The organism is Streptomyces sp. NPDC002324 (assembly GCF_053593335.1).
Genome location: NZ_JBSFCF010000001.1, coordinates 112,486 through 227,828 on the forward strand (window position 1 = coordinate 112,486; position 115,343 = coordinate 227,828).

Here is a 115,343-nt window from a genome sequence, read left to right on the forward strand (position 1 = left end):
CTCCACGGCCTCCCGCACCTCCGGGTGCGGATCGTCGGCGAGGCGGTCCAGGAGTTCTCCGACACCGGGGGTCGACCAGCCGGAGACGGCCCACACCAGGTCCTCGCGCACACCGGGGTCGGGGTGGGCGCAGAGGCGCGCCAGCCGGGGCAGGGGGCCCCGGCGGCGCATGCCGAACCAGTGCAGGGCCTGCCGCAGGGCGACCGGGTCCCCGGGGTCGCCGGCCGCCTCGATCCGGGCGAGCAGCACCCGGGCGGGCGGCGGCGGGCCGTCCAGGGGGTGCGGCAGCCGTTCGCGCAGGCGGCGGGAGCCGTAGCCGCCGCGCACCCGGCAGCCGAAGCAGGTGCAGGGCCGGGTGCCGTGCGCGTCGGGCAGGTACCGCCATCCCACCACCTGCGGGGCCGTCCGTACCCGGTGCACCTCACGCGGCCGGACCGCCCGGGGTACGAACACCTCCCACCCCCGTGGATCGGCCAGCCCCGAGATCCGCCGTACCGCCTCGGCCGCGGTGACGCGGGCCTGTCCGCCCCGCGCCCGGTCCGAGTACCGCCCGACCAGCACCTCCTCGGCGTCGTCGAGCCGCACATGGACGGCCACCAGGCCGCCCCTGCCGCCGAACCGGCCCAGCTCGCGCAGCCATTGGTGGGTGAGGGTGTACGACGGCAGCACCGGGGAGCAGTACACGCCGCGCGCCCCGCCCTGCCCGTGGGAGACCGCGCGGACCCCGGCGCGGCGGACGCGCGGCGCGTTCGCCGCCGAGGTCAGGTGTACGAACATCGCCATGGCCCGGCATGCTACGGCGCCGCCCCGGCCGGCCGGGGCGGTCATCACCGCTCACCCGGCGACGCGGACACGCGGACGCCCGGCTGCGACGTTGCTCCGTACGGGTCGACTTGTAGGGTCCGGACGGTGGAGAGATCGAACGAAGATGTGAACGGCAGAGCCGCGTCGACGCTGCTGGACGTGCTGGTCGGAGCCGCGCGGGAGACTCCCGGCCAGACCGTCGTCCACGTCCGTGGGGACGGCGGCGAGCACACGGTCACCTTCGCCGAACTCCACGACGACGCCCTGCGCGTGGCGGGCGGGCTGCGGGCGGCCGGCGTGACGCCCGGCACCCCGCTGCCGCTGGTCGCCGACCGGGGCGACGCCTTCCAGCCGATGTTCTGGGGCGCCCTGGCGGCGGGAGCCGTACCCGTGCCCCTCGCCCCCGAGCCGCGCCGGATCGGTCCGGTGTGGGAACTCCTCGGCAGGCCGCCCGTGGTCGCGGACGAGACCACGGCCGCCGTCGTGACGGCGATGGCCGCCGGAAGCGGTGAGCCCGGCGGCCGACTCCCGCTTCCCCTCACCGTGTTGCGGCTCGACGAACTCCGTCGCGGCCGTCCGCCGCGGCGCCTCCCCCGGCCGGCCCCCCACGAGGTCGCCTTCCTCCAGTTCTCCTCCGGCAGCACCGGCGCCCCGAAGGGCGTGGAACTGACCCACGCCGGCGTCCTCGCCAACCTCCGGCAGATCCGCGCCGCGATGGCGATCACCCCGGACGACGTGCTCGCGACCTGGATGCCGTACTTCCACGACATGGGTCTCATCGGCACGCACCTCGTCCCCCTGGCCGCGCGCCTGAAGCAGATACGGATCGAGCCGCTGTCCTTCGCGAAGCGGCCCGCCCTGTGGTTCGAGGCCGTCGACCGCCACCGCGCGACGCTTCTGTCGGCCGCGAACTTCGCCCTCGCCCTCGCGGTACGCCGTGTCCCGGCCACCGCGCTCAGCGGTCTCGACCTCGGCTGTGTCCGTCTGCTGCTCGTCGGCGCCGAGCCCATCGCGCCACGCGTGTGGCGGGAGTTCATCGCCCGGACGGCTCCGGCGGGGCTGGACCCGCGCGCCGCGCTGCCGGTGTACGGCCTGGCCGAGGCGACCCTCGCGGTGACCGTGCCGCCGCTCGGCGAGAGGGCGACGCCGCTGGTGCTGGACCGGGCCGCGCTCGGTCGCGGACGGGTGGTGGAGACCGGACACGGGCCGCACGCCGTGGAGTTGATGGACCTGGGGCGGCCGGTCCCGGGCTGCGAGGTACGGATCACCGGTGGGTCCGGGGGCCCGCTGGGTGAGCTGCGGGTCGGGCATGTGGAGGTGCGGGGGCCGCAGGTGGGGCGCGGGTATCACCGGGCGCCCGGGGCGAGCGCGGAGGCGTTCGGGGCCGACGGCTGGCTGCGCACCGGGGACCTCGGCTTCCTGCGGGACGGGCGGCTGTCCGTCACCGGGCGCCACAAGGACGTGGTGTTCGTCAACGGCCGTACGTTCCACGCGTCCGACCTGGAGGAGACGGTGGCCGCGACGCCCGGGCTGCCGCCGGGGGCCGTGGCCGTCGTGGGGTCCACCGATCCGGACCGCGGCGGGGAGCGGGTCGCCGCCTTCGTGCAGTGGGCCCGGCCCGCCCCCTCCACCACCCGCCCGGTGCTCCGCGCCGCGGCCGGCCGGCTGCGGGAGGCCCTCGGCCATGACGACGTACGGGTACTGCCGCTGCCGCCGGGGGCGTTCGCCCGGACCACCAGCGGGAAACTGCGCCGGGGAGTGCTGCGGGCACGCTTCGAGGGCGGCGCGTACGCGGAGGTCGAGGCGCGCTGGGCGGACGCGGCGACCACGGTGGTGAGACCGGCGGACGCGGCGGACACGGTGGTGGGCCGGGCGGACGCGGCGGGAGCGGTCGTGGGCCGGGCGGACACGGCGGCGACGGTGGTGGGCCGGGCAGCCGGGGCGGGAGCGGTGGTGGGCCGGGGGGACGCGGCGGGAGCGGTCGTGGGCCGGGCGGACGCGGCGGGAGCGGTCGTGGGCCGGGCGGACACGGCGGGAGCGGGTGTTCCCCGTTCGCTGCGGGAGGTCCAGGAGGCGGTACGGGGGGTGTGGGCGCGGGTTCTGGAGCTTCCCGTGTCCGAAGTGGGGCTGCGGGAGCGGTTCTTCGACCTCGGCGGGTCCTCGCTCAGGGCGATGGCCGTGCTCGCGGGGCTGGAGGACGTCTTCTCGGTGACGGTGGAGCCGGGCGCGCTGCGAGATCACGACACGGTGGCGGGGCTGGCCGGGCATGTGCTGGGGTTGCTGGGGGAGGGGAACGCGGGGGCCGCGGCCGGGGCACGGGCCGCCGGGGTCCCGGCCGGGGGCTCCGCCGATGCGCGTGCCGACGTCGATCCGGCCGGGGCCGTCGCCGTTCTCTCGGTGGCCTGCCGGTTCCCCGGGGCCGAGACGCCGGAAGCCTTCTGGGAGTTGCTGGCGAACGGTGGTGACACGGTCGGTGGCGGCCTGCCCGAGGGGCGGCGGGGGGACGGCCCCCGCACCGGCTCCTTCCTGGCCGATCCCGCCGCCTTCGACGCCGGCTTCTTCGGTATGGACGACGGGGAGGCACGGGCCACCGACCCGCAGGCGCGGATCTTCCTGGAGCTGGCCCACGAGGCACTGGAACGCGCCGGATACGCCGGGCCCCGCAGGGCAGGCCGCCGCATCGGGGTGTTCGCGGCGGCCGGTGACAGCGGGTACCGCGAGATCCTGGCCGAGGCCGCCGACGGGGACCTCGCCCGCCACCCGGCCGCCCTCACGGGCAACCTGCCCAACCTGATCGCCGCCCGCGTCTCGCAGGTGCTGGACCTGAACGGCCCCGCCCTGGCCGTCGACACGGCCTGCTCCTCCGCGCTCGTCGCCCTGCACCTGGCCCGGCGCAGCCTGCTGGCCGGCGAGTGCGACCTCGCCGTCGTCGGCGGGGTCAACCTGGGCCTGACCCCGACCGGCCACCGCCTTCTCGAAGCGACGGGCGCGCTGTCCCCGAGCGGCCGCTGCCGCGCGTTCGCCGCCGACGCGGACGGCTTCGTCCCCGGCGAGGGCGGCGCCACGCTCGTCCTCGCCCGCCCCGCCGACGCCCGCGCCGCGGGCGACCCGGTCCTCGCCCTCGTGCGCGGGACGGCGGTCAACAACGACGGCCGCTCGCTCGGCCTCCTCGCCCCCGCCCCGCGCGGCCAGCGCGAGGTGATCCGGGCGGCGTACGAGGAGTGCGGCGTCGACCCGGCCGACGTGTCGTACGTCGAGGCGCACGGCACGGGTACGCCGATCGGCGACCCCGTCGAGGCGCGGTCGCTCGGCCAGGCGTTCCCGCCCCGCGCGGACGGTGCCCCGCGCGGGCTCGGCTCGGTCAAGACGAACCTCGGGCACCTTCTCAACGCGGCCGGCATGCCCGCCCTCGTCAAGGTCGCCCTCGCCCTCTCCCACCGCCGCCTCCCGCCCTCGCCGCACTCCACCCCACCGGCCCCCTTCCTCGAAGACGCCGCCCCCGGCTTCCGTCTGGTGACCGAGGACTCCGAGGCCACCGAGGCCACCGAGGACGAGGAGTGGACGGGCCCCGGGAGCGCGGAGGGGCGCCCACTCGTCGCCGGCGTGAACTCCTTCGGCTTCGGCGGCACCAACGCGCACGCGGTGCTGGAGGAGGCGCCGAGGGAGGTCGTGGAAGCGGTGTCTCCCCGGGCCGCCGACGGCCCGCGTCTGCTGACCCTCTCCGCTCGTTCCGCCGCCGGACTGCGCGTCGCCGCGGCCGAGTTGGCCGCGCATCTGCGGGCCCACCCGGAACTCGACGAGGGCGACGTGTGCGCGAGCGTCAACACGGCCCGGGACGAGGGGCCCTACCGGCTGGCCGTCGTGGCGGAGGACGGTGACCTCGCGGAGCGGCTCGAAGCGGCCGGGGAGGCCGGGGCGGCGGAGCCCGTGCGGGGCCGGCCCCGCACGGTGTTCGTCCTGCCGGGGCAGGGCGCTCAACGGGCGTGCCTGGGGCGGGAGTTGTATCACTCGGCGCCCGTGTTCCGGGACGTCCTGGACGAGGTCTCGTCGCTCACCGGGCCGGTGCTCGGCCGAAGCCTGGCCGCCTGGTGTCTGGACGAGGACGCCGACCCCGCCGACCTGGCCCGTACGGAGGTGACGCAGCCGCTGCTGGTCGCGTTCGGGGTGGCGCTGGCCGGGCAGTTGGCCGCGTGGGGTGTGACACCGGACGCGGTCGTGGGGCACAGCGTCGGCGAGATCACCGCCGCGTGCGTCGCCGGGGCCCTGTCACCGGCCGAGGCGGTCGGCTTCGCCGCCGAACGCGGGCGCCTGATGGGCCGGCTCGCGGCGCCGGGTGCCATGGCGGCCGTGCGGGGCGACGAGGAGACCGTCGCCGCCGTGCTCGCCGAGTCCGTGTCAAGGTCCAAGTCCGGGTCCGGGGCCGGGGCCGTCGGCACGCTCTGTGTCGCCGCCGTCAACTCGCCGACGCAGGTGGTGCTGGCGGGCGCGACGGACGCCGTCGAGCGGGCGATCGGGGCCCTCACCGCCCGGGGCGTGGCCGCCCGCCGTCTGCGCGTCTCGCACGCCTTCCACTCGCCGCTGCTGCACCCCGTGCTCGACCCGCTCCACCACGCGGCGAAGGCCCTGACCGTCCACCCGGCCACCGTTCCGATGCTGAGCACGGTCACCTGCCGGTGGGACCCCGACCTCGGCCTCGGCTCCGACTCCGGCTCCGGTTCTTGTTCCGACACCGACACCGACACCGACTCCGACTCCGACTCCGGCTCCGACTCCGGCTCCGGCTCCGGCTCCGGCTACTGGCGCGAGCACGCGATCCGTCCCGTGCGCTTCGGCGACGCAGTCGCCCGGCTTCTCGACGAGGGCTACGACACGTTCGTCGAACTGGGCCCCGGCGCCTCCCTCGCCACCCCGATCCGCGCGACCGCCGCCACCCGGCCCGGTGTCACGCCCTCCGACGTGACGGTCCTGCCCGCACTGCCCACCACGGCGGGGGCGGGGGCGGGGGCGTTGCTCGACACGGTCGGCCGGCTCTGGACCCGTGGGGCCCCGCTGGACCCGACGCCTCCGGCGTCTCCCACGCGGCACCCGGCCCGGCGACGGGTGCCCGTCCCCACGTACCCCTTCCAGCGCGGCCGGCACTGGCCGCAGCGCCTCGACGTGGCACCCGAGCCCGGGACGGCGATCCGTACGACGACTCGTCGTACGACGCCCCCCGCGCTGCCCTCCCCCGCCGCCGTACCCACTCCCCGGCCCCTCCTCTGGGACGACGCCCCGCTCACCGCCACTCCCGGGCCCACGCCCCGTGTCGTCCGTCTGACCGGCGCCGACACCCCTCTCCGCCGGGCCCTCGCCGACCGGCTCACCGGGCGCGGAGTGACCGTGCTGGGTCCGGGGCAGACCGAGGGGGTCGCCGCCCCGGAGGCCGTGCTGTGGTTCGCCGCCACCACGGGTCCGGCGGAGGCGGAGACCGGCACCGCCGTCTCCGCCCTGCGCGAGGTGCTGGCCTCGCTCGGCACGACCCCGGCCCGCCTGCTGCTGATCACGGAGGACGCCTACACCACCACCGCCGCCACCGACAGCACCGACGGCACCACCCGCCGCCCCTGCCCCCGCCCCCGCCCCGCACAGGCCCTCCTGCACGGCTTCGCCCTGGCCCTCCCCGAGGAGCATCCTGGGCTCTCCTCCTTGGGCATCGACCTGTCCGCCCAGGACGCGCTGGACGCACAACTCACCGCGCTGGAGCAAGAGTTGAGCGCCACCGCCACAACCGTCCCCGGCGCGGGCGGCAGCGTCGCCGTACGGGCCGGCCGCCGGCTCACCCGTACGGCCGTCGCCCCCGCCACCCCGGCCTCCCCCGCGCCGCTCCCCCCGAACGGCACCTACCTGATCACCGGCGGTGCGGGCGGCCTCGGCTCCGCGCTCGCCCGTGACCTGGCGGAACGCGGCGCCCCCACCCTCGTCCTCACCGGCCGCACGACCACCCCGCCCCACGACCTGCTCACCGACCTGCGCGCCCTCGGCGCCCATGCCCGCTACCAGGCCGCCGACGTCACCGACGCGGCCGCCGTGGACGACCTCATCGCCCCACTGCCGTCCCTGGACGTGGTGTTCCATGCGGCGGGTACGGCCCGCCCCGGCAGCCTGCGCGCCAAGCCCGACGACGAGATCGAGGCCGTATGCGCCGCGAAGGTGCGCGGCACGGCCCTCCTCGCCGAGGCGCTGCGGCGGCACGGCCGGGGGGACGCCGTGTGCGTCGTCCTGTCGTCCGTCTCCGCCGTGCGGCCCGGACTCGCCGGCGCCCTCGGCGACTACGCCGCCGCCAACTCCTTCCTCGACGCCTTCGCCGCCGCCGAACGTGCCGCCGGGCGCCCCTGGCAGAGCATCGCCCTGGGCCCCGTCACCGGCACCGGCCTGGCGAGCGGTGCGGGCCCCCGGGCCGGTCGCCGGTCACCGGGCCCGGCACCCGCGCTCACCCCCATGACCGTCCGGGCCACCCTCGCCGGCCTGCGCGCGGCAACCGGACTGGACGCGGCACACATCCTGGTGACGGGCCCGGACACCGCGGACCCCGCACCCCTCGCCGACCCCGCGCCCCACGCGGAACGCGAGCCCTCCAGCGGCGCGGAATCCGCCGCGACCAGCCACGAAGGACCCGGGGCCACCCCAGGCCGACCCCTCCCGAGCCGCGAAGCACCCCTCATACGCCGCCTGCTCGGGGAGGCCCTGCACCGCCCCCCGCAGGAGATCGGCGACGACGAACAGTTTTTGACGCTCGGCCTGGACTCCCTCACCGCCGTCGACCTCGCCCGCCGCCTGGAACGCGAACTCGGCCGGCCCCTCCCGGCCACCCTCCTCTTCGAACACCGCACCATCGGCGAACTGGCCACCCACCTGGCCACCACCGCACCGGAACCCACCCCGGCACCCACTCCAAGGCCGGCACCCACCCCGGCACCCCACCCGGCGCAGAACGTCACCCCGGACGCCTCCCACCCCCTCACCCCCCTCCAACTCGCCTTCCACACCACCGAATCCCTGCACGCGGGCGTCACCGCCTACGGCTACCTCCGCCAGAGCGTCAGCGGCCCCCTCGACCCCGCCCTCCTCGGCCGGGCGCTCGCCCACCTCGCCGCCCGCCACCCCATGCTGCGCCTGCGGCTGACGGAGGACGACGCGCGCCCCCGCCGGTACGCCGCCCCCGCCGGGCCCGTGGACGCGGCCCCGCGCTGGTACGAGGTACGGGAGCCGTACGACCTGCGTCGACTCGAACTCGACCTGTGCAACCGCCCGTTCGACCTGACGACGGAGGACCCGGTACGGGCCGTCCTCGTCCACGACCGGGACGAGGCGCACCTCGCCCACCTGCTCCTGGTCGTCCATCACACCGCCGCCGACGGCTTCAGTCTGAAACTGCTCGCCGAGGAACTCTGGTCGCTCTACACGGCCCTGGAGCGCGGTGACGATCTCGCTCGACTACCTTTGCCACAGGCGGAGTTCGCCGACTACGCCGCCGCCCTGACCGCCGAGCGCCGGTCACCGGCGTACGCGGAGGACCAGCGGTACTGGCGCGACCGCCTGGCCGAGCACACCGCCTCCTCCTCCGCCCTCCCCTACGACGGCGACCCCGAAGCGCCCCCCGCCCCGCCCCTCACCCACCACCGCACCGGCATCGACGAGGCGCTGACCAGCGCACTGCGCGAGACCGCCGCCCGGCACGGGGTCTCGTTGTTCCATCTGCTGCTGGCGGTGTACGGGCGCTGTCTGGCACGGTGGAGCGGGCGGCGGGCCGTCGCGGTGAACGTGGCGCGGGCCCGGCGGGAGCTGCCGGTCGCCGGCATCGACCGTCTGGTGGGGCCGCTGGCCGACACCCTGCCGGTGTTCGTGGACGTCGACCCCGACGAACCGGTCACCGCGCTCGCCGACCGGCTGCGGCGGATCTGGGCCGAGGCCGAGGCGCACGCGACCCTGAGCAGCACCGACGTCGCCCGGCTGCTGTCCGGGCTGCGGCCCGCCACGGGCCCGGCACCGCGCACGGCGGCCGAGGCGGGCTTCAGCTTCGCCCGCTTCCCGGTGGTCCACGGCCCCGACTGGCCGGTCACCGTCACCCCGACGGCCGCGGCCACCGCCACCGCCGCCACCCGGCTCGGTCTCCTGTGCTGGGAGGCCGACTCGACCCTGCGCCTGTCGTGGAACCACCCGGCCGCCCTCTTCCGCCCCGAGACCGTACGGCGCCTCGCCGACGAGTACGTCACCGAACTGCGCGCCGCCGTCACGAGCCCCACCGCCACCCCGGCCGCAGCGGTCGACGGCGGCATCGTGGACCGTCTGCGGGCCCGGTTCCGCGCCACACCCACCGCCGTCGCCGTCGACACCGGCGACGGGACCGCCCTCACCTACGCCGCCCTCGACAGCGCCTCCGCCGCCCTCGCCGCCCGGCTGCGCGCCCACGGCGTACGCCCCGGCGACCTGGTCGGGCTCCTCACCGAACCGGGCGGCACGGAGACGGTCACCGGGGTCGTCGGCATCCTGCGCGCGGGCGCCGGCTGGGTACCGCTGGACGCGACCCACCCCACCGCCCGGCACCGGGACCAGCTGTCCCGTACGGGAGTGCGCGTCCTGGTCCGCGACCGGGCGACCCGCGAGGCGGCCGACGGCCTGGACGGCGTCACGGCCGTCCCGGTGCCCGAGCCGTCGCCGTCCGGCACCACCCCGGCGGACGACGCCCCGTCCCCGTCCCCCGAGGGCATCGCGTACGTCATCTTCACCTCCGGCTCGACGGGCCGCCCCAAGGCCGTCCCCATCACGCACCGGTCGATGACGAACTACCTCGACTGGTCCCTGGCCACCTTCGGCTACGGCCCCGGCGACCGGCTCGCGCAGACGGCGTCGGTCTGTTTCGACGCCTCCGTACGGCAGTTGCTGGCCCCGCTGCTGGCCGGCGCCACGGTGCACACCCTCTCCCGTGACCTGCTGCGCGACCCCGAGGCCCTGCTCGATCGCGTCGTGGCGGACCGGATCACGGTGTGGAGCTCGGTCCCGACCCTGTGGGAACGCCTGCTGACCGCCGCCGAGGAACGCGCCCGGCGGCACGGCAGCGCCCCCGACCTCTCCGCACTGCGCTGGGTCCACGTGGGCGGCGAGGCTCTGCCGGCGGCCCACGTCCGCCGCTGGTTCGACCTCCTCGACGGCCCCGCCGGCGACCACCTGCGCCCCGCGCACGCCCCCCGGATCGCCAACCTCTACGGCCCCACCGAGGCCACCGTCAACGCGACCTGCCACATCATCGACACCCGCCCCGACGACGACGTACGCCATCTCCCCATCGGCCGCCCGATCGCCGGCACCGAACTGGCCGTGATCGGCGAGGACGGACACGAACGCGCCCCGGGCGAGCCCGGCGAACTGCTCATCGCCGGTACCGGCCTGACCCCCGGCTACCTGGGCGACCCCGGGCTCACGGCCGCCGCCTTCACCGAACGGGACGGCCGCCGCTGGTACCGCAGCGGCGACCGCGTCCGCCGTGGGGCCGACGGGGTGCTGGAGTTCCTGGGCCGGCTCGACGACCAGGTCAAGGTGCGCGGCCACCGCGTCGAACTCGGCGAGATCGAGGCCGCCCTGCTCACCCACCCGGGCGTGGCCCGTGCGGCCGTACTGCTGCGCGACGGACGGCTGGAGGCGTACGTCGAGCCCAGGACGGGCGCCCCCGCCCTCGACCCCCGCGAGGTGCGGGCCTTCCTCTCCCGCACCCTCCCCCCGTACATGCTCCCCGCGCGCGTCCATCCCCTCCCGGCCCTCCCCCTGACCGGCACGGGCAAGATCGACCGCAACCGCCTGGCTCCCCGCGGTCCGGCGGCCACGCAACTCCCGCCCCCGTCGGCCGCGTCACCGCGCACGGCTCCCCCGGCGACGACCCAGGTCCCGGCCCCGATCACGACCCCGACCGAGCACCTGCTGGCGCGTGTCTGGTCCGAGCTGCTGGACGCGCCGGAGTCCGGGATCGGCGGAGAGGACGACTTCTTCGCGCTCGGCGGCGACTCCATCACGGTGCTGGAGCTGTTCTCCCGCCTACGCCACGAACGCCCCGCCCTGCCCCGCCCGACCGTCGTCTACACCCACCGCACCCTGACCGCCCTGGCGGCGGCCATCGACGCCGCCGCATCCCCCGCGTCCCCCGCACCCGACGCACCCGACGCACCCGACGCACCCGAGAACCGTCAGCCCGGACACGCCCTCGCCCCCTATCCCCTCACCCCTTCCCAACAGGGCTTCCTCCTCGCCGACGCCCTCGCGTCCGGCACACCCGGAGCGTCCGGCGCCAACCCCGCCTGGCTGGCCCGCTTCCGTATCCACGGCCCCCTGGACCCGGACCTCCTCCAACGCTCGGTCGACGTGCTCTTGGCCCGTCACCCCATGCTCCGCACGGTCTTCCCGGCCGGCGCCCGCCCGCCCGTGCAGCAGGAACTCCCGCCCTCGCTACGGCTTCCCGTCGAGACGGAGGTCCTGGCCCACCCCGGTCTGCTGGAGGAACGGGTCGCCGAGGAGGCGCGCCGCCGGTTCGAACCCTGGGCATGGCCCCTGCTCCGTCTGAGGGTCCTCACCGTCGCGCCGGACGACCACGTGCTCCTCGTCCACGCCCACCACCTCATCGGCGACGGCTACAGCGCGGCCCTCCTCACCCGCGAACTCCTCACCGTGTACGGCCGTTTCGCACGCGGCCTGCCCCACGGCCTGGAGCACCTGCCCTCCACCTTCCGCGATCACGCGCTCCACCGCGCGGCACCGCGACCGCCCGCGACCCCGGAGGGGGAGGCGTACCGCGCCCGCCACCTCGCCCCCTACACCCCGCCCGTCCTGCGAGCACCGCACCAGGACCAGGACGGCGCCACCGCCCCCTTCCACACCGGCACCCTCGTCCTCGACGCCGACCACACTCGCGCGCTGCGCCGCCTCGCCGGGGCCGCCGGCACGACGCTCCACGCCCCGGTCCTCACCGCGTACTACCGCGCCCTCACCACCCTCACCGGCCGCCGCGACCTGGTCCTCGGCCTGGCCGTCACCGGCAGGGACGAGACCGCGCGGGACACGCACGGCGTCTTCGGGCCGTTCGCCGAGGCGGTGGCCCTGCGCCCGGCGCTCCCGTCCGACGACCGCTCCGCCGCTCCCGGCTTCGACGAGGACCTCCGCCGCGTTGCCACGGAGTCGCTCGCGGCCCGCACCGCCGGCCCCCTGGATCTCCGGATGCCCCAGGGACTCCCCCGTACCGCCCAGTTCTTCTTCACCTTCCTCGACTTCACCGCCCTCGGCGCACCCCCCGACTTGCCCCTCACCCTCCGCCCCGACGACACCGACACCGCACTCGCCCCGCCCCCCGTGGGCACCGACGTCTTCCTCGCCGTACGCCCCGCACCGCACGGCGACGGCGGTGACGGCGGTCTGCGCATCACGGCCCGCGTCCCGGCGACCGCGCTCACACCCGAGCAACTGGCGCGTTTCACAACGGAGTTGAGGCGTCAGCTGGAGGAGGCACCGCACCACAGGACCACCCTCACCACTCCGCCCCCCACCACCGCACCCCTCACCACTCCGCCCCGCACCACTCCACCCCTCGACGCGGCCCTCATCGGCTACCTCCCCGCCCCGCACGACCTGGCCGCCTTCGCCGGGATGTCCCCGGACACCGCGCCCAGCCGTGAGGCGATCCGCGCCCTGCTCTTCCCGGACGGCCGTGCGCGGCTCCTGGAGAGCGTCACCACGCCTCTCGGCCGATCCGGCTTCGTCTCGCTGCCGCTCTTCGCCGACGAACTGACCGGCCCGCTCCCCACCGGGGACCCGGTCACCCTGGTCACCCTCACCGCGCGCGCCGTGGACCACGCTGCCTCCCTCGGCGCCCGCTGCGTCTCCCTGGCCGGCATGATCCCGGCCCTCACCGGCTACGGCTTCGACGTCCTGCGCGAAGCCTCCCCGGCGGCCGGCACCACCCTCACCACCGGCCACGCGACCACGACCGTCGCCGTGGTCACCACGGTCCGTACCGCCCTGGCCGCGACCGGCCGCGACCTGGCCGGACTCACCCTCGCCGTCGTCGGCTGCGGCTCCATCGGCACGTCGTCCCTGCGGCTGCTGCTCAGCCTGAGCCCCCACCCACCGGCCCGGCTGCTGCTCTGCGACGTGCCCGGCAGCGCCCCCCGCCTACGGCGGCTCGCCACCGAACTGTCGGCCGCCCACCCCGCCCTGCCCGTGCGGGTCGTCGAGTCGGCCGACTCCCGCACACTCCCCGCCGAGGTCTACGCGTCGGCCGACGTCGTCGTCGCGGCGGTCGGCGGCGGCCCGACGACCCTGGTGGACGTCGACCGGCTGCGCCCCGGCACGATCGTCGTGGACGACTCCTTCCCGCACTGTTTCGACACCGGGCGGGCCCTGGAGCGGATGCGGAGCCGGCGGGACGTACTGATCGTCGGAGGCGGTCTGCTGGCCCTGGACTCCACCGAGACCCACCTGTCGCCGGACCTCCCGGCCGCCGCCCTCACCGGCCACACCGCCGCCACCGCCCACGCGCGACAGCACCTCGCGCTCCACCTCCCCGGCACCCTCGCCTCCTGCCGCCTGGAATCCCTCCTGCACGCCCACCTCGCCGACCCGGCCTCCGGTACAGAACTGCCCCTGGTCCACGGCCTGGTCGACCTCCCGCGCGCCCTCGCCCACTGGGCCGCCGCCGAGGCCGCCGGCGTCCGCGCGGCCCCCCTCCACCTCCTCGACCACACCATCTCGCCGGAGGCCCTGAGCGCCCTGCCCCCACCCCCGTCCCGGCGATCACGGTGAGGCCCGCCCGTCAGCCTCCCGGCCCCGGCGCCGGGAGGCTGCCCTCAGGCGCCCAACCGCCGTACCAGTTCCCGGGCGAACGCCTCCGTCGCCGGTGCCGTCCAGCGTCTGCGGTGCCGGGCCAGCCGTACGGGGACATCGGCGAAGACGGGCCCTCCCACCCTCGTCAGCCGCCCCTGCCCCAGATACTCCTCCACGGTCGTCAGCGGCAGCAGCGTCAGCCCCAGGCCGGCGGCGGCGCAGGACCGTGCCGCGTCCGCGCTGCCGAACCGGGTGAGCCGGGGCCCGGACTCGGCCCCGGACCCGGGCACGGCGAGCAGCCGCCGCTCCAGCGCGTCGCTGTACGCACAGCCCTGTTCCAGCAGGAAGAAGCTCTCCTTCGCCAGCCGCGCCCAGGTAGCCGGGCGGGTGCGCGCCGCGAGCGGATGGTGGGCGCCACGGTCACCATCCGCCAGGGCGAGGACATGGGCCGCCCCAGCGACCTGCGCGTCGACGTGTCCCCCGAGGACCCCCGCACGCGGGTCACGGGCCGCGCGGTCCCGATCGGCTGACCCCTTCCCGGCAGCTCGGCCGCCTCTTCCCCGGCCGGCCGAGCGCCGCCGCTCGGCCGGCCGGGCTCCCCGCCGCGGCCGCACGAGCTACCCGCGGGCCACCGACGCCACATTTAACTTGCGTAAGTCAATCAATCGACCTATGGTTGAGTAAGTCAAGCAAGGAGAGTGTCCTCGACGACCTCTTCCCTCCCTCCCCCGCCCCTCGCTCCTCACGGAGGCTCCACCATGTCCCACACCCCTGCCCGACCCGCCGACGCGGGGGCCGGCCTCCCGCCGCGGCCGAACGCCGTGGTGGCGGTGCTGGCGCTGGCCGGGATCGTCGTCGCGCTGATGCAGACGCTGGTCATCCCGATCGTGCCGGAGCTGCCGAAGCTGCTGGACGCGCCCGCGTCGGACACCGCGTGGGCGGTGACGGCGACCCTGCTCGCGGCGGCCGTGGCGACGCCCGTCGTCGGACGGCTCGGCGACATGTTCGGCAAGCGGCGGATGCTGCTGCTCAGCATCGTCCTGCTGGTGTCCGGCTCCATGGTCTGCGCGCTGGCCGACTCGCTCGTCCCGATGATCATCGGCCGGGGTCTGCAGGGGCTGGCGGCCGCCGTCATCCCGCTCGGCATCAGCGTCATGCGGGACGTCCTGCCCGCCGAGCGCCTCGCCGGGTCGACCGCGCTGATGAGCGCCTCGCTGGGCGTCGGCGGCGCGCTCGGTCTGCCCGCCGCCGCGTTCATCGCGGACAACTGGGACTGGCACCTGCTCTTCTGGACCTCCGCCGCGCTGGGCGCCCTGTCCTTCCTGCTGGTCCTGCTGGTCGTACCGGAGTCGACGGTGCGCACCGGCGGCCGTTTCGACCTGGTCGGCTCGCTCGGGCTGTCCGCCGGACTGGTCTCGCTGCTGCTGGCCGTCTCCAAGGGCGGCGACTGGGGCTGGACGAGCGGCACGACGCTGGGACTGTTCGCCGCCGCGGTCGTCGTCCTCGCCTCGTGGGGCTTCTACGAGCTGAAGGCCAGGCAGCCGCTGGTCGATCTGCGGACCACCGCCCGGCCGCAGGTGCTGTTCACCAACCTGGCCTCGGTCGCGCTCGGCTTCTCGATGTTCGCCATGTCGCTGGTCCTGCCGCAGCTCCTCCAGCTGCCCGAGCAGACCGGCTACGGCCTCGGCAGGTCCATGATGACCGTCGGTCTGGTGCTGGCCCCGCAGGGTCTGGTGATGATGGCCATGTCCGCCGTGTCCGCCGGGCTCACCAAGGCCAAGGGGCCGAAGGTGACGCTGATGGCCGGCGCGCTGATCGTCGCCGCCGGGTACGGGCTGAACATCGTCCTGATGAGCGAGGTCTGGCACCTCGTCCTGGTGTCCTGCGTCATCGGCGGCGGTATCGGCTTCACCTACGGCGCGATGCCCGCGCTGATCATGGGTGCCGTGCCGGAGTCCGAGACGGCCGCCGCCAACAGCCTCAACACGCTGATGCGCTCGCTGGGCACCTCGTTCGCCAGCGCCCTCGCCGGCGTCATCCTCGCCCAGATGACCACCGACTTCGGCGGCTACGCCCTGCCCTCGGAGAACGGCTTCAAGGTCGTCATGGCCATCGGCGCCGGCGCCGCCCTCCTCGCCTTCGTCCTCGCGTCCTTCATCCCGAAGCGCCGCCCGGCCGTCCTCGCCCCGGCCGGCGAGGGCCCCGCCGAGGAGCGGACGGACATCGCCGGAGCGGCCAAGGCGTGACGCCCCGCGCTGCCCCCTCATGACGACGACCCCCAGGCCCGAGAGCCTGGGGGTCGTCGCCGCTCTTGAGGCGGAGCCCGAGTCGCCACGACGGGTGCGTCACGGCCTTCGCGTCAGGCAGCGTGCGTCAGGACACGTGCGTCACGGCGCGGTGATCAGGTCGTGCGGCGGGACCTTCACCGTGCGGGCGCCCGGGGTACCACCCAGGACCACCTTGCGCAGGGCGACGTTGTTCTTGTGGTTGGTCTCCTGGAGACGGTTCTCCGGGTTGGCGATGACCTGGATGTAGTACGTGCCGTTCGGCAGGTCGGTGATCTCGAAGGACTGGCCGGGACGGTACTGGGTGTACGTGTCGCCGGAGCCGACGTCGAGGACCTCACGCACGGAGATGGCGTCCTGCGAACCGCACGCGGTGGACAGGTCGGTGTTGTCCGGGTCCCAGTTGGCGTTCTTCACCGTGTAGTCGATGGCGTCGGTGTTGGCCAGGCAGAACGCCTCCTTGCCCGAGCGCACCTCCTTGGTCTTGTCCGCGCTGAGCAGGCGGTAGCTGGCGAAGTCCGTGAAGTGCCAGTGCTCGTGGCCCTCGCGCGGGTCCCACTCCATGGTGCCGGTGGGGGTGTAGCCGATCTGCTTGCCCTTGGCGTCGTAGAAGTACTGGTACGCGTCCATCAGGTCGGCGCCGGGCTTGCGGAAGCCGTCGACGACGAGGGGCGCGGGGCCTGCGTTCCAGACGTTGGCGCTGAAGGCGAGGTAGTCCTTGCCGGCCACGTCGCCGTCCTCGCCGTCGGTGATGGCGATGTCCCAGGCGGGCAGCGACCGCAGGTCCGGCTTGGGGACGCTCTTCGCGACGCCCGCCTTGCCGGTGGGCCGCTTGGCGTTGGCCTTCAGCGCGGGCGCGATGCGGGAGCCGTCGGTGTGGCCGGCGCCGTCGCCCAGGTGCTTGGCGATGCCCCGGTCGACGAGGGCGAAGGGAAGCTCCGGCGGGGTCGGGGCGTCGGCGCCGCGGGGCCCGTAGTGGTGATTGCCCTGGGCCGGCTGTCCGGCCGGGGCCGACTGCGCGGAGTGGCCGGCGCCGTGGCCGCCGTGACCGCCGTGGTGGGCGGAGGACGAGGACGTCGAGGGGGCCAGACCCTCGCCGCCGCCCTCCTCACCCTTGTCCTCCCGCACCGTCACCTTGATGGTCGGCCGGGTGTCGGGAATGCCGAACAGGTCGCGGTACTTCTTCGCCACGCCCACCTTGGCCGTGTACTCGCCCGCCGGCAGCTGCACCATGTCCCCGCCGTAGTACGAGGTGGTGGTGTTGGCGGCCCAGCCCTTCTCGACGCCCCACACCGAGCCCAGCGTCCACGGGTTGGTGGAGCAGCTCTGCGGATAGTGGTTGGTCGACGGGGCATCCGGACGGATCCGGCCCGACGCGTTGTTCGGGCAGAAGTTCTGCTTCTTCTTCAGGACCTCCTTCCCGGACGCGTCCTTGACCGAGACCTCCAGGAAGCCGGTCAGCCCGGAGAAGTCGCTGACGGTCCCCTTGGGCAGGGTCTTCGTCTTCACGGTCTTGCCGTTGCGAAGGATCTGCTGGGCGACGATCGGGTCCTTGTACGACTTCCGCGTCACCCGGAACTCCAGGGGGGCGTTGTCGATCGTGAGGTACGTGCCCAGCTGCAGCTGGACGCCCTCGTCCCACTCGTAGCGGGTGAGGGTCACGGACTTCGACGCGGCGATCAGTTTGAGCTGCGGCTTGCCGGGCGTGGCGGCGGGTGCCGCGCCGGCGCCGGGGGCGGCACCGGCCACGGCGGCCACCACGGTGAGGGACGCCAGGGCGGCGAGGCCGGGGCGCTTCAGGCGGCTGCGGCGGTCCTGGCCGGTCTGCGCGGCCGCCGACTCCGGTGCCCCGTCGTTCCCCGGATCGTTCGGGCTGCTCGTCGGACTGGTCATCTGGCTGGTCATCGGTTCCTCGTCTGCGAGTGCCATGGTCGGTGGCATCGGACTGGACAACCCACGGACGACGGCCGGTCGCACGGGCGCACCCCAACACGCCTCGGCCGACCGGACTCGAACCCTCCGCCCTGTGAGCAATGTGTGAGACCGGTAAATGACGGGTGCGGGTTGCCTGTTGCGGCGGAATTCGACGAAACGAGCGGTGAGCACGTGTCACACACATGCCGGTACATCCCTGCGGGACGGGCCCCAAGTCCCCGGCGAATCCGCGCAGGAGCGTCACACAGCCTGCACACAGCTCTGAGAATGGCTCGTTAGCGTTGCTGACCGCTCGATCCGCTCGATCCCACGTGCGAACGTGACGTGGCCGAGCCGCGGCCCGGCGGGTCGACGGCGTGTCAACACAGGAAGACCTCGATGGACTACTGCTCCTCATGTCGCCGACATCTCAACGGTGCCCTCGTGTGCCCCGGGTGCGGCGCCTACGCGCCCGACATAGCCCCGGCCACGATCGACAGCCGTGTCGCCCCGCCCCGGCCCGCCGGGACGACGACCGGGTCGGTGATGCTCCCCGCCTGGGGTTACGGGGCGGGGGAGGGCGGCCGGTACGACGGTCCGGTGGAGGGATTCCCGGCGGACACGCCCGTGTCCGGCACCGGGGGCGCCCACCTCGACGCCGACGTGGCCGCGGACATGCACACGGACATGCACACGGACATGCACACGGACATGGACGTGGACATGGACGTGGACGTGGACGTGGACACGGAGGGTGTTCCGGTGACGCCGCACGGGCGGGCCGCTCGGCGGCGCCAGCTGGCGCGGTGGAAGAAGAACCAGCGCCGGGCCGTGGTCGCGACGGCGGTCGCGCTGGTCGGCGGCGGTCTGACCGTGCTGGGGATGGACCGGCAGTCCACCGACCGCACCCAGGCGGCCACGGCACCGGATGCCGAGAACCTGGGCTCCGTCGAGGAACAGGGCTCACAGCGCGGCCGTACGCCGGCGACGGAGACCGACGACGCCCGGCGCACCGCGGACGCACCCACCCCGTGGACTCCGTCCGGCGACAGCCCGCGCGACCGTTCCGCCGCGAACAGGTCCGGCTCCCGCGCCGGGCACCCCAACGCGCCGCACACGGCGTCGGCCACGCCGACCGCCGAGCGGGCGCGGACCGGCTCCTCGGGCAAGGGCGGGACGGCCGCCGGCACGAGCACCGACACCGGCAGCCCGACGGACGGGACGACGACACCCCCGGCCACCGGTGATTCCGGCAACTCCGGCGACTCCGGCTCCTCGTCGGACACCGGCACGGGTACGGGCTCGGGCTCGGACACCGGTACCGGGGCGGACTCGGGAAGCGGCAACGGCAGCGACAACAGCTCGGGCACGGGCAACGGCGCCGGCACCGGCGCGTCCGACGGTTCGAGCTCCGACACGGCGACGACGTCACCCTCGGGGCTGTGCCTGCTCGGGTTGGTGTGCGTGAGCTGACGTACGACGGTCGGCGCGGTCGGTGGTCGGCGACCTTCAGTGCTCGTCGGCCATCGGGCGTGGCCAGGAACGCCCGCTGACGCGTTCGATGTCGGTGTTGAACCGCTCCAGGTCGGCGACGAAGCGCCGGAGGCGTTCGGCGGGCCAGTCGGCGACGACGCCGGTGAGGCCGGAGACGAACTCCTCGCGCTGGGCCGCCAGACGCGCCGACCCCTTGTCCGTGACACGGAACTTGCGGGCAACTCCCCCGTCGGGGTCGAGAGTCCGCTCGACCAGGCCCTCCCGCAGGAGCGCCGAGGTCTGCCGGGTGAACGTGGACGCGTTGAACCCGAACGCCTCCACGAAGTCCGGGATGGACATGGGCCCTTGAGCCTCAAGTCTGGTGAGCAGCACATAGGCGCTGCGGTCCAGGGCACCGCCGTCGCGGACGCCGCGGGGCGTCGACGTCTCACGGTTCCTCGTCAGGATCAGCAGCTCCCGCTCGATGCGCTCCCCCGCCTCTCGGGCATCCACCGGTCTCCTCCTGACTCTCCGGCCTCCGTCGGCCCCTCACCCTACGTCGAGATTGCGCCATGCACGGATAGTGCATGATGCACCATTGATGCACGATGCACTACCTGTGTAGCGTGCATTGCCATCTCCCCTTCCCCCACCAGGAGATGCCGACATGAGCCAGACCGAGACGAGCGGCGACACTACGGACGGCACTGCGACGGACGGCGACCCGACGGACGGCAGTGCGACGGACGGCGAGGTGGTCCGGCTGCCGATGACCGGTGGCGGCCCCCTGGACCCGCCCGCCGCCTGGGAGCGGCTGCGTGCGCGCTGCCCGGTGGCCACGGTCGAGCTGCCGAGCGGCGACCGGGCGAAGTTCGTGAGCCGCTACGACGACGTCCGCACCCTCCTCGCCGACCCCCGCTTCGCCCGCCCGCGCGCCGGGGACGCCGCCGCGCGCCTGTCCGCCGACGGCTCCGGCGGCGTCGCGGCCGACGCGTCACCGGAGTACGCGCTGGCGATCCCGGAGACCGGCGAGCCGCACCTGCGCTGGCGGCGCCAGGTGGGCCGGTACTTCACCGCGAAACGCATGGCGGCCCTGCGCCCGGGCATGACGCGGATCGCCGATGCCCTGCTCGACGACATGATCGAGCGTGGGCAGCCCGCCGACCTCAAGGCGGCCCTCGGCTTCCCGCTCCCGGTGTACGTCATCTGCGACCTGCTCGGCGCGCCGGCCGAGGACCGGGACCGCTTCTCGCACTGGTCGGACGCGTTCCTGAACGTCAGCCGTTTCTCGAAGGAGGAGACGGGGACGGCGTTCACGCAGTTCGCGCGGTACATGGCCGACCTCGTCGCGGCGAAGCGGGCCGAGCCGGGCGAGGACCTGCTGAGCATGCTGATCGTCGAGAGCGCCGCGCTGCCGGAGGCCGAACGGCTCACCGACGCCGAACTCCTCGCCACCGGCATGGGCTTGCTGGTGGCCGGCCACGAGACCACCGCCAACATGATCGGCAAGATGGCCGCGCTGCTGCTGGCCGACCGGGGCCGATGGGAGCAGTTGCTGGCCGACCCCACGCTCGTCCGTACGGCGGTGGAGGAGGTGCTGCGCTTCGACGCCAACCTCAGTGCCTTCGGGATGCGGCGCTATCTGAGCGAGGACGTGGACCTCGGCGGGGAGCTGCTGCCCGGCGGCACCACGGTGTTCTGCGGGATGTCCTCCGCCAACCGGGACGACCGGGTGTTCGCCGCCCCGGCCGAGATGGACCTGACCCGCACTCCCAACCCGCACCTCACCTTCGGCGCCGGGCCCCACTCCTGCCTCGGCCAGGCCCTCGCCCGCACCGAGCTGCAGGTCGTCCTCGAAGTCCTCCTCCGCAGACTGCCCACCCTCGAACTGGCCGTCCCCGCCGACGAGTTGCGCAAGGTCGAGGGCCTCCTCGTCGGAGGCCTGCGCGACGTACCGGTGCTCTGGTGATCCCCGCCGAGCGCCCCCGCCGACCGGGCAGGAGGGACTCCCCGTGAAGGTCCACGTCGACGAGACGACCTGCTGCGGCGCCGGTAGTTGCGTCCTGATCGCCCCCGAGGTCTTCGACCAACGCGACGAGGACGGCGTCGTCGTCCTCCTCACCCCGGCCCCCGCCCCACCGCACCACCCGGCGGTCCGCGAGGCGGCGGCCGTCTGCCCGGCGGCGGCGATCACCCTCGACGAGGAGGCGTAGCCCACCGGGCAGGGCCCGAGCCCGCGGGTCAGCCGGCGGCGGTGACGGTCCGTTCCTGCGGTGCGTCGTGCGCGCCGCTCGCGCGGGCGGGCGGCGGCGGGTCGTGCTCGGCGGCCACTCCTGGGGTGCGACCACCGCGATGGCGTACGCGGCCTGGGACTTCGGCGGGCGGCCCGGCTACCGGGATCTCGCCGGGCTCGCGGTCCTCGACGGGGGCGTGCGCGGGGCGTTCGAGGGGAGCGGGACGCCCGTGCACGACTCGCCGGAGCAGGTGCGCGAACGGCTCGCGGCGATCGCCGGCGGGCAGGTCTTCGACAGGGCGCTCAGCGCGGTCGGCCTCGGCGACCGGGCGGAGAGCACCCAGATCTGGTACCAGCTCGCCGGGTGGTACGCCCGGCACGACCCCGAGGGGCGGTCCGTCCTCCAGGACCGGGTGCCCGAGGCGCTGCGGGTGCCGTTCCCGGTGACGAACGCCGCGCTGCTCGGCACCTTCGTCGACGCCGGCTTCGGCTGGCCGAACGACATCAGCGTCCACTCGGGACACCTCGCCGCCGAGGCCGATGACGGGCGGACGGTCACCGGCGGTCGATGACAGGCCTTCGGTGACCGGCCGCGGGGCCGTGCGCGAGGCGTCCGGCGTGCACGGCCCCGTTCGTGCCCCCTGGCCCCCGCCCGGTGTCGACCGTGTCAGGAGAACACGATCGGGCAGCCGCGTCGCAGCGCGTGCTGGGCGGCGCGCAGGTACAGCGCCACGTAGAAGGCCGCGTCGAGGTCGTCGGCCCACGGGCCGGGCCGCCGCGCGGCCGACTTCTCGGCCGACCCGTCGCGGAACCACGTGGTCAGATCGAGGTTGTCGCACATCTCCGGTGTCTCGGGCGGCAGTTGGACGACCGCGGCCAGACGCTCCGCGAGCGCCAGCACCTGCGGAGCCCCGGCGACCGTGGTCTCATCGGCGTAGCTGGACTCGACGCCGTCCAGCCGGATGTCCTCCTCCAGCGACATCGGCACCAGCACCGTCCATCCGCAGAGGGTCTCCGTCTCCTCACGGGTGAGGTGCGCCTCGGCCAGCCGGAGGAAGCCCTCCATCGGGGGGACGAGTTTCTCCTCGAAGGCGAGCCCCGAGCCCCGGACGAAGCCGGTCTCCTCGGGCATCGACTCGAAGGCCGGCAGCCCCCGGCGCCGAAGCTCGTCGTTCAGCGCGGAAGCGACCCGCCCCCAGCCGTCCTCGGGCTCCTCCCCCGTCTCGAACCACTCCTGCCTGCCGACGCTCACCATGTACATCCCCATGCCCGAAACGTACTGCGGCCCACTGACACCGGGGGTGTAGCGGGCTACACCCCCGGTCCGGGGGCGCACTCCCTCGTGGCGCGGCCCGCCGGACGGGATCGTGGAAGCACGAGGTCAGAGGGACCTCGCCGACTCTCTCCCCGAAGGGAAACCCCATGAAGGCCCTGCTCGGCTCGAAGCCCGTCCTGTGGTTCCTGTTCCTGTTCAACCTCGCCGTCGCCGCCGTCGCCCCCTTCGTCGTCGACGGCGCACAGGGCCTGGCCACGGCCGTCGGGATGGGCGTCGTCTCGCTCGGCGCGGGCGTCAGCCTCGTGCGCGACCGGGGGCAGCGGCAGCGCGCCTGAGCGGCGGGCCGGATCGCCGGCGGAACCTGCCCGCACGTACTCGCGTCTCCCCTGTCGCACAACCGACCGAGGAGTACCGAGGAGTTCGGGATCGCCGACGCCACGGCACCCGCCGAAGAGAGTGATGACCACCGTGCTCGTACTCGTCCTGTCCCTCCTGGTCCTGCTCGCCGTCGGCGGCGGCATCTGCGTCTACTGGACGGCGCGGGGCGACGCTCCGCTCTGGGCGCGCGGTGTGGCGGGGGCGACCGACGTGCTGAGCGAACTGGTGCTCAAGACGAACAAGACCTCCTCCGGCCGGAACGACGACGGCGACTAGCTCGCGCGGCGCCGGCCGTTCAGGCGACCGGTCCGCCCGCGTTGCGGATCAGCCGCTGGAGCACCTTGACCGTGGTGACGTAGTCCGCGTCGTCGATGCCCTCGTGGAGGGCGGCGCGGATCGCGGGTGCGTTGCGCGCGAGGTCGACACGGGCCTGTTCGCCCTCCGCCGTGAGCCACAGCCGGTCATCGGCGTCCCGGGTGAGCCGGCCCCGCTCCAGGAGTATCTCGGACTCAGCCGCCAGATCGTCCTCGGGCCGGATGTAGGAGGCCATGGCCGCCCGTAGCTCGGGCAGGGTCATGCCGTCGCCGTCGGGCGAGATGTCGTTCGGCGAGAGGTTGCGCAGCAGCCAGAACTGCGGCTGGGTGTAGCCCTTCGCGGCCTGCTGGGCCCGGGTGTACGCGATGAGGGACTCGTAGGCGACGCCGGTCCAGTACGCGGCGGGCTGTCCGGCGAGTTCGGCGTCGGAGATCTGCTGGGTCATGGGGTTCCCTCCGGACACGTGCGTCGGGGTGGTGCGGAGCCCGCGCCGTGTGCGGGGCATGCGGGAACCGTAGGACCTCAAGCGCGGTTGACGTCAACGGCCTGATCTTCGGCCGTGGCGGCCGGTACCGCACAACTCCCGAACCCTCTGAACCGTCGTTCTCGTCGACGCCTCCCCCGCAGCGGAGGGCGGCGCGGGGGACTCGGAGGGAACGCGTGGGGGTTGTCAGGGGTGGCGGGGCCGACAGTGCGGCTCATCAAATCGGCTTCTTCCTCAGAGAGTTGGCGGCCGAGGAACCCGGGCGGAGGGCCGCCGCCGTAAAAGGGCTCGGGCGGGTGGGACGGTGGGCCGCCGCCTACGGGGAGGTGGTCGCCGGGGTGGGGGAGGCCGTCGTACGGGCCGCTCAGGACCCCGCGGCCGTGGTGCGGGCCGCGGCGGCGCATGCGCTCGGACGGCTGGGGCCGGTCGGGGGTGACGGCGCGGGCGCGGTGGTCGTCGCGCTGATGGGGGACGCGGATCCGGCCGTACGGCGACGGGCCTCGCTCGCCGCCGAGCGGCTGGGGCTGACCGGGCCCGACATCGTGGCGGCGTTGCGGCGGCTGTCGGACGACACCGACCGGCATCTGCGGATCAACGCGCTGCTGGGCCTGCGCGCCCGGGGCGAGACCGCCGAACCGGAGGTGCTCGTACGGCTGTTGGGCGACACCGAGCCGCTCGTACGGGGTCATGCGCAGTGTGCGCTCTACGCCTCGCGGGACGAGGGACCCGTCCTGGAACAGCTCCTGCACGCCGCCCGCCACGGCCGCGGACTCTCCCGCGCACGAGCGCTGGAGATGCTGCCCGCCCGGCACCGGCGCAAGCTGCGTGACTCGCTCCTCGACGGCCTGCGCGACGAGTGCCCCGAGGTACGGCGGGTGGTCGCGGGGATCCTCGCCGACGACCCACGGCACGGCCCGGCCGACGCGCTGCTGTCGGCCCTGCGGCTGTCCGGACCGGTCGACGCCCTCCATTACGCCCTGCGGCGGACCGGCACGGCCGAGTCGCTCCTGCCGGCCCTGCGCCCCTCCGACACGGCCGACGCGTTCCTGTCGGCGCTGGAGACCGAGACCGACGCCGACGTCGCCGCCCGGCTGCTGAGCGCGCTCGGCGATCGGGGGGACGTCCGTGCCGTGCCCGCCGCCGTGCGGTGGCTCGACCACCCGGGATCGGGCCCCGACGCCGTACGGGCGCTGGCCGCCATCGGTACGCCGACGGCGGTCCGGTGGATCGCGGCGGTGGCCGTCTCCGGTCCCGGGCCCGACCTGGGCCCCGGTCTCGGCCACCCCCACGTCCGGGCGACCGCCGCCACCGCCCTGGGCGAGCTCGCGGAACCCGGGGCCACCGAGACGTTGCTGCCGCTCCTGCGCGACCCGGACCAACGGGTGCGGGCCGGGGCGCTCGACGGTCTGGAGCGGCTGAGCCGGCACGAACTGCCGCCCCCGCAGCGGCAGGCGGTGGCCGAGGCCCTGCTCGGTCACCTGACGACGGACGAACCGAACCTCCGGCACACCCGCAACGCGCTCACCGAGTACCCCGAGACCCTCCCCGCCGTACGCCGCCTGATCGGCCACGCGTCCGAGGAGGTCAGGGCGACCGTCCTGACCCTCCTGGAAGAGGACGACGACGCAGACGTCGCCCTCTTCCTGTCCCACCTCGACGACCCGTCCGCATCCGTCCGCCGCGAGGCCCTGTACGGGATCGGCCGTTACGTCGACGGGTACGGGGAACTGCCCGCCGCACCCCCCGGCGTCGACCTGCTCGCCACCCTCACCGCGCTCTCCCGGCCACCCGCCTCCCGCAGCGTCCGATACGCGGCGGGGCAGGTCCTCGACGCGCTGGACAAGAGCGGGAGCCCCTGACGGGTGGCCGTCGGCGCATGCGCGAGGGGCCCGCGCGACACGTCCGTGTCGCGCGGGCCCCTCGTGGTGCTGTCGGTGGGCGGTCAGTCCGTGCCGGACTCCATCGCCGCGCGGTCCAGCAGCGCGTCCTCCTCGGAGACCTCGCCGCGGGAGGCGATGGCCTCGGCGCCGCCCTGCGGCAGCTCGGGCATGGTGCCGATCAGGCCGGTGGCGGCGGCCTGGGAGGCGCCGATGGTGGGGCTGCCGGTGCCGATCAGGCCGAGACCGGCGTACTGCTCCAGCTTGGCGCGCGAGTCGGCGATGTCGAGGTTGCGCATGGTGAGCTGACCGATCCGGTCCACCGGGCCGAAGGCCGAGTCCTCGGTGCGCTCCATGGACAGCTTGTCCGGGTGGTAGCTGAACGCCGGGCCCGTGGTGTCGAGGATCGAGTAGTCCTCGCCGCGCCGCAGCCGCAGGGTGACCTCACCGGTGACGGCCGCGCCGACCCAGCGCTGCAGGGACTCCCGGATCATCAGGGCCTGCGGGTCCAGCCAGCGGCCCTCGTACATCAGCCGGCCGAGGCGACGGCCCTCGGCGTGGTACTGGGCGAGGGTGTCCTCGTTGTGGATGGCGTTGACGAGGCGCTCGTACGCGGCGTGCAGGAGGGCCATGCCGGGCGCCTCGTAGATGCCGCGGCTCTTGGCCTCGATGATGCGGTTCTCGATCTGGTCGGACATGCCGAGGCCGTGGCGGCCGCCGATGGCGTTGGCCTCCATCACCAGGTCGACGGCGGAGGCGAACTCCTTGCCGTTGATCGTGACCGGACGGCCCTGGTCGAAGCCGATCGTCACGTCCTCGGTGGCGATCTCGACCGAGGGGTCCCAGAAGCGGACGCCCATGATCGGCTCGACGGTCTCGACGCCGGTGTCCAGGTGCTCCAGGGTCTTGGCCTCGTGGGTGGCGCCCCAGATGTTGGCGTCGGTGGAGTACGCCTTCTCCGTGGAGTCCCGGTACGGCAGCTGGTGCGCGACCAGCCACTCGGACATCTCCTTGCGGCCGCCCAGCTCGGTGACGAAGTCCGCGTCCAGCCAGGGCTTGTAGATCCGCAGGTGCGGGTTGGCCAGCAGGCCGTAGCGGTAGAACCGCTCGATGTCGTTGCCCTTGAAGGTCGAGCCGTCGCCCCAGATCTGGACGTCGTCCTCCAGCATCGCCCGGACCAGCAGCGTGCCGGTGACGGCACGGCCGATGGGGGTCGTGTTGAAGTACACCCGCCCGCCGGAACGGATGTGGAACGCGCCGCAGGTCAGCGCGGCCAGGCCCTCCTCGACCAGCGCGGCCCGGCAGTCGACCAGGCGCGCGATCTCGGCACCGTAGGTCTTCGCGCGGCCGGGCACCGAGGCGATGTCGGGCTCGTCGTACTGGCCGATGTCAGCCGTGTAGGTGCAGGGGACAGCACCCTTGTCGCGCATCCACGCGACGGCGACCGAGGTGTCGAGCCCGCCCGAGAAGGCGATGCCGACGCGCTCGCCGGCCGGAAGAGAGGTGAGGACCTTGGACATAGAAATATTATGCATGCCAATGCATGATCATGCAAAGCTGCTCCCGGTGACGGCCCTCACGTCCGCCGCCCCCACCCCCGGTGCCCGACGGTCAGGACGTGGGCCGGTCCACGACCGGGGTCCGCCGCACATCGGTCACGCTCACACCCGTGGACGCCGGGGCACCGAACGCCTCGACGATCACGTTGGCGCCGTAGTCGGTGACGTCCAGGGCCAGATGACCGCCGTCCACCCGCAGGTCGAGCCTCGCCCGGGGCGTGTCCGTGAAGACGTCCGGCATGCAGTGGATCCGCGAGGCGGGGTAGCCCAGCTCCGTCAGCTTGTCGCGCAACGCCTGACAGCCGGTCGTCCCGGTGTTCTCGAAGGCGTCGTCGACACGCTGGACGTGCACGCGGGCGCATGTGTGGCCGCGCTACGCGTGGGAGCCGCCGGAGCTGGTCGGCAGGCCGGTGTGGCTGTATCCGCCGGAGCGGTGGAGCGAGGAGCGGTACGCGCTCGGGCCGCGCCACGACGAGCTGCGCGAGGCGATCGGCGAGGAACTGGACCGCCTCGCCGATCGCCCCGGGAGCTGATCAGGCCCCGTGGAGGAGACCGTCCGGCAGGGCGGCCCCCGTCCCCGCCAGATGCCGTAGCGACGTGGCGATGGAGTGGCAGTCGAAGAGGGCCGAGTGTTCGTCGCCCGGGGTGGCGGGGCGGGGGAGGCCCAGGGCCTGCCACAGACGGCCCGAGTTGACGCCCGCCGTGGTCGGGGCGGCGGCGTTCAGCCAGGGACGGATGTTGACGAAGCCCGGAGCGAGGGCGTTGTGCTCGATCTCCTCGCCCCGGGCCCGGGCCCAGCCGATGTTCTCGCCGAGGACGAGCATGTCGTTGCCGTAGGAGAGGACGGACTGTCCCCGGCAGAAGGCGAGGAAGTCGCTCAGGGCCCGGGCCGGTGCGAGGCCGTCCCGGTCGACCGCCCCCTGTTCGATACCGGTGAGGGCGGTGAGGAACGGAGAGAGGACCGGGTTCACCACCGGCCGGACCAGCACGTCGTACGTCTCGACGACGGAGTACTCCTCGTTCAGCCGCAGCGCGCCGATCTGCACGATCTCGCGCAGCTGGCCGGGGGCCGACCAGTGCTGGTCCATGGCCCCCGGCCAGGTCGTGAACTCCAGGTCGAAGATGACGAAGGTGGGCAAAACGCTACTCTCCCTGAGGTGCGAGGGCGGTGACGGGAGAGTTCTACCCACCGGCGGCCGGGATCGCGGACCTGGGACCTGGGAACCTCCGGACCTCGGGACGCGGTTACCGGTTCGGGATCATGAAGGGGCTCGGGGCCATCGGGCCGCTCCCGGTGGCGAGGTCCGCGCCCGGCAGGCCGTTCGGAAGGATCCGCCGGACGTCCGCCGCCGCGATCGCCGACTTCATCGCCGCCCCGGAGCCCTCGCCCGGCTCCTCACCCGTGTCCAGTGAGGGGCACAGCCCCTTCAGCATGTGCACGATGAGCGCCTCGTCGATCGGGCTCGGCTCCAGTTCCGTACCGTCCTCGTTGAGACGCTGGTACTTCATCAGGTTGTAGCCCATGGAGAGCTGGCGCTTGCCGTCCGCGCCGGTGAAGCTGCTGGTGCCGGCGCCGAAGACACCGCCGTCGTGGCCCCAGAAACGCCCGCAGCCGGGGAGGTCGAGGGGGTAGATGCCGAGGCCGTAGTCGATGGCGGAGCCCGGGGCGACCTCCACCGGGACCGTGCGCTGCATCTCCGCCAGGGACGCCCGGCCGACGAGGTGGCCGGTGAGCAGCAGGCGGTAGAAGCGGTTGAGGTCGTCGGTCGTGGAGACGATCGCGCCGGCGGTGTAGGCCCAGGACATGTCGTAGACGCTGTAGTCGCGGGGCGGGTCGATGAGCCCGTAGAACGACTCGTACATCCTGGAGTGCGGGCCCTTGAGGTACGGGGTGCGCGGGAACGAGGTGTCGTCCAGCCCGGCCCGCTCGATGACGTGCCGGGTGAGGTACGTCGACGCCTTCTGGCCGGTGACCTTCTCCAGGATCAGGCCGGCCATGACGTAGTTGGTGTTGGAGTACGAGCCGGGCTGGGCGCCGGGGCTGCCGGTGGCGGGGGCGGCGAGGCCCAGGCGGACCAGTTCCCGGGGGCTGATGGAGCGGAAGCGGCCCTCGTCGAGGCTGGTGGTGGAGTTCTGCTGGAGGGAGGGGAAGGCGCCGAGGACGTAGTCGCCGATGTGACTGGTGTGGTTGAGGAGCATGCGTACGGTGATGGCGTCGCCGCGCTCCCGGGCGTTCGCGTCGGTGCCGGCCCCCTTGAACAGCTCGGGGACATAGCGCGTGACCGGGGCGTCGAGACTGATCCGGCCCCGCTCCACCTGCTGCATGATCGCCACCGCGGTGAACGTCTTGGTGATGCTGCCGACGCGGTGCCGCATGTTCGGGGTGACCTTGCGGCCGGTGTCCACGTCGGCCAGACCCGCCGCGCCGGTCCAGCGTTCACGGCCGTCCCGCACCGAGGAGTACGTGCCGTACATCCCGGCCTCGGGGATCGCGGTGAGCGTGTCGCGCAGTTCGGCCCGGTCCAGTCCGCCCGGTCCGGGAGCGGTGCTCCCGGCGGTGCTGCCGACCGCGGGTGCGGCCGAGGCGGCCGGTACCGCCGTGAGAAGCAGGAGTGTGGTGCCCAGAGCTGTCCCGACGAGATGGGTGATGCGCACGGCTTGTCCCTCGTTTCCGGCGTTCATGACGTCGCCGACGTACCTGACCTCCCTGGCACGTCCGGCTGCGGTGAGGTCCCGGCCGGTCAACTCCCGGGCCCTGTACAGCGATTGTCACGAACGGCCAGTGCGCACTGCATCGTCCCCGTGAACGAGCGCCTTCACAGCGGGGCCATGACATCTGTCACGGCCCCGCGCACGTCGGTGACGGGAGGGGATCAGAGGCCGTAACGGGACTTCATGTGCGCCAGAAGTCGCGGAACATCCACCTTGCTTGTCGGGCAGGGTGCCCGGTCCTTCAGGGCTGGGGTGAATGCCCGTTCCCGCGTAGCGGGGCAGGGGAAAGCCCAATCGCCGTCAGGGCGATTCGGCGTCTCGGGAGGGACGGTGGTGAGGCCGGCCTGGAGCCGTTCGTGGTGTCGGCGGGTCGGGGGCCCTGTGGCCGGGGTTGCCCTGAAGGGTGAGGGCTTGCCGGTCACTCTCACGGGTGATGTCGGTCGAAGGCGTGGGCGGGTGGGGAACGGGGTGGCTAGGTTTGTGGCATGGCGCGTTTCCGGATGTATCCGTCGCGCGCGCAGGCCGAGCAGATGCTCACGCACTGCGGCCACGCACGGTACGTGTGGAATCTTGCGGTCGAACAGCATGCGCACTGGCGGCGGTGGCGTAAGTCCGCGCCCGGTTTCGTGGAGCAGTGCCGTCAGCTCACCGAGGCCCGGCGGGACAACGCGTGGCTGGGTGCGGGGAACGCGGATGTGCAGCAGCAGGCACTGAAGGACTTCGCCCGGGCCAAGAATGCCCGGTTCACGTCCGGGTTCGGGGAGCCGACGTGGCGCAGGAAGCATGTGCACGAGGGTTTCCGTGTCATCGGCACCGACCGCGTACCGGAACACGAGGCGGACGGGTCGCCGAAGCTGAACGCGAAGACCGGCAGGCAGATCATGGGCCGCTCGGTCGTGGTGCAGAGGCTGAATGGGCGGTGGGCGCAGGTGAAGGTGCCCGGCTGCGGCTGGGTCCGCTTCCGCCTCAGTGCCCGGGGCCGGGGCGCGCAGCTGCCCGCCGCGAAGACGTTCCGGGTCACTTTCCGCAATGGGCAGTGGCACATCGCCTTCGCGCTCGTCCCTGAGCCGGTCCCGGCGCCCGGCACGGACACGGTGATCGGCATCGACCGGGGTGTCACGATCACCGCCGCCCTCTCCGACGGCCGGACACTGAACTGCCCCCAGCGCACCACCCGCGAGCGGGCTCAGATCCGCAAACACCAGCGGCGCGCGGCCAGAGCCCCGAAAGGCAGCCCCCGCAAGACGGCCGAGTACGCGAAGGCAGCCAGGCTCAGGGCGCGGGAGGCCAACCGGCGCAAGGACTGGTGCGAGAAGACCAGCACCATGCTCGCCCGCTCCTACGGCCTCATCCGGTTCGAGAAGCTCAACATCAAGAACATGACCCGCTCCGCGAAGGGAACCGTCGAGCAGCCCGGCAGGAACGTGGCCCAGAAGGCCGGACTGAACCGGGCGATCCTCGCCCAGGGCTGGGGCCTGCTCCGGCAGCGCACCGGGCACAAGGCCCCCGGCCGCGTCGAAGACGTACCCGCCCCCTACACGTCTCTGCGGTGCAGTGCCTGCGGCTGGATCGACAAGAACTCGCGCAAGAACCAAGCCGAGTTCGTCTGCTCCTCCTGCGGCTTCACCTGCAACGCGGACACCAACGCCAGCATCAACGTCGCGGCAGGACAGGGCGGGATCCCCCGCCCCCGGCGCTCAGCCGGTGCCGGAGGGACGACACCGCCCACCACACGGTCGAGCGTCCGTGAACCCCAGCCCATACAGGTTGAAATCCCCCTCTTTCAAGAGGGGGAGGATGTCAATTGCCGAACTGCTTCTTCAGCGCGGCGTGGATCTGGTCGCGCAGGGCGGTGCTGACCGGCTGGTCCGACTCCCAGCGGACGCAGTAGTTGACGCTGCCGCGGTTGGCCATGACCTGGTCCCAGCCGTAGTTGCGGAAGCCGTAGAGGTTGCCGTAGGTGGACTCGACGTGGTTCCAGACCTCGCCCAGGGGCTGGACCAGGTTCGAGGGCGGGTTCCAGACGGCCGCCGCCTCGGCCCGTTCCTGGGTGGCGGCCCGGTCGTTCGCCGCCTGCGCGACGGACGGCGTCGTCAGCCCGGGAGCGAGCAGCACCGCGAGAACGGCGACGAGCACGGTCAGCAGGCTCGCGATGCGGGTGTGTGGGGGGCGTGCGGGGCGTGGGATGCGCATGGTGAACTCCCTTGGTGGGGGGCGGGATTTCACGTGCCTTCACTTCACGAGGTGGTCGCCACCGGCCCCGGGAAGGTTGCCGCAGACCGGGCGGGTCACCGTCGGCCGGGCACGGTCACCGCCGACTCGCCGCCTCCCCCGGCTCGCCCGCCTCGCCGAACCGCGCCAGCGCCACCCCACCCCCCACACACCCCACGAACCCGGTCACCGCCAGCCACCCGTACCCGTCCCGCGTCGAGTCGCCGAGCCACACCACCCCGAACACGCCCGGCCAGACGGTCTCGCAGATGACCATCGCCGCCGTGGCCGCCGTCACCGAGCCGGACTGGAGGGCCTGGACGAGGAGGAGGTAGCCGCCGAGGCCGGAGACGACGACGGCGTAGGCGGACGGCTGGGCCAGGATCGCGGGGACGGTCGCCTCCGAGAGCAGGCGTACGGCGATGGCGGTGAGGCCGAAGCTGAGGCCCGCCGCCGCGCCGAGGACGACGGCCCGGCCCCGCCGCAGCCGGCCGCCCACGGCCCACCCGCCCGCCACCACCAGCACCGACGCGACCAGCACCGCCACCCGCAGCCCGGTGTCCCCGTGTCCGTCGCCCGTGCGCCCGGCGGACACCGCGAGCGTCGCCAGGCCCAGGCACACCACGGCCACCGCGCCCCATTCGGCCCGCCGCAGCCGTAGTCCCAGCACGAGCGTGCCGGCCACCGCGGTGACCGCCAGCGACGCGGCCACCGCCGCCTCCACCAGGAACAACGGCACCAGTCGCAGGGCCACCACCTGCGCCGCGAAGCCCGCCGTGTCGAGGCCCGCCCCGGCGAGGAAGGGCCAGCCGCGCAGCACCTCCACCACGGTCCGCCCCCGGCCGCGCCCGTCGTCCCTCGTCGCCGCCCGCCGCGCGCCCAGCGCCTGCAGCACGGTCGCCGTACCCATGCACACCGCCGCGCACAACGCCCACACCACACCCGCCACCATGGGGGCACCGTAAGCGGCGCGACGGGCCGGGGCGGAGGCGACACCGGCACACGCACCCACGTGGCCGTCATCCCCGCAGGCGCACGACCGCACCTCACGACCACCCCTCACGACCGCACAAAGTGCGACAGATTCATTGCTCCCCTTCTGTTCGAAGTCCTAGGGTGGGCGCGGTTTTTCAACAACTTCGGACACCATCCGACGCTCCTCCGCACGTGCACTCCCCAATGTCGTCGAGGAAGGCCCCGGTACATGCCACAGCAGCACCCGCACACAGGCTCACCCGCCGCCGCCCGCCCCGTCATGAGCCGCCGCCGTCTGCTGGAGGGCGGCGCCGCCTTCCTCGGCGCCCTGGCCCTCTCCGGCGGCGATGCCTACGCGGCCCCCTTCACCGGGACGGCCGCCGACGGCACCCCCGAGTGGTCCGGCAACATGGCCCTCTTCCAGGTCGGCGCCGAACCGCCCCACACCACCCTCATGCCGTACGCGGACGTCAGACAGGCACTCGCCGGCGACCGCACCCGCTCCCCGTACCGGCTGAGCCTCGACGGCAAGTGGCGGTTCGCGTACGTCGACCGGCCGGGCGACCGGGACGAAAACTTCTACAGGACCGATGTCGACGACAGCGACTGGGACACCATCCCGGTGCCGTCCAACTGGCAGCTGCACGGCTACGACTTCCCCATCTACATCAACATCACCTACCCCTGGTGGGGCCCCAACGGCGGCGGCGAGGAGGCACAGCCGCCGAACGCGCCGACCCGCTACAACCCCGTGGGCCAGTACCGCCGTTCCTTCCAGCTCCCCAAGGACTGGACGGCCGGCGACCGCCGTACCTTCCTGCACTTCGAGGGCGTCAAGTCGGCCCACTACGTGTGGATCAACGGCGAACTCGTCGGCTACCACGAGGACTCGTACGACCCGGCCGAGTACGACATCACCCAGCACCTGAAGCCCGGGTCGAACCAGATCGCCGTCGAGGTCTACCGGTACTCGGACGGCGACTGGCTGGAGGACCAGGACATGATCCGGCTGAGCGGCATCTTCCGCTCGGTCTACCTCTACTCCACCCCGGCCGTGCACCTGCGCGACTTCAAGCTGGACACCCCGCTCGCCGACGGCTACACCACCGCCGAGCTGTCCGTCACCGCGAGCGTGCGCGCGTACGAGGCCGGGCACGAGGGCGCGTACTCCGTCGAGACACAGCTCTACGACGCGGGCGGGCACGCCGTCTGGTCACGGCCCCTCGTCCAGTCCGTCACCGTCGGCGCCTCCGCCGTCGGTGAGGACGTGACGGTCCAGGCCGCCAGGGCCGTGCCCTCCCCCGAACTGTGGTCCGCCGAGCACCCGACCCTCTACACGGCCGTGCTCCACCTGCGCGACCCGGGCGGCAGAATCGTCGAGACCCTCTCCCACCGTGTCGGTCTGCGCGAGTTCGCGCTCAAGGACGGGCTGATGCGGATCAACGGCAAGCCGGTCTCCCTGCGGGGCACCAACCGCCACGAGATGCACCCCGACCGGGGCATGGCGCTCACCCGCGCCGACCTGGTCCAGGACATGGGCATCATCAAGCGCCTCAACATCAACTCGGTCCGCACCTCGCACTACCCCAACAACCCGATCTGGTACGAGCTGGCGGACGAGTACGGCCTCTACCTCGTCGACGAGACGAACCTGGAGACCCACGGCATCCGGGACCGCTTCCCCGGCAACGACCCCGACTGGACGAAGGCCTGCGTGGCCCGCGCCCGGAACATGGTCCACCGCGACAAGAACCACGCCTCCGTCGTCATCTGGTCCCTCGGCAACGAGGCCGGCGGCGGCTCCACCTTCGTCGCCATGCGCGACTGGATCGAGTCGTACGACAAGACGCGCGTCATCCAGTACGAGGGCGACGACCGGCCGACGATCAGCCAGATCCGCTCGGAGATGTACGACAGCCCGCAGCGGGTCGAGCAGCGGGCGAAGGACACCGCCGACACCCGGCCGTACGTGATGATCGAGTACTCGCACTCGATGGGCAACTCGACCGGCAACTTCAAGAAGTACTGGGACCTCGTCCGGCGCTACCCCGTCCTCCAGGGCGGCTGGATCTGGGACTTCGTCGACCAGTCGCTGACCTGGCCGATCCCCCGGCTGAAGGTGTTCACCGACGCCGGTCCGAGCGGGCTGAAGGGGCAACTCCTCACCGCAGCAGGAACGTTCAGCCGCGACAAGGGCCTCTCCGGCGCCACCGGCTTCACCCGCGACCCGGCCCTCGACCTCACCGGCTCCCTGACGCTGGAGGCCTGGGTCACCCCGAAGGTCACCGGCGGCCACCAGCCGATCATCGCCAAGGGCGACACGCAGTACGCCCTGAAGCAGAGCGAGAAGAGCATCGAGTTCTTCATCTACGGCGGGGGCCAGTGGGTCAGCGTCAGCTGGGGGCTCCCGGCCGAGGGCTGGACCGGCCGTGAACACCACGTCGCCGGTGTTTTCGACGCCGGGTCGGGGACCCTCACCCTCTACGTCGACGGTGAGGTGAAGGCGACCCGCACCACGACCCGGCGGCCCAGCGTGAACGTCGCTCCGCTCGCTCTCGGCACCGACACGGACAACCCGACGCGCGAGTTCAGCGGCACGATCCGGCGGGCGCGTGTGTACGCGCGCGCCCTGAGCGCTGCCGAGCTGGCCTCCGCGGGGCGTGGCGCCGGTGACGACGGGGTGCGGTTCTGGTTCGACGCGGCGACGGTCGACGTGGCGGAGAGCCGCGCGAAGGACCGTACGTTCCTCGCGTACGGCGGTGACTGGGGCGACAACCCCAACGACGGGGCCTTCGTCGCGGACGGCATCATCAAGGCCGACCGGGGCCACACCGGCAAGGCGGCCGAGGTCAAGCGCATCTACCAGGCCGTGCACGCGAAGCCGGCCACCGGCACCACCCTGACCTCGAAGAAGGTCACGCTCACCAACGAGTACCTCTTCACCGACCTCCGTGAACTGGACGGTCGTTGGACCTTGGTGGCCGACGGCAAGAAGGTACAGGAGGGCCGCCTCACCCGCGACCAGTTGGACGTCGGCCCCCTGTCCACCAAGGACATCACCGTCCCCTTCGACCTCCCCGCCTCCCCGGCGCCCGGCACCGAGTACTTCCTCGAACTCTCCTTCACCACGAAGGACGACACCCCGTGGGCCGAGGCCGGCTTCGAGGTGGCCCGGCAGCAGCTGTCCGTCGACGCGGGCAGCCCCGCGGTGACACCCGTCCCCCTGGCGGACGTCCCGGAACTGAAGTACGAGGAGAGCGCCGAGGCCGTCACGGTCACCGGCAAGGGCTACCCGGGCCGCTTCTCCGTCACCGTCGACAAGGCGACCGGCACGATCACCTCGTACAAGGCGGGCGGCACCCGGCTGATCTCCGCCGGCCCGGTGCCCAACTTCTGGCGGGCCCCCACCGACAACGACCACGGCAACGGACAGCACACCCGCAACCAGACCTGGCGGGACGCGGGCACGAACCGCAAGGTGACGGCCGTGACCGTCCGCTCCCTGGGCGACGACCGGGCCGTGGAGATCAAGGTCAGCGGCACGCTCCCGACGACCACCGAGTCCACGTACACCACCACCTACACGGTGTTCGGCAACGCCGAGATCAAGGTCGACAACACCCTGCACCCGGGCGCCTCCTCCCTCCCGTACATCCCGGAGGTGGGCACCCTGTTCCTGCTCAACCGCCGCCTGGAGCGCCTGCACTACTACGGCCGCGGTCCCGAGGAGAACCACTGGGACCGCAACAACGGCACCGACGTGGGCCTCTACTCCGGCGAGATCGCCGACCAGTGGTCGGGCTACATCCGCCCCCAGGAGAACGGCAACAAGACCGACGTCCGCTGGGCCGCCGTCACCGACCGCGACGGAGTGGGCCTGCTGGTCTCGGGCGACTCCCTGATCGAGATGAACGCCTCGTACTTCACCCCGGAGGACCTGTCCACGGGCCTGCGCCACGACTACCACCTCACCCCCCGCGACACCCCCGTCCTGCGCGTCAACCACCGCCAGATGGGAGTCGGCGGCGACAACAGCTGGGGCGCCCACACCCACGACGAGTACAAACTCTTCGCCAACCGCGACTACGCGTACACGTACCGGCTGCGACCGCTGACGGACATCGGCGAGGCGACAGCGGCGTCGAGGAGGCCGACGGCGACCAAGTGACGCCCTCGCACAGGTGAGTGGCACGACCGACCGCGAAGGTCCCGTCTCGCGGCGAGACGGGACCTTCGCGGTCGGCGTCGTGCGGCGCGTCTCCGTCTCCGTCTCCGTCTCCGCTCCGGATACGAGCCCACTGCGTCACGGGCGAAGGAGGTCGCGGCCGATTTCATCCGGTGCAGGGCGAGGGTGACCGGTCACACGGCCTGACCAGGCCGAACCCATCAGGACCGGCCGGCCCCTCCCCGGACTCGGCACGCCTGTGCCCCCCGACACGGAACGCGACCGCCGACAGCGCGACGCCAGGCCCCCACGGGCCCGGCGTCCTCGCGTTGCGGCCTCGTCAGCCCCCGCGCTCCCGCCTCCGCGCCGCCGCTTTGTGACCGGTTCAAAAACCACCTCTGTCCCAACCGTTGACTTCCTGCACTCCCGGCTCTACTTTCGGCCAGCCAGCATGTTCGGCGTGCCGATCCCCGTTCGAGATATCGATCTCCGGGTATCCATCGAAGGAGCCGCATGACCTCCCCTCCACGTGCCAATTCCCGTGGTCTCCACCGGCTTTGCAGGACGACGGTGATCCGCGCCGTCACCCTGGCGACCGCCGCCACGGCCGCCCTGCTCTTCGCCCAGCCGCCGACCGCGGCCCCCGGCCCCCAGACGCTGACCGACGCCGCTCCCGTAGCGGTGACGGATCGTCAAATACCGGTGCCGAAGGCCCCGATGGGCTGGGCCTCCTGGAACGCCTTCGCGGCGAAGGTCGACTACAACGTCATCAAGCAGCAGGTCGACGCGTTCGTCGCGGCCGGGCTGCCCGAGGCCGGCTACGAGTACATCAACATCGACGAGGGCTGGTGGCAGGGCACGCGCGACAGCGCGGGCAACATCACCATCGACGAGGCCGAGTGGCCCGGCGGCATGAAGGCCATCGCCGACTACATCCACAGCAAGGGCCTGAAGGCGGGCATCTACACCGACGCCGGCAAGGACGGCTGCGGGTACTACTTCCCCACCGGCCGCCCGGCCGCGCCCGGCAGTGGCAGCGAGGGCCACTACGTCCAGGACATGACGCAGTTCTCGAAGTGGGGCTTCGACTTCGTGAAGGTCGACTGGTGCGGCGGTGACGCCGAGGGCCTCGACCCGAAGACGACCTACCAGGCGATCAGCGACGCCGTGGCCACCGCGACCGCCACCACCGGCCGTCCGCTCGCCCTCTCCCTGTGCAACTGGGGCTACTCCAACCCCTGGAACTGGGCGCCGGGCATGGGCCCCATGTGGCGGACGAACACGGACATCTTCTACCACGGCCAGGGCCTGACGTACGCGGGCATGCTGACCAACTACGACCGGAACGTGCACCCCACCGCCCAGCACACCGGCTACTACAACGACCCCGACATGCTGATGATCGGCATGGGCCTCACCGCCGCCCAGGACCGCACCCACATGAACCTGTGGGCGGTCTCCGGCGCCCCGCTGCTCGCGGGCAACGACCTCTCCACCATGACCACCCAGACGGCGAACATCCTCAAGAACCCCGAGGTCATCGCCGTCGACCAGGACCCCCGCGGCCAGCAGGGCGTCAAGGTCGCCGAGGACACCACAGGCCTCCAGGTGTACGGCAAGGTCCTCTCCGGCAGCGGCAACCGCGCGGTCGTCCTGCTCAACCGCACCTCCACCACGCAGAACATGACCGTCCGCTGGTCCGACCTGGGCCTGACGAACGCCGCCGCGACCGTGCGTGACCTGTGGAGCCGTACCGACGTCGGTACACCCGGCACGAGTTACACCACCAGCGTCCCCGCGGGCGCCTCCGTGATGCTCACCGTCAAGGGAGGCACCGAGCAGGCGTCGAGCGCGTACACCGGCACGTCGAGCTTCTCCGGCGTGGTCGCCGGGAACACCGGCCTGAAGACGGTCGACGTCTCCTACACCAACAACACCTCCTCGGCCCGCGTCGGCACCCTCACCGTCAACGGCCAGACCTCCACGAAGGTCTCCTTCCCGCCGACCGGCTCCTCCCCCGGCAACATCTCCGTCGCCATGTCGCTCACCAAGGGCAGCGCCAACACGATCACGTTCTCCGGCGCCCCGACCCTCGAAGGCATCGTCGTACGGCCGCTGCCGGGCACCAACGGCACCCTGATCACCGGCACGGGCTCCGGCCGCTGCGCCGACATCAACGACAACACGATCACCAACGGCACCGACGCCCAGCTGTGGGACTGCTCCGGCGGTCAGAACCAGGTCTGGCAGTACACCTCCCGCAAGGAACTCGTCGTGTACGGCAACAAGTGCCTGGACGCCTGGGACCGCGGCACCTCCAACGGCACCCGTGTCGTCATCTGGGACTGCCACGGCGCCACCAACCAGCAGTGGAACGTGAACACCGACGGCACGATCGTCAACGTCAACTCCGGCCTCTGCCTGGATGCCTACAACGCGGCGACCACCAACGGCACAAAGCTCGTCCTGTGGTCCTGCAACGGCCAGAACAACCAGAAGTGGAGCCGTACATGAGCGACATGACCAGCGGGCGCGGCCTCTCCCGCCGCATGTTCCTCGGCACGGCGGCGACCGTGCCGCTGGCCGCGACCGGTGTGCTCACCCTCGGCGCCGGCACCGCCCACGCCGCCGACTCGGCCTACGCGATGGTCTACTTCACCGAGTCCACCACCATGCTGGAGGCCGACTACGGCCTCCACCTGGCCGTCAGCCAGGACGGACTCAACTGGACCCCGCTCAACCAGAACGCCCCCCTGGTCACCCCCACCCAGGGCGCCGGCGGGCTGCGCGACCCGTTCCTGATGCGCAAGCAGGACGGTACGTTCGTCGTCCTGGCGACGGACCTCAAGGGCACCGACTGGAACTACAACAGCACCTACATCCACGTCTGGGACTCGACCGACCTGCGGACCTTCACCGGCTACCGGCGCGTGAAGCTGCACGACATGACCGGCACCCACAGCTGGGCCCCGGAGGCCTACTGGGACGCCTCACGCGGCCGGTACGGCATCCTCTACTCCTCGGTGAACAGCAGCGGCCACAACGTCATCATGGTCAGCTACACCACCGACTTCGTCACGACGTCCAGCCCCCAGGTCTTCTTCGACCCCGGCTACGACATCATCGACGGCAACCTCACCGTCGGTGTCAACGGCGTCAACTACCTCTACTACAAGGTGAACCAGACCCTGGTGGGCGCCCGCTCGACGACCCTGAACCCCGGCAGCTTCACCCCGTTCAGCACCGCCGCGTCCCACGGCGGCACCGAGGCCCCCACGGTCGTGAAGTCCCTGACGTCCAACTCCTGGTACCTGTGGGGCGACACGTACACCCCCAACGGCGTCTTCTACGCCTGGCAGTCCAGCGACCTGGCCGCCGGCACCTGGACCGCCCTCGACCAGAAGCTCTACACCCAGCCGCTCAACTCCAAGCACTGCGGCATCCACCCGATCACCTCGACGGAGTACAGCAACCTGCTGACCAAGTGGGGCGCGCCGGCCTGGAACCGCCTCAAGTCGTACAACTTCCCGTCGCGCTACGTCCGCCACAGCAACTACGTGGGCCGCATCGACGAGTACCCCTTCGACCCGTTCACGGACTCCCAGTGGAAGCTGGTCCCGGGCCTGGCGGACTCCTCCGGGGTCTCTTTCCAGTCGGTCAGCCACCCCACCCGCTACCTCCGCCACTACAGCTACAACCTGCGCCTCGACGTGAACGACGGCACGTCGACCTTCGCCGCCGACGCCACGTTCACCCGCGTCGCCGGCCTCGCGGACTCGACGTGGTCGTCCTTCCGCTCGTACAACAACCCGACCCGCTACATACGGCACAGCAACTACGTGCTCCGCATCGACCCGATCTCGACGGCGACGGAGAAGGCGGACGCGACGTTCCGGGTCGGCTACTGACACGACCGGCCCCGCCCGGTGTGACCGGCCACTCCCTCCCCGCGCCCCTGTTCCCCGGGGCGCGGGGAGACGCGCGAACGGGCCTGTCTAGCAGGCGTGTTGGCGCGCCGGCGGTCCTGACGTCGTGCGGGCATCTGCGATGCTGTGCGGATGTGCAAAGCATGGCAAGGACACGTCATCGAGGGCACGCGCTTCATGGTCCCGGCGTACGGTGTGACGCCCAGGCACGTGCTGTGTGCGATCGGCGTGGGCCTGGATCTCGACGTCATCGGCCGCGTGGTCGAGGAGGCCGGCGGCGGGGGCTTCGAACTCGACGAGTTCCAGCAGGAGCCGGACCCCCGGATGCGGGAGTGTTTCGACGCCGCGCTCGACTCCCGCCAGGTCACCGGCGACGACGGGTTCGGCGAGAGCGACTGGGTCGCGGTGGACGCACACGACTCGGTCGTCTACGTCCTGTCGCCGCCGATCTCCCAGGCCACCGGCCTCGACGTGTCCCGCCGCACGCTGGCCGTCACCGCGGCCCTGCTGGCCCACGGGGCCACCGCGGTGAAGAACGAGTCCAGCGGGGTGACCTGCGGGCGCGAGCGGTGGCTGGCCCTGGCGAGCGAGGCGGCGGCCGCCGAGACCGTGGACGACCTGGCCCTCGCCCTCGTCCGGGCCTGGGTCGCGCCGGTGATCTACGACGGGGAGGTCTACTACAGCTGCGGCATGCACCTCCTGGGCGAGGCCGACGTGGAGCTGGCCCCCGGAACCACCGGGGTGCCCGAGCCGAAGCTGATGCTCGACTGGATGGCCACCATGCAGATCGCGTCGTACTACCTGCTGACGGAGCAGCCGGAGCACGGCGTCCAGAATGGCGAGGGCTTCCGCATCGCCCAGGACGCCCCGCGCTGGATCATGAACCGTGTGGAGTGCGAACGCTTCGAGGACGACGACTTCTTCCACAACCCGTACGGATACTGGCGCCTGAGCCCCGCCGACGTCCCCCGGAGGAAACCGAGGCTCAGACAGCGCACCCCGCGCACGGCTGCCCGACGCAGGGGGTGAGCACGGCGGGGGCGTGAAATCTCCGGGCCACGGGCCGAACGCCGCGCCCTGCTCCGGCGTCTCAGTACCGATCGCGGTCCCGCCCATCCGGGCGACCGCACATGGGGCGAAGAACCGGAGGGACACATGGCCGAGCGCACACCCGCCAGGCCCGGCATGATCGCGGCCGTGGCGATCGCCGTCCTGGCTCTCGGCGGGCTCCAGGGCTCGACGGCCGGCGCGCAGACCGTGGAAGCCGTATCGAGCCCTTCGACGACCTGTCACGGCACCCGCCCGGAGGGCAGCCTCGCCGGTCACATCAGGCCCGAGACCCCGGCGGACACCCCGCTGGACCGGACCCTGACGTACGTGGACGAGCTGGTCGCGGGTGCCCACGCCGACGTCTTCACGGGCCTCGTCGTCGACGAGGACGGAGTCGCCATGGACCTCTACCGCATGCCCTCCGCCGCCCTCGACAAGGCGGTCTGCGACGCGGCCGAGCGGGGCGTGACCGTCCGCCTCCACGACCGCGACATCAACGAGCGTGACCTCAACGCCCTCCTCGACCGCGTCAGCGAGGACATGACCCGCTGGGACGGAACCTTCGACCTGCGCGAAGTCGGTCTCGACGGCACCGGCCGCGTCCAGATCGGCGTGGACGACCCCGGCAAGGCCGAACCGATCCTCCGCAAGGCCTACGGCGACCACAACGCCAAGTACCTCGTCGTCGAGTACGCCCCCCAGGCGCACTTGCTCTGACCGCGCGATCTCCGGGGATGCAACACCCCCGGAGATCCGCTATAGTTGATCACGAGCCGCTCACCGGAAAAAGAAACACCCGGTAGTACTCGATGCGTTGGTGGTCCAAGGAAAGACGCCCCGCTTCCTGCGGGGAAATGCAGGTGCAAGGCCTGCCCGGCGCTCCAGTGCAAGAGCCCCACTTCGCTTCACGCGAAGTGGGGCTCTTGCGTTGCACGGGACTGACGGTGGCGCCCGCGATCCGGGCGACGCCACGCCACGTCCCCAGCCTGGCGCACCGAAATGGTATCGGCAGCGATACCATCTCTCCCGATACCATCTCTCGCGGGAGTCTCCGTCATGCAACGCTTCATCGGGCGGGACCAGGAGCTGAACGTGCTCCACAGCGTCTTCCGAGCGGTCGGCGAGGCCGTCGGGTCGGCGAAACCGGGTCAATGCGTCCTGATGCGGGGCAGACGGCGGGTCGGCAAGTCCAGCCTCGTCGAGGAGTTCCTCCGGCGTACCGGGGCGCCGAACCTCTTCTTCACCGCGGCGGGCGGCTCGACGGAGGACGAGCTGACGGAGCTGCTCGACACCGTCGCGAGATCCACTCTGCCGGAGAGCGAGGTGTTCGCGGAGGAGACCCCGACACAGTGGAACGCGGCGTTCAGACTCCTCGCGGAGATCCTGCCCGACGACAGCCCGAGCGTGGTCGTCATCGACGAGGTTCCGTATCTCATGGACCGTATCGACGCGTTCGAGGGCATGCTCCAGCGGGCCTGGGACCGCCTCCTCAGCCGTAAACCCGTACTGCTCCTCCTGGTCGGATCCGACCTGTCGATGATGGAGTCGCTGAACAGCTACGACCGCCCCTTCCACCAGCGGGGCCGGGAAATGGTCGTGGGCCCGCTGAACCCGGCCGACATCGGCGAGATGCTCGGCCTCCCCCCGGCGGCCACCTTCGACGCGGCACTGATCACGGGCGGTCTGCCGCTGATCTGCGCGGAATGGAGGCCGGGCGCGGACGTGTGGGAGTTCCTGCGCGACTCCCTGGACAACCCGATCTCGGCCCTGCTGGTCTCCGCCGAGCGCTCACTGGCCGCGGAGTTCCCCCCGCAGGCCATGAGCAGGGAAGTCCTCCGGGCCATCGGCAGCGGGGAGCGCACCTTCACCAACATCGCGCGCGCCGCCGGCGGAATCTCGCACACCACTCTCACCCGTGCCACGGACGTCCTGACGCAGAAGCGGGTGGTGGCGACCGAGCTGCCCCTCTCGCTGCGGCCGTCGAAGGAACGCCGCTACCGAGTGGCCGATCCCTACCTGCGGTTCTGGCTCGCGTTTCTGGATCCGCACATGGCGGAGATCGAGCGGATGCGGGGTGATCTCACGCTGACCCGGATCAAGGAGCGCTGGACGAGCTGGCGAGGCCGCGCGATCGAGCCCCTGGTCCGGGAATCCCTCGCCCGCCTCCTGCCGGACGGGCACCTGCCCGCCGCCCCGGCGATCGGCGGGTACTGGACCCGCAGCAACGACGTCGAGATCGACCTGGTGGGCGCCGACCGGCAGCCGGTGGCCAAGCAGCTGCTCTTCCTCGGCTCGGTCAAATGGCTGGAGAACTCCGCGTTCGACAACCACGACCTGGCCGCCCTGCAGAAGCACCGGGCGTCGCTCACCGACCGGCCCGTACCCCTCGTGGCGGTCTCCCGCAACGGGATCAGCTGCTCCGGACTCCAGGCCGCGTACGGCCCCGAGGAACTGCTCGGCGCCTGGCGCCGGACGTGAGTGGAGTTCCGTAAAGCGTTGTCATGGGGTCACGGTTTCAGCCCTGTGCAGCAGCCTGGCCAACAGCAGGGCACCTCCGGCTGCCGCCCCCACCGCTCCGACGGCCATGAAACCCCCGTGGGAACGCCACGACAGCACCGACCACCGTGACTGCGCGGAGAACAGCGACCCCGTACTCAGCCACGACCCGGTCGAGATCAGCGACAGGGACGAGCCGATCGAGCCGACCGACAAGGCGCTCCCGATCGAGCCGATGGACAGCGCCGAGCCGACGGATCCCACGGAGAGCACCGATCCGACCGACCCGATCGACAGCACGGAGTCCTGGGACCACAGCGACAGCAGCGAGGTGGACGAGCACGAGGTGGACGAGGAGGCGGAAGGGGCCGAAGGTTCGAACGGCTTCGTCATGGGGCCATGCTGCCCCCTCATCCCCCGGAACAGAGCCCTCCGCCCCGGGTCGCTCCCGGAAGTCGTGCCGATGGCGTCCCCGCCGAACGTTGTCGGCCCGTCCCGCGTCCCAGTGGTGCCCGTCGTCCCACCAGGAGGCCACCACCATGCCGACACCCGCCACCGTACGAGTGCGCCACCGCGCCCTGACCGCCGCCGCGACGGCCGGCGCGCTGCTGTCGCTGCTCTCCGCGTGCGGGGAGGAGCCGACGGAGGTGGCGACACCGGCACCCTCCTGGCAGGAGCCGTCCGCGTACCGGTACACCCTCACGTCGAGCGAGGGTGAACGGTCGCTGATCGGCACGTTCGAGGTGACGGTCCGGGACGGAAAGGTCGAGAAGGCCACCGGACTCGACGACAGCGCCCGTCGGGCGGTGGACCGGAACCTGTCCGAAGTACCCACGATCGCCGAGCTGTTGAAGCAGGTGGAGGCGGCGCGGCGGGACGGCGCCGACGCGGTGGACGTCGACTACGCTCCGAACGGCCGTCCGACCGCCATCTCCATCGACTGGGAGGAGGACGCGATCGACGACGAGGAGGCGTACACGCTCAGCGGCTACGAGGCGCTCGGCTGACGCAGGTCCCGGATGGTGCCGCCCACCTTGGCCTTGAGCTTCTTGAGCACGGGAGGCTTGGCGGAGATGGCCCACTGCGGACCGACCAGGTACTTACCGCCGTACATGGAGGCCGACTCCAGCCAGACCTCCTTAAGCTTCTCCTTGGGGAAGGTGGTGATGAGGTAGTCCCCCGCCGCGGTCTGGCACACGCCCTCGCGCAGTTCCTCCGCCTCGGTCCGGATCTTCACCTCGCACCCCGTCAGCTCGGCGATCACCTCGACCTTGGCCGGCGCGACGGCGGCGACAGGACTGGCGTCCCCCTTCGCCTCGTCCCCGCTGCACGCCGCCACCAGGGGCAGGACAGCCAGGCTCGCAGCCAACGCGACCCCACGCGACAGCTTCCTCACCATGCCCTGATCTCCGTTCGCGTCCCGTACCGAGTGCACTCGGGTAGGGGTACGTGCGGCGACGGGAGGTTACTCAATCCCGAGGGCCGACCTGGGCAGTCATGTCCCTGGCCACAACCGGACCCTGACTCAGCCACCCTGCGCCCCCACTACCTTGCACTGCATGACCAGCTCCGCAGGGTCTGGCCCTGTGCACTTCCGGCACGCCCCGTGAACCGCAGCATTGCTCGAACCGGCCGACCTTTTGATCCGTAGGATCGGGCAAGACCGCAGGTGAGAGGCTGACGGCACCGGATCTCGCTCGCTCAGGTGAGCGATCATGCGCGGCTGTGTGCCGTCGTTGCCGTTAGAGCTGCCGTCAACCTGGGCATTGACACCGCCTCTGACTGGTACACCCTTCGCAGCCCATTCCACCAGTCCGACGGCCGCGACTACATCGGTCCTCGGCGGGCGACCGAGGGCGACCCCTGCGAGTTACGACTCCCTCTGCTGGGTTCAAGGCGGCTCACTCCTAATGGCGCCGTAAGACGTTGGCTGTGTCTCCCGGTCCGAGCGCACAGCAGTCAGCCGCCTGATACCAGGAAAGAGATTGCGTCGTGGCTGGGGCGGTTGCATCATCACGGGCTTCTAATCGCACGCGCCCCCCCTGCAGGTCGGGACCCTGCCCGGGATGCGGCCTCCAGCTCCGCACAAGCCCCTACCACAGCTGCCCTCTGCCCCTTGGCAGAACCCTCCACAGCCAACTGCACCCGCCGGGTGTGCTCCTCCTCCATACGTACGGCCGTGCGGTGACGAATCCAGGCTCGCAGCAGCGAGGCCAAGGCGGTAAGTGTGGCGAGCGCCAAGACCAGAGCCGGGCTCGGAGCGTTCAGCGGTCCCATGAGGATCTCCCCAGTACGAGTTGGTGCCTGTCGGCGCTAGACCCGACTCTCTGAGGGAGCGTGAGTTTCCCTCTAGGGTGGGGAAACTTCGGGAAACGAGATCGCTGAGGCACTAGGGGGAAGCCGTGGCCGGAGGGCGCCCGCCGAAGGACGGCGGAGCAAACCGCTACCTGGAACTCGAAGAGCTAGCAGCCTGGTTCCGGCAGGCGATGGCTGACGCGGGCTACGAAAGTCCGAACGCAGTCGTGCGCGCTGAGATCGCGCACAAGAACGTTGTCTACGGCATCCACAGCGCCTCCCGCTTCCTGAAGTTGGAGGTCGTGAGGGCACTCGCTGTTGGACTGAGGCGCGATCCTGCCGAGGTCGAAGCCTTGTGGATCAAGGCCAAGGAGGCCATGGATCGCTCTGCTGCAGCTCGACAGAGCTCCGAGACGCCCCGCCTCACTACGTGGGCTCAGCTGCCGCTTCCGGAACTGGCCTTACGCAACCTGATGGAGGCGCAGAGCCGTGCTGTAGAACGACTGCCGTATGACAAGCTCGGAGTGGAGGAGCCGCCGCTCTCTGCTGTGTATGTACGGCAACGAATACGATTCGCAGCCCGAACCCAAGAAAGTGCACTCCGCGGGGGCATCCGGACACACGGCGACACCACACAACGGATGACAGAAGCCATTCGTGGCGATGATGTACAAGTCTTCGAGTCGCTACTATCTGCGCCGGAGGCATTGGCTAGGCACGAGCATGTGCTGATTACGGCAGAACCAGGTGCGGGTAAGTCGACACTCTCCAGCCACATTGCATGGACCCTCTCAAGGATATGGCTACGGCAGGAGAGCAGCCTCAACGCTCCGCTTGTTGAGCCTGTAATCCCCATCCGCATCCGGGCACGCACCCTTGTAGATCAGACCGGCTCGTGGAGCAGCGTGCTGTGTCAGGCGGCGCGCCGCAGTCTCGGCCGTAGCCTAATCGCTGACCCTGATCCAAACCTATTCGCCGGGCGGGTCCATGGAGCGAGGTGGCTGCTTATGGTGGACGGGCTTGACGAGATAGCCGACCGCGACGCGCGCATGGGGGTCATCCGCACAATTGCTCAACACACGCAAGCCGGCAGCAACTACCGGTTCGTAGTGACAAGTCGCCCACTGCCAGAAGCCGAACTTTCCCCACTGCGGGGTTCGCACATCGGCACGTATAGCATGGAACCCTTTGCTGCGGCCGAATTGCGGGATTTTGCTAGCAAATGGTTCGCAGCGCAGTACGAGAGTAATACGGAGCAAGCTCGGGCGGCAACTGACCGCTTCTTGAAAGAAACCGAAGACGGTCGCCTGCATGAACTCGTGCGAAACCCTCTCCTTGCGACCATCGCCGCAGTCAATGCCACCATCGACCGATCCCGGCCACTCCCTACTAGCCGCCTGAGTCTTTACCAGAGTTTTTGCGAGCACTTGCTGACACGCGGCGAGAGCGTTTTGGCAGCCCGCACCGAATTAAATCGCCTATATAGAGACGATCCCGAGAGACGCTCGTTCCACCTGTGGCTTGACCAGCATAAGTGGGAAATACTGGGCGTGCTCGGAAAGTGTCGCCTCGAAGGTGAGAATTCCCTATCAGAGACGGCTTTGAATTGGGTGCTAGAGCATGCCGAGAAGAACGTTCTCCTGCCAGGTTGGCAGACTGAAGTTCAGGAGTTCATACAAGGAACCGGGCTGCTGGTACCTGAGGAGGAAGACTACAGGTTTCTGCACCACTCTTTCGCTGAATTTATGGCTGCACAGTCCCGCGCGGTAGAGATTTCACCTGCTTTCCCGGAAGCAGAGGAATGGATCCGGCGAGCATTTAAAGACGACGAACAGGCTTACGTGATGTTCGTCTTCTGTCTGTGGTCTGAGCGCGCGGAGTGTACAGCGGATCGTATCGTAGACCAACTACTGACTGAAACTCGGGGCGGCTACGATCGCTTTTTGCTGGCCGGGCTGCTTTGGGCCGAAGGAGCCTCACTCCATGGAAGAAATCGAGTTCTGATACTCGATCACCTCGAAGCTATAGCCAGAAACGCCGAACACGATTACAGCGAAAAGTCTTTCAAATTGTTGGGAGGGCTAGGCGAACAGTCAGGCGCCTTGAATAGAGTTAAGGAAATTGCTTCCTCGAAACTCCTTGACCCCATGCGGCGACTTTACGCAGTAGAGGCGTTCAGTCGAGCTGGTGACACACAGGAAGCCGAGGACCTGCTCAGCTCGATACTGGATTGGATATACGGGGGAATTCAGCGAGCCGCCGAAGTTGCTTGTTCTATTAGCGAAGGGGCGCGAGAAGCAGTTCGCAGGCGGGCCTGGAGTATCGCAGACGGTCCGGACTCGAACGTGTTCCTCCTGTCCTATGCAGCATCAGCTCTCGAATGTCTTGGGCAGACACAAGAGGTAGCAGAAATAGCCTGCAGGGTAGTGAAAGATCCGATAGCCAATCCAGCAGAACTGGAGCGGGCCACAGAATCATGGGTAAAGGCTGTTCCAACTGACGCCTCGACTGTTAGCCAGCTAATTTCCAATCGGCCCATTGTTGATCAACGAGGGAGAGCAGTTGCTGCCAAGGTATTGGAGAAACTTGGCGAGTCGGAAGCAGCAGCGCGAATCGCCGGTGAGGTACTTAAATCGAGTACGCCTGATACCGTGGCACTCACATCAGCTGCTCTCACCTGGATAAAGGTACAGGGTGCAGAAGGACGATCCGAAGTTAGGGCCGTATTCGCGAAAAGCAGCGCAGATTTGGGTCACGATCTAGACACGCCAGCAGAACTTCTGCAGTCGATAGCCCAATTCTTGGAAGAAGGGGAGATTGAGACTTGGGCTCAAGATGTACTTGGCGAACACCCTTCGAGGATCTTGCACGGGGGTAAAGTAGTGTCGGCTTGGTTGGCAGCCGACGGTGGGGCAGCAGTCGATAAGATAATGGCGAGAATTGGTCGAGGTCACCAGCTTGAAGCATACTCAAGGGCGGAAGCGGCAGAATCGCTGCATAGTGTGGGAGCGCGAAACGAAGCTAGGGAACTCGCCGAGCTAGCGTTGCGCACCCCCAATCTCTCTCGGGCTCGCTACAAGCAGTCATGCGAAGTACTCACGGGAGTTGCTGGTGACGGTGTAGCCAGCCTGCTGCAGAGAATTTGGGATGAGTCATCAGGGCTAGGCATGAACAGCGCCTGGCTAAGTGGCGTACTGGAGTCGTTCACTGAACAAGAGGTGGACTTGGACATACCCCTAATGAATGCCACAGCTAGCCATTTCGCTCGAAACCTGATCGATCTCGGGTCCGCGAACAGCGGTGATGTTATCATCGCATTGGAAGCGCTCGGAGAGACAGAAGGAAGAGAGTCTTTTGCGTACATCGCGAAGACAGCAATTACGCATCCACGTATTTCCTGGGTGCACAAATGTGACGTCGCTCGGGGTCTAGCTGCGCTAGGTGAGACGCGTTACGCGCTGGAAGTGTGGCGACACGTGATTTCACTCCCGTATCCTCCTCAGAGAGGCGAAGTCGGGCTATTAATGGATATTCAAGACGCGGGGTTCGCCAGAGAGGCCTCCGCGTGGATTCGGGAACTTATTGACGATCCGGGTACTTATTCGCCCCGTCGTCTACTCCTACGCCAAATGCTTGCCTGGCTCACAGCAGCGGAAGAAGCGCGTCTTGAGTCAATTGAACTATCCTCAAAATCCCCCAATCTCCCTCATTCCCGCCTTACTAACTAACTCTGGTAGACGCTATCGGCAGCGTGGCTGAGGCTGGTGGGGGTGCAGCGAGGCATACGCGCGTGTAGTCGGCCCGGCACAGCGGGCGAGGGGATCCCAGCCTCCGTGGTCAGCGACCGCTTCCGGGCATCGAGAGCGGCACCGTGTCCTGGTGAGTGAGGAGGCCCGGGAAGGGACGTGGTCAGCTGATCACCTCCCGAACACCGCAGCTCCGCACCACTACCGCACCAGAGCGGGGAACAGCAGGGATCACGGTGAAAGCCGACGGCACCTACTAGAGCCCAGGTCAGCGCCCCGATTCAGCCTCGAATGCTCGCAGCTTCTCAAGCTGCGGCTGCGAGGGACACTTCTTCTAGCCATTCACCCGCTCTACTTGGACACAGGGCATCTCGTCAATGTGACGCGAAAAGCGTCGAACTGGCGCCCCCTCAGGGAGCGGTCTGGGATCCTGGAGACCAATCGAGAGGGGCCGAAGGCATGGAGTGGAAGACCCACGGTGAGCGGCAGATCTACACGAACAAGTGGGTGAACCTGTGTCTGGTCGACGTCCAACAGCCTGATGGGCGCAGGTGGGAGTACCACGTCGTTCGCCTCCGTCACCTGGCCGTGGCCGCCGTCGTCAACGACCGGCAAGAGGTGCTGATGATGTGGCGGCACCGCTTCATCACGGACTCCTGGGCGTGGGAGCTCCCCATGGGCCTGGTCGAGGAGGGCGAGTCGCCCGAAGAAGCTGCGGCTCGCGAAGTCCTGGAAGAGACCGGTTGGCGGCCTGGCCCCATCAAGCCCCTGATCTACGCCGAGCCGGCCAACGGCATCACCGACTCTCAGCACCACGTCTTCCGCGCGGATGGTGCGACCCACGTGGGACCGCCCACCGAGAAGAACGAGTCGGACCGCATCGAGTGGATTCCTCTCAGCGAGGTGCGCGGGATGATCGACCGTCGCGAGATCGTCAGCAGTGGAACCCTTGTTGGTCTGCTCTACGTGCTCATGGATGAAGCGATCCGCTGACCGGCGGGAGGACTGCCCGTAGCCGTGCCTCGAAGGCCAGGGCTACGGGCTCCTGCCTGTGTGGGGCCAACTGGTCGTAGAACTCCCTGAGATGGCCCGATACCCGCTCGGATGCCACCGCCGATGCGGACTCCAGAGCCTGCGTGGCGGTGCTGCACGCCTGGTCGACCTTTCCTTGGTCCAGCTGCGTACGAGCCAGCCAAAAGGCGTGGAACGCCCGGCCTCGCTGATTGGTAAGGGCCTCCCGGCGCAACGCATCCGCGATCAATGGCTCAGCCGTCGCCGCCTCGCCAAGGCGGCCGTGTGCGATGCCCGTGTCCACTATGAGCTTCAGTTCGTCGAAGTAGGTCACCCATGACGGGTCCGGGTCGCTCGCCTGGATCTGCTCGAACTGGCGGTGCGCTTCCCCGATGGCCTGGTGCGTCGCCGTATGGCTGCCGAGCGTGGCATGGGCGAATGCCTCCCGCATGGAGAGCATCGACAGGACTCGCGGCGTCGTACCGAAGGCTGAGCGGGCCTGATCCTGGGCGGCGGTCACGAGTGCCAAGGAGTCCGCGGGCTTGTCCTGGTAGGTCGCCTGCAAGCTCATGCAGGCCAGGACGTTGGCCATGAACTGGCGGTCGTCGATCTCCTTGGCCAGTTGCAGAGCCTCGGTGAAGTAGGCGCGGGCCTGGTTGTACTGGCGGGCGTCGAAGTAGGTCCAGCCGGTGAGGCGGGCCAGCTCGGCCGCGATCCCGTACAGGCCGTGCTGGATGGACGGCGGGCGGCTCTCCTTCAGCAGTCCGACCACGTAGCGGAGCTGGCCTACGACGGCCGGCCGCAGTGCCTCGCCGCCGTGCTGGTCGTCCCGTCGCCAGTAGTCCTCGATGGAGGAGCGGAACGCTTCTAGGGTGGCCGCGCTGAGATTGGTCCGCGTGGCCAACGCCAAGATGCTGTCGACGTCCGGGCCCGGCAGGGACGCGGGTGAGCGATCCTCGGGCTCTGCCACTTGCGGCGCCTCGCGCTCGGTCACCGTGAGAGCCTGCGGCGTCTCCCAGGCACGGCGGGCAAGCCCGAGCATGCCTCCTGGGATGCGCAAGCCGTCCGAGATGCGCTCGATCACGTCCATGTGGAGCAACTGGCGGCGCCCTGCGATCACTTCGCCGACTCGACTCGGAGTCAGGTCACATCGCCTCGCGATCATCGACGGGTAGATGCCCGCTCGGGTCTTCACCAGCCGGAAGACTCGGGCGAAGTCCCGCACCCGGCACGCCTGGATCATCTCGGGGTCGGTCAGCAGCCGGGCAGATAATTCCTGAGGCCGGTCGGCGTCGGGCATCGGGCCAGCTCCCACACTGTGAGGGCTACGCAACGTCGTGGATTCTCTACTAGCCGCGATATTACCCAAGTTGGGTAATCAGCCTGGCCTTTTGGCAGGGGTCCCCTGATCGCGATGCTCGTCTCCATGGCGAGCAATCAGCAGACCAGACCAGGCATCGGCCAGCTGGCGAAGGACCGTGCCACCGGACGTATCGGCGTCGTCATGGGTGAGGTCGGCGGCCGTGTGCAGATGCGGCCGGTCCGTGGCGGCAGGGAGTGGGACGTCATGCGGAACGACGTGGAGTCACTCAGCGCGCGGGAAGAGCTGAGCGTTCGGCTGGCTGCCAGGAACGGCAACAGCCGGGTCGGGCTGTGATGCGCGCCGTCGGTCGGTACGCCGGGGTTCTGTTCATCATCCGCATCGGCGGTCGTGCGGCTTGGTGATCGGTGTGGTCCTCGGCCTCGGCCAGTAGACCGGCCGCCCCGGGCGGGTGCTGTTACAGCTCCCCCGTCCCCGTTCGGGGCCGGCCTCCAAGCCCGCTCGCGATCGTCTTCGAGCCGTGCTCGGCGATCAGGGCGGCAAGTAAGTGCCCTGCACCACCTCACACCAGGAGATTGCAGATGACGGCAACAGCGAACGACCAGAGGACCGGCCGCGCGGTGGCGGGTGAGGAACTGTTCCAGAGCCTCGCCCACTTCGTGATCACCCACAACGGCCAGTCGCCCGAGCGTGCCGAGCGGATCGCGGACCAGGCGCTCGCGTTCGTGGTCACGGCGGCCACCGCGACGGTCCCCATGGTCCCGTCGGATGACGTGGACCTCGGCCTCCACGCGCTCGTCCTGCACACGAAGGAGTACGCCCAGCTGTGCGAGCGGTACGCGGGCCGGTTCCTGCACCACAACCCGAAGCCGGGCGGTGGAACGCGTGACCCTGAGCGGGTCGCTGCCTCGGCTCACGCCATGAAGGCGGCCGGGTTCATGGTCTTCGATGACCTGTGGACCGTGGACGGCACGAACCTCGCGCAATGCGACGCGGACTGCGGCCGACCCTACGGTCAGGACTGACCCACCCCACAGCGACGCGACCGGCCACAACTCGTGGCCGGTCGCGTGCGCCCGGAAGGAGAAGAGACGTTGTCCGGCCCAACCCCTGAACTGCCGATCGTGGTGCTCGACGCGCTCATGCCCACGGCACACCACCTGGTCATCAACCGCCGGGGCTCCACGGTCTGGGAGGTGGAGAGCCCACGGGGCCACTACGCCGTGAAGCTCGGCCACCCGATCGAGGCCACGGCCGACTGGGCCGCCCAGCCCTGGACCGCGCTCGCGCCGGCGCGCGAGGGTGCCGTACTCCATCGTCTCGGCCTCGACGAGATCGCCTACGGCGAATGGGAGCGCGGAACCTGGAACTTCCAGCCGTGGCACAAAGGCCCGGACCTGTACCAGCGGTGGGAACCCTGCCGTCGACCGGACTCGCCCATCGCGCCCCACACCGATGTTGCCCTCGGATGCGTCGAAGCGCTGGCCGAACTGCACGCGAAGGGCTGGGCGCACGGTGATGTGCAACCCGCCCACTTCATCATCGGGCCCGAGCGGACGCACCTGATCGACCTCGCCCTCGCCCGTGGCGGAAGCGTGCCCGAGGGATACGACTTCCCGTTCCGCGGCTGCCTGGTCCACTACGAAGCACCCGAGATCGCCCGCAGCGTGCTCGCCACCGGAGAAGCCGAGCCAACCCCGGAAGCCGACATCTACGCCCTTGGCGCGTCCCTGCTCATCTCCGCCACCGGCTGGCGAGCGGTCGAATACGCGAACAACGCTCCTCGCCCCGTGCAGAGACACGCCGTGGCGAACGGTCGGCGCCGCCCCGTAAAGGCCCCTGGTGAGCTGGGCGAACTGATCGACGCCATGCTCAGCCACGCCCCCGACGACCGGCCCACCCTCTACGAGGTCCGCGCGGCGCTCATCTGACATCCGTGCGCCGGGCCAGCCCTCAACCGGCCTCATCCGGGGCAGAAGGGTGCTCAGCGACGAAAGAGCCCATGCCCGGGGTCGTGGTGATCAGGCCTTCCGCGCGCAGGGCCGCGGTCACTTTGCGGACCGTGACACGTGCGACTCCGAACTCTTGTTCCAGTCGGACCTCGGAAATCATCGTTCGGGGCGGGTACTCACCGGTCGCGATCCTCCCTCTGAGGATCTCGGCGATCTGTACCCACTTGGGCCTGGTCGGGTCGAACTCCATCACAGGCCTGACTGTAGGCATCGAAAGACATTCGAACATAGGGGCTTACACTAGCTAATAGCTATATACAGGCATAGCCTTGCTAACAAAGAACCCCGGCGAGGTGGCAAGACCTCCCGGGGCATGGTCAACGCTGCGCTAGGAGCATCGACATGCTCGACCTTATCCGCCGTGCCGCCCGGCGGCTGCGGCTTCTGTTCATTTCCGGCACCGGCAGGCGGCGGGCCGGAGACCGGCTTGCCGTCGGGTCGCCCCTCGCCCAGTGGACCGAGGCGCACTCGACCCCCCTCCCGGCACACCGCTCCCCGTACGGCCTCGACGAGCGGTTCGATGGTGCCGCCACCGTCGCCGTACGCCCCTACCTCGCCGCCCACGAGCAACGGCTCCGGCGGCGGGAGTTGGCGATGGCGGCGATCGGGTTGGACATGCCCGGGGCGTGCTGGATCCATGGGGTGGAGGTCGCCTGATGGGGGGCGAAGCGGCCGGTGAGGTGCGGTTGTTGCCGTGGGGCGGGGAGGGAGGCAAGGCCTGCTATCTGGTCACCGACAAGGAGGGCGGGGCCGTGTCCCGGCTGGCTGATGTCGCCGAGAGAGTTCAGCTCGGGATGGGGCGGGAGCTGCTCGCTCATGCGGGGGAGATGTTGGCGGGCGATCCGCCCGGTGGTGAATTTCGTTTTCTGGCCGCGCGGTTGAGTGAGGCGCTCGCGGACGCGCTGCGTGTGGCCGAGAGTCGGGGGCAGCGGTTGCGACGGGGCTCGGGCGATGGCGCCGGGTCGGTCACGGGGTGAGGACCGCATGCGCGGCGGTGCGGATGCGGGGCTTCAGAGACGTGTCACGCTTTTCACAGCGCCGTGCCCGGATCTCTCGTACAGGACCCATCCGCAGTGACGAGACGAAGCGGCGACGCCCTGGCCTCGGCGGACGACGGCGGCACGTCGGACTTCGCCGTACGGAGACAGGCGTTTCACCGTCACGTCCACGGGACAGCTCGTGGCCGCGTAGCCGCAGCCGGGTCGTGGTGCGGGCAGACTGCGGCCATGCAGCTCCCCGCACCGGCCGTCACGGCCACCGCGCTGATCGAAGTCGTCAGGATCTCCGGGTTTCCCGGCACGCGGGACGCCCCGTACCCCGGTGAGGTGGTCGCCCACTGGGCCGGGGAGGAGGCCACCGAAGCCCTCGCCCTGGTCGAGAGCCTGCCCGGCAGCGCGCGACACCGCTGCGGGTTCTCGCCGGGGTGGGGTGTCCGGGCGTACGACGATGCCCTCGACCTGCCGTTGTTCGAGGCGGCGTTCTGCTTCACCTGCGACGAGGTCCGGATGCGGGGGTCCGCCGTGCCGCCCGGCCTGGCCACGCAGTTCTTCGACGCGGACGCCGAGCAGGCCCGGGCGCTCCTGGCCCGCTTTCGCGGCGCGGCTACGTAGCCGATTCCGTAATCTCACCGATCACGTGCGCGGAGGGCGGGCGGGAGGATGGGCCCGGTTCGCCGGACCAGTGGTGAGCAGTGATCCATGTGGAGGTAGTCGCGTGCGTTTGCGTTCCCTGGCCGCCGTGTTGACCGGTGCCCTCGCTCTCTCGGCGTTCGCCGTCCCGGCCGCTCATGCCACCGGTGACACGACGATCACCGATGTCGTCGTGAACGGCGGGGCCCCACTCGCTCTGGGGCCCAAGGCGCCCACGACCTTCAAGGTGAGCGTCACGGCGCAGGACAACTCGGGTATCGATGCGATGGACCTGCATGTGAGGCTGCCGAGTTACCTGTACAACGCGTCGGACCGGGGGCTCACCTGTACCGCGAAGAGCGCCACGACCTCGACGTGCACCGGGTCCTGGACGATCGACACGAGGAGTTTCTACGGCAACGGCCCGGCCGACGACCCCTGGTACGTCATCGCCTCGGTGGACGCCAAGGACGGCGACTGGATCTCCACGGACACGGCCGACACCTTCACCGTGCGACGGCTCGCCAAGCTGACCGTCAACGCCGCCCCGGAGCCGGTGACGAAGGACGCCAGGCTCACCGTGACCGGCAAGCTGGCCCGCGCCGACTGGAGCACCCACAAGAACGCGGGCTACTCGGGCCGCGCGGTGAAGCTGCAGTTCCGCAAGGAGGGCACCGCCGCCTACCGCACCGTGAAGACGGTGACCAGCGGAAGCGGCGGCGCGCTGAAGACCACGGTCAGCGCCACCGCCGACGGCTACTGGCGCTGGACCTTCGCCGGCAACAGCACCACCTCGGCGGCCAAGGCCAAGGGGGACCACGTCGACGTGCGCTGAGCCACCGTCACACGGTCGTACGGACGCGGCGCCCGGACCTCGTGAGAGGCCCGGGCGCCGCGGACGTTCACGCGCTCGCGCGTCGCGTCACGAAGCCGTGCGGTTCGTGCCCTTGCGTCGCGTCACCACGAAGATCACGCCGCCCGCGGCGACGAGGCCCGCCGCGCCGATGGCGATCGGGATGGCGTTGCCGCCGCCCGTCTCGGCCAGGTCGCCGGGCTCACCGCCGTTGGGGGTGGCGGCGGCCGGGGTGGAGTCGGAGGGGGAGGGCGAGGGGGACTCGTCCTTCGGGGGCGCGTCGGCCGGGGGCTTCTCGTCGGCCGGCGGGGTCGTGTCCGCCGGGGGCTTCTCGTCCGCCGGCGGCTGCTCCTCGGCGGGCGGCTGGTCGCCGCCCGGGGGCTGCTCCTCGGCCGGGGGGTTCTCCTCGGCCGGCGGCTGCTCCGTCGTGCAGTCCTTCGTGCCGCCGTTCCAGGCCGCGATCAGCTTGTCCTTGATGACCGGGCGGTCCGGGCCCTTGGGGACGTCGCCGTGCTCGAAGCCGTCCTTCGCGTCGAGCTTGCCGTCGAACTTCACCTTGCCCCGGTAGAGGTCGACCTGGCCGTAGCAGCCCGCGTCGGGGACCGCGATGTCCAGGGAGTCCGTCGCGCCCTGGGCGACCGTCACCGTGTCGAAGTCGACGAGGACCTGCTCGCCGGAGGTGGCGAAGGTCGGGCCGTGGGCGAGGTAGGACGCGAGGGAGACCGTGCAGGTCGTGGCGTCGGAGGCGGCGCGGACCTTGATGTGGACCTTGCCGTCCTCGGTGGGCTTGAGGTTCTGCTCGTCGAGCTTGACCCAGTCGGCGAACTTCACGCCGTCCAGCGAGAACTCGCAGCGGTCGGTCTCGGTGGGCGTGCCCGCGCCCTGGCCGGGGGCGTAGCTCTTCTTGCCCCAGCCCTCGCCGCCGGGCGTGTCCTGGGCGAAGGCCGGCGCGGACACGGCCGCGCTCAGCGCGAGAGCGGCGATGCCCGTCCCCACCATGCGGGTCACGATGACACGTCTCACTATGGACATGCAGATCCCATTCTCGAACTCGGAACGTACGGGACCCCACCCGGGGCGTGTCGGCAGGACGGCAGCACGAAGCCACGCCGGTCCGGCCGCGCCAGGGTGTGAGTGGTCGTAGAAAACACTGGGCTCAGGGGTCACTTGAGCCACAGAGTCTGCACATCGTTTACCAAGGGGTAGGGGCTGTCAACCTCGTGAAACGTCCGCCCGGCAGCCGGGTCCGGCCGCCCCTGGGGCCCACGCGAACCCTGCTCACCGCACATTTGGGACACAAAGGGAATCGGCGCCTCCGAGTTGCCACGAGGACCTCACGGGAACCCCAAGACCGGGTCGCCGAACCGCAAAGGGTTCACCAACTCACCAGCCATACCGGTGAGTTCATACGGGACGGATTTGACATCCCGCCCGCCGCTCCCGACTCTACGTACATGACATCCATTTTCATTATCGGCGTCAACGGTGCCGCCGAGGGCGAGCGGGGTGACGGTCCATGCGCGTGGCCTTCGTAGGCAAGGGCGGCAGCGGCAAGACGACGCTCTCCGCGCTCTTCGCCCGGCATCTCGCCCGCTCGGGCGCACCGCTGGTGGCGATCGACGGTGACATCAACCAGCATCTCGCGCACGCGCTCGGCCTCGACGAGGACGACGACTTCGGCGCTCCGGCGCTGAGTTCGCGCACCGGCGAGATCAAGGACCATCTGCGCGGCACGAACCCGCGGATCGTCTCGCGCGAGGCCATGGTGAAGACGACCCCACCGGGCCGGGGTTCACGGCTGCTGCGGCTGCTCGGGGACGACGAGATCCACGGCCGCCATGTCGAGCGCGTGAACGGGGTGCCGCTCATGGTCACCGGCGCCTTCGACGAGAGCGACCTCGGCGTGGCCTGCTACCACTCCAAGCTCGGCGCGGTGGAGCTGTATCTCAACCATCTCGTCGACGGACCCGGCGAGTACGTCGTCGTCGACATGACCGCCGGCGCGGACGCCTTCGCCTCCGGCCTCTTCACCCGGTTCGACATGACCTTCCTGGTCGCCGAGCCGACCCGCAAGAGCGTGTCGGTGTACCGGCAGTACCGCGAGCACGCCGCCGAGTTCGGCATCCCGATCGCGGTCGTCGGCAACAAGGTCACCGGCGAGGACGACCTGCTCTTCCTCAAGGAGCACGTCGGCGACGACCTGCTGGCGTACTGCGTGCAGTCGTCGTACGTCCGCGCGCAGGAACAGGGGCGGCCGCAGGGCGAGCTGGAGGCGCACAACCTGCACACGCTGACGCAGCTGAAGGCCGCCGTCGACGCCCGCACGAAGGACTGGGCCACCTTCCAGCGTCACGCCGTCGAGTTCCACCTCCGCAACGCCGCCGCCTGGGCCAACGCCGCCACCGGGCACGACCTGGCCGCTCAGGTGGACCCCGGGTTCCGCCACGGTCCGGATGCGCCGGCCGCCGCCGGGTCCGCCTCCGGCACGTCCTCCGCCGCGCCCGCCGCGGTCTCCCTCTGACCCCCTCTGACTCCCGCTGGCTCCTCTGACTCCCTCTGATCAGAACAGGAACATCCATGTCGCTCGACGTCTCCCCGCAGCTGCTCGCCGATGCCGAGAAGGGTGAGGTGCGGGAGGAGGAGTTCGTGGAAACGGTCCGTACGTCGCTGCCGTACGCGTACGACCTGATCGCCTCCCTCGTCGGTGAACTGCGCGCGTCCAGCGCCGAGTTCGCGGACAACCAGACCCCGCCGCCGTCGGAGCGGGAGCGTGGGCAGCTGCTGCGGGCGCTGTCCAGCGACGCGATCCGGGGGAGCCTGGAGCGGCATTTCGGGGTGGCGCTCGCCTTCCAGAACTGCCACCGGGTGGCGGTCTTCCCGCCGGAGGCGCGCGGCGGTGCGACGTATGTCCGCTTCACCTCGCTGCGGTCGCAGATCCTCAACCAGTCGCCGGAGTTCCGCGACTGCTGACGGCACGGCCCGGCCCGGCTCAGTCCCGGTCACGGGCCCGCCCTCGCTTCCCGACCGGCCTTAATCGGCCACCGGCCGCCCCCTCCGCACCCCTCCCGCGGAGGGGGCGGTCGTTTGGACACGCCGGAGCTTGGGGGGCGTACGGGGGCGCATTACCGGCGTACGGCTGCACGGGTGGTGAGGGGTACGGGGGTCCGTGTGTGTGGCTTGGGGGTGTCCGGGCGGGCGACTTCGTCCCGATCACGCCCGATCACTCCCGATCCCGCCCGTCCCGTGGGGCTCGCGCGACGGCGGTCGGCTGCTTGGTGGGCGCTTGGCGCGTGCCGGTCCGTGCGCCACGGCGTGCGGCCGTGTGATTTGCGCCGTCACAAGTTGGCCCACCTGCGATCACACAAGGTGAATAATGGGGCCCGAGGGCGTCTCAGCGACAGAGAGGGTCGCCGTGGGGACCGACAGGGACAGTGCCGTTTCCCGTCAGCGCTTCGACGTGGCCGATGCCGCGCCGTTGCTGATCGACGCGGACGGGTTCGTGACGAGCTGGACCCGGGACGCGGAGCGGCTCTTCGGGTATCCGGCGGCCGAGATCCTCGGCCGCAGCGTCCGCACGCTCCTGCTCGACGAGGACGGTGAACGCATCGGGCGCCTGGCCGAAACACATCGCGCCCTCGGCGGCTGGTCCGGCATCCTCACCGCGCGCCACCGCGACGGCCACCGCATCAAGGTGATGGTCCGGGTCGTCCCCACCCGCGAGGCGACCTCGCCGGGTCACACATCGGGTCACCCGACGGGTCACACGGGTGGCTCTGCGTCGGTGGGTGGGTTGGGTGCGGCGGGTGGTTCGGGTGCGGCATGTGGCTCGGGTCCGGGAAGCGGCTCGGGCCCGGCAGATAGCTCGGGCCCGGGAAGTGGCTCGGGCCCGGCAGGTAGCTCGGGCCCGGTGGGTAGCTCGGGCCCGGTGGGTAGCTCGGGCCCGGTGGGTAGCTCGGGCCCGGTGGGTAGCTCGGGCCCGGTGGGTAGCTCGGGCCCGGTGGGCGGCCCGGCGGCCCCGGTGAGTGGGATCGGTCCGGCTTGCGGCTGGGCTTCTTCCGTGGGCTCGGCCGGTTCCACCGGTGCGGCTGATACTTCCGTCCCGCCTGGTGCGGTGCCCGCGGTCGGCTCGACCGGCTCCCCTGGGCAACCCGGTTCAGCCGCCCCGCCCGGCGCGGCCCCCGCCGCCGGTTCCACGGCTTCCGCCCGTTCCGCCGAAACGACGGGTTCGGCCCAGGCGACCGGTCAGGCCGGCTCGACCCGGGCCACCGGATCCGCCGCTCCCACCGGGCCGGCCGGCGGTTCGACCGCCCCGCCCGGCACCCCCGCTCCCACCCCCGTCACCACCTCGCCACAGCCGACCTCCGCCTGGCCCGCCCCGCGCCCCGGCTACCCCGACATGGCCCACTCCGCCACGCCTCCCGCGTCGCCGTCCCGGCCCGTACCGCCGACCCCGCCCGCGCCCGGGATCGAGCACGCCCCGGCCCGGGAGACGGGCACCTGGCCGGCCGCCGGGACGCCGTCCCGGCAGGGCCCGCCCCCGCCCAAGCCCGCCCCACCCCGGGCCATGTCGCCATGGGCCGCGTCGTCCCAGTCCGTAGCGCTGCGAGCCGCGTCACCCCGGCCCGCGTCACCGGCGCCGCAGGCGACCCCACAGGCGACCCCGCATCCGCCCGCGCCCGAGGCCGGGCGCCCGGCCCGGGGGCACGGCACCTGGTCCGCCGCCCAGGGCTCCGGCAAGCCGGCGGTCCGGCAGAACACGTCCGCACCCGGTCTCCCGTCCCCGTCCGCCCGTCTGCCCTTCCCCCCGTCCCCGGCCCTCCCCGCACCCCAGCCCTCCCCCTCCCCCGACCCCCTCAAGGCCGCCCACTGGGTCGCTCTCGTCTCCGATGCCACGCAGGCTCCCGGCTGGGACATGAGCCGGACCGTGCTGGAGCGGATGACCGCGTGGTCGCCCGTGGGCATAGCAATCGTGGACACGGAGCTGCGGTTCGTGTGGTCGAACGCGGCCCTGGAGCGGTTCGGCGGCGGCCGGGCGCACGAGCGGGTGGGGCTGCGGCTCGCCGAGGTGCAGCCCGGCCTCGACGCCGAGCGCATCGAGACACAGATGCGGTCGGTACTGGAGACGGGCGTCCCGGTGCTCGACTACGAGCACGTCGGCAGGGTGCGGTCGGCACCGCACCGCGAGACCGCGCACGCCATGTCGTTCACCCGGCTGGAGGACGACCACGGGCGGCCGATCGGCGTGTACTACACGGTGGTCGACGTCTCGGAGCAGCATCGCGCCCGCATCCGGCTGGCCCTGCTCGACCGGGCAGGCGAGCAGATCGGCCGGACCCTCGACGTGGGCCGGACCGCGCAGGAGCTGGCGGACGTGGTCGTGCCGACGCTCGCCGACTTCGTGACCGTGGACCTGCTGGACTCGGTGCTGCGGGGAGCCGAACCGGGCCCCCTCGGCGACGACTCCGTCCTGCTGCGGCGGGTCGCCCAGCAGTCCGTGCACGCCGGGGTGCCCGAGGCCGTCCTGGAGATCGGCGCGGTCGCCTCGTACGCGGCCGGCTCGCCGCCGGTGCGGGCGCTGGTCGAGGGCCGTTCGTGGACGGAGCCGAGGCTCGACCCGCTGTCGGCCGAGTGGGCCAGGGCGGCCCCGGGCGGCCGGACGGTGCCCGCGGACGCGCTGGGGCTGCACAGCGTGATGATCGTGCCGGTGCGGGCGCGCGGCATCACGCTCGGCATCACCACGTTCTTCCGGCGCGACCGGCAGGACCCCTTCGACGCCGTCGACCTGGGCCTCGCCGAGGAGCTGGTCGGGCGGGCCGCCGTCTGCGTCGACAACGCCCGCCGGTACACGCGCGAGCGCGACGCCGCCCTCGTCCTCCAGCGCAGCCTGTTGCCGCGCCGGCTGCCCGAGCAGGACGCGGCCGAGGTCGCCGCCCGCTACCGGCCCGCCGACGAACTGACCGGCCTCGGCGGCGACTGGTACGACGTCATCCCGCTCTCGGGTGCCCGTGTCGCCCTCGTCATCGGCGAGGTCGCGGGCCACGGCATCGACGGCGCCGCCGCCATGGGCCGCCTGCGTACGGCCGTACGCACCCTCGCCGACCTCGATCTGCCGCCGGACGAGGTACTCGCCCACCTCGACGACATGGTCGCCAAGTCGGCACGTCAGGAGGGTGCCGAGCCGGGCGGGGGCGGCGGCCCGACGGTCGGGGCCCGCTGTCTGTACGTGGTCCACGACCCGGTGTCGGGCAGGTGCGCGATGGCCGCCGCCGGACCGTCGGCCCCGGCCCTGGTCGCCCCGGACGGCACCGTCACCTTCCCGAAGCTTCCCGAGGGGCCCGCGCTCGGCGTCGACCAGCGGCCCTTCGAGGCCCTGGAGCTGGAACTTCCCGAGGGCACCGTCATCGCCCTGCACACCGACGGACTGCTCGCCGAGGCCTCCCGCGAAGCCCTGTGCCGCGCGCTGGCCCGGCCCGAGTCCTCCCTCGAACGGCACGCCCAGCGCGTCCTCGACGCCCTCGCCCCGGCCCGCCCCACCGACGACGTCGCCCTCCTCCTCGCCCGCACCCGCCGGCTGCCCGCCCACCGGGTCGCCTCCTGGGAGCTGCCGGCCGACCCGGCGCTGGTGGCGGAGGCCCGCAAGACGACCACCCGGCAGCTCGGCGCGTGGGGGCTGGACGAGCTGGCGTTCACCACCGAACTCGTCGTCAGCGAGCTGGTCACCAACGCGATCCGGCACGCGGCCGGACCCATCCGGCTCCGGCTCGTCCTCGAACGCACCCTGATCTGTGAGGTGTTCGACGGCGGCGCCACCGCGCCCCATCTGCGCCACCCGCGCACCAGCGACGAGGGTGGCCGCGGCCTCTTCCTCATCTCCCAGTTCACCCAGCGCTGGGGCACCCGCTTCCTGCCCGAGGGCAAGGTGATCTGGGCGGAACAGTCACTGGCGGACCCGTCGGCGGACCCGTCGGGTGATCCACCGGCCTGACCCCGCCGCTCCCCGCGGGTACGGGCCGCCCACCGCCGTTCCCCGCGACACCGGCCTACCGCCAATCCCCGCCGTACGCCATGCGGGGACGCCTTCGCTCGCCCGGCCGGGTGAAATCGCCGGGCCCCCGGCCCTCTCCCGCATGCCCCCGCCTCCCCCGAATCTCCACATTCCCGGCATCACGCCACCCCCTCCCACCCCTCCCGTGCCCCGTTCGGCCTGATTAGTGGCGCTTGGCACTTCATATGAATGCAGGGGTCGGCTTCGGGCACCGGGTTCCGTCGCCTCGGCAGGACATCAGGAGAAGAGGGACGTGGCGTGAAGCGAAGAACTCCGGGGGGCGTGGGTCTGGTCCTGGCCGTCTCGGCGGCGCTGGTGCTCGGGCCGGCCGGCGAGGCGGTCGGCGCCGGCCCCGGCGCCAGAGGCACGGTGGACGGCAGGGCACCCGGCGACGGCAACGTGACCGTACGCGTCGTCAACGAGGTGGACGGCGACGGGACGTACGACCACGGCCTGGAGAAGGGCCGGGAGGGCGTGCGGGTCACGCTGACCGACGACCGGGGGACGGTGGTGACCCGGACCACCAACACCTATGGCGTCGCCTGGTTCCAGCCGTCCAACTCCCCGCTGGCCGGCGGCAGATACCGCGTCCAGGTCCACAACCCCGACCCCCGCACCCTGCAGCCGGCGATCGCCGGACTCGGCGACGGCCCGAAGGTCATGCGCAGCAGCGTCGGCTTCGTGGACGTGACCCAGAACCGGAGCACGACGTACACGACCGGTTTCTGGGAGCCCGGCGTCTACTGCCAGGAGAACCCCGACCTGGTGACCTGCAACCTGACCAAGGGCGACGCCCCCGACACCCACCAGGGTCTGGTGAAGTTCTCGGGGAACTTCTCCGACACCCACCCCGGTGGCACGGTCGAGCGGCTGACCAACAACACGCAGCAGGGCGCCGTGTTCGGCATCGGCAACGACCGGACCGGCAACACGTACATGGGCACGCTGGTCAAACGGCACGCGGCGTACGGGCCGGCGGGCGCGACCAACACGATCTACCGCCGCAACAGCGACTCCGGGGTGAGCACCTTCGTCACCCTGCCGGGCCTGCTCACCGAGCACGACGAGTCCGACGACTGGCTCCGGGACAACCCGGTCTACAGCAGGGTCGGCCGGGAGGGCATCGGTGACGTCGACGTCTCCGGTGACGGCAGGACCCTCTACGCGGTCAGCCTCAACGACTCCCGGCTGTACTCCGTGCCGATCCGCGGCAGCGGCGACCAGGTCTACCCGGGCACCTACCGCTCGCACGTCGTCCCCAGGCCCGCGGACTGCGCCGGGCACTGGCACCCGTACGGCATCGGGGTGCGCGGCGGGCGGGTGCTCGTCGGCGGGGTGTGCGGGGCGGAGAACACGGTGAGCAGGACCGCCCCGTGGGGCGACCCGTCCGAAGTCACCGCGCACGTCTACGAGTTCCGCCGGGGCTCGTTCCGCCATCTCTTCCACACGGCGATGAACTACCCGCGCGGCTGCGCCTACCGGTTCACCGGACTGCCCGCGAGCATCGACCGCTGCGCCAAGCCCTCAACCGTCGGCCGGCCGCTGAGCGCCATGTGGGAGGCGTGGAACCAGCGCGTCCCCGTGCCCGGACACCTCTCCTTCGTCTCCGCGCCGCAGCCGATCCTGTCCAACATCGAGATCGCCGACAACGGTGACCTGGTGCTGGGCTTCCGCGACCGCTTCGCCGACATGCAGGGGACGGCGACGTACCCCTTCAACGCGCACAAGAAGGGCCTGGTCAGAGCCATCGCCGCCGGTGACGTGCTGCGCGTGTGCGCCTCCCGTACGACGTACACGCTGGAGAACAACGCCCGGTGCGACGCGCTCTACGGAGCGCGGCCCAACAACGACGAGGGCCCCGGCCACGGCGAGTTCTACGCCGACTCGACCGCGCTCGCGGACGCCCACGAGGACCAGGTCACCCAGGGCGGCACGGCACTCCAGCCGTTCCGGAACAGGCTGTGGAGCACGGTCTACGACCCGTTCGACGACCACCCCTGGGAGCAGGGCGTCCGCCGCTGGAGCGCCGACAAGGGCCGGACCGAGGGCAACCTCACGATCCAGCGGACCTGGAGCGCGGACGCCAAGCGGCGCGCCCTCCTCTTCGGCAAGGGCAACGGCCTCGCCGACCTGGAGATGGTCTGCGACCGGGCGCCCGTCCAGATCGGCAACCGGGTCTGGTACGACGTCAACGGCAACGGTATCCAGGACCCCTCCGAGCCGCCGGTCAAGGGCGTGAAGGTGACGCTCGACCCGCAGTCGCCCGGCCCCGACCTCACGGCCCACACGGACGCGAACGGCGAGTACTACATCGGCGACGGGCAGGGCCTGAGGCCCAACACCACCTACCGGGTCTCCTTCGACCACCGCGGCGTCGACACCACCGTCCTGCCGGGCCGCCCGAGCCACGCCTCCCTCAAGTGGACGGTCAAGGGCGCCGGTTCGAACCGCGCGATCGACTCCGACGTCGACGCGTACGGCCGGACCACGGTCCGCGTCGGCGACCCCGGCCATGTGAACCACACGGTCGACGCGGGCCTCACCAAGTCGGTGCGGCTGACGCTCCTGAAGCTGGACAAGAAGTCCGGCAAGCCGTTGGCCGGGGCGGTGTTCGAGCTGTGGCAGGACACCAACGGCGTCCGCGGCCTGCAGCGGCACGGCATGCGCAAGGACCGGTTCGTCAACGACTGCGCCAGCTCACGCACCGGCCGCTGCTCGTTCGGCTCGCTCCTGCCCGGCACGTACCACCTGGTCGAGACCGACGTCCCCGAGGGCTACCTCAAGCCGAAGCAGCCGGTCACGGGGCCGTACGTCCTCACCCCGAGGAACGCCTCGGCCGGAGACGGGCTGCTCGTGAAGCTGCGCAACGTGCGGGGAGAGGCGTGCAAGGGCAAGAAGTGCTGACGCCTTCCTGAGTCCGGCGCCCCGGGTCCCGTTCGAGGACCCGGGGCGCCATGGTGTGCGGGGCCGGCGGGCGGGAGCCCGTTCGGCCCAGCACGACGTCTCCGGGGCGGGCCGGATGCCGTATCTCTGGGAGGGGGTTCGGCGACCGAGCGAGTGAGTGAGTACCGGAGGCCGCGTTGACGAGACGAAGGACACGGAAGACGGGGAAGGCGCAGAAGACCCGGATAAGCGTGGTCGCGGCGGTGTCGACCGCGCTGCTGGGCTGGACGTGGGTCCCCGCCGCCGCGTCGGCGCCCGCGCCGGAGTGCGCCACGCGCACCGGCCCCTACCAGTGGGACCTGGAACGCCATCTCCGGCTTCCCCAGGACGGCCGGCAGTCCACCGCCGACTGTGTGGCGATCCGCGCGTTCCAGCAGCGCACGCGGGTGAAGCCGGCCGACGGCTACGCGGGCCTCGCCACCTACCGCACCATGCTGGTCGTGCAGGCCCGCCCCGACCCCAACGCGGCCGGCAAGTGCCCCGTGCGGACGTACCAGGTGACGTGCGTGGACCTCGACCGTCAGCTGATGTGGGTGCAGCAGGGCAAGCGGGTGATCTACGCGCCGGTGCCCGTGCGCACCGGCAGGGACGGCCAGGAGACCCGCACCGGCTGGCACACGGTCTACTGGAAGAACCGCGACCACCACTCCGACCTGTACGACGACGCCCCCATGCCGTTCGCCCAGTTCTTCAACAACGGGCAGGCCTTCCACGGCGTCCTCGACGACCTCTTCAGAGGCGGCTCCCACGGCTGCGTGAACCTGCGCTACGCGGACGCCGAACGGCTCTGGAACATCATGCACGAGGACGACGCGGTGTACGTGTGGGGCGTCAAGCCGGGCACGGGCCGGTCCGCGCGGCCGCCGTCCGGACAGGGTTGAGCCCGCCCGCTCCGACCGTCAGAGGGGTGGATGCGAACATGTCGGTCAGGGCGCAGGGGCCGGCGGCGAGACCCTCGCCATGACCCGGGTGCCGCGGAGGAGTTGACGATGAGGCGCCCTTCGAGGCGTGGGTGGGTCGCGCTCGGGGCGGGGCTGGGTGCGGCGGTGGTCGCCGGGGTGCTCGTGGCGCGGGAGGTCTCCTCCCCCGCCCTCGGTGTACGGCCGGCCGCGCGCGCCGACGACCGGGCCTGCACCCGGCTGATCGAGCGCTACCCCGCCCGCATCGCCGACCAGTCCCGCGACCCCGTCTCCGTCACCGGCGTGGCCTCCTGGGGCGACGGGGGCGTGGTCCTGCGCTGCGGCCTGGAGCCCCCGCCCGAGACCGACGACCCGTGCGTGGAGGTCGACGGCGTCGACTGGGTGTTCCGGGAGACCTCCTCCGCCGGCTCCGGCTACCGCGTCCTCATCACCTACGGCCGCGACCCCGCCGTCCAGGCCTTCGTCGCCGACCGGATCACGGCGGTCGACGGCGTCCTGGTACACCTCAGCTCCCTGGTGGGACCGATCGAACGGGTTCGGGGCGAACAGTGCGAGGACGCCGCGCGCTGACCCCGTGGTCGGTCCGTCGGTGTGGGCCGGTGCCACGGTCCGTGGCCTCGTCAGGCGGTGTGGGGGCCGTGGGGCAGGCGGTTCGCGGGGGCCCTCGGCACGAGGCGGTCGTAGCGCCGGGCGCACAGGGCGAGGGCCGGCAGGAACTGCAGGTCGAGGAGGGCGGCGGTCATCATCACGAAGGCCCGGTCCACCGCGTCGGCCGCGCCGGAGCCGGCCGCCAGGAGGGTCGCCACGACGCAGAGCAGGCAGAGGACCGCGTACACCGAGACGTCGATGGTCGCGGTGCGCCAGCGCGACAGCGCGGGGAGCGTCCTGCGGACCAGCGTCAGCACGAGGACCGCCACCGGCACGAACAGCAGCCCGCCGCCGACGGTCATGTCCGGGCCGAGGTCGGCGGCGGACGGGCCCCCGGCGAGCACCCCCACGTTCAGCACGGCCACCCCCCACAGCCACGAGGGAAGGGTGACCGGCACCGCGTACACCACCGCCCGACGCCACGGCGTGATCATCCGCGCTCCTCGCATCCCCGTGGGTCACCGGCGGTCAACCGGTGACCACGGCACTGTTCCAGCCTTCTCCGACAGGCCGATCGGCGCACCCCGTAAGGGAGTTGCCTAAGCTGTGCGGCGATGAAGACGAACGCCCGCGCGGGCCTGTGCGTGCTCGTGGTCGGCCTCGCGATGGCGGGCTGTGCCACACCGAAGCCGTTGCCGGCCGGCGTGGAGCGGGCCGAGCGGGCGCGGCAGGGGGGCGGGGCGGGGCTGTTCAAGGACATCCCCGTGGCCGAGCGCCCCGTGGCCCCCGACTTCGCCGGGACGAGTGTCGGCGGAGAGCCCGTCCGCCTCTCCGACTTCCGCGGCCGGGTCGTCGTCGTGAACGCCTGGGCCTCCACGTGCGGGCCCTGCCGGGCCGAGGCGCCCGATCTGGACCGTGTGCAGCGGAAGTCGGGTGCACGGGGTGTTCAGGTCCTGGGCGTCAGCGCCGACGTGTCCCGGTCCCACGCGCTCGCCTTCCAGCGGGACCTCGGACTGTCCTACCCGAGCCTCCACGACCCCGGCGGCAAGCAGTTCCTGCGGCTGCCGAAGGGCCTCGTGAACCCGCGGATCCTTCCCTTCACCCTCTTCGTCGACCGCGAGGGCCGCATCGCCGGGGCCGTGCAGAGCAAGGTGTCGGAGAAGGACGTGCGGGGCGTCGTCACGCCGTTGCTGAAGGAGGAGTGGGGGAGCCGCCGGTGAGGACGTGGGCGGGCCGCAGAGCCTCGGAGGAGGAGTCGTCCTCGGAGGAGGGCTCCTCGTCGGAGGGCGCCTTCGTCTCGTCCTCCGTCTCGTCCTCCGTCTCGCCCTCCGTCTCGTCCTCCGTCTCGCCCTCCGTCTCGTCCGTCTTCTGGGCCTTCGGTTCCTTCTTCGGGGTCTTCTCGCCCTTCTTCGTGTCCTGCCCCTCCGTCTCCAGGACGTTCCTCAGGCGCTTCGCCCCCGCCGTGGCGGCGTCGCGGGTGGCCGTGTCGTCGATGCCGTAGAGGCCGCCGTGGGTGACGAGGGCGGCGGTGTCGCCGACGCGTACGGTCGCGAGGTCGAGGGTGAGGGCGCTGTCCTCGCCCTCGACGTCACCGCTGACGACCAGCCGCAGGCCCTGCCGGGCGTCGCCCAGGTCGCCGGGCAGCTCGACGGGGGTGACCTCGGCGCCGTACTCCCGGCCCTGGGAGCCGGTGATGGTGAACTCACCGCACTTGTCGACGAGTTGGCCAAGGTGGCTGAGCCGGGCGTCGACGTCGGCCCGGTCGTACGCGCCCACCTGGTAGCGCAGCTGGGCGCCGTACTCGTAGTCGTCGAAGCCCGTGACGGCCGTCCCGCCCCGGGGCTCGCCGAGGACGTCCTCGGCGTACACCCCGTCGAGGAGTTCCTGGCACTCGGGGAGGTCGGTGCGGCCCTTGAGGAGGCCGTCCCGCCAGGTCGCCGCGCCCTGGGTGCCGGCCCACGCCTCGCCGAGGTCGTCCTGGCGGAGCAGGGCGCTTCTGGCCCGGGCGTCGGTGAGGGCGGACGGGGCGGAGGGCGAGGACGAGGGGGAGGCCGTCTCGTCGACGACGGCCGCCTCGGGGAAGCCGCGCGGGTGTCCCGGATCGTCCACGAAGCAGCCCGCCGCCCCCGCGAGCATCCCGAGGGCCACGACCCGGGCGAGAACACGGTACGGACGACGCATGGCGGAGCCTCCCGAGAGCACGACGTTTGCGCTCCCACGCCAACACCGCCCGGGCCCGTCCACCACCGCACGAGGGCGTACGGGTGAGTCGCTCCCCCGTACGGCAGCCCCCGGTCAGCCGGACGGGGGGCTGGCGGACGGGGACGGGGTCGCCCCCGTCACCCCCACCCCCCGGACCCGCACGACCGCGCCCTCGGGCAGCCTTTCGAACAGCCAGCGGGCGTCCAGGGTGCGCAGGCCGATCCAGCCGGAGGTGATGTCCATGGTGCCGGGCGCCTTCTCGTCGTGGGCGAGGGCGGCGATCCAGTTCCCGCCGGCCTGCGGGCTCAGTACCGTCGGCTCACCCGTCCTCTCGGTCGGGCTCGTCCCGTCCGTCGCCTCGGTCGTGCCGCGTGCCTCGCCCGTCAGGGGATCGCCGTCCCCGGCCGGGGACAGGGTCACCACCCATTCCAGCTTCAGGTCGTAGTCGGATCCGGCATAACCGACCGTGTCGTCGGTGGTGACGAGCCTGTTGTACTTGCCGGTCACGGTCATCAGACCGGTCGGCGTCGGCGTGCTGTCCTTCCCGGCGGAGATGGGCAGCTCACGGCCGGCGAAGGTAAGGACGTGGCGGGAGAGGTCCACCACGGCCTCGGGCGCCGCCGACGCGCTGGGCACGTCACTGGCGGCCGTGGACGGGCGCTGCTGCGTGCCGTGGGAGACGGCGTTCAGGGTGAGGACGGCGGCCAGGCCGGCCGCCGCGCAGCCGCCCGCGACGGCGGCGGACGTACGGCGCCGGCGGCGCCGGCGGCCCGCGGTGGCGCGGACCTCGGCGCCGGAGCCGGGCGGCGGGACCTCGGCGGTCTCGGCCAGTTCGCGCAGCCGGACGGTGAGTTCATCGGACACGGCCGTCCTCCTTCTCACCCTCGCCGGGGGCCAGTTCGCGCGCCAGCGCCGCCCGGCCGCGGGACAGCCGGGCCTTGACCGTGCCCACGGGGGCGCCCGTCTCGGAGGCTACCTGTTCCACACTCAAGTCGCACAGATGGTGCAGAACCACCGCCATCCGCTGAGCCTCCGGGATCCTGCGCAACGCGTCGACCAGTACCGCCCGTTCGGGATCGGGGCCCGGCGCGTGTTCCGGGGGCGGATTGCGGCGCACCAGCTCCAGCCAGCGGCGGGCCCGCCGCCACCGGCTCACCGCGAGCCGCATCGCCACGGTCCGGATCCACGCCTCGGGCGCCCCGTCCGCGAGGAACTCCCGTCGTCGGTCCCAGGCCCGTACGAAGGCCTCCTGCACCACGTCCTGCGCCTCCCCGTGGTCCCCGGTGAAGGCGAAGATCTGGCCGGTCAGCCGAGGGAACGCGGTCGCGTAGAACGCGTCGAACTCGTCCTCGGTCATGCCCCCGCCATTTTTCCGAAGTCCCGTGCATCGCCGTGCAACCCGGTCGCCCCCGTCGTGCGTACAGGTCCCGTACGTACGCCACCCATCGAAACACACCACGGAAACACACCGCTCGAAAGAGATCTGGTCGTAAGACAGCTGGGGGGAACATGACCACGGGGAACAGCGGCTCGGGGAAGAGAGCCGCGAACGGCAGGACCACGGGGACGAGGCGGGCCCGACGCCTCGTCCACGCGCTCGCCGCGGCGGCCGCGTGCACGGTCGCACTGGCGCTCACGGGCTGTGCGGGGGCCGGGGCGGGAGTACGGGTCGAGGGGCCGAGCGCGATACCGAAGGCGCATGCCCGGGCGGACGCGGAGAACGGGGCGGGGGCCAAGGGGGACGCCGAGGCCGTGCGCGTGAAGCCGAGCCCCGCCCTGCCGAAGGCCTTCGAGGGCGTGCGCGTGAACATCGCCGACGGCCAGACCGTGGGCGTCGGCATGCCGATATCCGTCACCTTCGACCGCCCGGTCGCGGAGGCGGAACGCGCCGCCGTGGAAAGGCGGTTGAAGGTCACGACGGACAGCGGCGCCGAGGGCTCCTGGAGCTGGGTCAGGGGGCACGACCTCGCCGACGGCCGGCGCGTCGACTACCGTCCCCGCGCCTACTGGAAGCCCGGTACGAAGGTCACCGTCGAGGTGGGTACGGGCCTCACCCGGCACTTCACGATCGGCCGCTCGCTCATCGCCACGGTCGACGTGCGCAGCCACACCATGACCGTCGAGAAGGACGGCTCGACCCAGCGCGTCCCGGTCACCGCCGGCGCGCCCGGCATGGACACCTGGAACGGCACGATGGTCGTCTCCGACAAGCAGCGCCGGGTGTTCATGGACTCCAGCACGGTCGGCTACGGCGACTCGTACGCCGGCTGGTACGGCTACGCGGTCCACCTCACCGCCTCCGGCACCTACCTCCACGAGAACCCGAAGGCCAACACCTACGCGGGCCGGCAGAACGTCACCCACGGCTGCGTGGGTCTCGCGGACGACGGCACGGCGCGGCGGTTCTACGACCAGGTCATCCCGGGTGACGTGGTGAAGGTGACCGGCTCGAAGGAGACCGTGGCCGTCGGCAACGGGTACGGCGACTGGAACCTGAGCTGGGACCGGTGGAAGGAGGGCAGCGCGCTGAGCTGAGGCGGCAGAAAATTTCGTCCCACCGGTGTCATCCGTCCCGTACGCCTCCGGGGTTTCAGGAGTGTCAGACCAACGCACCTGAACCAACACACCTTTGGGGGTCGTCCGTTCATGACCATGACACGGATGCGCACACTCGTCGCCGTCGCAGCGCTGACCACGCTGCTGGCGGGGGCGTCGACGACGTCGTACGCCGTCTCGCGGGGGGAGACGGCGCACGGCGCCGCCACGGCGGTGGCGGAGGCGGCGGCCAGGAAGGCGCCGACTCCGCGCATCGTCCAGCCCGGTGAGCACGTCGTCGCCGCGCCGGGCTTCGAGTTCTGGATGACGGCGGAGGGCAAGCACTGGCTGGAGCCGGACCTGCCCGACTTCCCGCAGTTCCGCAGCGTCGTCGACGGCAACATCGACCTGTCCCGGCCCGGGGTCTCCCTCCAGGCGTCCGCCTTCGAGGGGCGCTACTACCTCTCCGGCATCTACTACGGAGGCAAGGGCACCGCCTCCCGCGTGACGGTCCGGACCAGCACGGGCCCGGTCCACGGCAAGCTGATCGAGCTGCCCGGGAAGCCGGGCTGGGGCGTCTGGTACGCCGTCGCGGATCTGCCCACGCAGGACGACGGGCAGGAGTTCCTGCGCTCCGTGACCGTCCACGACACCCAGGGCGGCGTCTACTCCCGGCTGTCCCTGGGCTGACGGCCGCGCCCGCGCCGAAGTGAGCGTGCGGGAGCGGGACTTGACCACCCCGCTCCCGCACGGCATGCTCCCCCGTTCCCGAGCCCGAGGACCGTCGTCGTGCCGCAGGAGAAACCCGGATCACCGGAAGCCGGCGACTTCGCCGCGTACGCCACCGCCGCCTGGCCGCGTCTGGTGCGCACCGCGCACATGCTGACCGGCGACTTCCACGAGGCCGAGGATCTCGTGCAGACCACCCTCGCGAAGGTGTACGCCCGCTGGCGGCGCATCCCGCGCGACGACGTCGACTTCTACGTACGGCGCTCGCTGGTCAACAACAACATCAGCCGCGTCCGGAAGAGACGCGTGGCCCATCTGCTGACGCCGTTCCTGCCCGAGCGGGTGCACGAGCGGCACGCCGGGCACGCCGATTCGATCGCCCAACGGGCCGCCGTCACCCAGGCGTTGGCCGCGCTGTCGGCCCGGCAGCGGTCCGTGCTGGTGCTCCGCTTCTGGGAGGACCTCGGCGAGACGGAGATCGCCCAGCTGCTCGGCTGCTCGCTCGGCACGGTCAAGACCCACATCCGCCGGGGCCTGCAGGCCCTGCGCACCCACCCCGAGTTCGCCGGCGCCGCCCACGCCGCCCCTTCGCCCGTCTCCGGAGCACGCCCATGAACCAGCCCACCCCCGGGACCGGCCCGGACACCACCGCAGGACGAGGGACAGGGAAAGGAGGCGGAACGGACGTGGACACGGCCGAGGACGGCGCGTACGACGCCGGCACCGGGCGGTTGCTGCGCGAGGCCCTCGCCGACGCCGCGTACGACATCACCCCGCGGGCCGTGCCGCTGTCGGCGATCGAGCGCGACGGCCGGGTCGTCCGGCGGCGGCGCCGGGCCGCCGCGCTGAGCACGGGCTGCGGACTGCTGCTGCTCCCGTTCGCCGTGGTGCTGGCGTTCCGGCCCGGCGGCCCGCCCGCGACCGTCCAGCCCATGGCCCCGCCGACGCCGGCCGTGAGCGCCTCGCCCACGCCCGACCAAATCTCCGGTCCGTACGCCGGGCAGACGCGCGTCGTCGAACCGGGCGAGCGCGTGGACGCCGGCAGGGGCACCCAGATCTGGCTGACCGGCAGGGGCAAGCACGCGTACGAGCCGGTGATGTCCCACCTCGTCGAGTTCCAGAACCTGCTCGACGAGGAGATCGACCGCAGCCGTCCGGGAGCCGAGCTGCAGGAGGCGGTCTCGGGCACCGACTACGCCCTCCTGTCCGGCCTCTACTTCGGCATCCGGACCCCGGCGGCCGGCGTACGGCTCGAACTCCGCGACGGCCGGATCTTCAACGGCACGGTCCTGCGGCTGGCCGGACACAGGGACTGGGGGGCCTGGTACGTTCTCACGCACCGCGAGAAGGGGGACTCGCACGCCGAACGCCTGCGGAGCCTCACCGAGAAGGTCACGGTGTACGACGAGAACGGCGCCGTCCTCGTGTCGCGGACGTTCGACGACTGAGTCCCGTCACAGAGGGGGCTGTGCGGGGGCCGGGCCGAGGGTGGTGGTGCCTGGGGCGGTGCGGTGGCCGAGGCCGGTGCGATAGGCGTCGAGGGCGGCCTCGACGCGGCCGGAGCGGCGGTACAGGTCCCCGAGCAGACGGCACAGGTCGGCCAGGTCCCCCGCGGCGCCCGCGCGTTCCAGCAGGCTCAGCGCCCGTACGTAGTGCTCCTCGGCGGTGTCCGCGTTCCGGGCGTCCTCGGCGATGATGCCGAGGAGGCGGTGGGCGGCGGCGGAGTGCAGGGCGCCGCGTTCGGAGCTGAGGTCGCTGAGGACCTCGCGGAGCAGCTCGGCGGCCTCCTCGGACTTGCCGCGGCGGTGCAGGACGTCCGCGAGTTCGACGGCGACCTGGCTGGTGTAGAGGGCGGCGCGCTTGGCGGACAGCATGCGGCGGGCCTCGCGCAGCTCCTCCTCGGCGCGGGCGTAGTCGCCGTTCTGGGCGTGGAGGTAGCCGCGCATCCAGTGGCAGTTGGCCAGTTCGGTGCGGATCTGAAGCTGCCGGTACAGCTCGGAGGCCTTGGCGAGCGAGGCGTCGGCCTCGGCGATCCGGCCCTCGGCGATCATCGTGCGGGCGACCGAGCGGTGCATCCGGGCGACCAGGGCGGGATCGCCGGACTGCGGGGCGAGGGCGAGCGCCAGCTCGGCGGCCTGGGCGGCGCGGGCGTGGGCGCCCATGTCCATGTAGGGGGCGATGACACCGGTGTAGAGGAGCAGTAAGGAATCGGGGTCGTGCAGGCCGTTGCGGTTCAGCTCGTCGAGGGTGGACTCGTAGAGGTAGCAGGAGTAACGGAGTTCACCGGCGAGGTAGTGGGCGGTGGCGCGGCCGCGCAGGGCGGGGACGCGGGCCGGCAGCGGGGCGTCGCCGAGACGCTGCTCGACCTGCTCGAACCGCAGCCGGGCGGCCTCCAGGTCCCCGGTCTCCAGGGCGCATTCCCCGAGGCCGAGCAGCGCGTCGGCCTGCTCGGCGACCAGTCCGGACTCCTCCGCCTCCGCGAGGACGACCGCGAACTCCTCGGCCGCGGCCTCCGTGGCGCCGCCGGCGAGGGTGCGCTGGGCTCCGGTCAGACGCAGCCGCAGCTCGGTGGCGAAGCCGGCGGGGCGGCCGGTGGCCAGCTCCTCGTAGCCCACGCCGAGCCGTTCGGCGATGTGCCGCAGGGCCGGTTCGGAGGCGCGGACACGGCCGGCCTCCAGGGTCGAGATGTACGCCGGGGTGTACGCCGGTTCCGCCAACTGACGCTGTGTGAGGCCCTGTTCCGTCCGCAGTCGCTGCACTCTGCGCCCGATGACCTCGGGATCGTCACGCTCGGCCGTACCTGCCATGACGTAAGCATGCCAGTAACCCCGCTTACGTCGGCCGCCTTACCCCAACTCCCCACCACACTCTTGCCGTTGACACGGCAAAGGCTTACGTCGCGCGACGCCTCGAACACCCTCGGCCCACCCGTTTGACCCGAGTGCCCCGGCTCGGGACTCAGTCGGCCAGGGCCGCCGCCGTCGCCCGTACGAAGGCCTCCGGGTTGTCGAGCATGACGTTGTGGCCGCAGGCCGGGACCGGGACGACCGTCACGCCGGCCTCCGTGAGGGCCCGCGTGCCCGGGAGCGGGCCGTCGGCCTCGGGATGGAGGTAGGTGCGGGGGATCTTCAGGTCGAGCAACAGCTCACGCATCGTGGGGCGGGTGCCGCGGGCCAGTCGGACGGCGCTGCGGTACAGCGCCTCGGGGCCGGCCAGCCGCATGGTCGACCACCACTGCTCCCCGGCCAGTGCGGCGAACTCCTCCCGGCCGCCCGCGAGGAACTCCGCCTCGGTGTACGCCGCGATGCCGTTGCTCCCGACGACACCGTGCGTGGGGGTGAGCGGGTCGAGATTGGAGTCGATCATCACCAGGTTCCGCACCAGCCGCGGGTGCCGTGACGCCAGCACGATCCCCACCGAACCGCCCATGCTGTGCGCGACCAGCTCGGCGCCGGCGACGTCCGCCGCCGTCAGGGCCCGGGCGAGCGCGTCGGCGTGTGACTCCAGGCCGTAGTCGAAGTCCGTCGGGCGGTCGCTGATGCCGTGTCCCATCAGGTCGACGAACAGCGAACGGCGTCCCGCGAGCAGGGGGTGGGCGGCGACCGCCGTGAAGTACGCGGCCGAGGTGGCCCCGAGCCCGTGCACGTACACCCGGCCGGGCTCCTCGCCCGCCCACTCCACCCAGCGGATCCGGTCCCCGGCGTCCGTCACCACGGCGTCGCGCATGTGTCTGTCTCCCCCTCGCCCGGGCCGGCGCCCGCGCCCGGCCCGCTCTCCCCGCGATTCTCCCGCCCACGGCTCCACACCGGCGGCGGTGGCCCCGGTGTCGAGGCACCCCCGGGCCGGGACGGGGAGTGCCGTCCCGGCCCGGGGGCGTGCGGTCAGTCGCCCAGGCCAGGCAGGAGGGAGACCATCCTGCTGCCGCTCCGGGCGATCAGTACGTCCCCGTGGAGCAGGGCCTGGGGCATGGCCCCGTGCTTGCCTGCGTCGACGTGTCCGCGCCAGATCCGCTCGCCCGTGTCCGCGTCGAGGCCGGACAGATCCCCGTCCGGGCCGAAGAAATACACGACGTTCCGGTGCGGCGACACCACCGGGATCGCCAGGTCGGACCAGTTCGCTTCGCTGTCGGGCACCTTGATGCCGACCGGCGCGGTCCACAGGGTCTTTCCCGTGGTGAGCGAGTAGGAGGACGCCTGGCCCGCGCGGAACACGGAGATCAGACGGTCCCCGACGAGGGCCCTGGCGACCGGCGTCCCCGGGATCGGGTGGAACAGCGGGGTCTGCCTGCCCGAGCTGTCGACGACGGTCAGCCTCTCGGTCCTCGCTTTCCGCCCCTCCTCTTCGAAGACCACGCTCGACCGCTCCGGCACCGTGGTCAGGACGATCCGGTCCCCCCAGATCCCGACGATCTGCTGCCTGTCGGGGAGGGACGTGACCTTGGTGGTCCGTCCGGTGGCCGGATCGAGACGGAGGAACTCGGTCAGGCCGGGCTCCTTGGTCTCCGGCGAGCACAGCAGATAGGGGACGCCGCTCAGCGCCACCCGGTCGCACCAGATGCCCTTGCCCCAGCTGTGGCGCCACTTCACCTTGCCGGTCCGCGGATCGAGGGCCGACAGCTTCCGGTCACTCGGGGTGTTGGCCAGGACCGCGCCGTCGATGAGCAGGGCGGCCTGGTCGTCGCGGTTGTCGCTCGCCAGCTCCACCGACCACAGCACCTTGCCGCTGTCGGTGTCCACCGCCGTCAGGTCGGTGCCGGGGGCGTAGTTCCCGTCCTTCCCCTGCTCGGCGGTGTGGTTGCGGAAGGCGTAGAGCACGCCGTCGCGCACGCCGACCGGTCGGCTCAACACGGACACGGGCCCGGAGCCGTCGCCGTTCGCCTTGAGTGTCCACAGCCGTTCGCCGGTGTTCGCGTCGAACTTCGCGGCGTCGTACTTGTACCCGGCGCAGTACAGCGCCGAGCCGTCCACCAGGCAGCCCCGGTCGACGGCGCCCCGGGCGTCGGTCCGCCACGGCTGCCAGCCCTCGGGCGACGCCGCCGGCCGCGCCGGCCTGTCCTGGTCGGTCGACCCGCCGCCCCCGAAGCCGAACACCGCTCCCACGGTGATCGCGGCCACGGCCGCCGCCGTCCCCGCCACCTGCGTGAAGCGGCGCCGCGCGCGCCGCCGCACCACCTTCTCGACCAGATCACCGGGCGCCCGTACGCCGTCCAGGTCGACGGCGTGCAGCGTCTCCCGGACCTTCTGCTCCACCTGCTCCGTCGTCATCCCCGTGCCCCCTTCGGCGTAAGACTGAGCTGCCGTCCCTCTTCCTCCACGGGCCCCGCGGGCCCCAGTTCCGGTACGAGTGCGCGGAGTTTGGCGAGTGATCTGTACGCCGTACTGCGCACGGTGCCGACCGGGCACCGCAGCAGCGTCGCGACCTCGGCCTCCGGCAGGTCCTCGAAGTAACGCAGGACGACCACGGCCCGCTGGCGTTTCGTCAGCCGGGCGAGCGCCGCCCACAGCGCGATCCGCAGCTCGGACTCCGCCCCGGCGTCGGCGTCGGTACCCGACTCGGGCACCACGGGCACCGTCGTCTCCGCACGGTGTCCGCGCAGCCGCCAGCGGTTGACCTGCTGGCGGTACATGACCTGGCGCACGTACGCCTCGGGCTGCTCGATGCTCGACCAGCGGCCGTAGACCTTCATCAACGCGATCTGCAGCAGGTCCTCCGCTCCGTGCCGGTCACCACCGGTGAGCAGCACCGCGAGCCGCAGCAGCGCGGTGGAGCGCATCGCTACGAACTCCCGGAACTCGTCGTGACTCGACGCCTTCATCAACCCTCCCCCTCCTCGGCAACCCTCACGACGTGCCGAGCCACGCACGGCTATCCCTCTTCGAGGGAGATTGTGCGTCCGCACCGGGGAGATCCGTCAGAAGGCCCTAGTCGCACACCCTTCTGTACGGCGCGTCCGGTACGTACGTGTCCCACTCGCTCCTCGTCAGGTCCTCGTTCCCGGCACGGGCGCAGACGTGGGCGATGGCGCGGGTGGGGTCGACGGGGTGGCGGTGGAGGGGGACGTGGCCGCCGCCGGCGTAGAGGGTGGCGTTGTCGGGACTGAAGGCGAGGGAGTCGATGGGCTCGCCGGGGGAGGGGAGCGGGTCGCCGAGGGGCTGTTGGGTGGTCGTGTCCCAGAGCTGGATCGTGCCGGCGTCGCCGCCGACGGCGAGGGTCTGGCCGTCGTGGCTGAAGGCGAGGGCGCTGACCGCCTCGGGGGTGTCGCCGAGCGGGGCCGGGAAGACGTTGCGCAGGACTCCGGCGCGGCGGCGCAGGGTGCCGTCCCACAGGGCGACCCGGCCCGTACGGTCGCCCGCCGCCACGCGGCTTCCGCCGGGGCTGAAGGCGACAGCGCTGGTGTGGTCGCCCTGGACGAGGTCCAGGGCGACGCTCCGATCGGTACTCCGGCGGTAGACGCGGTTGTCGCCGACGATCATTTCGGTGTCCGGGGAGAGGTTCAAGCGGGTGCCCGCCAGACCGGGCCCGGTGGCGACCTTCGTCCGGCGACGGTCGGCCGTGTCCCAGTGTTCGGCGCTCAGCTGGCCGGCGGCCGAGGTGCGGGCGGTGAAGAGGGTGCGGCCGTCGGGGGTGAGGGCGAGGGAGGTCACCGCCGTGCCGGACTCGGTCGTCGCCAGGTCCAGCGCGGTCTGTTCGCGGTCGCGGTTCAGGTCCCAGATGGTGAACCGCTGGGGAGCGGCCTGCAGGCCGGGTGCGGAGACGCCGTAGACGAACCTGCCGCCGTCGGGGCTGAACGCCATCTGCGGGACGGTGTCCCCAGGGTCGAGCGGCTCCCCGACGCGGGAGCGGGACATGAGCGGGGGCGGGGGCCGCAGGGTGCGGACGAGGCGGCCGTCCTCGGTGTCGCGCAGTTGGAATTGGTAGCCGGCACCGGATCGTTCGGCGGTGGCGAACACCCGGCCGTCCGGGCTGAGCAGCACGCCCATGGGCCGGTCGCGCCAGGCGGAGGTGACGGTCGTCACCAGGTCGAGGGTGTGAACCGTACTGCCTTCCAGGTAGCGCAGGACGGGCGAGCCGGGGTCCCAGGCGAGGCCGCCGTGGAGCTGTTGGTTGTTCAGGGGGTGGCGCAGGACGGGCGCGGCGGGGGCCGACAGCCGCCACACCCGGATCTCGTCGGCGGCACCGGCGGTCGCCAGGAACCTGCCGTCCCGGCTGAAGGACGCGTACCGCACACCGGGATCGTCGATCTCGGCGACCGGGCGTCCGGAGTTGATGTCCCACACCCGGACCCCGTCCTCGGAGACGGCGGCGAACCGGGCTCCGGCGCCGAACACCAGCGCCGAGCCGGCACCGCATACGCCCTGGGTCCGCTGCCACGAGCCCGGCAGCACACGTCCGGTGCCGATCTCCCGGACCTGCGGGGCCTTCCCGGCGGGGCACACGGCCACCAGTCGGTCGTCGGCGCTCGGCACCACGTTCGCCGGACCGGCCTCCCGCGTCTCGAACAACACCTCGCCGCCCACCACGGACCGCAGCCGTACGCGGCCGGGCCCGGAGCCGGAGCCGGGGCTGGTGTCGGCCACGACATAACCGCCGGCGCCGAAGGCGAACGCGTGGTGGCCGGGCGGCAGGGGCTCGCCGTCGGTCCAGCGGTCGGCACGGGTGTCCCACAGACGTATACGGCCGTCGGTACCGGCGATCGCCAGGATCCGGGCGTCCGGGCCGGCCGCCTGGACCTCGCCCTCGGGGAGGCGGCCGGAGCCGGTGCTGCGGCGGGTGGCCAGGTTCCAGGTCTCCCAGGCGCGGTCGTCGACGCTGAGCAGGGTGCGGCCGGAGTCGGCGAGGAAGCGCTGGGAGTGGTAGCCGGTCGCGGGGTCGCTGAAGGAGTCCGGTTCGGGCTGGGTGAGGGAACCGAGGAGAGCCCGGCGGGTCTCGGGCAGCGGGGCGATGCGCCAGGAAGCGGCGCCCAGCAGCAGGGCGGCCCGGGGGTCGGTGGTGCGCAGGCCGTCGGCCACCGCGGCGATGCGACGGGCGGTGTTCTGCGTGTGCTGTCGCCGGTTGTCGTCGTGCTCCCGCCAGGCGGCGAGGCCCACGACCAACGCCACCGCGAGGACCGCCGAGAGCGCGCCGGCCAGTGTCCGGGACCGGCGGGTGGAGCGGGCGGTGGCCCGGCGCTCCGCCTCACGGACTTCGAACGCGGCGGTGAGGAAGGACCGTTCCACCGGCGCCAGAGCGGGGTCGCCGTCGTGGTCGGGAAACATCTCCTCGGCACGGGCCAGGCGAGTGCCCCGGTACAGGGTGCCGGGGTCACGGCCGTGCTCCAGCCAGGCGCGGACGGCCTCGGTGAGCTGCCGATGGTGGCGCAGTCGTTCGCGGTCCTGATCGATCCAGCCGTGCAGCCGGGGCCAGCAGGTGATCAGCGCCTCGTGGGCGAGGCGGACGCTGTCCTCGTCGACGGTCAGCAGGCGGGCGCGGGCCAGCCGCTCCACCACCACCGGTGTCTCGGGGTGCGCGCACCGCTTGAGGTCGGCCCGGGGGAACGGGCGCCCGGTGTCGGCGGTGCCCCTCCCCGGCTCGACCAGCCGCAGCAGCAGCAGCCGGGCGACGGCGGCCTGGGGCGCGGACAGCTGCCCGTACACCTCCTCGGCGGTCGCCGCGATCGCGCCGTTCAGTCCGCCGGCCGCCTCGTACGCGGCCGTCGTCAGCATGCGGCCCTTGCGTCGCCGCCAGGTCTCCAGGAGGGCGTGCGAGAGCATCGGCAGCGCGCCGGGACAGTCGAGCACTTCGTCGACGATCGTCGTGGCCAGCGACCGCTCCACCAGGACGCCGGCCGCCAGCGCGGGTTTCACCACCGCGTCCCGCAGTTCGTCCGCGGTCATCGGGCCGACCGGCAGCCCGGCGTGACGCAGCGCGTCGGCCAGTTCCGGGTGGTCGGCGCAGCGCGGGTAGAAGTCGGAGCGTACGGCGATGACCACCCGTAGCCGGGACGCGGGGTCCCGGGCGGTGAGCAGCAGGTCGATGAAACGGGCCCGCTCCGCCTCGTCCCGGCACAGGGTGAAGACGTCCTCGAACTGGTCCACCACCACCCAGCTCTCCGGCGCGCCCTTCGCCGGTGTCAGCAGATGTCCGTACGTCTCGGCCGGTCGGGCACCCGGCGTGAACACCCGCAGCACCGCCGCGCTCTCCCGCCGCGCGATGGCCTCGCGGACCCGGGGGACGACCCCGGCGCGCAGCAGCGAGGACTTGCCGCTGCCGGAGGCGCCGACGACGGCGGCGAAGCGGTGCGCGGTCAGCAGCTCGCACAGCTCCGCCACCAGCCGGTCGCGGCCGAAGAACAGCTTCTGGTCGTCCGGTTCGAAGCGGGCGAGGCCCCGGTACGGCGGCGGCGCGTCCTTCTCGTCGTCCACGGGAACCGCCGCGGCCGCCGCCTCGGCCTCCTTCCAGTACACCTCCCACTCGCCGGGGTCCCCGCCGCACGCCTTCACATACCCCTGGACGACCGCCAGCGAGGGCAGCCGCTCCCCGGCCGCCGCCTGGGACAGGGTCGTCGCCGAGAATCCGGCGTCCTCGGCCATCGCCCGGTACGAGGGGCCGCCGGCGGCCCCGCGCAACTCCCGCAACCGGTGGGCGAGCAGCTGGACGGGTCCGGCCGCCGGGTCAACGGCTCTTTCCGGACGTCCCATACACCTGACCACTTCCGAATCATTACGACATTTCGGAGATTTCCTACACTCACGGCATTTCTCGATACGTCGAGTAAATCCGGGTCAGGGCATCAACATACGTATCCCGACTGACCAACCGAAATCCTGCGGCCGCAAAGTGTGGCGTTGATGACAGCGGCGGTACGTGCCGCCGAACAATCCGGAACCGTTGGCCGGATTTGATTGCCCTGGTGAGAGCAGGTGTCGATCAACTCTCCGCTTGCCAGTCTCTGTCCCGTCAAGCCGGATCAGCCGGCGTCCCCGCCGCTGAGCAGCCTCTGCCCCGCAGAGCCGGATGACCGGCGTCCCCCGCGCAGAGCAAGTGGAGAGAACCGCTGATGTCCCAAGCACTGAAGAGCAGGAAGTCCCGCCTCGGCCGCCTCGGGCGTTTCGCGCTCGTCGCGGCCAGCGCCGCCGCGCTGACCATCGGGCTGACCACCAGCGCCCACGCCGGCGTACTGACCCCCCTGCCCGAGAGCACCACCACGTTCCAGAAGACCTTCCAACCGGTCTTCGACTACGACACGGACAGCTGTCTCCCGGTCGCCGCCATCGACCAGTGGGGCAACCTCAACGGCGGCCTCGACGACAGCGGAGCCATCACCGGTAAGTGCCGCGACAACCACCTGGGCAGGGCCAACGTCTACTCGCGGGCCAAGTGCAACAACGGCTGGTGCGCGATCGTCTACACCGAGTACTTCGAGAAGGACATGACCTGCACTGGATGCACCAGCACGTCGCACCGCCACGACTGGGAAGCCGCCGTGATCTGGATCCGGCAGGGCGCGGGCACGCCCTCGTACGCGTCCGTCTCCGCCCACGGCAACTACACGACCAAGAACTGGAGCGATGTCCCGAGGGACGGGGTCCGTCTCAAGGTCGTCTACCACAAGGGGAGCAATGTGATTGACGTGGGGTCCCACTCCTTCCGCTTCGCCGGCTGGGGCGAGACCGCGGAGGCCTGGGGCGACGGCGGCTGGGACTTCCCGCCCCTGGTCACCTGGACCAGGTTCCCGGCCGGCCACAACGGCGTGAACCTCCAGAGCCGGATGCAGAACGCCACCTGGGGCTCCGCCAACTTCCCGCTGAAGGACGGCCGCTACAACAACGAGCTCAACGCGGCCAAGAACGGCCCCGCCGCCGGCATCCCCTTCGACGTGTGGGCCGCCGGCTGACGGACACAGGAGCGGACGCGGAAAGGATCCGGCCCCGACGGCACTCCCCCCGCCGCCGGGGTCGGCCCCTTCCCTCACGTAAACCCATTGAGTTCTCCGCCACCCCCTGTGACCCTCTTGTCAGTGGCATGACTTAGTCTTCGCACACGCTTCACACGCGTCACACGCGCCGCACAGGTCGAACACACCGGCCCCGCGCGACGACGCGCCCATTTCTTTCGTTCCCCGGGGGGTTCGACACCGTGCGTATGCGCACTCTTCCGGCTGCCACCGCGCTGGCAGTCCTCTTCAGCTCCGCCGCACTCGCCATCGCGCCGACGGCGTCCGCCGACAGCACCAAGGTGCTGCCGGTCGCGTCGAGCGCCGACATCGTGGTGGACGGCGTCCACCAGCGGGTCTTCATCAGCGACCCCAACAACGGCAAGATCGTCGTCACCGACTACTACGGCATCGTCCGCAAGCAGTTCACGAACCTGCCGGGCGTCCAGGGCCTGGAGCTGTCCGCCGACTCCGGCACGCTGTACGGGGCCGTGCGCGACGCCGACACGATCGTGGCCGTCGACACGGCGACGGAGACCGAGTCGGCCCGCTACCCGGTGGGCGACGCCCCGGTGGGTGTCGCCGTGGCCGGCGGCAAGGTCTGGTTCGGCTACGGCGCGACCGGCGACGGCGAGCTGGGCTCGCTGGACCTGTCCGGCGAGGAGCCCGTGGTCGCCCTCGACCAGGACACCACCCGCCTCTGGTACTACGCGCCGATGCTGGACTCGGTCCCCGGCTCCGGCACCCTGGTGGCGGGCGAGCCCGGCGGCAGCAACCTGGCCGTGTACGACGTCTCGTCGGGCACCGCCACCCGTACCGCCGCCGCGAGCACGAACGGCGGGAACATGGGCGACCTCGCCGTCACCCCGGGCGGGCAGCACGTCGTCGTGGCCAGCGGCGCCCCGTACCACCACCAGGTCTTCAAGACCTCCGACCTGACGCCGGACGGCACCTACGCCAGCGACACCTACCCGAACTCGGTCGCCATCGCGCCCGACGGCACGGTCGCGGCGGGCATCGACGGCATCTACGAGCCCGACATCTACATCTACGAGCCGGGCTCCACCACGTCGATCCGGGAGTACGACTTCCCGAACACGGGCAATGGCAGCGGCGGCGACGAGCTGCCCGACTCCGGCCTGGCCTGGGCGCCGGACGGCTCCCGCCTGTTCGCGGTGACGTACAACGACGAGGGCGTGTACTCGCTGCGCACACTGGACGCCCCCACCACGGCGCTCACGTCGATCACGGTCGAGGCCCCCGCCACGGCCACCCGCGCCAAGAAGCTCACGGTCAAGGGCAAGGTCACCTCGAAGGCGGCGTTCCCGGCCGGGGTGAAGCTGACGGTGACCCGCACCGACCTGGAGTCCCCGTCCGGCAAGGCCCTCGCCGCGGTGACCGTGGCGGCCGACGGCACCTACAGCTTCTCCGACACCCCGCCGGCCGGCGGCAAGGTCAAGTACACCGTGAAGTACGCGGGGGACGCGGACCACACCGCCGCGTCCGCCTCCGACACCGTCGAGGTCTCGCGGGCGACGCCCACGCTGACGCTGGACAAGAACCGCAAGACCTACGCGTACGGCGCGGACGTGAAGTTCACCGCGCACCTCGGCACGACGTACAAGAACCGCAAGGTCGAGATCTGGGCCGACCCGTACGGCTCCGACCGGCCGAACAAGCTGGTGAAGTCGGGGACGGTGAACTCGCAGGGGAACCTGTCGGTCACCGTCGACCTGAAGCGTGACACCAAGCTCTCGGCGAAGTTCGCGGGCGACTCGCGCTACAAGGCGAAGACCGTCACCAACACCGTCTACACCAAGGTCAAGATCTCGTCGTCGATCTCGGGCCACTACAAGACCCGGACGGCCTGGGGCCAGAAGTACCACTACATCCGCAAGTCCAAGGACCCCGTCCTGAAGACCGTGATGACGTACTACCCGAACCGTCAGCAGCGCCTCCAGCTGCAGTTCAACATCGACGGTTCGTGGCAGGACTGGGGCGCCGAGTACTTCGCCCTCGGCACCTCCGGCGGGTCGGACATCACCCTCACCGGCACCCCGACCACGAACGTCCGCCTGCGCTTCCGCTCCGAGTACCACGACACGACCTCGGGCGACAACGTCAACACCACGACGTACGGGGCGTGGAAGTACTTCATCTACACCAGCTAGACGCACACGGGGCGGCCGGTCCGAGCGGTACCGGGCGGCCGTAGGCAGCATCACGGCGAGCGCCGTCGGCGGATCCACGGGTCCACCGGCGGCGCTCGCCGCTGTCGTGGGACGAAAGCAAGGAAGGAGTCATTCCGCATGAATCCCCAACTGCTCTCCCTTACCTGCCGGTACGTGTGACGATACGGACTCCGCCGAAACTTGAGATCTCAATATGAGGTCACGGCCGCAAAGGACCAGGACATGACCACCCCTGTGCCCTCCGCCCCATCAGCAGTCCCCTCAGCGACTCCGGCCCCACAGTCCCCGCCGACGGGCACCCCGGGGCCCACCGGACGCCTCCTCGTCGTGGACGACGAGGAGGGGATCAGGTCCATGCTGACCATGGCGCTGGAGTTCCTCGGATACCAGGTGACCGCCGCGGCGACGGGCCGGCAGGCACTGCAGGCCGTCACGCGGTACGACCCCGATCTGATCCTCCTCGACGTCAACCTTCCCGACCTGGGCGGCTTCGAGGTGTGCCGGACCCTGCGCGACCGGGGCAACGCGGTCCCGGTCCTCTTCCTCACCGGGCTCGGCGGCGTCGACGACCGGGTGCGCGGGCTGGACATGGGCGGCGACGACTTCGTCACCAAGCCGTTCGAGCTGAAGGAGGTCGCCGCCCGCGTCCGCGCCCTGCTGCGCCGGGCCGGCGGCGGCCACCCCGCGCCCGACCGCAACCGGCTGCGCGCCGGCGTGGTCCAGCTCGACGCCGACGCCCATCAGGTCTGGGCCGCCGACCGCCCCGTCGAGCTGACCACCACCGAGTTCGCCCTCCTGCGCTACCTCATGGAGAACCCCGGCCGCGTCCTGTCCCGGGGCCAGATCCAGGAACGTGTCTGGAACCACCGCGACGAGGGGTCCGGGGTCGTCGACACGTACATCTACTACCTGCGCCGCAAACTGGGCGAGCCGGGCCAGTCCCTCATACGGACCGTCAGGGGCGTGGGCTACCAGCTGTGCACGAACTGAGCGACGGAACGGGGGCCTCGGGGGGAGGGGCGGGCAACGACGACGAGGGCTACGGAAAGCTGGTCGGATGAGCGGGTTCACCGGGCTGGGCGAGAACATCAGGGCGGCCGGGATGCTCGCGCCGACTGACACGTGCCGACGGCCGCACCCCGGCCGGCCCCTGCCTCCCGTCGAACAGCCGATCCGCCCCCATCACGCGGGCCGGCGCACCGTCGGTTTCTGGCTGATCGCCACCCTCACCACGCTGGGCGCGGTCGCCGCCCTCTCGGCCCACACCCTCGCCCAGCATCTGGCCGCCCGCACCGACCAGGAGATCATCAGGGCCGGTGAACTGGGGGGCGCACTCGGCGGTCCGGGTGCGGTGCCGGGTGCGGGTGCGGTGCCGGGCCCGCTCCTCGGCAGGAACGACCTGGTTCTCGTCCTCGACGCCGACGGCAGGGTCGTGGAGCGCCACCCGGGATCCGAGGGACTCCCCGCGTTCCCGGCGCTCTCGCCCGCCCGGCTGAAGGCGTACGCGGACCGGTCCAACCCCTCGGCTTTCGGGGAGAGTTACCGGGCGAAGGTGGTGCGCGTGCCGGAGACGGACCGGAGGCACAAGGGCGGCTACGTCGTCACGGCCAGGTCGACGACGGAGGACCGGCGGGCGGTCGAGCGCCTCCTCCAGGTCGAGACGGCCGCCGCCCTCCCGCTCCTCGCCACCGTCCTGCTCGGCGCGCGCCGGCTCGGCCGCCGTGAGGTGCGCCAGCGGGAGGACACCGAGCGACGGCTGCGGGAGTTCATGGCGGCCGCCGGGCACGAACTGCGCAACCCCCTGACCACGATCTCCGGTTACGCCGAACTCGCCCGGGTCGGCGACCCCGCGTACGAACCCATGCGGCAGGAGGCGCTCGGCCGGATCGCCACCGAGGTCGGCCGGATGAGCACGCTCATCGACGAACTCGTGCTGCTGACCCGCCTCGACCTCGGCCAGCCCCTCCAGCTGACCTGCGTGGACCTGGCCCAGCTGTGCCGCGACGCGGTCTCCGCCGCCCGCGACTGCCACCCCGACCGTCCCGTGCGGCTGCTGCTCGCCCCCGGGGACCACACGGTCACCGGCGACCCGCTGCGGCTGCACCAGCTGGTCGCCAACCTGCTGGCCAACGCGCGGGTCCACACCCCGCCGGGCACCACGACGACACTGGGGCTCGGCACGGAGGACGGCCACCGGGTGATCGAGATCCTGGACGACGGTCCCGGAATCCCGGACGACCTGCGCGCCCGGCTGTTCGACCCCTTCGTACGCGGTGAGGAGACGCGGGCCGCCGGAAGCGGGCTCGGCCTCAGCATCGTCGCGGCGATCGCGACGGCCCACGGCGGGACGATCACGCTGGAGCCGTCCCATCCGTCGCACCGGGGGGCGTGGTTCAGGGTGCTGATCCCGGCCTCGTCCTGACCCACCCCGTCCTGACCGGCCTGTCCTGACCCACCCGTCCCAGCCCACCCGTCCTAGCCCACGGGTTGTGACAGGGGGTGGACTTTGCGGGCGGCTGGGGAGTTTCTGATCATTCTCTGATCGAACTCCGATCCGTTCCGGAACGGTGACCGCTTAAGTGATCAACGTACGGTGTCCACCTTGTGCAGTGCGGTGCGGCCTCGTACGACTCCCCTCCGAGGTCGGCCCGGCATTCGCCCTGATCGACGGCTCATCGATCTACGACGAACGGACGACGGCTCATCGACCGGCTCGGCTAACCGGGTACGTGTTGGGCCGACCTCAACTCGCCTTCTCCCTGCCGCAGTTCGGCCAGTCGCTGCCGGGCGTGCTCCAGGGCCCCGGCGCGCCGCCCCGGTACCCGGCCGCGCAACTCCACGAGGACGGCACCGAGTTCGAGGGCTCGTCCCGCGTCCGTGACCAGTCCCCACTGGTGGTGCGCCCGGTCGACCGCCGCCTCGACCACGGGGTCCCGCGCGAGCCGCCCCGCCGCGAGCCGCGACCCCGCGACCCCCATCCAGGCCTCACAGCTGCCGGCCGCGTCCCCCGCGAACATCGCCAGGTCGGCCCGCACCTCCCGCCAGTGCAGCACCTCCTCCGACCCGTCCCCGAACTCCCGCAGCGCCCCCTGCTCCCACCGCGCGGCCAGCCCGGCGGCCTCGGAATGCCGCCCGGCCTCGACGGCGACGGCGATGGCGCTGTGGGGGTCGGCGGCCACCGGCGCGACCACTGGGTCGACCACGGGAGCGGCCGCACCGTGCGGCACCCGCGCACCGGGCACCGTGGCGTCCCACGCCAGCACCAGATCCCCGTAGCCCCCCGTCCGCGCGAGCACCTGCTCATGGAGCGCTCCCGGCGCCGGCCGCTGCCCACTGCGCAGTATCGTCGCCAGCGCCTTCATGTACCCCGGTGCGGCAGGCCCGCGCCGCACCCCGCCCGCGGGCGGCGCGATCCGCCCGTACAGGCTCACCCCGACACCGGCCGACAGCGGCTGCCCCGCCAGCTGCCGCCACACCTCCGCGTCGGCGTGCAGATCGACGAACAGGGTCGTGGATCCGGGCGCACGCAGCCGCAGTTCCTCCACGATCCAGTGCCAGGGGAACGCCGTGTACCGCACGGTCGCCGGCGTCGTACGCGCCAGCGCCAGATGCACGAGCCGCTGTCGGCGGTCGAGTTGGAGCTGTCCCGTGAGGTACACGGTGAGCGGGCCCGGCGCGGTGGCCGCCGCGCGCAGCCGGGTGAGGACGGCCTGCGGCTCCAGCGGATCGGCCAGTTCGACGACGTTCGCCGTCCCCGTGCCGGACAGCACCTCGGGTGTGACGGCCGCCAGTACGGGGAGCACGGAGGCCGCGTCCACGAGGCACCCCCTGCCCATGGGCGAGGCCGCGAGCAGCAGCACTGTTCCGGGCATCGTTCCCTCCCCGTCGATCACGTACGCCAGTCAGCACGGTAACCGCTGCGCGTGCGAACGGGGAAAGGGGCAGGGGAGGAGGGGGGCGGGACCGGTCACGGCGGGGCCCCGGGCCCCCTGCGCATCGGCTCCGACGCCCGGCGCACCGCGAAGATCGTCGTGTCGTCGTCGAGGCCGCCGCCGGTGTGCGCGAGGACGCCGTCGCGGACGAGCCGGACCAGCGAAGCGGGGTCGAGCGCGGGCGGCCCGGCGGCGAGGGCGCGGGTGAGGTACTCGCGGAGAGGGAAGAACTCCCCGTTGCCGTCGCGGGCCTCCGTCACGCCGTCCGTGACCAGGAGCAAGGTCTCCTCCGGAGCGAGCCGGACCGTGGCCGTCCGGGGTGTGCGCGGGGCCAGCCCGCCGAGGCCCAGCGGGAGTCCGTCGCGCAACGGCAGGAAACGGACGCCGTCGGGGCGGACCAGGAGCGGGGGTTCGTGGCCGAAGTTGACGATGTCCACGGTGACCGCGTCCAGCCCGGTGAGGTCGGGCCCCCAGTCGGTCCGTTCGCTGCGCAGTTCGGGGAAGTCGAGGAGGACGGCGGTGGCGAAGCGTTCGGAGTCGTCGCGGCCGACGTGGGCGCAGTACCGCACGTGCCGCACCATCCGCGTCTCCAGATGCTCGGCCACGGTGACCGGGTCGGCCTCGCAGTAGGCGGCCTCGCGGAACGTGCCGAGCAGCACCGACGCCGCCTCCACCGCCGCGAGCCCCTTGCCCTGGACGTCGCCGACGACGACGCGCGTGCCGTACGGGCTGGGCTGGATGTCGTAGAAGTCGCCGCCCACGCGGGCCTGGCTGTCGGCGGCGAGGTAGATCTCCGCGTGGTCGAGGCCGCCGACGTCCGGTGGCAGCTGGCGCAGGAGGATACGGCGGGTGGTGTCGACGACGGCCCGCATGTGCAGCATCCTCTCCTGCCCGCGCAGCCGTACCGCGCAGGCGAGCACGGAGAGGATCCCGCCGAGGGCGACGAGGACGAAGTCGGGCAGGCCGGTGCGGTACTGGTGCGGCCAGGAGTTGTCACCCACGACGTACATGAGCATCGAGAGCGCCGCGAACAGCGCCGTCGTCCACACCCCGCAGACGGCGGCGGCCAGGCCCGGTACGAGCACCAGCCAGGAGATGACCCGGAAGTCGCCGCCGGTGAACCAGTCGAGCGTCGGCACGGCGAGCAGCAGCACCAGCGGCGGGAGCCAGGTGATGTCATGCCCGCGGACCCGCAGCGGCAGCTGCCGCTCGGCGGGGTCCGGCTCCCGACGCACACGCGGCCCCGGCATCCGCATCCGCATGCCCCACAGCGAAACACGCCCCCACGCCCGGCGCATCCCGGCCACCCGCCCCGAGGCGTCGGCGGCGCCCCCGGCCCCGGCCCCGGCCCCGGCACAGTCCTCGTCGTCCGACTTGCCACGGGGTGCTCCCAGGTGTGGTCTGGTAGTCGGGGCGGAGAAGCGCGGGGGCGGGTAGAGAGGAGTGCTCCCATGGCGCAAGCGGCACCCACTCCGGGCCGGCCGGTGATTCCGGGCAGGCCCTCGGCTGCGGGCAGGTCGGCGGCGCAGGCCACGCCCGATGTGTTCAGCGAGCGCACGCACGTGCTCGCGAACCGGATCGTGCCCGTGGTCCTCGGCCTCGTCTACGGCTACTGGGCCGCGGCCCTGACCCGTGACGCCGGCCCCATCACCGGCTGGAACGTCCTCTTCGGCCTCGTCGTCGCGTTCGTGTTCGCGGCGCTCCACACGGCCGTACTGGCCGTGGCCCCCCGGCTGCGCCGCGAACTGCACGCCGCTCTCTGGGCCGCCTTCGCGGGCTGCGCGTTCGGGTTCCTGTACAGCCAGGCGTCCCAGCACTCCGTGCTGCGGTCCGTGGGCATGTCCCTCGCCGTCGCGGCGGGATTCCTCGCGGTGAACTTCTACCGCTACTACACGCACGAGGACGCGGCCGGCCACCGGCTGCGGTGAGCCGGTGGCCGCTCGGTCCGTCAGGTCCGTCAGGTCCGCCCTTGCGGTTCTCAGTCCTGCGTCCACTCCCAGGTACCGGAGGCCGTGAAGGTCCAGGTGAACGAGACGGACCCGTTCCGGTCGTCGTGCCCGTGCCCGTCCTGGCAGGGATCGCAGTCCTTCCAGCGCGGGCACGGGTCCGTGCACGCGGGGACGGACCGGCCGTGGGTGTCGACGTACACGGCGCTCGCCCAGCCGCGCGCGTCCGCGAGCCAGTACCAGTCCCGGTCGCCGGACACCTTCTGGCCACGCACCACGCAGTCGACGCGGGTCTGACTGCCGGGCGCGAGGAAGCCGACGACGCGGGAGTGCGTGGTCGGCTGTTCGCGGAGGTTCAGATCGCCGCGGGCGACGATCGTGCCGCGGACGGAACCCTCGTGGTCCCGGTGCGAGCGGTCCGCCGCGCGATCCACCGCCGCGGACGCCGTCCCGAGCGCCGTCACCGTCAGCACACCACCCGTGATCCCGGCCGCGACGAGGCCCCGCAGGACCGACGTACCCGAATTACCACGCATGCTCGGCCTCCTCAGCACCCCCTCACCACCCCCTGTCACCTCCCTTCCAGGTAACACCCGTTCGGGTGAGCGCTCCACCGGAGGACCCGGCCCGGTGGCCCCGTTCGGCTTGTCCTGCGGGGCCATTCGCAGTCACCCCGGGCGGGAGCGCTCGCGCGCTGCCGGGAGGGGGTCTTGCCTTGAGGGGTGTCCCCTCGTGCCCGCGGCACCCTGTCGGCCGCGCTGACCGTGCTCGCCTGCCTGCTCGCGCCGGTGGGCGCGCTCGCGGCGTGGGCGACGTACGAGATCGCGGACCGCACCCGGTACGAGGCCGTCATGGCACCGCTGGCCGCCGACCCCGCCGTCCAGGAGGCGCTCGCGGACGCGGTCGCCACCGGGATCCTGCGCGAGGTGCGGGTGGGGCCACGACTGCGGGGACCGGTACGGGACTTCACGTACGACGCGGCGCATTCCTTCACCCGGACGGAGGCGTTCCGCACGGCCTGGCACCTGGCGAACCTGGAGGCGCACGACGCGGTGCTGACGGCGGTGCGCGAGGAGGGCACGTACGGCGGGGACGGCGGCGGTGGCGGGGCCCGGTCGGTGACGCTCGACCTCGCGCCGATCGGCGAACGCGTCAAGCGTCAACTCGTCCGCGACCACGTGCCGTTCGCCCATCGCATCCCGGTCGCGCACACCGAGGTCGAGGTGGTGTCGGCCACGGAACTGGTTCAGCTTCGGAAGGGATATCGCGTGCTCGAAATCGCCGCGTTCTGGCTCCCGGTCGGCGCGCTCGCGCTGGCCGCCGGTGGCATCCTTGTCGCGACACAACGCCGCCGGGCCGTCTGCGCGACGGGCCTCGGCACGGCTCTCGGCGGGGCGCTGCTCGGCGTCGCCGTCGCCCTCGGCCGCCACCTCACCCTGGCCGACCTGCCCCCGGACGTCTCGCCCGCGGCCGCGGGCGCCGTCTACGACGCCCTGACCGCCACCCTCCGCAGCGTCACCTGGGGCCTGCTGGGCCTCGGCACCACCGTGGCCGCGACCGCCTGGCTCACGGGGTACCTCGTACGACTTCGGCGAGCGTCCGCAGCGCCCCCGCCAGCTCCGGCGGAGGAACCGACGCGAGTCCGAGCCTGACGCAGTCGGACGCGGGAACCGCGGGGGCGGCCCGCACCGCCGCCCCCGCCCGCCGGCCGGCCCTCACCAGGGGCACGGCGAACGCGGACCCGGGGGTCACCGCGACCCCCCGCCGCGCCGCCGCCGCGCGGAACGTGTCGGCGCGCCACGGCTCCGGCAACTCCCACCAGGCGTAGTAGGCCCGCGGATCGCCCCGCACGGCGAACCCCGCGAGATGCTCGGCGACCAGTCGCTGCCGCGCCGCCGCGTCCGCCCGCTTCGCCGCGACCAGCCGTCCGACGGTGCCGTCCGCGATCCACCGCACCCCCGCCTCCAGCGCGAACCGTCCCGCCGCCCAGCCCCCCGAGCGCAAGGCCTCCGCGGCCCCTCGGCCCGCCCCTCCGGCACCACCAGGAACCCGACCGTCAGGCCCGGCGCCACCCGCTTGGACAGCCCGTCGACGACGAACACCCGCTCCGGCGCGTACGCGGCCAGGGGCGGCGGCACCGGCGCCCCCGCGCCGGGGTCGCCGTCCACGAGGAAGGACCAGATCCGGTCCTCGATCACCGGCAGGTCCAACTCCCGTACCACACGCGCCAGTTCAGCCCGCCGTACGTCTCCAGCCGTCACGGACGTCGGATTGTGGAGCGTCGGCTGCGCGTACACCGCCGACAGCGGCGCCGACCGATGCGCGGCGGCCACGGCCTCCGGCCGCACGCCCTCCCCGTCCGTCGCGAGCGGCACCAGGGTCACCCCCAGCCGCCCGGCGATCTCCTTGACCAGCGGATACGTGAGCGCCTCGACGCCGACGCGGCCCCCGGGCCGTACGAGGAGGGCGAGGGCGGCGGCGATGGCCTGGCGGGCGTTGCCGGTGAAGAGGAACCGGTCCGGGGCCGGGCGCCAGCCGGCCGTGGCGAGCAGCCCGGCGGCGGCCTCGCGCGCGGCGGCCGTCCCGGTCGCCGGGGCCGTGCGCAGCGCGTCCGTCAGCACGTCGGGGCGCAGCAGCGGCGCGATCCCGGCGGCCAGCAGTTCCGACTGGTTGGGCGCGGAGGGGTAGTTCAGCTCCAGGTTCACGGGAGCGGTACCGGCCGGCTCCGCCAGCGCCCTCCCGGCCGACCCGGGCGGCGCCGCCCGCACGAACGTCCCGCGTCCGACCTCGCCCACCACCAGCCCGCGCCGCACCAGCTCCGCGTACACCCGCCCGGCGGTCGACCCGGCGATCCCCCGCCGCCGCGCGAACATCCGCTGCGGCGGCAGCCGGTCACCGGGCCGCAGCCGTCCGGCGGCGATGTCGTCCGCGATGCGATCGGCGATACGCCGGTAGTCGGCCACGACCGTCCCCCACCTCCCGCTCGCCCTGCCCCGGCCTCCTCACATTGCACCGAGGGCAAAGATCTTATTGCACCGACCAGTCGGGCGACCCTAGGGTCGTGTCCATGACCACCTTCCTCGCATACGAGGACAAAGGGGAAGCGGGCCCGTCCCGCTCCCTCCCTCTCGTCCTGATCCACGGCCACCCCTTCGACCGCACGATGTGGCACCCCCAGATCACCGAGTTCGCCGCCTCCCGCCGCGTCGTCGCCCCCGATCTGCGCGGCTACGGCGCCTCCCCCGTGGTCCCGGGCGTCACCCCGCTGTCCACGTTCGCCGAGGACATCGCCGCGCTCCTCGACGACCTCGGGATCTCCGAGTTCGTCCTCGGAGGCCTCTCCATGGGCGGCCAGATCGCGATGGAGTGCTACCGCCAGTACCCGCACCGCGTCCGAGGACTCCTCCTCGCCGACACCTTCCCCGCCGCCGAGACGCCCGAGGGCCGGCGCGACCGGAACGCCATGGCCGACCGGCTGCTGCGCGAGGGCATGACGGGGTACGCCGACGAGGTGCTGTTCAAGATGGTCGCGCCGTACGCGGACGCGGAGGTCGCGGCCCATGTGCGCCGCATGATGACGGCCACCGACCCGGTGGGCGCGGCGGCGGCCCTGCGCGGCCGCGCCGAGCGCCCCGACTACCGGGATCTGCTCACCCGCGTCACCGTGCCCGCCCTGGTCGTCGTGGGCGCCGACGACGAGTACACCCCCGTCTCCGACGCCGAGGCCATGCACGCCGCCCTCCCCGACTCCACCCTCCACGTCGTCGACGGCGCCGCCCACCTGCCGAACCTGGAGCGGCCGGACGCGTTCGACAAGGCGCTGGAGGGCTTCCTGGCACGGCTGGACCGGCTGGACCGGCTGGACCGGGGGAGGCCCCCGGGGCCGTGATTCACCCGTTCGGCCTACACCACATGCGGCGCCACCCCCGCCGCGTGAGCATGCGGGTGAGCTGTCCATCCGTCGGAGGAGGCCCTCATGGCCCAGCACAGCACCGCACCGCGTTCGAACCCGACGTCGCAGGAGACGTCGGCGCACCACCGGGACGCCCGCTCGGAGTGGGCCCACGGCGGGATGGTCTTCGCCGGTGTCCTGATGATGGCCATCGGCGTCATGAGCGTCCTCAACGGCATCGCGGGGATCGCCACGGACGACGTGTACACGGACATCGGTGACTACGTCTTCAAGTTCAGCCTCACCACGTGGGGCTGGATCCACCTGGTGCTCGGACTCGCCGTCCTGGCCACCGGCTGGGGCGTCATGCAGGGTCAGACCTGGGCCCGCGCGGTGGGGATCGCCCTGACGTCCCTGTTCGCCATCGAGTACTTCATGTTCCTGCCGTACGCGCCCATCTGGTCCCTCATCTGCATCGGCGCCGCGGTGTTCGTGATCTGGTCCCTGGCGAACTCCCCGGACTCCCACGCCCGCGGGTGACCCACCCTGCCCGACCACGGCCGAGCGAGGGCTGACCACGCAGTTCCCCGCGCCTCGAAGGGGGGCGCGGCTGACCACGCAGTTCCCCGCGCCTCGAAGGGGCGCGGGGAACTGCGCGAGAACCCCCACCGGACCGCACCGGACAACGCAACCTTCTCCCCGCCCCACCCGTCCTTAAAAGGACCCCGCAACAAGAACGAGAGGCACCGGCCCGTGGAGAGCGCGACCATCGAGCGGCCGGAGCCGATGCCGGACCCGGCACCGGAGGCAACCCCGCCCCCACCCCCGCGCAAGCGGCACCGCGGCAAGGCCGCCCTCGCCACCCTGCTCCTCCTCGGCGTCACCCTCGTCGTCGCCTCCCGCGCGGCCGACGTGGACGCCTTCACCCCGGTCCCCCAACTCCTCGCGTTCCTGCCCTGGCTCCTCGCCCCCACCGCCCTCGCCCTCCTCCTCTCCCTCGCAGCCCGCTGGTGGACCGGCCTGACCTGGGGCGTCGTGGTCCTCGGCGCGCTCGCCTGGTACATCGAGCCGTACGGAAAGGCGACCGAGCCGACCGGCCCGGTGCTCGCCGAGGTGCGCGTGATGACGTCGAACGTGCAGTTCGGCCACGCCACCGACGCCCTCGTCAGGGCCGTACGCCGCGACCGCCCCGACATCGTCTTCGTCGAGGAGTGCGAGGTCACCTGCTCGGCCAGACTCCGCGACGCCCTCGGGGACCTGAGCGGAAAGACCCCGCTCTACCCCCACCGCCAGTCCGTCGAGGGCTACGGCTCCACCGGCTCCGTCATCCTCAGCCGCTACCCCCTGAAGGCCGCCGACCCGATCCCCGGCTCGATGGGCATGCCCGCCGCGGTCGCCGACATCGAGGGCCGGCCCGTACGGCTGCAGCTGGCGCACCCCATGCCGCCGCTCCCGGGAACGCTGGACACCTGGCGGCAGGAGCTCGACGCGCTGCGGGCGTACGCGGCGAAGGACACCCGCACGCCGACCATCCTGGCCGGCGACTTCAACGCCTCCCAGGACCACGCGGCCTTCCGCGCCATCCTCGACACCGGCCTGAGCGACGCTGCCCGGCTGACCGGACAGGACCGCAGACCGACCTGGCCCTCCGCCACGACCCCGAGGTTCGGCGCCCAGATCGACCACGTCCTCGTCTCGCGCGAGGACTTCTCCGCCCGCGAGGTCCGCTTCGTCAAGCTGCCGGGCACCGACCACAACGCCGTCACCGTCGACCTCGACCTGCACCGCCGCACGTGAACCGACGGGCACACAGGCTCCCCGGAACCCCCGGAACCCCCCGGTCATAATGGGCGCATGTCCCGCCCGTTCCCCATCGGCCTCGCCCCGCCCGACTGGCTGGTGCGGAACCTCCGGCCGCAGCCGACCCCGGTCAACCGGCCGGCCGTCGCCCGCGCGGCGGTCGCGCTGACGCTGCCGCTCGCGCTCGGACTTGCCGCCGGCCGGCCCGAGTACGGCGCGCTCGCCTCCATGGGCGCCCTCTCGGGCGTCATCAGCGACACGGCCGCCGCGTACCGGATGCGGCTGCTCAACATCGCGGTCCCCCAGCTGTTCGCCGCCGTCGGCATCACGCTCGGCTCGCTGGTGTACGGGCAGGGCTGGATCACCGTCGCGGCGCTCACCCTGGCCGCGCTCGTCTCCGGGATGATCTCGTCGATCGGCGCCGTGGCCTCCGTCTCAGGGCTGCTCCTGCTCCTCAACTCGGTGGTGGGCGCGGGTCTGCCGATGCCGGGCCAGTGGTGGCTCGCCCCGGTGCTGATGACCGGCGGCGGCCTCCTCGTCCTCGCCATGGCCCTGCTCGCCTGGCCGCTCAGGGCGGGCGTACCGGAACGGGACGCCGTCGCGGACACCTACCGCAAGGTCGCCGACCTGCTCGCGACGACCACCACGGACGATCCCGCCGGCCACACGGACGCCTACGACGCGGCCCGGCACATCGTCACCCAGTCCCTCAACCAGTCCTACGACCTGGTCCTCGCCCGCCGCGCCCGCCACCACGGCCGCAGCCCCGAACTGGTGCGGCTGCTGGCCCAGTTGAACGCGATCACCCCGCTGGTGGAGGCCGCCCCCGCGGTACGGCTGTCCGGCCGGCCGCTGCCCGCCGAGATCCCGGTGGCCGTACGGCATCTCGCGGAAGCCGTCGAGACGGGGTACTCGGGGCCGCTGGGGCTGCGGCTGCCGGAGCCCCGCAGCGAGATCGGGCGGGCCGTCGACCAGGCGCTGCGGCACGCCGCCGACGTCGCCACCGAGAAGTCGCCGGACGCGCTGCGAAAAGCCGGCGACCGGTCCGGAGGCCCCGCCCCGCTGGGCGTGCGCGCCGCCCGGGTCGCCCGCAACGTCGCCCTGTCCGGTGCCTCCTGGCGCTACGGCCTGCGGCTCGCCCTGTGCATCGGCATCGCCCAGGCCCTGGTGTCGCTCGTACCCGTACCGCGCTCGTACTGGGTGGCGCTGACCATCACGTTCGTCCTGAAGCCGGACTTCGGGTCGGTGTTCTCGCGGGCGCTGCTGCGCGCGCTCGGCACGGTCGTGGGGCTGGTGGTCGCGGCCGGGATCCTCGCGGAGGTGCCGCGCGGCTGGTGGGACGTGCCGGTGATGCTGCTGCTCGCGCCGCTCATCCCGGTGTTCACCCCCCGGGGCTACGGCTATCAGACGGCCGCCATCACCCCGGTGATCCTGCTCCTGTCCGACGTCCTCAACCACCAGGGCACCGGTCTGCTGGTGCCGCGTCTCGTCGACTCCCTCATGGGCTGCGCGATCGCGCTGGTCGCCGGCTATCTGCTCTGGCCGGAGAGCTGGCACGCCCGGGTCGGCGCCCGCCTCGCGGACGCCGTCGCCGACACGGCCGCGTACGTCGAGGCGGCCTTCGGCGCGGAGCCGGCCGACCCCGCCGACCGGACCCGGATGCGCCGCCGTCTGTACCGGGACCTGTCCGCCATCCGTACGGAGTTCCAGCGGGCCCTGACCGAACCGCCGCCCATCGGCCGGCGGGCGGCCGCCTGGTGGCCGCTGGTCGTGGCGGCCGAGCGGATCGTCGACGCGACGACGGCCGCGCGGGTCCGGATCAAGCAGGGCGCGCAGCCGCCGTCCGCCGCCGAGGTCGACCGGGTCGCGCTGCAGCTGCGGGAGCTGTCGGACGGGCTGCGCAGGACCGAGACCCTCTACGAGGTGCGCTCCGACCTCAGCGGACCGCCCGGGAGCGTGCTGGAGCCGCTGCGCCAGGAGGTCGCGGCGGCGCGGGCGATCACCTCGCCCCGCTGAGCAGGTCAACCGGGCGCAGGGCGCCGAATCGTTACGTCATCCCCGCACGGGTGACTGAGGGCGAATGCGCAGCCGAAAAGCAGACATGATCAATCCTGTTCAACCGCCCTACCTATAAGGGGATTTTTCATGCGTCGCACCGCGACCGTCCTGCTCGGAACCCTCGCCCTCGCCGGCGCCGCGGCCCCCGCCGCCCAGGCGATCCCGGACCCCGTCGCCACCGTCACCTGCGTCACCGAGACCCCGGCCGGCGTGACGGAGCTGGTCGACCCGGCCGTGCTCGCCGACCCGGCCGCCCTCGTGGACCCGGCGGGCCTCCCGGGCGTCAGCTGCCTGGCTCCCTGAACCACGCGGCACCGAAAGACGTGCGGGCCGTCCTCCCCGACAGGAGGACGGCCCGCATTCGCATGTGTGCGAACGGGATCAGACGCCGATGTCGTCGCCGTCCGCGCGCCACACCGCGACGACCGCCGGGCGGACGTAGGTGCCCGGGCCGTCGGGCCAGGTGCTCTTCGGCTTCTCGACGGTGGCCCCGTCCAGCTCGCCCGGGTGCTGGACGGCGACCAGGACGCGGCGGTCCTGGATGATCGGGCCGCAGGTCTCGGCGCCGCTCGGGACCGTCAGGAACTGCTTCAGCTCACCGCGCCGCTTGCCGCGCGTGGCGACACCGAACAGACCGTCGTGCGAGCCGAGCTGCGAGCCGTCGGTGGAGATCCACAGGTTGCCGTGCGGGTCGAAGGCGACGTTGTCCGGGCAGGAGATCGGGCTGACGTGCTCCTTGGGGAAGCCGGCGAAGTAGGTCGCCGGGTCCTCGGGGTCGCCCGCGACGAGGAACAGCAGCCAGCCGAACGTCGTGCTCTCGGGCCGGTTGCGGTGCTCGGTGAGTTCGAGGACCTGGCCGTGCTTGTTGGCGTTGCGCGGGTTGGCCTCGTCCGCCTTGGCGTTGGAGCCGACACCGCGGTTGGTGTTGTTGGTGAGGGCGACGTAGACCTTGCCGGTGACCGGGTTGGGCTCGATGTCCTCGGGACGGTCCATCTTCGTGGCGCCGACCTTGTCGCCCGCGAGCCGGGTGAAGACGAACACCTCGTCGGCCGTCATCCCGTCCACGTGCGAGACGGCACCCTTGGCGGTGGCGGTGGCCAGCGGGATCCACTCACCGGCGCCGTCGAACTCGCCGTCGGCCGGCAGCTTGCCCGTGCCGTCGATCTCGATGGCCGGGGAGTCGCCGGTGAGCCTGGCGACGTAGAGCGTGCCCTCGTCGAGCAGCGAGAGGTTGTGCTCGCGGACGACGCGGCTCGACCCCTTCTTCATCCGCTTGCTGCCGACGAACTTGTAGAAGTAGTCGAAGCGCTCGTCGTCACCGGAGTAGACGACCGGACGCCCGTCCGAGGTCAGCCGGATGGTGGCCGCCTCGTGCTTGAACCGCCCGAGCGCGGTGTGCTTGCGCGGCGTGGAGGACGGGTCGTAGGGGTCGAACTCGACGACGTACCCGAAGCGGTGCACCTCGTTCGGCTCCTGGGCGACGTCGAACCGCTTGTCGAACCGCTCCCACTTGCGCTCGGTGGCACCGGTGCCGACGCCGTACCGCTTGTCGGTCGGACGGCTGCTGTTGGCGAAGTACTGGTTGAAGTTCTCCTCGCCGTGCAGCGTGGTGCCCCAGGGGGTCGTGCCGCCGGAGCAGTTGTTGAGGGTGCCGAGGACCTTGCGGCCGGTCGGGTCGGCGGAGGTCTTGAGCAGGTCGGAGCCGGCGGCGGGGCCGGTCAGCCGGAACTCGGTGGTGGCGGTGACCCGCCGGTTGAGCTGGTGGCGGGGCACGGCGGTGAGCTTGCCGGTGCGCCGGTCCTCCTCGACGACGACGGCGGACAGACCGTGCGCGGCCCAGGCGACCTCGACCTGGTCGCGGGTCGGGTTGGCGGCGTTGTAGCCGCGGAACATCAGGATCTCGTCGGTGTACTCGTGGTTCGCGACGAGCAGCTTGCGGTCGCGCTCGCCCTGGAGCGGGAGCAGCGCGAGGAAGTCGTTGTTGTAGCCGAACTGCCCGGCCTGGGCCTTGGCCGTCTGGTTCTCGGGGTCGAAGGCGGGGGCGCCGCGCAGGATGGGCTCACCCCAGCGGATGACGACGTTCTGCTCGTACCCCTCGGGGACGGTCACGGTGTCGGCGGTGTTCGGCTCGACGGCGGTGAACCGCAGACCGCGGGCGGCCTTGTTCTTGCTCCTGGCCGCCGCGTTCCTGGCGGCCTCGGCGGATTCCGCCGTCGTGGCCGCGGCGGCGGGCTGGGCGCCACCCAGCGTGACGGCCGTACCGGCCGCGCCGGCCACGGAGACGACGGCGGCGGCCCGCATCACCGAGCGGCGGCTCAGCGCGCTCGCGATGACGTCACCCACATAGGCGTTGGCACTGGTGTTCGGTACCTCGTGGAAGCAGGCGTCACCACAGCGGAACCGGCAGGTCAGGGCGGAACGGCCGCCGGGATGCGAGCCGATCATGGGCAGCAGCTTGCGCACAGCGCGCTCCTCGATGCTCTTTGTACATTTTGGTGTGAGCGCGACGCTAGGGGGGCGTGCGTTCGAGCACGGGGACGCGAGGTGAACAAGGGGTGAACCTGCGGCGGTCCAGGCGGTGTTGACAGCGCGGGGTGGCGGGGATAGTGAAAGCGCCCCGCCCCACCCCAAGATCGCCACGCCCGGCCGCTAACCTTACGTGTCCGTCCTGGCCAGGGATTGACGGCTTCAACTCACCCGAAGGGTTGCGCACATGGGCATTCTCTCTCTTCTGCGGAATGCGTTCAGTCGCTCACGCAAGGGGCGCGACACGGATTCTTCGCAGGAGGCGGAGCGGGTTTCCTCGCCGGAGTCGACCGACGGCTCCGCGCCGGCCGAGCCGAGGGTTCCGGCCCAGGCTGCCGAGCCCGAGCCCGCGGCGCCTACGCCGCCCACCTCCGTCGCCGACGACCTCGTCTCCGCGGCCTTCGACAACGTCACGGTGCCGAAGCCGCGGGGCGGCGAGCGCGAGGCGCAGGAGACGCCCGCGCCCACCACGGAGGCCGACGCGAAGGATGCGGCCACGGAGGCCGAGGCGAAGACCCCGGCCGCGGACACCACGGTGACTCCCGACGCGAAGACCCCGGCCGCGGACACGGTGGCGACTCCCGAGGCGAAGACCCCGGCGGCGGACACGGTGGCGACTCCCGACGCGAAGACCCCGGAAGCCGAGCCGACGCCGGCCGCCGAGCCCGAGCCGACGGTGGCGGCTGCCGTCGAGCCCCAGCCCGAGGTGACGGCTGCCGCCGAGCCCGAGCCGACTGCCGCGCCGGAAGCCGCCGCCGAGGTGGAGGTGAAGGCTGCCGCCGAGGTGGCGGCCGAGCCGGAGCCGGCGATCGAGGCCGAGCCTGCGGCTGCGGCAGACGAGGGGGAGGCCGCGGCTGCGTCCGTGGCCCCGGCCGCCGACGCGGAGGCTTCGGCCGTAGCTGAGACCGAGACCGAACCGGTGGCCGAGCCGGAGGCGGTGACCGAGGCCGAGTCGGCGACTCAGGCCGAGCCCGCCGCCGAGGTGGAAGCCGAGGCCGAGGCCGAGTCGGCGACTCAGGCCGAGCCCGCCGCTGACGTGGAAGCCGAGGCCGAGCGCGAGTCGGCAGCCGCGCCGGAGGCAGCCGCCGAAGCCGAGCCCCAGCCGACGGCTGAGCTCGTTGCCGAGGCCGAGCCCGCCGCCGAGACGGCAGCTGAGGCCACTGCCGAGGCCGACTCCGAGCACTCAGCCGCCAAGGAGACCGAGCCGGAGGCGGTGGCCGAGGCCACCGAAGCCGAGCCGGTCGCCGCAGAACCCGTGGCAGAGCCCGCCGACGCACCCGTGGCCGAGGCGGCGCCCGAGGCCGAGCCCGAGCCCGTAGTCGAAGCCAAGGCCGTAGTCGAAGCCGAGGCGGAGGCTGAGCCGCAGGCCGAGCCGCAGGCCGAGCCGCAGGCTGAGGCCTCTGCCGAGCCCGAGGCCGCATCCGAGGCCAAGGCCGAGCCCACTGTCGACGCGGCACCCGAGCCGGAGGCCGCGCAGGAGGCCGAAGCCTCCCCGGAGCCGGTCACCGCCTCCGAGCCCGAAGCCGCGCCGGAACCGGAAGCCGCACCGCAGCCCGAGCCCGAAGCCGCCTCCGAGCCCGAGCCCGAAACTGCATCCGAGCCCGAAGCCGCGACCGACCGGGAAGCCGAAACCGAAGCCGCACCCCAGCCCGAACCCGCACCCCAGCCCGAACCCGCCCCCGAACCCGCGGTCGCCGACGGCGAGGGCGCCCCGCAGGTGGCACCCGCGGCCGACGACGAAAGCCGCACGGGTGGTGCGGGTGGGAGAACGGGCGCGGCCGACGGCGCAGCCGAGGCCGTGCCGGCGGCCACCCCAGGCGGAGCCGACCCCGTGCCGGCGGCCACCCCAGGCGGAGCCGACCCCGTGCCGGCGGCCACCCCAGGCGGAGCCGACCCCGTGCCGGCCGGCCTGCGCACCGCCTACGACGCCGCCGGAGCCGTACTCGCCAAGCAGGACCTCAAGGACGCCCGCGCCAAGGTGTACCTCGTGCTGGACCGGTCCGCCTCGATGCGCGGCTACTACAAGGACGGCTCCGCCCAGGCCCTCGGCGAGCAGACCCTCGCCCTCGCCGCCCACCTCGACCCCGAGAAGACCACCGTCCCGGTCGTCTTCTTCTCCACCGAGCTGGACGGCACCGGCGAGCTGACCCTCGACGCGTACGAGAGCAAGGTCGACGACCTGCACGCCGGCCTCGGCCGCATGGGCCGTACCAGCTACCACGTGGCCGTCGAGGAAGTCCTCGCCCAGCACCGGAAGGCGGCCCCCGACACCCCCGCCCTCGTCGTCTTCCAGACCGACGGCGCCCCGGACGCCAAGACCCCGGCGAACCAGGCGCTCGCGGACGCGGCCGGGAACCACCCCGCCGTCCACTTCGCGTTCGTCGCGTTCGGCGACCCGGAGAACAAGGCCTTCGACTACCTCCGCAAGCTGAAGACGTCCACCACGTCCCACTTCCTGGCCGGAGAGACCCCGCGCGAACTCACGGACGCCGAGGTCTACGAGGGCATCCTGGCCGCCTGGCGCCCGTAGCCCGGCCCCCGTCCCACCGTGCCGCCCGCTTCTCATCCCCTAAAACGGGAGGCGGGCGGCACACCCATGTCGGCTACGATTTCAAGGTTCGCGAAGCAGTCAGAGAACCGACCTGGGAGCAGCCCCCGATGGCTCGACACCTCATCACCAGCGCCCTTCCGTACATCAACGGGATCAAGCACCTGGGCAACATGGTGGGGTCCATGCTCCCGGCGGACGTGTACTCCCGCTACCTCCGCCAGCGCGGCCACGACGTCCTCTACATCTGCGCGACGGACGAGCACGGCACCCCGGCCGAGCTCGCGGCCAAGGAGCAGGGCCTCCCGGTCGACGCGTTCTGCGCCCAGGCACACGACGCGCAGAAAGCGGTCTACGACGGCTTCGAGCTGGCCTTCGACTACTTCGGCCGCAGCTCCAGCCCGCAGAACGCCGAGCTGACGCAGCACTTCGCCCGCAAGCTCAACGAGAACGGCTTCATCGAGGAGCGCGCGATCCGGCAGGTGTACTCGCCCGCCGACGGCCGCTTCCTGCCCGACCGGTACGTCGAGGGCACCTGCCCGCACTGCGGTTACGACAAGGCGCGCGGCGACCAGTGCGAGAACTGCACGCGGGTCCTGGACCCCACGGACCTGATCGAACCCCGCTCGGCGATCTCCGGCTCGACGGACCTGGAGGTCCGCGAGACGAAGCACCTCTTCCTCCTCCAGTCGAAGCTGCAGGGCGAAGTGGAGGCGTGGATCGACCAGGTCTCGAACGAGTGGCCGCAGCTCGCCTCCTCCATCGCCCGCAAGTGGCTGACCGAGGGCCTGCACGACCGTGCGATCACCCGTGACCTGGACTGGGGCGTCCCGGTCCCGGCCGACACCTGGCCGACGCTGGCCGCCGAGGGCAAGGTCTTCTACGTCTGGTTCGACGCGCCGATCGAGTACATCGGTGCGACGAAGGAGTGGGCGGACGCGGCCCCGGAGGAGAACCGCGACTGGAAGTCGTGGTGGTACGAGCCGGCGGGCGCGTCGGACGTGCGCTACACCGAGTTCATGGCGAAGGACAACGTCCCCTTCCACAGCGTGATGTTCCCGGCCACGGAGATGGGTGTCCGGGAACCGTGGAAGAAGGTCGACCAGCTCAAGGCCTTCAACTGGCTGACGTACTACGGCGGGAAGTTCTCCACGTCGCAGAAGCGGGGCGTCTTCACCGACCAGGCCCTCGACATCCTCCCCGCGGACTACTGGCGCTACTTCCTCATCGCCAACGCCCCCGAGTCGGACGACTCCTCGTTCACGTGGGAGCACTTCACGGCGACGGTGAACAAGGACCTGGCCGACACCCTGGGCAACTTCGTCAACCGGGTCCTGTCCTTCTCGAAGAAGCGCTTCGGCGAGGAGGTCCCGGCGGGCGCGGAGGCGGGCGAGCCGGAGACGCGGCTGGGCGAGGAGATCGCGGCACTCCTCGCCGAGTACGAGACCCAGATGGAGGCCCTCCAGTTCCGCAAGGCCGCGGCGGCGCTCCGCGCCCTGTGGTCGGCGGGCAACTCCTACCTGGAGGAGAAGGCCCCCTGGCTGGAGATCAAGACCGACCAGGAGGCCGCAGCCCTCACCCTCCGTACCGCGATGAACCTGATCCACCTCTACTCGGTGGTCTCCGAGCCCTTCATCCCGGCATCCTCGGCCACCATGCGCGCCGCCTTCGCCCTGAAGGACGACACGGCCGCCTGGGTGACGACGGAGGAGGCCAAGGCCCTCGACTTCGTCCCGGCCGGTACACCCTTCACGGTCCCCCCGGTCCTCTTCGCGAAGCTGACGGAGGACGACCTGGAGACGTACAAGGAGCGCTTCGGCGGCGCGCCCGAGCAGTAGTCACCGCACATCTGCGGCCACGGGGTGGCCGGATGCCGTAGCGGTAGGGCATCCGGCCGCCTCTCCCTGCTCGCCCCTGCCCCGAGGGCGTGGCGCCGGTGCCACCGGACGACACCCCTTCGGCGGCACCGGACCGCCGACGGCTAAGCTCCCGCCTCATGCCCGACCTGCCGAGTTTCCACGAGGCCACCGTCGACGCCGTCATCGGTCATGCCGGAGGCGCGACACTCCCCTTCAAGCGGGCGAACCGGGAGACGGATCACGCGACGGCCTTCTGGTTCAACGAACTCGTGGAGAGCGGACCGGACGGCGACGTGATCAGGCAATACCTGGTGACGGCCGGCGACATGACCCGGATCGACCTCGCCGAGGTGACCCTGCGCCCGTCGCTGGGCATCCCCGAGCCGAGCGCTTCCAGGCTGGCGATGCTGGACTTCGCCGAAGGATGGATCCACCTCGGCACCCTGGGCGTGGCGGTCCTGCCCACCTCGGTCCTGCACACCTACGCCGAACGCAAGGGCTGGCGCTGGAACACCGACGAGATAACCGACGGCGTCGCGGCCCAGAACGAGGACATCGCCCGTATCGGCAAGGGCCCCGTCCCCGCGTACGCCCTGTGCCACGACGTGGACCCGGAGAACGGCGAGCGCGACCAGGCGGTCGTGATCGGCACCCTGGCCCGTGCCGACGACGGAACCATCCGCTGGGCCGGCGAACTCCCCCGGGGCTGCGTGGGTGCTCCGGTGTTCACCGCCCTCCCCCAAGAAGTCTCGGGGGAGGGCACGAGCTTCAAGCTGATCTGTGCGGGAGTGGCCTTGCCACCCAACGACCACGGCTTCGGCCACCACCCGGTGACCACGTTCGACGCCATACGCGAGGCTCTGCGCACCGTGCCCGTCGAGACGCCCCCGCCTCCCACGCCGTACGCACCGCAGACTCCGTCCCCCTCGGCGCCGACGGCCCACGCGCCGCGGAAACGCCGCTGGTGGCACCGCGGAGGCTGACGACCACGCGGTGCCGTGGCGGACGTTGCGAGCAGTCGCCCGCGTGCCTCACTCCTGGGTCGGCACGCACAGGACGGGGAAGCTCGACAGGTGCAGCAGCTTGTGCGGGGTCGAGCCCAGCAGGGCCCCGCGCATCGGGCTCTCGCCCCAGGTGCCGACCACGATCAGCCGTGCCCGGTGGCGCGTGGCGGCGTCGATCAGCGCCTGCGCCGGTTTCTGGTCGATGATCTCGACGGTGGTCGGTACGCCGGCCGCGTCCGCCGCCGTGACGGCGTGTTCGAGTGCGAGGCGTCCGGCCTGGTGCAGGGCCTCGCGATGGGTGCGGTACTCGTCGCCCTTGCCGCCCGGGGCCGCCGCGCCGTACACCAGCACGAGGGGCTCGCCGTATCGGCCGGACACCTCGATGGCGACCCGCAGCGCGCGTGCGGCGCCCGGCGACTCGTCGTATCCGAGAACGATCGCCATCAGGAGTCCCTGCCTTTGCCGTGGACGAGGTCGGGGTCGGCCACGCCCGGGCGTTCCGACCAGAAGGCGGGTGTCACCAGGCGCAGGACGACCATGAGCACCACACCCGTGAGCGCGATGCCGATGCCGATGACGAGCGGCGGACCGAGGCCGAACCACGAGACCCCGCTGTAGGAGTTCTCGGGGTCGGACATGTCGGCGACCGATTCGACCAGCAGCCAGGCGAGCAGTCCGGCGCCGGCCAGCGGGCCGAGGCCGATGAGCAGGAAGTGGCGGACGCTCTCGGTCAGATGGCGGCGGTAGTAGACCGCGCAGGCGACGCCGGTGAGCGCGTAGTAGAAGGCGATCAGCAGCGACAGCGCGGTGAGCGAGTCGAACAGCGCGTTCTCGCTGATCTCGTTGACGACGACGTACCAGGCGATGGCGATGGCGGCGACCCACCAGGTGCTCACGTCGGGCGTGCGGAAGCGCGGGGCGATGTGCCCGAAGTACGCGGGGAGCGCGTGCCTGCGGGCCATGGACAGCGCGGTGCGGGACGCCGGGATGATCGTCGTCTGCGTCGACGCCAGCGCGGACGTCGAGACGGCGAGCAGCACGACCCAGTCCCAGCCACCCATCACCTCGCCCGCGAGCAGCGCGAAGATGTACTCCTCGTCGTCGGCGTTCTCGGTCAGGTAGGCGGTTCCGGCGTAGGCGACGACGGCGTAGCCGACCGACACGTACGTCACCAGCAGGATGACCGTCGACCAGATGCCCGCCTTGCCCGGAGCGGTGGCGGAGTCCTCCACCTCCTCGGTGAGGTTGACCGCCGACTCCCAGCCCCAGTAGATGAACACGCCGAGGAGCAGGGCGCCGGTGAGGGCCGCGCCGCCGGGCCCGAAGGGGTCGAGCCAGGTGATCGACGGGTCGACGGAGTCGAGGGTGCCGGTGTCGGCGTAGACGCGGTAGAGCGCCACCACCGCGAAGGCGAGCAGGCAGACGACCTGAGCGAGGATGAGGACGTTCTGCACCTTGGCCGAGACCTCGGTGCCGATGACGCAGACGGCCGTCATCACGAGGATGAGCAGCACCGTGAGCAACTGGCGTACGACGTCGTCGTCGACCCAGCTGTCGAGGCCGAAGGCGAGCAGGGCGAAGCTCACGGCGACGTCCGCCAGCGAACCGACCACCAGGACCCCGGTCATCGTGATGGCCCAGCCGCCGAGCCAGCCGGCCCACGGTCCCATCGCCCGGGTGACCCACGAGAAGGTGGTGCCGCAGTCCTGGTCGACCTTGTTGAGGTAGTAGAACGCGGACGCGATCAGCAGCATCGGCACGAACGAGGCGACCATGACGCCGGGGGCGTAGACGCCCACGAGCGCGACGACCGGGCCGATGACCGCCGCCAGCGAGTACGCCGGGGAGGTGGAGTTGAGCCCGATGACGAGCGCGTCGACGAACCCGATCGCGTCGGGCTTCAGCCCGCCCGGCGGCCCCTCGGGCGGTCCGCCCGGCGGGCGGGCGGCATCAGCGGGATCGGCGGTGTCGTCGTCGGTCATCTTCGGTCCCTCGCTCCGGCTGCTTGTGGGGTTGATCCAGACAACAGGGAGATAAGGGACTTTCTACGCTATGTACGCGCGCTCGGGGTGTCCTCGCGCATGCCCCACGGCGAGCCGTACTCCGTCAGCAGGTCGAGGAACGGCCGGGGAGGCAGCGCTTCGGGGCCGAGGACGCCGCTGCCGAGCCAGGCTCCGGAGGCGATGAGTTCGAGGGCGACGACGGGGTTGACCGCGGTCTGCCAGACCACGGCCTGGGAGCCGTACTCCCGCATCGACCACTGGTTGTCGACCACGTGGTAGAGGTACACCTCGCGGGGCCGCCCGTCCTTGGTGCCCTTGACCCAGGTGCCCGCGCACGTCTTCCCACGCATACGGTCCCCGAGGCCTGCCGGGTCGGGCAGGCAGGCGGCGACGACGTCCCGCGGGGAGACCGCGGCCCTGCCGTCCTTCGTCCCGACGGTGACCGGGTCGGTCCGGTCGAGCCCCAGCTTGTGCAGGGTCTTGAGCACGCCGATGAACTCGTCGCCCAGGCCGTACTTGAAGGTGACCCGCTCGGCCTTCAGCCACCGGGGGACCAGGAGCACCTCCTCGTGCTCGACGTTGACGCACTCGACCGGCCCGATGCCCTCGGGGAAGTCGAACACCTCCGGCTCGCTGAAGGGCGGTGTGGTGAACCAGCCGCGCCCCTCCTCGTAGACGACCGGCGGGTTCAGGCACTCCTCGATGGTCGTCCAGATGCTGAAGGAGGGCGCGAAGTCGTAGCCGTCGACGACCAGATCGGCGCCGTCCCGGATGCCGATCTCCTCGATCCCGCCCTCGTCGAACAGCTCGTCGGCGGCGTAGCGGGCGAACACGTCCGACAGGCCGGGCTCCACCCCCATGCCGACCAGCGCGAGCCGGCCCGCCGCCTCCCACTCGGCGGCCCGGTCGAACTGCGCGTCGCCCAGCTTCACGCCGCACTCCTCGTAGGGGCGGCTCGGGTGGGGCCGGGACAGGGACATCGCCATGTCGAGGTAGTGCGCGCCGTGCGCGAGCGCCGCGTCGAACAGCGGCAGGACGAACCGTGGATCGGTGGCGTTCAGCAGGACATCGCAGCGGTGCTCGGCCAGCACGCCCCGCACGGCGTCGGCGTCCGACGCGTCGAGCCGCACCGCCGTGAACCTGCCCGCGCCCTCCCCGACCGCCGCGACGGCCGACTCCGCCCGGGTCACGTCGTAGTCGGCGACTACCAGATGCTCGAAGAACGCTCGCCGGGCCGCGATCCGCGTGACGGCACCGCCCACACCGCCTGCACCCACCATGAGAACTCGCACAGCGCAGCACTCCTTCGTCCGGTCCGCCCTACTCGTCCCGTCGGCGGGCGGATTTCCCCGCCGGTTCGGTGGGCCGGGATAATGTCAGCCGAATTCTTCCGTGAAGCACCTGATTCGGCCATTGCTCACGCACCGCACGATCGATCCCGAAAATGCCCGCCCCACACGCCGACACGGGGAGAAGGTGCGAGGCTGCCGTTCGGGGCACATCGTCCAGCCCGGGTGTCGCCGCTCGTTCCACACCTAGACTTCTAGCGCCCGTACCCCTACGGCCGGTACCGACAGCCCGGACAGCAGTGGACAAGCTCCGGACAGTCACCGTATGCACCGGCGTCGTCACTGTTCACGGTAGGCGCGCACCGCCACTCTCAGTGAGGTGAACCAGGAAAAGTCCACCCAACACGACACCCCCACCCGCCACTTCAGCGTTCTGCTGTCGCCCACGCCACGCGGCGCCCGCCTCGCCCGGCTCCTCGCCACGGAATGGCTGCGCACCTGGGACCCGCCGTACGGCGTCCTCGACACCGCCGAACACCTCGTCGCCGAACTCGCCGCGAACGCCACCACCCACGGCCGGCTCCCCGGCCGGGACTTCAGCCTCGTCCTCCACACCCGGGACAACACCCTCCGCATCGAGGTGACGGACACACGCGGCGACGACCTCCCGCGCCACCGCCGCCCGTCCCCCGACGCCGAATCCGGACGCGGCCTCCTCCTCGTCGAGGCCCTCGCCGACCGTTGGGGCACCGAACTCGGCCCCGTCCCCCGCAAGACCGTATGGGCCGAACTCGATCTCGACACGGTCGCGTTCGAGTCGTGAGCCGCAGGTAAGCCCTGGTGAATGACGCAACGGCAGCCATGACGTGACGCGCTCGACCGCTTCCGCTCGCTGCATCGGATCGTTCCAGCCGGCTCTCCCGCCGCCGGGTCTGCGCCTAACCCAATGGCCGACTGTCAGTCCCTCGTGCTTCGATCGGGTCGATCAGCGTGGACACGCCAAGAAATGGGCGGGTCTGCGCTGCTCTGACCATCCACAGGGGGTACGACGTGAGACCGAGAATCATGCTGGCCGTGGGGGCTGCCTCGCTGGCGCTGTTGGGCAACAGTCTGACCGTGGCGCAGGCGGCGGACGATCCCGCAGCCGTACCGGAAAGCTCGCTGAGCACGGAAGTGGACCTCGCCGACCCGGCCGCAGACGAGCTGCCATTGGCTGAGGAAGACACCGAGGGCGACCCGGAGTCGGAGCCGTCGGAAGAGGACATGGCGCTGGGCATCGAAGGCACGGCCGATGAGCCGGCGGCGGCACCGGATACCGCCGAGGACGGACAGCCCGTCACGATGGAGACCGGTACGCAGACGGCGTGCGGCGAGCAGACGGAGACGGGCGCCGAGGAGGCGCCCGACGGGCAGTTCGTGGCCTGCGTATCGCCTCCGGCGCCGGCGGAGGAGCTGACTGCCGAGGAACAGGCCGCACTGTCGCGCAGTGATGCCACCGCCAACCCGTCCGCAGGTGAGGCGGCTGCCCTGGCTGCCGCAGCGGCCCGCGAAAGCGTCGACCGGGAAGCCCTGCTGCAGGACACGACGGATGACACGGCATCGGAGACCGAACCCGTCGACAGCCCGGACGCTCTCGCCGCCGCGGCCAAGCGCTCGCCGTGGAAGGAACCCAAGTGGTGCATCGACGAGGGCGTGGACTCGACCTGGTACATGCAGCGGATGCGCAGTTGCGGTATATGGCGCGGCAAGGTCTACGCCAAGGACGTGCGCACGGGCCGCGTGGTCGGCAACATCAAGTTCCTCTTCATCGGATACTCCTTCACGGCCCGCGACTCCAAGACGTGGGCGACACAGGTCAAGCTCGTGGAGGTGTCCCGGTCGGGGAAGGCCGTGAGCGGCACGAAGGCGTACGGCAGTGCTTCCTGCGTGGGCAAGTGCAAGGTGACGGACAAGGACTTCCCGGCGCAGACGATCAGTTCGAGGGCCGAGCCCTTCGGTCAGTTCTTCATGAAGTCCACCATCGACACCAAGGCGTCCAAGCAGCGGGGTACCGGGCGGAGCATCGCCACCATGCGGTTCCGTAACTCTGAGTGGCTCGCACCGTCGGAGCCCCTGAAGCTCTCCACCCTGGAAGTCCGGTGCGACAACGCCCTGCCCGGTGCGCCGAAGCAGGTCGGCTGTGTGAATCTCCGTGCTGTGCCGGTGATCAGTTACAGCACGACGGGGCCATGGCCGCAGATAGCCAAGCACATCAAGGACGCCCAGGCCGACGGAAAGCCCGGCAAGTACGGTACGACCGACTACCTCACGCGGCTCACGAACAAGAAGAAGATCGACAAGAACCGCGGCAAGGCGTGTCCGTCGAGCCTGGAGCGCCCACCGGGCAAGTCCTGCGACGAGTACCCCTTCGCCAGCACGTGGCAGGGTGCCAAATACAGCGGCGGTCCGTTCAGCCGACGCATGGTCAACGACAAACAGAACAAGGGCGCCGGTCGCGCGCTGAAAGGTTTCTACGCCTACAGCCGCGTCCTCGAAGGAGACCGGTACCTGGTATGGATCAGGTAGCCCCCTGACGGATGAG

84 protein-coding genes and 5 pseudogenes (1 of these 89 running past the window's edge) are annotated in these 115,343 nt (G+C 71.8%); 55 read left to right on the plus strand and 34 right to left on the minus strand.

Annotated elements, in window-relative coordinates; translation table 11 throughout:
• On the minus strand, positions 1 to 783 hold the 5' portion of the coding sequence (locus ACWCRJ_RS00525) for a HEAT repeat domain-containing protein (RefSeq protein ID WP_450937181.1). The gene continues 18 nt to the left of window position 1, outside the view; the window shows 783 of its 801 coding nt (coding positions 1-783); the start codon lies at positions 781 to 783; its stop codon lies beyond the left edge, outside the window.
• 126 nt (positions 784 to 909) lie between these two features.
• On the opposite strand from ACWCRJ_RS00525, the gene ACWCRJ_RS00530 reads away from it, so the two are divergent.
• Positions 910 to 13,623 carry an amino acid adenylation domain-containing protein gene (locus tag ACWCRJ_RS00530; protein ID WP_450937182.1) on the plus strand — a complete coding sequence of 4,238 codons (12,714 nt, stop codon included), beginning with the start codon at positions 910 to 912 and terminating at the stop codon, positions 13,621 to 13,623.
• A gap of 44 nt (positions 13,624 to 13,667) precedes the next feature.
• On the opposite strand, the pseudogene ACWCRJ_RS00535 reads toward ACWCRJ_RS00530, so the two are convergent.
• Positions 13,668 to 14,051: pseudogene (locus ACWCRJ_RS00535) on the minus strand (LysR substrate-binding domain-containing protein); the annotation flags it as partial.
• A gap of 351 nt (positions 14,052 to 14,402) precedes the next feature.
• On the opposite strand from ACWCRJ_RS00535, the gene ACWCRJ_RS00540 reads away from it, so the two are divergent.
• Positions 14,403 to 15,890: an MFS transporter gene (locus ACWCRJ_RS00540; protein WP_450937183.1), complete on the plus strand. Its 1,488-nt coding sequence runs from the start codon at positions 14,403 to 14,405 to the stop codon at positions 15,888 to 15,890.
• A gap of 141 nt (positions 15,891 to 16,031) precedes the next feature.
• Here ACWCRJ_RS00540 and ACWCRJ_RS00545 read toward each other — a convergent pair whose 3' ends face one another.
• Entirely contained in the window at positions 16,032 to 17,858 is a 1,827-nt protein-coding gene (locus ACWCRJ_RS00545; protein ID WP_450937184.1) for a lysyl oxidase family protein, read from the minus strand.
• A 429-nt stretch (positions 17,859 to 18,287) separates the two neighbouring features.
• Here ACWCRJ_RS00545 and ACWCRJ_RS00550 point away from each other — a divergent pair, with 429 nt between their 5' ends.
• Entirely contained in the window at positions 18,288 to 19,316 is a 1,029-nt protein-coding gene (locus ACWCRJ_RS00550) for an SCO2400 family protein (RefSeq protein ID WP_450937185.1), read from the plus strand.
• A gap of 36 nt (positions 19,317 to 19,352) precedes the next feature.
• Here the strand turns inward: ACWCRJ_RS00550 and ACWCRJ_RS00555 are convergent, their stop codons facing one another.
• A complete protein-coding gene (locus ACWCRJ_RS00555; protein ID WP_450937186.1) occupies positions 19,353 to 19,829 on the minus strand; it encodes a MarR family winged helix-turn-helix transcriptional regulator in 477 nt (158 codons plus the stop codon).
• A 154-nt stretch (positions 19,830 to 19,983) separates the two neighbouring features.
• Here ACWCRJ_RS00555 and ACWCRJ_RS00560 point away from each other — a divergent pair, with 154 nt between their 5' ends.
• The 3 genes from ACWCRJ_RS00560 to ACWCRJ_RS00570 all read left to right on the plus strand — a co-directional run bounded on the left by ACWCRJ_RS00560 (position 19,984) and on the right by ACWCRJ_RS00570 (position 22,121).
• Positions 19,984 to 21,285: a cytochrome P450 gene (locus tag ACWCRJ_RS00560; RefSeq protein ID WP_450937187.1), complete on the plus strand. Its 1,302-nt coding sequence runs from the start codon at positions 19,984 to 19,986 to the stop codon at positions 21,283 to 21,285.
• Positions 21,286 to 21,328: 43 nt separating this feature from the next.
• Complete coding sequence (locus ACWCRJ_RS00565; protein ID WP_450937188.1) at positions 21,329 to 21,529, plus strand: ferredoxin; 201 nt, start codon at positions 21,329 to 21,331, stop codon at positions 21,527 to 21,529.
• Between the two features lie 67 nt (positions 21,530 to 21,596).
• Entirely contained in the window at positions 21,597 to 22,121 is a 525-nt protein-coding gene (locus tag ACWCRJ_RS00570; protein WP_450937189.1) for a hypothetical protein, read from the plus strand.
• Between the two features lie 95 nt (positions 22,122 to 22,216).
• Here ACWCRJ_RS00570 and ACWCRJ_RS00575 read toward each other — a convergent pair whose 3' ends face one another.
• Positions 22,217 to 22,816 carry a hypothetical protein gene (locus ACWCRJ_RS00575; RefSeq protein WP_450937190.1) on the minus strand — a complete coding sequence of 200 codons (600 nt, stop codon included), beginning with the start codon at positions 22,814 to 22,816 and terminating at the stop codon, positions 22,217 to 22,219.
• A gap of 155 nt (positions 22,817 to 22,971) precedes the next feature.
• Between ACWCRJ_RS00575 and ACWCRJ_RS00580 the strand changes: the two genes are divergently transcribed.
• Positions 22,972 to 23,160, plus strand: coding sequence for a hypothetical protein (locus ACWCRJ_RS00580; protein ID WP_450937191.1), 189 nt, complete (start codon positions 22,972 to 22,974; stop codon positions 23,158 to 23,160).
• Between the two features lie 124 nt (positions 23,161 to 23,284).
• Entirely contained in the window at positions 23,285 to 23,479 is a 195-nt protein-coding gene (locus ACWCRJ_RS00585) for a hypothetical protein (RefSeq protein WP_450937192.1), read from the plus strand.
• Between the two features lie 19 nt (positions 23,480 to 23,498).
• Here the strand turns inward: ACWCRJ_RS00585 and ACWCRJ_RS00590 are convergent, their stop codons facing one another.
• Complete coding sequence (locus ACWCRJ_RS00590; protein ID WP_450937193.1) at positions 23,499 to 23,963, minus strand: MarR family transcriptional regulator; 465 nt, start codon at positions 23,961 to 23,963, stop codon at positions 23,499 to 23,501.
• Positions 23,964 to 24,298: 335 nt separating this feature from the next.
• Between ACWCRJ_RS00590 and ACWCRJ_RS00595 the strand changes: the two genes are divergently transcribed.
• Positions 24,299 to 25,861: a HEAT repeat domain-containing protein gene (locus ACWCRJ_RS00595; RefSeq protein ID WP_450937194.1), complete on the plus strand. Its 1,563-nt coding sequence runs from the start codon at positions 24,299 to 24,301 to the stop codon at positions 25,859 to 25,861.
• Positions 25,862 to 25,944: 83 nt separating this feature from the next.
• Here ACWCRJ_RS00595 and argG read toward each other — a convergent pair whose 3' ends face one another.
• Complete coding sequence (argG, locus tag ACWCRJ_RS00600) at positions 25,945 to 27,399, minus strand: argininosuccinate synthase (RefSeq protein ID WP_450937195.1); 1,455 nt, start codon at positions 27,397 to 27,399, stop codon at positions 25,945 to 25,947.
• Between the two features lie 91 nt (positions 27,400 to 27,490).
• Entirely contained in the window at positions 27,491 to 27,790 is a 300-nt protein-coding gene (locus ACWCRJ_RS00605; protein WP_450937605.1) for a hypothetical protein, read from the minus strand.
• Between the two features lie 4 nt (positions 27,791 to 27,794).
• On the opposite strand from ACWCRJ_RS00605, the pseudogene ACWCRJ_RS00610 reads away from it, so the two are divergent.
• Positions 27,795 to 27,971, plus strand: a pseudogene (locus ACWCRJ_RS00610) (diadenosine tetraphosphate hydrolase); the annotation flags it as partial.
• On the opposite strand, the gene ACWCRJ_RS00615 reads toward ACWCRJ_RS00610, so the two are convergent.
• Together ACWCRJ_RS00615 and ACWCRJ_RS00620 are read right to left on the minus strand one after the other, a co-directional pair.
• Positions 27,972 to 28,577, minus strand: a complete 606-nt coding sequence (locus ACWCRJ_RS00615) for a 3'-5' exonuclease (RefSeq protein ID WP_450937196.1) — start codon at positions 28,575 to 28,577, stop codon at positions 27,972 to 27,974. It abuts the pseudogene before it with no gap.
• A gap of 106 nt (positions 28,578 to 28,683) precedes the next feature.
• Entirely contained in the window at positions 28,684 to 30,093 is a 1,410-nt protein-coding gene (locus tag ACWCRJ_RS00620; protein WP_450937197.1) for a serine hydrolase domain-containing protein, read from the minus strand.
• Between the two features lie 542 nt (positions 30,094 to 30,635).
• Between ACWCRJ_RS00620 and ACWCRJ_RS00625 the strand changes: the two genes are divergently transcribed.
• Entirely contained in the window at positions 30,636 to 32,009 is a 1,374-nt protein-coding gene (locus tag ACWCRJ_RS00625; protein ID WP_450937198.1) for an RNA-guided endonuclease InsQ/TnpB family protein, read from the plus strand.
• Here ACWCRJ_RS00625 and ACWCRJ_RS00630 read toward each other — a convergent pair.
• Together ACWCRJ_RS00630 and ACWCRJ_RS00635 are read right to left on the minus strand one after the other, a co-directional pair.
• Positions 31,957 to 32,343: pseudogene (locus ACWCRJ_RS00630) on the minus strand (hypothetical protein); the annotation flags it as partial. The gene ACWCRJ_RS00625 and the pseudogene ACWCRJ_RS00630 sit on opposite strands and share 53 nt — an antisense overlap.
• 115 nt (positions 32,344 to 32,458) lie before the next feature.
• A complete protein-coding gene (locus tag ACWCRJ_RS00635) occupies positions 32,459 to 33,313 on the minus strand; it encodes a hypothetical protein (RefSeq protein ID WP_450937199.1) in 855 nt (284 codons plus the stop codon).
• 252 nt (positions 33,314 to 33,565) lie between these two features.
• On the opposite strand from ACWCRJ_RS00635, the gene ACWCRJ_RS00640 reads away from it, so the two are divergent.
• The 6 genes from ACWCRJ_RS00640 (at position 33,566) to ACWCRJ_RS00665 (ending at position 44,955) form a co-directional block, all read left to right on the plus strand.
• Positions 33,566 to 37,504, plus strand: a complete 3,939-nt coding sequence (locus tag ACWCRJ_RS00640; RefSeq protein ID WP_450937200.1) for a glycoside hydrolase family 2 TIM barrel-domain containing protein — start codon at positions 33,566 to 33,568, stop codon at positions 37,502 to 37,504.
• 510 nt (positions 37,505 to 38,014) lie between these two features.
• Positions 38,015 to 40,015 carry an RICIN domain-containing protein gene (locus ACWCRJ_RS00645; RefSeq protein WP_450937201.1) on the plus strand — a complete coding sequence of 667 codons (2,001 nt, stop codon included), beginning with the start codon at positions 38,015 to 38,017 and terminating at the stop codon, positions 40,013 to 40,015.
• Positions 40,012 to 41,409 carry a glycoside hydrolase family 43 protein gene (locus ACWCRJ_RS00650; protein WP_450937202.1) on the plus strand — a complete coding sequence of 466 codons (1,398 nt, stop codon included), beginning with the start codon at positions 40,012 to 40,014 and terminating at the stop codon, positions 41,407 to 41,409. The genes ACWCRJ_RS00645 and ACWCRJ_RS00650 overlap by 4 nt, the downstream gene beginning before the upstream one ends.
• 150 nt (positions 41,410 to 41,559) lie before the next feature.
• A complete protein-coding gene (locus ACWCRJ_RS00655; RefSeq protein ID WP_450937203.1) occupies positions 41,560 to 42,456 on the plus strand; it encodes a hypothetical protein in 897 nt (298 codons plus the stop codon).
• Positions 42,457 to 42,582: 126 nt separating this feature from the next.
• Positions 42,583 to 43,194 (plus strand): hypothetical protein, encoded by a 612-nt coding sequence (locus ACWCRJ_RS00660; RefSeq protein ID WP_450937204.1) that lies wholly within the window; start codon positions 42,583 to 42,585, stop codon positions 43,192 to 43,194.
• A 339-nt stretch (positions 43,195 to 43,533) separates the two neighbouring features.
• A complete protein-coding gene (locus ACWCRJ_RS00665; protein ID WP_450937205.1) occupies positions 43,534 to 44,955 on the plus strand; it encodes an ATP-binding protein in 1,422 nt (473 codons plus the stop codon).
• 21 nt (positions 44,956 to 44,976) lie between these two features.
• On the opposite strand, the gene ACWCRJ_RS00670 is transcribed toward ACWCRJ_RS00665, so the two are convergent.
• Entirely contained in the window at positions 44,977 to 45,366 is a 390-nt protein-coding gene (locus ACWCRJ_RS00670; protein ID WP_450937206.1) for a hypothetical protein, read from the minus strand.
• Between the two features lie 146 nt (positions 45,367 to 45,512).
• On the opposite strand from ACWCRJ_RS00670, the gene ACWCRJ_RS00675 reads away from it, so the two are divergent.
• Entirely contained in the window at positions 45,513 to 45,980 is a 468-nt protein-coding gene (locus ACWCRJ_RS00675; protein ID WP_450937207.1) for a DUF6174 domain-containing protein, read from the plus strand.
• Here the strand turns inward: ACWCRJ_RS00675 and ACWCRJ_RS00680 are convergent.
• Positions 45,962 to 46,372, minus strand: coding sequence for a hypothetical protein (locus ACWCRJ_RS00680; protein WP_450937208.1), 411 nt, complete (start codon positions 46,370 to 46,372; stop codon positions 45,962 to 45,964). The genes ACWCRJ_RS00675 and ACWCRJ_RS00680 overlap by 19 nt on opposite strands.
• 1,537 nt (positions 46,373 to 47,909) lie before the next feature.
• Between ACWCRJ_RS00680 and ACWCRJ_RS00685 the strand changes: the two genes are divergently transcribed.
• Both ACWCRJ_RS00685 and ACWCRJ_RS00690 read left to right on the plus strand, forming a co-directional pair.
• Positions 47,910 to 50,996, plus strand: a complete 3,087-nt coding sequence (locus tag ACWCRJ_RS00685; protein ID WP_450937209.1) for an NACHT domain-containing protein — start codon at positions 47,910 to 47,912, stop codon at positions 50,994 to 50,996.
• 477 nt (positions 50,997 to 51,473) lie between these two features.
• The gene (locus ACWCRJ_RS00690; RefSeq protein ID WP_060887352.1) at positions 51,474 to 52,007 is read left to right on the plus strand and encodes an NUDIX hydrolase; all 534 of its coding nucleotides are present in this window, start codon (positions 51,474 to 51,476) and stop codon (positions 52,005 to 52,007) included.
• Here ACWCRJ_RS00690 and ACWCRJ_RS00695 read toward each other — a convergent pair.
• Positions 51,985 to 53,325, minus strand: coding sequence for a hypothetical protein (locus ACWCRJ_RS00695; protein WP_450937210.1), 1,341 nt, complete (start codon positions 53,323 to 53,325; stop codon positions 51,985 to 51,987). The two genes, ACWCRJ_RS00690 and ACWCRJ_RS00695, sit on opposite strands and share 23 nt — an antisense overlap.
• A 126-nt stretch (positions 53,326 to 53,451) precedes the next feature.
• On the opposite strand from ACWCRJ_RS00695, the gene ACWCRJ_RS00700 reads away from it, so the two are divergent.
• From ACWCRJ_RS00700 to ACWCRJ_RS00710, 3 genes are all read left to right on the plus strand, one after another.
• Positions 53,452 to 53,682: a hypothetical protein gene (locus ACWCRJ_RS00700; protein WP_450937211.1), complete on the plus strand. Its 231-nt coding sequence runs from the start codon at positions 53,452 to 53,454 to the stop codon at positions 53,680 to 53,682.
• 245 nt (positions 53,683 to 53,927) lie between these two features.
• A complete protein-coding gene (locus ACWCRJ_RS00705; RefSeq protein WP_450937212.1) occupies positions 53,928 to 54,371 on the plus strand; it encodes a glycine-rich domain-containing protein in 444 nt (147 codons plus the stop codon).
• Positions 54,372 to 54,440: 69 nt separating this feature from the next.
• Positions 54,441 to 55,277, plus strand: coding sequence for a protein kinase (locus tag ACWCRJ_RS00710; RefSeq protein ID WP_450937213.1), 837 nt, complete (start codon positions 54,441 to 54,443; stop codon positions 55,275 to 55,277).
• Between the two features lie 22 nt (positions 55,278 to 55,299).
• On the opposite strand, the gene ACWCRJ_RS00715 is transcribed toward ACWCRJ_RS00710, so the two are convergent.
• Positions 55,300 to 55,551, minus strand: coding sequence for a GntR family transcriptional regulator (locus ACWCRJ_RS00715; RefSeq protein ID WP_450937214.1), 252 nt, complete (start codon positions 55,549 to 55,551; stop codon positions 55,300 to 55,302).
• A gap of 149 nt (positions 55,552 to 55,700) precedes the next feature.
• On the opposite strand from ACWCRJ_RS00715, the gene ACWCRJ_RS00720 reads away from it, so the two are divergent.
• The 4 genes from ACWCRJ_RS00720 to ACWCRJ_RS00735 all read left to right on the plus strand — a co-directional run bounded on the left by ACWCRJ_RS00720 (position 55,701) and on the right by ACWCRJ_RS00735 (position 57,821).
• A complete protein-coding gene (locus ACWCRJ_RS00720; protein ID WP_450937215.1) occupies positions 55,701 to 56,015 on the plus strand; it encodes a hypothetical protein in 315 nt (104 codons plus the stop codon).
• A complete protein-coding gene (locus tag ACWCRJ_RS00725) occupies positions 56,015 to 56,335 on the plus strand; it encodes a hypothetical protein (RefSeq protein WP_450937216.1) in 321 nt (106 codons plus the stop codon). Before ACWCRJ_RS00720 ends, ACWCRJ_RS00725 begins: the two co-directional genes overlap by 1 nt.
• A gap of 249 nt (positions 56,336 to 56,584) precedes the next feature.
• Complete coding sequence (locus tag ACWCRJ_RS00730; protein ID WP_450937217.1) at positions 56,585 to 56,968, plus strand: hypothetical protein; 384 nt, start codon at positions 56,585 to 56,587, stop codon at positions 56,966 to 56,968.
• A gap of 103 nt (positions 56,969 to 57,071) precedes the next feature.
• Positions 57,072 to 57,821 (plus strand): calcium-binding protein, encoded by a 750-nt coding sequence (locus ACWCRJ_RS00735; RefSeq protein WP_450937218.1) that lies wholly within the window; start codon positions 57,072 to 57,074, stop codon positions 57,819 to 57,821.
• 87 nt (positions 57,822 to 57,908) lie between these two features.
• Here the strand turns inward: ACWCRJ_RS00735 and ACWCRJ_RS00740 are convergent, their stop codons facing one another.
• Positions 57,909 to 58,871 carry a hypothetical protein gene (locus tag ACWCRJ_RS00740; protein ID WP_450937219.1) on the minus strand — a complete coding sequence of 321 codons (963 nt, stop codon included), beginning with the start codon at positions 58,869 to 58,871 and terminating at the stop codon, positions 57,909 to 57,911.
• Positions 58,872 to 59,355: 484 nt separating this feature from the next.
• Between ACWCRJ_RS00740 and ACWCRJ_RS00745 the strand changes: the two genes are divergently transcribed.
• The 7 genes and pseudogenes from ACWCRJ_RS00745 (at position 59,356) to ACWCRJ_RS00775 (ending at position 69,317) form a co-directional block, all read left to right on the plus strand.
• Entirely contained in the window at positions 59,356 to 60,360 is a 1,005-nt protein-coding gene (locus ACWCRJ_RS00745; protein ID WP_450937220.1) for an ATP-binding protein, read from the plus strand.
• Positions 60,361 to 60,416: 56 nt separating this feature from the next.
• Positions 60,417 to 60,809, plus strand: a complete 393-nt coding sequence (locus ACWCRJ_RS00750; protein ID WP_450937221.1) for an SCO5389 family protein — start codon at positions 60,417 to 60,419, stop codon at positions 60,807 to 60,809.
• 403 nt (positions 60,810 to 61,212) lie between these two features.
• Positions 61,213 to 61,506: pseudogene (locus ACWCRJ_RS00755) on the plus strand (PAS domain S-box protein); the annotation flags it as partial.
• Positions 61,507 to 61,950: 444 nt separating this feature from the next.
• Entirely contained in the window at positions 61,951 to 64,824 is a 2,874-nt protein-coding gene (locus ACWCRJ_RS00760) for a SpoIIE family protein phosphatase (protein WP_450937583.1), read from the plus strand.
• Between the two features lie 318 nt (positions 64,825 to 65,142).
• Positions 65,143 to 67,788, plus strand: coding sequence for an SdrD B-like domain-containing protein (locus tag ACWCRJ_RS00765; protein ID WP_450937222.1), 2,646 nt, complete (start codon positions 65,143 to 65,145; stop codon positions 67,786 to 67,788).
• Positions 67,789 to 67,964: 176 nt separating this feature from the next.
• On the plus strand, positions 67,965 to 68,708 hold the full coding sequence (locus tag ACWCRJ_RS00770) for a L,D-transpeptidase (protein WP_450937223.1): 744 nt from the start codon (positions 67,965 to 67,967) through the stop codon (positions 68,706 to 68,708).
• A 108-nt stretch (positions 68,709 to 68,816) separates the two neighbouring features.
• Positions 68,817 to 69,317, plus strand: a complete 501-nt coding sequence (locus tag ACWCRJ_RS00775) for a DUF3515 family protein (protein ID WP_450937224.1) — start codon at positions 68,817 to 68,819, stop codon at positions 69,315 to 69,317.
• A 50-nt stretch (positions 69,318 to 69,367) separates the two neighbouring features.
• On the opposite strand, the gene ACWCRJ_RS00780 is transcribed toward ACWCRJ_RS00775, so the two are convergent.
• Positions 69,368 to 69,829 carry a hypothetical protein gene (locus tag ACWCRJ_RS00780; RefSeq protein WP_450937225.1) on the minus strand — a complete coding sequence of 154 codons (462 nt, stop codon included), beginning with the start codon at positions 69,827 to 69,829 and terminating at the stop codon, positions 69,368 to 69,370.
• A 120-nt stretch (positions 69,830 to 69,949) separates the two neighbouring features.
• Between ACWCRJ_RS00780 and ACWCRJ_RS00785 the strand changes: the two genes are divergently transcribed.
• Complete coding sequence (locus ACWCRJ_RS00785) at positions 69,950 to 70,555, plus strand: TlpA family protein disulfide reductase (RefSeq protein ID WP_450937226.1); 606 nt, start codon at positions 69,950 to 69,952, stop codon at positions 70,553 to 70,555.
• Here the strand turns inward: ACWCRJ_RS00785 and ACWCRJ_RS00790 are convergent.
• The 3 genes from ACWCRJ_RS00790 to ACWCRJ_RS00800 all read right to left on the minus strand — a co-directional run bounded on the left by ACWCRJ_RS00790 (position 70,515) and on the right by ACWCRJ_RS00800 (position 72,894).
• Positions 70,515 to 71,516 (minus strand): hypothetical protein, encoded by a 1,002-nt coding sequence (locus tag ACWCRJ_RS00790; protein WP_450937227.1) that lies wholly within the window; start codon positions 71,514 to 71,516, stop codon positions 70,515 to 70,517. The genes ACWCRJ_RS00785 and ACWCRJ_RS00790 overlap by 41 nt on opposite strands.
• A gap of 114 nt (positions 71,517 to 71,630) precedes the next feature.
• Positions 71,631 to 72,401, minus strand: coding sequence for a L,D-transpeptidase (locus tag ACWCRJ_RS00795; protein ID WP_450937228.1), 771 nt, complete (start codon positions 72,399 to 72,401; stop codon positions 71,631 to 71,633).
• A complete protein-coding gene (locus ACWCRJ_RS00800; protein ID WP_046916920.1) occupies positions 72,391 to 72,894 on the minus strand; it encodes a SigE family RNA polymerase sigma factor in 504 nt (167 codons plus the stop codon). The genes ACWCRJ_RS00795 and ACWCRJ_RS00800 overlap by 11 nt, the downstream gene beginning before the upstream one ends.
• A 152-nt stretch (positions 72,895 to 73,046) precedes the next feature.
• On the opposite strand from ACWCRJ_RS00800, the gene ACWCRJ_RS00805 reads away from it, so the two are divergent.
• The 4 genes from ACWCRJ_RS00805 (at position 73,047) to ACWCRJ_RS00820 (ending at position 76,249) form a co-directional block, all read left to right on the plus strand.
• Positions 73,047 to 74,072 carry a L,D-transpeptidase gene (locus ACWCRJ_RS00805; protein ID WP_450937229.1) on the plus strand — a complete coding sequence of 342 codons (1,026 nt, stop codon included), beginning with the start codon at positions 73,047 to 73,049 and terminating at the stop codon, positions 74,070 to 74,072.
• Between the two features lie 126 nt (positions 74,073 to 74,198).
• Positions 74,199 to 74,762, plus strand: a complete 564-nt coding sequence (locus ACWCRJ_RS00810) for a hypothetical protein (protein WP_450937230.1) — start codon at positions 74,199 to 74,201, stop codon at positions 74,760 to 74,762.
• A 99-nt stretch (positions 74,763 to 74,861) separates the two neighbouring features.
• Positions 74,862 to 75,416: a SigE family RNA polymerase sigma factor gene (locus tag ACWCRJ_RS00815; protein WP_450937231.1), complete on the plus strand. Its 555-nt coding sequence runs from the start codon at positions 74,862 to 74,864 to the stop codon at positions 75,414 to 75,416.
• 71 nt (positions 75,417 to 75,487) lie between these two features.
• The gene (locus tag ACWCRJ_RS00820; protein ID WP_450937232.1) at positions 75,488 to 76,249 is read left to right on the plus strand and encodes a hypothetical protein; all 762 of its coding nucleotides are present in this window, start codon (positions 75,488 to 75,490) and stop codon (positions 76,247 to 76,249) included.
• A 6-nt stretch (positions 76,250 to 76,255) separates the two neighbouring features.
• Here ACWCRJ_RS00820 and ACWCRJ_RS00825 read toward each other — a convergent pair whose 3' ends face one another.
• The 5 genes from ACWCRJ_RS00825 to ACWCRJ_RS00845 all read right to left on the minus strand — a co-directional run bounded on the left by ACWCRJ_RS00825 (position 76,256) and on the right by ACWCRJ_RS00845 (position 84,478).
• Positions 76,256 to 77,608: a tetratricopeptide repeat protein gene (locus ACWCRJ_RS00825; protein WP_450937233.1), complete on the minus strand. Its 1,353-nt coding sequence runs from the start codon at positions 77,606 to 77,608 to the stop codon at positions 76,256 to 76,258.
• 151 nt (positions 77,609 to 77,759) lie between these two features.
• Positions 77,760 to 78,527, minus strand: a complete 768-nt coding sequence (locus tag ACWCRJ_RS00830; protein ID WP_450937234.1) for an alpha/beta fold hydrolase — start codon at positions 78,525 to 78,527, stop codon at positions 77,760 to 77,762.
• Positions 78,528 to 78,682: 155 nt separating this feature from the next.
• Positions 78,683 to 80,065: an outer membrane protein assembly factor BamB family protein gene (locus tag ACWCRJ_RS00835; protein WP_450937235.1), complete on the minus strand. Its 1,383-nt coding sequence runs from the start codon at positions 80,063 to 80,065 to the stop codon at positions 78,683 to 78,685.
• On the minus strand, positions 80,062 to 80,616 hold the full coding sequence (locus ACWCRJ_RS00840) for a SigE family RNA polymerase sigma factor (protein ID WP_450937236.1): 555 nt from the start codon (positions 80,614 to 80,616) through the stop codon (positions 80,062 to 80,064). Before ACWCRJ_RS00840 ends, ACWCRJ_RS00835 begins: the two co-directional genes overlap by 4 nt.
• Positions 80,617 to 80,722: 106 nt before the next feature.
• On the minus strand, positions 80,723 to 84,478 hold the full coding sequence (locus ACWCRJ_RS00845) for an nSTAND1 domain-containing NTPase (RefSeq protein WP_450937237.1): 3,756 nt from the start codon (positions 84,476 to 84,478) through the stop codon (positions 80,723 to 80,725).
• A gap of 359 nt (positions 84,479 to 84,837) precedes the next feature.
• Here ACWCRJ_RS00845 and ACWCRJ_RS00850 point away from each other — a divergent pair, with 359 nt between their 5' ends.
• The 4 genes from ACWCRJ_RS00850 (at position 84,838) to ACWCRJ_RS00865 (ending at position 90,327) form a co-directional block, all read left to right on the plus strand.
• Positions 84,838 to 85,674, plus strand: coding sequence for an NPP1 family protein (locus ACWCRJ_RS00850; protein ID WP_450937238.1), 837 nt, complete (start codon positions 84,838 to 84,840; stop codon positions 85,672 to 85,674).
• A 248-nt stretch (positions 85,675 to 85,922) separates the two neighbouring features.
• Positions 85,923 to 87,884 (plus strand): YncE family protein, encoded by a 1,962-nt coding sequence (locus ACWCRJ_RS00855; RefSeq protein ID WP_450937239.1) that lies wholly within the window; start codon positions 85,923 to 85,925, stop codon positions 87,882 to 87,884.
• Between the two features lie 348 nt (positions 87,885 to 88,232).
• Positions 88,233 to 88,895: a response regulator transcription factor gene (locus ACWCRJ_RS00860; RefSeq protein ID WP_005483177.1), complete on the plus strand. Its 663-nt coding sequence runs from the start codon at positions 88,233 to 88,235 to the stop codon at positions 88,893 to 88,895.
• Positions 88,896 to 88,962: 67 nt separating this feature from the next.
• Complete coding sequence (locus ACWCRJ_RS00865) at positions 88,963 to 90,327, plus strand: sensor histidine kinase (RefSeq protein WP_450937240.1); 1,365 nt, start codon at positions 88,963 to 88,965, stop codon at positions 90,325 to 90,327.
• 295 nt (positions 90,328 to 90,622) lie between these two features.
• On the opposite strand, the gene ACWCRJ_RS00870 is transcribed toward ACWCRJ_RS00865, so the two are convergent.
• Both ACWCRJ_RS00870 and ACWCRJ_RS00875 read right to left on the minus strand, forming a co-directional pair.
• Positions 90,623 to 91,777, minus strand: a complete 1,155-nt coding sequence (locus tag ACWCRJ_RS00870; RefSeq protein ID WP_450937241.1) for a hypothetical protein — start codon at positions 91,775 to 91,777, stop codon at positions 90,623 to 90,625.
• A 95-nt stretch (positions 91,778 to 91,872) separates the two neighbouring features.
• Positions 91,873 to 93,099 (minus strand): PP2C family protein-serine/threonine phosphatase, encoded by a 1,227-nt coding sequence (locus ACWCRJ_RS00875; protein ID WP_450937242.1) that lies wholly within the window; start codon positions 93,097 to 93,099, stop codon positions 91,873 to 91,875.
• Positions 93,100 to 93,288: 189 nt separating this feature from the next.
• Here ACWCRJ_RS00875 and ACWCRJ_RS00880 point away from each other — a divergent pair, with 189 nt between their 5' ends.
• The gene (locus ACWCRJ_RS00880; RefSeq protein WP_450937243.1) at positions 93,289 to 93,765 is read left to right on the plus strand and encodes a hypothetical protein; all 477 of its coding nucleotides are present in this window, start codon (positions 93,289 to 93,291) and stop codon (positions 93,763 to 93,765) included.
• Between the two features lie 50 nt (positions 93,766 to 93,815).
• Here ACWCRJ_RS00880 and ACWCRJ_RS00885 read toward each other — a convergent pair whose 3' ends face one another.
• Entirely contained in the window at positions 93,816 to 94,319 is a 504-nt protein-coding gene (locus ACWCRJ_RS00885; protein ID WP_450937244.1) for an SH3 domain-containing protein, read from the minus strand.
• A 186-nt stretch (positions 94,320 to 94,505) separates the two neighbouring features.
• On the opposite strand from ACWCRJ_RS00885, the gene ACWCRJ_RS00890 reads away from it, so the two are divergent.
• Entirely contained in the window at positions 94,506 to 95,435 is a 930-nt protein-coding gene (locus ACWCRJ_RS00890) for a hypothetical protein (protein WP_450937245.1), read from the plus strand.
• Here ACWCRJ_RS00890 and ACWCRJ_RS00895 read toward each other — a convergent pair.
• Positions 95,350 to 96,746: pseudogene (locus tag ACWCRJ_RS00895) on the minus strand (aminotransferase-like domain-containing protein). The gene ACWCRJ_RS00890 and the pseudogene ACWCRJ_RS00895 overlap by 86 nt on opposite strands.
• Before the next feature lie 104 nt (positions 96,747 to 96,850).
• On the opposite strand from ACWCRJ_RS00895, the gene ACWCRJ_RS00900 reads away from it, so the two are divergent.
• The 5 genes from ACWCRJ_RS00900 to ACWCRJ_RS00920 all read left to right on the plus strand — a co-directional run bounded on the left by ACWCRJ_RS00900 (position 96,851) and on the right by ACWCRJ_RS00920 (position 101,836).
• Positions 96,851 to 97,672, plus strand: coding sequence for an alpha/beta fold hydrolase (locus ACWCRJ_RS00900; protein ID WP_450937246.1), 822 nt, complete (start codon positions 96,851 to 96,853; stop codon positions 97,670 to 97,672).
• Positions 97,673 to 97,759: 87 nt separating this feature from the next.
• A complete protein-coding gene (locus tag ACWCRJ_RS00905) occupies positions 97,760 to 98,215 on the plus strand; it encodes a DUF7144 family membrane protein (protein WP_450937247.1) in 456 nt (151 codons plus the stop codon).
• Between the two features lie 213 nt (positions 98,216 to 98,428).
• A complete protein-coding gene (locus tag ACWCRJ_RS00910) occupies positions 98,429 to 99,472 on the plus strand; it encodes an endonuclease/exonuclease/phosphatase family protein (protein ID WP_450937248.1) in 1,044 nt (347 codons plus the stop codon).
• Positions 99,473 to 99,529: 57 nt separating this feature from the next.
• Positions 99,530 to 101,491 (plus strand): FUSC family protein, encoded by a 1,962-nt coding sequence (locus ACWCRJ_RS00915; protein WP_450937249.1) that lies wholly within the window; start codon positions 99,530 to 99,532, stop codon positions 101,489 to 101,491.
• A gap of 129 nt (positions 101,492 to 101,620) precedes the next feature.
• Complete coding sequence (locus tag ACWCRJ_RS00920; RefSeq protein WP_005483158.1) at positions 101,621 to 101,836, plus strand: hypothetical protein; 216 nt, start codon at positions 101,621 to 101,623, stop codon at positions 101,834 to 101,836.
• 78 nt (positions 101,837 to 101,914) lie between these two features.
• On the opposite strand, the gene ACWCRJ_RS00925 is transcribed toward ACWCRJ_RS00920, so the two are convergent.
• On the minus strand, positions 101,915 to 103,996 hold the full coding sequence (locus ACWCRJ_RS00925; RefSeq protein WP_450937250.1) for a PhoX family protein: 2,082 nt from the start codon (positions 103,994 to 103,996) through the stop codon (positions 101,915 to 101,917).
• A gap of 250 nt (positions 103,997 to 104,246) precedes the next feature.
• On the opposite strand from ACWCRJ_RS00925, the gene ACWCRJ_RS00930 reads away from it, so the two are divergent.
• From ACWCRJ_RS00930 to ACWCRJ_RS00940, 3 genes are all read left to right on the plus strand, one after another.
• Positions 104,247 to 106,589 (plus strand): VWA domain-containing protein, encoded by a 2,343-nt coding sequence (locus ACWCRJ_RS00930; protein WP_450937251.1) that lies wholly within the window; start codon positions 104,247 to 104,249, stop codon positions 106,587 to 106,589.
• 128 nt (positions 106,590 to 106,717) lie between these two features.
• A complete protein-coding gene (metG, locus tag ACWCRJ_RS00935) occupies positions 106,718 to 108,445 on the plus strand; it encodes a methionine--tRNA ligase (RefSeq protein WP_450937252.1) in 1,728 nt (575 codons plus the stop codon).
• A 158-nt stretch (positions 108,446 to 108,603) separates the two neighbouring features.
• Complete coding sequence (locus ACWCRJ_RS00940) at positions 108,604 to 109,449, plus strand: hypothetical protein (RefSeq protein ID WP_450937253.1); 846 nt, start codon at positions 108,604 to 108,606, stop codon at positions 109,447 to 109,449.
• Positions 109,450 to 109,497: 48 nt separating this feature from the next.
• Here the strand turns inward: ACWCRJ_RS00940 and ACWCRJ_RS00945 are convergent, their stop codons facing one another.
• The 3 genes from ACWCRJ_RS00945 to ACWCRJ_RS00955 form a co-directional block, all read right to left on the minus strand.
• Positions 109,498 to 109,914 (minus strand): universal stress protein, encoded by a 417-nt coding sequence (locus ACWCRJ_RS00945; protein WP_450937254.1) that lies wholly within the window; start codon positions 109,912 to 109,914, stop codon positions 109,498 to 109,500.
• Positions 109,914 to 111,452, minus strand: a complete 1,539-nt coding sequence (locus ACWCRJ_RS00950) for an APC family permease (RefSeq protein ID WP_450937255.1) — start codon at positions 111,450 to 111,452, stop codon at positions 109,914 to 109,916. Before ACWCRJ_RS00950 ends, ACWCRJ_RS00945 begins: the two co-directional genes overlap by 1 nt.
• Before the next feature lie 68 nt (positions 111,453 to 111,520).
• The gene (locus ACWCRJ_RS00955) at positions 111,521 to 112,765 is read right to left on the minus strand and encodes a saccharopine dehydrogenase family protein (protein ID WP_450937256.1); all 1,245 of its coding nucleotides are present in this window, start codon (positions 112,763 to 112,765) and stop codon (positions 111,521 to 111,523) included.
• A 376-nt stretch (positions 112,766 to 113,141) separates the two neighbouring features.
• Between ACWCRJ_RS00955 and ACWCRJ_RS00960 the strand changes: the two genes are divergently transcribed.
• On the plus strand, positions 113,142 to 113,585 hold the full coding sequence (locus ACWCRJ_RS00960) for an ATP-binding protein (protein WP_450937257.1): 444 nt from the start codon (positions 113,142 to 113,144) through the stop codon (positions 113,583 to 113,585).
• Positions 113,586 to 113,812: 227 nt separating this feature from the next.
• Positions 113,813 to 115,327 carry a NucA/NucB deoxyribonuclease domain-containing protein gene (locus tag ACWCRJ_RS00965; RefSeq protein WP_450937258.1) on the plus strand — a complete coding sequence of 505 codons (1,515 nt, stop codon included), beginning with the start codon at positions 113,813 to 113,815 and terminating at the stop codon, positions 115,325 to 115,327.
• Positions 115,328 to 115,343: the final 16 nt, after the last annotated feature.

What these genes read in the sequence shown, in the direction of transcription:
- ACWCRJ_RS00540 (WP_450937183.1), top strand. Translation starts at nt 14,403, where the DNA reads ATGTCCCACACCCCTGCCCGACCCGCCGACGCGGGGGCCGGCCTCCCG.
- ACWCRJ_RS00545 (WP_450937184.1), bottom strand. Translation starts at nt 17,858, where the DNA reads ATGGCACTCGCAGACGAGGAACCGATGACCAGCCAGATGACCAGTCCG.
- ACWCRJ_RS00560 (WP_450937187.1), top strand. Translation starts at nt 19,984, where the DNA reads ATGAGCCAGACCGAGACGAGCGGCGACACTACGGACGGCACTGCGACG.
- ACWCRJ_RS00575 (WP_450937190.1), bottom strand. Translation starts at nt 22,816, where the DNA reads ATGGGGATGTACATGGTGAGCGTCGGCAGGCAGGAGTGGTTCGAGACG.
- ACWCRJ_RS00580 (WP_450937191.1), top strand. Translation starts at nt 22,972, where the DNA reads ATGAAGGCCCTGCTCGGCTCGAAGCCCGTCCTGTGGTTCCTGTTCCTG.
- ACWCRJ_RS00585 (WP_450937192.1), top strand. Translation starts at nt 23,285, where the DNA reads ATGACCACCGTGCTCGTACTCGTCCTGTCCCTCCTGGTCCTGCTCGCC.
- ACWCRJ_RS00590 (WP_450937193.1), bottom strand. Translation starts at nt 23,963, where the DNA reads ATGACCCAGCAGATCTCCGACGCCGAACTCGCCGGACAGCCCGCCGCG.
- argG (WP_450937195.1), bottom strand. Translation starts at nt 27,399, where the DNA reads ATGTCCAAGGTCCTCACCTCTCTTCCGGCCGGCGAGCGCGTCGGCATC.
- ACWCRJ_RS00625 (WP_450937198.1), top strand. Translation starts at nt 30,636, where the DNA reads ATGGCGCGTTTCCGGATGTATCCGTCGCGCGCGCAGGCCGAGCAGATG.
- ACWCRJ_RS00635 (WP_450937199.1), bottom strand. Translation starts at nt 33,313, where the DNA reads ATGGTGGCGGGTGTGGTGTGGGCGTTGTGCGCGGCGGTGTGCATGGGT.
- ACWCRJ_RS00640 (WP_450937200.1), top strand. Translation starts at nt 33,566, where the DNA reads ATGCCACAGCAGCACCCGCACACAGGCTCACCCGCCGCCGCCCGCCCC.
- ACWCRJ_RS00645 (WP_450937201.1), top strand. Translation starts at nt 38,015, where the DNA reads ATGACCTCCCCTCCACGTGCCAATTCCCGTGGTCTCCACCGGCTTTGC.
- ACWCRJ_RS00650 (WP_450937202.1), top strand. Translation starts at nt 40,012, where the DNA reads ATGAGCGACATGACCAGCGGGCGCGGCCTCTCCCGCCGCATGTTCCTC.
- ACWCRJ_RS00655 (WP_450937203.1), top strand. Translation starts at nt 41,560, where the DNA reads ATGTGCAAAGCATGGCAAGGACACGTCATCGAGGGCACGCGCTTCATG.
- ACWCRJ_RS00660 (WP_450937204.1), top strand. Translation starts at nt 42,583, where the DNA reads ATGGCCGAGCGCACACCCGCCAGGCCCGGCATGATCGCGGCCGTGGCG.
- ACWCRJ_RS00665 (WP_450937205.1), top strand. Translation starts at nt 43,534, where the DNA reads ATGCAACGCTTCATCGGGCGGGACCAGGAGCTGAACGTGCTCCACAGC.
- ACWCRJ_RS00670 (WP_450937206.1), bottom strand. Translation starts at nt 45,366, where the DNA reads ATGACGAAGCCGTTCGAACCTTCGGCCCCTTCCGCCTCCTCGTCCACC.
- ACWCRJ_RS00675 (WP_450937207.1), top strand. Translation starts at nt 45,513, where the DNA reads ATGCCGACACCCGCCACCGTACGAGTGCGCCACCGCGCCCTGACCGCC.
- ACWCRJ_RS00680 (WP_450937208.1), bottom strand. Translation starts at nt 46,372, where the DNA reads ATGGTGAGGAAGCTGTCGCGTGGGGTCGCGTTGGCTGCGAGCCTGGCT.
- ACWCRJ_RS00685 (WP_450937209.1), top strand. Translation starts at nt 47,910, where the DNA reads ATGACAGAAGCCATTCGTGGCGATGATGTACAAGTCTTCGAGTCGCTA.
- ACWCRJ_RS00690 (WP_060887352.1), top strand. Translation starts at nt 51,474, where the DNA reads ATGGAGTGGAAGACCCACGGTGAGCGGCAGATCTACACGAACAAGTGG.
- ACWCRJ_RS00695 (WP_450937210.1), bottom strand. Translation starts at nt 53,325, where the DNA reads ATGCCCGACGCCGACCGGCCTCAGGAATTATCTGCCCGGCTGCTGACC.
- ACWCRJ_RS00700 (WP_450937211.1), top strand. Translation starts at nt 53,452, where the DNA reads ATGGCGAGCAATCAGCAGACCAGACCAGGCATCGGCCAGCTGGCGAAG.
- ACWCRJ_RS00705 (WP_450937212.1), top strand. Translation starts at nt 53,928, where the DNA reads ATGACGGCAACAGCGAACGACCAGAGGACCGGCCGCGCGGTGGCGGGT.
- ACWCRJ_RS00720 (WP_450937215.1), top strand. Translation starts at nt 55,701, where the DNA reads ATGCTCGACCTTATCCGCCGTGCCGCCCGGCGGCTGCGGCTTCTGTTC.
- ACWCRJ_RS00725 (WP_450937216.1), top strand. Translation starts at nt 56,015, where the DNA reads ATGGGGGGCGAAGCGGCCGGTGAGGTGCGGTTGTTGCCGTGGGGCGGG.
- ACWCRJ_RS00730 (WP_450937217.1), top strand. Translation starts at nt 56,585, where the DNA reads ATGCAGCTCCCCGCACCGGCCGTCACGGCCACCGCGCTGATCGAAGTC.
- ACWCRJ_RS00740 (WP_450937219.1), bottom strand. Translation starts at nt 58,871, where the DNA reads ATGTCCATAGTGAGACGTGTCATCGTGACCCGCATGGTGGGGACGGGC.
- ACWCRJ_RS00745 (WP_450937220.1), top strand. Translation starts at nt 59,356, where the DNA reads ATGCGCGTGGCCTTCGTAGGCAAGGGCGGCAGCGGCAAGACGACGCTC.
- ACWCRJ_RS00750 (WP_450937221.1), top strand. Translation starts at nt 60,417, where the DNA reads ATGTCGCTCGACGTCTCCCCGCAGCTGCTCGCCGATGCCGAGAAGGGT.
- ACWCRJ_RS00775 (WP_450937224.1), top strand. Translation starts at nt 68,817, where the DNA reads ATGAGGCGCCCTTCGAGGCGTGGGTGGGTCGCGCTCGGGGCGGGGCTG.
- ACWCRJ_RS00780 (WP_450937225.1), bottom strand. Translation starts at nt 69,829, where the DNA reads ATGATCACGCCGTGGCGTCGGGCGGTGGTGTACGCGGTGCCGGTCACC.
- ACWCRJ_RS00785 (WP_450937226.1), top strand. Translation starts at nt 69,950, where the DNA reads ATGAAGACGAACGCCCGCGCGGGCCTGTGCGTGCTCGTGGTCGGCCTC.
- ACWCRJ_RS00790 (WP_450937227.1), bottom strand. Translation starts at nt 71,516, where the DNA reads ATGCGTCGTCCGTACCGTGTTCTCGCCCGGGTCGTGGCCCTCGGGATG.
- ACWCRJ_RS00800 (WP_046916920.1), bottom strand. Translation starts at nt 72,894, where the DNA reads ATGACCGAGGACGAGTTCGACGCGTTCTACGCGACCGCGTTCCCTCGG.
- ACWCRJ_RS00805 (WP_450937229.1), top strand. Translation starts at nt 73,047, where the DNA reads ATGACCACGGGGAACAGCGGCTCGGGGAAGAGAGCCGCGAACGGCAGG.
- ACWCRJ_RS00810 (WP_450937230.1), top strand. Translation starts at nt 74,199, where the DNA reads ATGCGCACACTCGTCGCCGTCGCAGCGCTGACCACGCTGCTGGCGGGG.
- ACWCRJ_RS00825 (WP_450937233.1), bottom strand. Translation starts at nt 77,608, where the DNA reads ATGGCAGGTACGGCCGAGCGTGACGATCCCGAGGTCATCGGGCGCAGA.
- ACWCRJ_RS00830 (WP_450937234.1), bottom strand. Translation starts at nt 78,527, where the DNA reads ATGCGCGACGCCGTGGTGACGGACGCCGGGGACCGGATCCGCTGGGTG.
- ACWCRJ_RS00835 (WP_450937235.1), bottom strand. Translation starts at nt 80,065, where the DNA reads ATGACGACGGAGCAGGTGGAGCAGAAGGTCCGGGAGACGCTGCACGCC.
- ACWCRJ_RS00840 (WP_450937236.1), bottom strand. Translation starts at nt 80,616, where the DNA reads ATGAAGGCGTCGAGTCACGACGAGTTCCGGGAGTTCGTAGCGATGCGC.
- ACWCRJ_RS00845 (WP_450937237.1), bottom strand. Translation starts at nt 84,478, where the DNA reads ATGGGACGTCCGGAAAGAGCCGTTGACCCGGCGGCCGGACCCGTCCAG.
- ACWCRJ_RS00850 (WP_450937238.1), top strand. Translation starts at nt 84,838, where the DNA reads ATGTCCCAAGCACTGAAGAGCAGGAAGTCCCGCCTCGGCCGCCTCGGG.
- ACWCRJ_RS00855 (WP_450937239.1), top strand. Translation starts at nt 85,923, where the DNA reads ATGCGCACTCTTCCGGCTGCCACCGCGCTGGCAGTCCTCTTCAGCTCC.
- ACWCRJ_RS00865 (WP_450937240.1), top strand. Translation starts at nt 88,963, where the DNA reads ATGAGCGGGTTCACCGGGCTGGGCGAGAACATCAGGGCGGCCGGGATG.
- ACWCRJ_RS00870 (WP_450937241.1), bottom strand. Translation starts at nt 91,777, where the DNA reads ATGCCCGGAACAGTGCTGCTGCTCGCGGCCTCGCCCATGGGCAGGGGG.
- ACWCRJ_RS00875 (WP_450937242.1), bottom strand. Translation starts at nt 93,099, where the DNA reads ATGCGGATGCGGATGCCGGGGCCGCGTGTGCGTCGGGAGCCGGACCCC.
- ACWCRJ_RS00880 (WP_450937243.1), top strand. Translation starts at nt 93,289, where the DNA reads ATGGCGCAAGCGGCACCCACTCCGGGCCGGCCGGTGATTCCGGGCAGG.
- ACWCRJ_RS00885 (WP_450937244.1), bottom strand. Translation starts at nt 94,319, where the DNA reads ATGCGTGGTAATTCGGGTACGTCGGTCCTGCGGGGCCTCGTCGCGGCC.
- ACWCRJ_RS00900 (WP_450937246.1), top strand. Translation starts at nt 96,851, where the DNA reads ATGACCACCTTCCTCGCATACGAGGACAAAGGGGAAGCGGGCCCGTCC.
- ACWCRJ_RS00905 (WP_450937247.1), top strand. Translation starts at nt 97,760, where the DNA reads ATGGCCCAGCACAGCACCGCACCGCGTTCGAACCCGACGTCGCAGGAG.
- ACWCRJ_RS00915 (WP_450937249.1), top strand. Translation starts at nt 99,530, where the DNA reads ATGTCCCGCCCGTTCCCCATCGGCCTCGCCCCGCCCGACTGGCTGGTG.
- ACWCRJ_RS00920 (WP_005483158.1), top strand. Translation starts at nt 101,621, where the DNA reads ATGCGTCGCACCGCGACCGTCCTGCTCGGAACCCTCGCCCTCGCCGGC.
- ACWCRJ_RS00930 (WP_450937251.1), top strand. Translation starts at nt 104,247, where the DNA reads ATGGGCATTCTCTCTCTTCTGCGGAATGCGTTCAGTCGCTCACGCAAG.
- metG (WP_450937252.1), top strand. Translation starts at nt 106,718, where the DNA reads ATGGCTCGACACCTCATCACCAGCGCCCTTCCGTACATCAACGGGATC.
- ACWCRJ_RS00940 (WP_450937253.1), top strand. Translation starts at nt 108,604, where the DNA reads ATGCCCGACCTGCCGAGTTTCCACGAGGCCACCGTCGACGCCGTCATC.
- ACWCRJ_RS00945 (WP_450937254.1), bottom strand. Translation starts at nt 109,914, where the DNA reads ATGGCGATCGTTCTCGGATACGACGAGTCGCCGGGCGCCGCACGCGCG.
- ACWCRJ_RS00950 (WP_450937255.1), bottom strand. Translation starts at nt 111,452, where the DNA reads ATGACCGACGACGACACCGCCGATCCCGCTGATGCCGCCCGCCCGCCG.